The sequence below is a fragment of the Stenotrophomonas sp. PvP093 genome, from assembly GCF_017876915.1.
Classification (GTDB): Bacteria; Pseudomonadota; Gammaproteobacteria; order Xanthomonadales; family Xanthomonadaceae; genus Stenotrophomonas; species Stenotrophomonas muris.
This window is the reverse complement of the sequence record NZ_JAGIOX010000001.1, coordinates 120,688-231,875: the sequence shown is the minus strand read 5'-3', so window position 1 is coordinate 231,875 and position 111,188 is coordinate 120,688. Positions and strand designations below refer to the sequence as shown.

Annotated in this window: 105 protein-coding genes and 2 riboswitches (2 of these 107 only partly in view); of the genes, 64 read left to right on the top strand and 41 right to left on the bottom strand. The window is 67.2% G+C overall.

Annotation, left to right across the window (positions count from 1 at the left end; all coding sequences use genetic code 11):
• On the top strand, positions 1-213 hold the 3' end of the coding sequence (gene arsH / locus J3A72_RS01075) for an arsenical resistance protein ArsH (protein WP_049441739.1). 516 nt of this gene lie to the left of the window's left edge; the window shows 213 of its 729 coding nt (coding positions 517-729); the start codon falls outside the window, past its left edge; it ends in the stop codon at positions 211-213.
• Positions 214-241: 28 nt separating this feature from the next.
• Here arsH and J3A72_RS01070 read toward each other — a convergent pair whose 3' ends face one another.
• The 4 genes from J3A72_RS01070 to J3A72_RS01055 form a co-directional block, all read right to left on the bottom strand.
• Positions 242-574 carry a hypothetical protein gene (locus J3A72_RS01070; protein WP_227864434.1) on the bottom strand — a complete coding sequence of 111 codons (333 nt, stop codon included), beginning with the start codon at positions 572-574 and terminating at the stop codon, positions 242-244.
• A 197-nt stretch (positions 575-771) separates the two neighbouring features.
• Positions 772-1,458 (bottom strand): L,D-transpeptidase, encoded by a 687-nt coding sequence (locus tag J3A72_RS01065; protein ID WP_075076525.1) that lies wholly within the window; start codon positions 1,456-1,458, stop codon positions 772-774.
• Between the two features lie 167 nt (positions 1,459-1,625).
• Positions 1,626-1,898, bottom strand: a complete 273-nt coding sequence (locus J3A72_RS01060) for a hypothetical protein (RefSeq protein ID WP_010487149.1) — start codon at positions 1,896-1,898, stop codon at positions 1,626-1,628.
• Between the two features lie 211 nt (positions 1,899-2,109).
• Positions 2,110-3,114, bottom strand: coding sequence for a DUF2268 domain-containing putative Zn-dependent protease (locus J3A72_RS01055; RefSeq protein ID WP_075076526.1), 1,005 nt, complete (start codon positions 3,112-3,114; stop codon positions 2,110-2,112).
• Positions 3,115-3,275: 161 nt separating this feature from the next.
• On the opposite strand from J3A72_RS01055, the gene J3A72_RS01050 reads away from it, so the two are divergent.
• The 5 genes from J3A72_RS01050 to J3A72_RS01030 all read left to right on the top strand — a co-directional run bounded on the left by J3A72_RS01050 (position 3,276) and on the right by J3A72_RS01030 (position 6,782).
• Positions 3,276-3,851: an Ax21 family protein gene (locus tag J3A72_RS01050; protein WP_005411880.1), complete on the top strand. Its 576-nt coding sequence runs from the start codon at positions 3,276-3,278 to the stop codon at positions 3,849-3,851.
• A gap of 123 nt (positions 3,852-3,974) precedes the next feature.
• Positions 3,975-4,742 carry a helix-turn-helix transcriptional regulator gene (locus J3A72_RS01045; protein ID WP_075076527.1) on the top strand — a complete coding sequence of 256 codons (768 nt, stop codon included), beginning with the start codon at positions 3,975-3,977 and terminating at the stop codon, positions 4,740-4,742.
• Between the two features lie 67 nt (positions 4,743-4,809).
• Complete coding sequence (locus J3A72_RS01040) at positions 4,810-5,178, top strand: VOC family protein (protein ID WP_075076528.1); 369 nt, start codon at positions 4,810-4,812, stop codon at positions 5,176-5,178.
• Between the two features lie 123 nt (positions 5,179-5,301).
• Complete coding sequence (locus tag J3A72_RS01035; RefSeq protein WP_014645528.1) at positions 5,302-6,276, top strand: Dyp-type peroxidase; 975 nt, start codon at positions 5,302-5,304, stop codon at positions 6,274-6,276.
• An 86-nt stretch (positions 6,277-6,362) separates the two neighbouring features.
• The gene (locus J3A72_RS01030) at positions 6,363-6,782 is read left to right on the top strand and encodes a hypothetical protein (RefSeq protein ID WP_075076529.1); all 420 of its coding nucleotides are present in this window, start codon (positions 6,363-6,365) and stop codon (positions 6,780-6,782) included.
• A 106-nt stretch (positions 6,783-6,888) separates the two neighbouring features.
• Here the strand turns inward: J3A72_RS01030 and pnuC are convergent, their stop codons facing one another.
• The 7 genes from pnuC to J3A72_RS00995 form a co-directional block, all read right to left on the bottom strand.
• The gene (pnuC, locus tag J3A72_RS01025) at positions 6,889-7,458 is read right to left on the bottom strand and encodes a nicotinamide riboside transporter PnuC (RefSeq protein ID WP_075076533.1); all 570 of its coding nucleotides are present in this window, start codon (positions 7,456-7,458) and stop codon (positions 6,889-6,891) included.
• Between the two features lie 8 nt (positions 7,459-7,466).
• On the bottom strand, positions 7,467-9,656 hold the full coding sequence (locus tag J3A72_RS01020; protein ID WP_075076530.1) for a TonB-dependent siderophore receptor: 2,190 nt from the start codon (positions 9,654-9,656) through the stop codon (positions 7,467-7,469).
• 70 nt (positions 9,657-9,726) lie between these two features.
• Positions 9,727-9,822, bottom strand: a riboswitch (TPP riboswitch).
• 98 nt (positions 9,823-9,920) lie between these two features.
• Entirely contained in the window at positions 9,921-11,045 is a 1,125-nt protein-coding gene (locus J3A72_RS01015; protein WP_075076531.1) for a phosphotransferase, read from the bottom strand.
• A 121-nt stretch (positions 11,046-11,166) separates the two neighbouring features.
• The gene (locus J3A72_RS01010) at positions 11,167-11,574 is read right to left on the bottom strand and encodes a glycine zipper 2TM domain-containing protein (RefSeq protein ID WP_014645533.1); all 408 of its coding nucleotides are present in this window, start codon (positions 11,572-11,574) and stop codon (positions 11,167-11,169) included.
• Positions 11,575-11,821: 247 nt separating this feature from the next.
• Positions 11,822-13,810 carry a peptidoglycan-binding protein gene (locus J3A72_RS01005; RefSeq protein ID WP_075076534.1) on the bottom strand — a complete coding sequence of 663 codons (1,989 nt, stop codon included), beginning with the start codon at positions 13,808-13,810 and terminating at the stop codon, positions 11,822-11,824.
• 112 nt (positions 13,811-13,922) lie between these two features.
• Positions 13,923-14,693, bottom strand: coding sequence for a hypothetical protein (locus tag J3A72_RS01000; RefSeq protein ID WP_014645535.1), 771 nt, complete (start codon positions 14,691-14,693; stop codon positions 13,923-13,925).
• A 376-nt stretch (positions 14,694-15,069) separates the two neighbouring features.
• A complete protein-coding gene (locus tag J3A72_RS00995; protein ID WP_014035550.1) occupies positions 15,070-15,708 on the bottom strand; it encodes a response regulator transcription factor in 639 nt (212 codons plus the stop codon).
• A 75-nt stretch (positions 15,709-15,783) separates the two neighbouring features.
• Here J3A72_RS00995 and J3A72_RS00990 point away from each other — a divergent pair, with 75 nt between their 5' ends.
• On the top strand, positions 15,784-19,383 hold the full coding sequence (locus J3A72_RS00990) for a transporter substrate-binding domain-containing protein (protein WP_046427896.1): 3,600 nt from the start codon (positions 15,784-15,786) through the stop codon (positions 19,381-19,383).
• Here the strand turns inward: J3A72_RS00990 and J3A72_RS00985 are convergent.
• Positions 19,377-19,778, bottom strand: a complete 402-nt coding sequence (locus J3A72_RS00985; protein WP_014645538.1) for a c-type cytochrome — start codon at positions 19,776-19,778, stop codon at positions 19,377-19,379. The genes J3A72_RS00990 and J3A72_RS00985 overlap by 7 nt on opposite strands.
• 65 nt (positions 19,779-19,843) lie before the next feature.
• The gene (locus tag J3A72_RS00980) at positions 19,844-21,520 is read right to left on the bottom strand and encodes an electron transfer flavoprotein-ubiquinone oxidoreductase (RefSeq protein WP_041862952.1); all 1,677 of its coding nucleotides are present in this window, start codon (positions 21,518-21,520) and stop codon (positions 19,844-19,846) included.
• Positions 21,521-21,777: 257 nt separating this feature from the next.
• Between J3A72_RS00980 and J3A72_RS00975 the strand changes: the two genes are divergently transcribed.
• Positions 21,778-22,941, top strand: a complete 1,164-nt coding sequence (locus tag J3A72_RS00975; RefSeq protein WP_053494690.1) for an acyl-CoA dehydrogenase family protein — start codon at positions 21,778-21,780, stop codon at positions 22,939-22,941.
• 203 nt (positions 22,942-23,144) lie between these two features.
• On the opposite strand, the gene J3A72_RS00970 is transcribed toward J3A72_RS00975, so the two are convergent.
• Together J3A72_RS00970 and J3A72_RS00965 are read right to left on the bottom strand one after the other, a co-directional pair.
• The gene (locus J3A72_RS00970; RefSeq protein WP_049441773.1) at positions 23,145-23,624 is read right to left on the bottom strand and encodes a tRNA (cytidine(34)-2'-O)-methyltransferase; all 480 of its coding nucleotides are present in this window, start codon (positions 23,622-23,624) and stop codon (positions 23,145-23,147) included.
• A 69-nt stretch (positions 23,625-23,693) separates the two neighbouring features.
• On the bottom strand, positions 23,694-24,170 hold the full coding sequence (locus tag J3A72_RS00965) for a hypothetical protein (protein ID WP_014645542.1): 477 nt from the start codon (positions 24,168-24,170) through the stop codon (positions 23,694-23,696).
• A gap of 416 nt (positions 24,171-24,586) precedes the next feature.
• On the opposite strand from J3A72_RS00965, the gene J3A72_RS00960 reads away from it, so the two are divergent.
• From J3A72_RS00960 to J3A72_RS00945, 4 genes are all read left to right on the top strand, one after another.
• A complete protein-coding gene (locus J3A72_RS00960) occupies positions 24,587-27,436 on the top strand; it encodes a pitrilysin family protein (protein WP_075076532.1) in 2,850 nt (949 codons plus the stop codon).
• Between the two features lie 215 nt (positions 27,437-27,651).
• A complete protein-coding gene (locus J3A72_RS00955) occupies positions 27,652-27,969 on the top strand; it encodes a DUF4156 domain-containing protein (protein ID WP_005407628.1) in 318 nt (105 codons plus the stop codon).
• A 103-nt stretch (positions 27,970-28,072) separates the two neighbouring features.
• Positions 28,073-29,089, top strand: a complete 1,017-nt coding sequence (locus J3A72_RS00950) for a 3-oxoacyl-ACP synthase III (RefSeq protein ID WP_014035559.1) — start codon at positions 28,073-28,075, stop codon at positions 29,087-29,089.
• Positions 29,090-29,229: 140 nt separating this feature from the next.
• Complete coding sequence (locus J3A72_RS00945) at positions 29,230-30,120, top strand: alpha/beta fold hydrolase (RefSeq protein WP_014645544.1); 891 nt, start codon at positions 29,230-29,232, stop codon at positions 30,118-30,120.
• Positions 30,121-30,188: 68 nt separating this feature from the next.
• On the opposite strand, the gene J3A72_RS00940 is transcribed toward J3A72_RS00945, so the two are convergent.
• On the bottom strand, positions 30,189-30,620 hold the full coding sequence (locus J3A72_RS00940) for a YkgJ family cysteine cluster protein (RefSeq protein WP_029380125.1): 432 nt from the start codon (positions 30,618-30,620) through the stop codon (positions 30,189-30,191).
• Between the two features lie 104 nt (positions 30,621-30,724).
• Between J3A72_RS00940 and oleC the strand changes: the two genes are divergently transcribed.
• From oleC to J3A72_RS00925, 3 genes are all read left to right on the top strand, one after another.
• Positions 30,725-32,383 carry an olefin beta-lactone synthetase gene (gene oleC / locus J3A72_RS00935; RefSeq protein WP_075077206.1) on the top strand — a complete coding sequence of 553 codons (1,659 nt, stop codon included), beginning with the start codon at positions 30,725-30,727 and terminating at the stop codon, positions 32,381-32,383.
• The gene (oleD, locus tag J3A72_RS00930; RefSeq protein WP_014645546.1) at positions 32,380-33,372 is read left to right on the top strand and encodes a 2-alkyl-3-oxoalkanoate reductase; all 993 of its coding nucleotides are present in this window, start codon (positions 32,380-32,382) and stop codon (positions 33,370-33,372) included. The genes oleC and oleD overlap by 4 nt, the downstream gene beginning before the upstream one ends.
• A gap of 81 nt (positions 33,373-33,453) precedes the next feature.
• On the top strand, positions 33,454-33,609 hold the full coding sequence (locus J3A72_RS00925) for a DUF1328 domain-containing protein (RefSeq protein WP_005407633.1): 156 nt from the start codon (positions 33,454-33,456) through the stop codon (positions 33,607-33,609).
• Positions 33,610-33,685: 76 nt separating this feature from the next.
• On the opposite strand, the gene ddlA is transcribed toward J3A72_RS00925, so the two are convergent.
• Positions 33,686-34,780 (bottom strand): D-alanine--D-alanine ligase, encoded by a 1,095-nt coding sequence (ddlA, locus tag J3A72_RS00920; protein ID WP_053494686.1) that lies wholly within the window; start codon positions 34,778-34,780, stop codon positions 33,686-33,688.
• Between the two features lie 335 nt (positions 34,781-35,115).
• Between ddlA and J3A72_RS00915 the strand changes: the two genes are divergently transcribed.
• Both J3A72_RS00915 and ubiB read left to right on the top strand, forming a co-directional pair.
• Entirely contained in the window at positions 35,116-35,751 is a 636-nt protein-coding gene (locus J3A72_RS00915; protein ID WP_075077207.1) for an SCP2 sterol-binding domain-containing protein, read from the top strand.
• Entirely contained in the window at positions 35,748-37,403 is a 1,656-nt protein-coding gene (gene ubiB, locus J3A72_RS00910; protein WP_014645548.1) for a ubiquinone biosynthesis regulatory protein kinase UbiB, read from the top strand. Before J3A72_RS00915 ends, ubiB begins: the two co-directional genes overlap by 4 nt.
• Before the next feature lie 52 nt (positions 37,404-37,455).
• Here ubiB and J3A72_RS00905 read toward each other — a convergent pair whose 3' ends face one another.
• Genes J3A72_RS00905 through J3A72_RS00890 form a run of 4 tightly spaced genes read right to left on the bottom strand, consistent with a single transcriptional unit; the run spans position 37,456 to position 40,588 of the window.
• On the bottom strand, positions 37,456-38,241 hold the full coding sequence (locus J3A72_RS00905) for a YaiO family outer membrane beta-barrel protein (RefSeq protein ID WP_032962225.1): 786 nt from the start codon (positions 38,239-38,241) through the stop codon (positions 37,456-37,458).
• 4 nt (positions 38,242-38,245) lie between these two features.
• Positions 38,246-38,851 (bottom strand): acetyltransferase, encoded by a 606-nt coding sequence (locus J3A72_RS00900; protein ID WP_032962223.1) that lies wholly within the window; start codon positions 38,849-38,851, stop codon positions 38,246-38,248.
• On the bottom strand, positions 38,838-39,977 hold the full coding sequence (locus J3A72_RS00895) for a glycosyltransferase family 2 protein (protein ID WP_014645551.1): 1,140 nt from the start codon (positions 39,975-39,977) through the stop codon (positions 38,838-38,840). Before J3A72_RS00895 ends, J3A72_RS00900 begins: the two co-directional genes overlap by 14 nt.
• Positions 39,977-40,588 carry a PIG-L deacetylase family protein gene (locus J3A72_RS00890; RefSeq protein WP_014645552.1) on the bottom strand — a complete coding sequence of 204 codons (612 nt, stop codon included), beginning with the start codon at positions 40,586-40,588 and terminating at the stop codon, positions 39,977-39,979. The genes J3A72_RS00895 and J3A72_RS00890 overlap by 1 nt, the downstream gene beginning before the upstream one ends.
• A gap of 166 nt (positions 40,589-40,754) precedes the next feature.
• Between J3A72_RS00890 and J3A72_RS00885 the strand changes: the two genes are divergently transcribed.
• Both J3A72_RS00885 and J3A72_RS00880 read left to right on the top strand, forming a co-directional pair.
• The gene (locus J3A72_RS00885; protein WP_075077208.1) at positions 40,755-41,342 is read left to right on the top strand and encodes a class I SAM-dependent methyltransferase; all 588 of its coding nucleotides are present in this window, start codon (positions 40,755-40,757) and stop codon (positions 41,340-41,342) included.
• 85 nt (positions 41,343-41,427) lie between these two features.
• Positions 41,428-42,171 carry a pseudouridine synthase gene (locus tag J3A72_RS00880; RefSeq protein WP_069118156.1) on the top strand — a complete coding sequence of 248 codons (744 nt, stop codon included), beginning with the start codon at positions 41,428-41,430 and terminating at the stop codon, positions 42,169-42,171.
• Between the two features lie 70 nt (positions 42,172-42,241).
• Here the strand turns inward: J3A72_RS00880 and J3A72_RS00875 are convergent, their stop codons facing one another.
• Positions 42,242-42,769 carry a DUF2059 domain-containing protein gene (locus J3A72_RS00875; protein WP_014645555.1) on the bottom strand — a complete coding sequence of 176 codons (528 nt, stop codon included), beginning with the start codon at positions 42,767-42,769 and terminating at the stop codon, positions 42,242-42,244.
• A 134-nt stretch (positions 42,770-42,903) separates the two neighbouring features.
• On the opposite strand from J3A72_RS00875, the gene arfB reads away from it, so the two are divergent.
• The 3 genes from arfB to dcp all read left to right on the top strand — a co-directional run bounded on the left by arfB (position 42,904) and on the right by dcp (position 46,209).
• Positions 42,904-43,335, top strand: a complete 432-nt coding sequence (gene arfB / locus J3A72_RS00870) for an alternative ribosome rescue aminoacyl-tRNA hydrolase ArfB (protein ID WP_075077209.1) — start codon at positions 42,904-42,906, stop codon at positions 43,333-43,335.
• A 4-nt stretch (positions 43,336-43,339) separates the two neighbouring features.
• A complete protein-coding gene (locus tag J3A72_RS00865) occupies positions 43,340-43,942 on the top strand; it encodes a lysophospholipid acyltransferase family protein (RefSeq protein ID WP_014645556.1) in 603 nt (200 codons plus the stop codon).
• A gap of 110 nt (positions 43,943-44,052) precedes the next feature.
• Positions 44,053-46,209, top strand: coding sequence for a peptidyl-dipeptidase Dcp (dcp, locus tag J3A72_RS00860; protein WP_075077210.1), 2,157 nt, complete (start codon positions 44,053-44,055; stop codon positions 46,207-46,209).
• Positions 46,210-46,355: 146 nt separating this feature from the next.
• Here dcp and J3A72_RS00855 read toward each other — a convergent pair whose 3' ends face one another.
• Together J3A72_RS00855 and J3A72_RS00850 are read right to left on the bottom strand one after the other, a co-directional pair.
• On the bottom strand, positions 46,356-46,802 hold the full coding sequence (locus J3A72_RS00855; protein ID WP_004153636.1) for a 3-dehydroquinate dehydratase: 447 nt from the start codon (positions 46,800-46,802) through the stop codon (positions 46,356-46,358).
• A 3-nt stretch (positions 46,803-46,805) separates the two neighbouring features.
• Complete coding sequence (locus J3A72_RS00850) at positions 46,806-47,207, bottom strand: hypothetical protein (RefSeq protein WP_014645558.1); 402 nt, start codon at positions 47,205-47,207, stop codon at positions 46,806-46,808.
• A gap of 275 nt (positions 47,208-47,482) precedes the next feature.
• On the opposite strand from J3A72_RS00850, the gene lepB reads away from it, so the two are divergent.
• Both lepB and J3A72_RS00840 read left to right on the top strand, forming a co-directional pair.
• Entirely contained in the window at positions 47,483-48,109 is a 627-nt protein-coding gene (gene lepB, locus J3A72_RS00845; protein ID WP_014645559.1) for a signal peptidase I, read from the top strand.
• 123 nt (positions 48,110-48,232) lie between these two features.
• Entirely contained in the window at positions 48,233-49,489 is a 1,257-nt protein-coding gene (locus J3A72_RS00840; RefSeq protein WP_075076694.1) for an MFS transporter, read from the top strand.
• Between the two features lie 118 nt (positions 49,490-49,607).
• Here the strand turns inward: J3A72_RS00840 and J3A72_RS00835 are convergent, their stop codons facing one another.
• A complete protein-coding gene (locus J3A72_RS00835; protein WP_014645561.1) occupies positions 49,608-50,516 on the bottom strand; it encodes a LysR family transcriptional regulator in 909 nt (302 codons plus the stop codon).
• A 331-nt stretch (positions 50,517-50,847) separates the two neighbouring features.
• On the bottom strand, positions 50,848-51,816 hold the full coding sequence (locus tag J3A72_RS00830; RefSeq protein ID WP_046427979.1) for a LysR family transcriptional regulator: 969 nt from the start codon (positions 51,814-51,816) through the stop codon (positions 50,848-50,850).
• Positions 51,817-51,926: 110 nt separating this feature from the next.
• Here J3A72_RS00830 and aceB point away from each other — a divergent pair, with 110 nt between their 5' ends.
• From aceB to J3A72_RS00810, 4 genes are all read left to right on the top strand, one after another.
• On the top strand, positions 51,927-53,549 hold the full coding sequence (gene aceB, locus J3A72_RS00825; protein ID WP_075076692.1) for a malate synthase A: 1,623 nt from the start codon (positions 51,927-51,929) through the stop codon (positions 53,547-53,549).
• A gap of 64 nt (positions 53,550-53,613) precedes the next feature.
• Positions 53,614-54,915, top strand: coding sequence for an isocitrate lyase (gene aceA / locus J3A72_RS00820; RefSeq protein ID WP_019661879.1), 1,302 nt, complete (start codon positions 53,614-53,616; stop codon positions 54,913-54,915).
• A 432-nt stretch (positions 54,916-55,347) separates the two neighbouring features.
• On the top strand, positions 55,348-56,388 hold the full coding sequence (locus J3A72_RS00815; RefSeq protein WP_032956218.1) for a GGDEF domain-containing protein: 1,041 nt from the start codon (positions 55,348-55,350) through the stop codon (positions 56,386-56,388).
• 13 nt (positions 56,389-56,401) lie between these two features.
• The gene (locus tag J3A72_RS00810; RefSeq protein ID WP_032956217.1) at positions 56,402-58,894 is read left to right on the top strand and encodes a putative peptide modification system cyclase; all 2,493 of its coding nucleotides are present in this window, start codon (positions 56,402-56,404) and stop codon (positions 58,892-58,894) included.
• 7 nt (positions 58,895-58,901) lie between these two features.
• Here J3A72_RS00810 and J3A72_RS00805 read toward each other — a convergent pair whose 3' ends face one another.
• Positions 58,902-59,195, bottom strand: coding sequence for an NHLP-related RiPP peptide (locus J3A72_RS00805; protein ID WP_032956215.1), 294 nt, complete (start codon positions 59,193-59,195; stop codon positions 58,902-58,904).
• Between the two features lie 138 nt (positions 59,196-59,333).
• Here J3A72_RS00805 and J3A72_RS00800 point away from each other — a divergent pair, with 138 nt between their 5' ends.
• The gene (locus tag J3A72_RS00800; protein ID WP_075076691.1) at positions 59,334-60,500 is read left to right on the top strand and encodes a putative peptide maturation dehydrogenase; all 1,167 of its coding nucleotides are present in this window, start codon (positions 59,334-59,336) and stop codon (positions 60,498-60,500) included.
• A 19-nt stretch (positions 60,501-60,519) separates the two neighbouring features.
• Here J3A72_RS00800 and J3A72_RS00795 read toward each other — a convergent pair whose 3' ends face one another.
• Genes J3A72_RS00795 through J3A72_RS00785 form a run of 3 tightly spaced genes read right to left on the bottom strand, consistent with a single transcriptional unit; the run spans position 60,520 to position 65,328 of the window.
• Positions 60,520-62,502, bottom strand: coding sequence for an acetyl/propionyl/methylcrotonyl-CoA carboxylase subunit alpha (locus J3A72_RS00795; RefSeq protein ID WP_075076695.1), 1,983 nt, complete (start codon positions 62,500-62,502; stop codon positions 60,520-60,522).
• Positions 62,503-62,543: 41 nt separating this feature from the next.
• Positions 62,544-64,154 carry a carboxyl transferase domain-containing protein gene (locus J3A72_RS00790; protein ID WP_014645570.1) on the bottom strand — a complete coding sequence of 537 codons (1,611 nt, stop codon included), beginning with the start codon at positions 64,152-64,154 and terminating at the stop codon, positions 62,544-62,546.
• 10 nt (positions 64,155-64,164) lie between these two features.
• Positions 64,165-65,328 (bottom strand): isovaleryl-CoA dehydrogenase, encoded by a 1,164-nt coding sequence (locus tag J3A72_RS00785; RefSeq protein WP_032956208.1) that lies wholly within the window; start codon positions 65,326-65,328, stop codon positions 64,165-64,167.
• Positions 65,329-65,487: 159 nt separating this feature from the next.
• On the opposite strand from J3A72_RS00785, the gene J3A72_RS00780 reads away from it, so the two are divergent.
• From J3A72_RS00780 to J3A72_RS00770, 3 genes are all read left to right on the top strand, one after another.
• Entirely contained in the window at positions 65,488-66,105 is a 618-nt protein-coding gene (locus J3A72_RS00780) for a TetR/AcrR family transcriptional regulator (RefSeq protein WP_014645572.1), read from the top strand.
• A 208-nt stretch (positions 66,106-66,313) separates the two neighbouring features.
• On the top strand, positions 66,314-66,832 hold the full coding sequence (locus J3A72_RS00775; protein WP_014035592.1) for a c-type cytochrome: 519 nt from the start codon (positions 66,314-66,316) through the stop codon (positions 66,830-66,832).
• Positions 66,833-67,040: 208 nt separating this feature from the next.
• Positions 67,041-68,486 (top strand): ExeM/NucH family extracellular endonuclease, encoded by a 1,446-nt coding sequence (locus tag J3A72_RS00770; RefSeq protein WP_075076690.1) that lies wholly within the window; start codon positions 67,041-67,043, stop codon positions 68,484-68,486.
• Positions 68,487-68,608: 122 nt separating this feature from the next.
• On the opposite strand, the gene J3A72_RS00765 is transcribed toward J3A72_RS00770, so the two are convergent.
• Positions 68,609-69,466 (bottom strand): hypothetical protein, encoded by an 858-nt coding sequence (locus tag J3A72_RS00765; protein ID WP_075076408.1) that lies wholly within the window; start codon positions 69,464-69,466, stop codon positions 68,609-68,611.
• 43 nt (positions 69,467-69,509) lie between these two features.
• Between J3A72_RS00765 and J3A72_RS00760 the strand changes: the two genes are divergently transcribed.
• Both J3A72_RS00760 and zapE read left to right on the top strand, forming a co-directional pair.
• Positions 69,510-70,181, top strand: coding sequence for a CocE/NonD family hydrolase (locus J3A72_RS00760; protein ID WP_014645576.1), 672 nt, complete (start codon positions 69,510-69,512; stop codon positions 70,179-70,181).
• Positions 70,178-71,278 (top strand): cell division protein ZapE, encoded by a 1,101-nt coding sequence (zapE, locus tag J3A72_RS00755; RefSeq protein WP_049441797.1) that lies wholly within the window; start codon positions 70,178-70,180, stop codon positions 71,276-71,278. The genes J3A72_RS00760 and zapE overlap by 4 nt, the downstream gene beginning before the upstream one ends.
• 100 nt (positions 71,279-71,378) lie before the next feature.
• On the opposite strand, the gene J3A72_RS00750 is transcribed toward zapE, so the two are convergent.
• Positions 71,379-72,215, bottom strand: a complete 837-nt coding sequence (locus J3A72_RS00750) for a DUF2884 family protein (protein WP_032956617.1) — start codon at positions 72,213-72,215, stop codon at positions 71,379-71,381.
• A gap of 554 nt (positions 72,216-72,769) precedes the next feature.
• Here J3A72_RS00750 and J3A72_RS00745 point away from each other — a divergent pair.
• Complete coding sequence (locus tag J3A72_RS00745; protein WP_075076407.1) at positions 72,770-75,172, top strand: ribonucleoside-diphosphate reductase subunit alpha; 2,403 nt, start codon at positions 72,770-72,772, stop codon at positions 75,170-75,172.
• 144 nt (positions 75,173-75,316) lie between these two features.
• Positions 75,317-76,336, top strand: a complete 1,020-nt coding sequence (locus J3A72_RS00740; RefSeq protein WP_005420683.1) for a ribonucleotide-diphosphate reductase subunit beta — start codon at positions 75,317-75,319, stop codon at positions 76,334-76,336.
• A 123-nt stretch (positions 76,337-76,459) separates the two neighbouring features.
• On the opposite strand, the gene J3A72_RS00735 is transcribed toward J3A72_RS00740, so the two are convergent.
• Complete coding sequence (locus tag J3A72_RS00735; protein WP_075076406.1) at positions 76,460-77,095, bottom strand: LysE family translocator; 636 nt, start codon at positions 77,093-77,095, stop codon at positions 76,460-76,462.
• A gap of 152 nt (positions 77,096-77,247) precedes the next feature.
• Between J3A72_RS00735 and J3A72_RS00730 the strand changes: the two genes are divergently transcribed.
• From J3A72_RS00730 to J3A72_RS00720, 3 genes are all read left to right on the top strand, one after another.
• Entirely contained in the window at positions 77,248-77,649 is a 402-nt protein-coding gene (locus tag J3A72_RS00730) for an acyl-CoA thioesterase (protein ID WP_004153688.1), read from the top strand.
• Between the two features lie 56 nt (positions 77,650-77,705).
• Positions 77,706-78,512 (top strand): NAD-dependent protein deacetylase, encoded by an 807-nt coding sequence (locus J3A72_RS00725; protein ID WP_075076405.1) that lies wholly within the window; start codon positions 77,706-77,708, stop codon positions 78,510-78,512.
• A 140-nt stretch (positions 78,513-78,652) separates the two neighbouring features.
• On the top strand, positions 78,653-79,753 hold the full coding sequence (locus tag J3A72_RS00720) for an NADH:flavin oxidoreductase/NADH oxidase (protein WP_032962118.1): 1,101 nt from the start codon (positions 78,653-78,655) through the stop codon (positions 79,751-79,753).
• Positions 79,754-79,756: 3 nt separating this feature from the next.
• Here J3A72_RS00720 and J3A72_RS00715 read toward each other — a convergent pair whose 3' ends face one another.
• Complete coding sequence (locus J3A72_RS00715) at positions 79,757-80,668, bottom strand: LysR family transcriptional regulator (protein ID WP_075076413.1); 912 nt, start codon at positions 80,666-80,668, stop codon at positions 79,757-79,759.
• A gap of 114 nt (positions 80,669-80,782) precedes the next feature.
• Here J3A72_RS00715 and purU point away from each other — a divergent pair, with 114 nt between their 5' ends.
• Positions 80,783-81,634 carry a formyltetrahydrofolate deformylase gene (gene purU / locus J3A72_RS00710; protein ID WP_005411937.1) on the top strand — a complete coding sequence of 284 codons (852 nt, stop codon included), beginning with the start codon at positions 80,783-80,785 and terminating at the stop codon, positions 81,632-81,634.
• A gap of 133 nt (positions 81,635-81,767) precedes the next feature.
• Here purU and pncA read toward each other — a convergent pair whose 3' ends face one another.
• From pncA to J3A72_RS00690, 4 genes are all read right to left on the bottom strand, one after another.
• Complete coding sequence (pncA, locus tag J3A72_RS00705) at positions 81,768-82,394, bottom strand: bifunctional nicotinamidase/pyrazinamidase (RefSeq protein ID WP_014645585.1); 627 nt, start codon at positions 82,392-82,394, stop codon at positions 81,768-81,770.
• Positions 82,395-82,449: 55 nt separating this feature from the next.
• The gene (locus J3A72_RS00700) at positions 82,450-83,121 is read right to left on the bottom strand and encodes an epoxyqueuosine reductase QueH (RefSeq protein ID WP_032962114.1); all 672 of its coding nucleotides are present in this window, start codon (positions 83,119-83,121) and stop codon (positions 82,450-82,452) included.
• 175 nt (positions 83,122-83,296) lie between these two features.
• A riboswitch (cobalamin riboswitch) is annotated at positions 83,297-83,526 on the bottom strand.
• 134 nt (positions 83,527-83,660) lie between these two features.
• Positions 83,661-85,070 (bottom strand): nicotinate phosphoribosyltransferase, encoded by a 1,410-nt coding sequence (locus J3A72_RS00695; RefSeq protein ID WP_075076404.1) that lies wholly within the window; start codon positions 85,068-85,070, stop codon positions 83,661-83,663.
• A gap of 64 nt (positions 85,071-85,134) precedes the next feature.
• On the bottom strand, positions 85,135-86,190 hold the full coding sequence (locus J3A72_RS00690; protein ID WP_087786468.1) for a bifunctional nicotinamide-nucleotide adenylyltransferase/Nudix hydroxylase: 1,056 nt from the start codon (positions 86,188-86,190) through the stop codon (positions 85,135-85,137).
• Between the two features lie 187 nt (positions 86,191-86,377).
• Between J3A72_RS00690 and J3A72_RS00685 the strand changes: the two genes are divergently transcribed.
• Positions 86,378-88,270, top strand: coding sequence for a patatin-like phospholipase family protein (locus tag J3A72_RS00685; RefSeq protein ID WP_075076403.1), 1,893 nt, complete (start codon positions 86,378-86,380; stop codon positions 88,268-88,270).
• A 134-nt stretch (positions 88,271-88,404) separates the two neighbouring features.
• On the opposite strand, the gene J3A72_RS00680 is transcribed toward J3A72_RS00685, so the two are convergent.
• Complete coding sequence (locus J3A72_RS00680; protein ID WP_014645590.1) at positions 88,405-89,772, bottom strand: short-chain fatty acyl-CoA regulator family protein; 1,368 nt, start codon at positions 89,770-89,772, stop codon at positions 88,405-88,407.
• 115 nt (positions 89,773-89,887) lie between these two features.
• Here J3A72_RS00680 and J3A72_RS00675 point away from each other — a divergent pair, with 115 nt between their 5' ends.
• The 5 genes from J3A72_RS00675 to mmsB are packed head-to-tail and all read left to right on the top strand — an operon-like array spanning position 89,888 to position 95,427.
• Complete coding sequence (locus J3A72_RS00675; RefSeq protein WP_209571758.1) at positions 89,888-91,393, top strand: CoA-acylating methylmalonate-semialdehyde dehydrogenase; 1,506 nt, start codon at positions 89,888-89,890, stop codon at positions 91,391-91,393.
• A 14-nt stretch (positions 91,394-91,407) separates the two neighbouring features.
• The gene (locus tag J3A72_RS00670; protein ID WP_075076402.1) at positions 91,408-92,574 is read left to right on the top strand and encodes an acyl-CoA dehydrogenase family protein; all 1,167 of its coding nucleotides are present in this window, start codon (positions 91,408-91,410) and stop codon (positions 92,572-92,574) included.
• Positions 92,571-93,368 carry an enoyl-CoA hydratase gene (locus tag J3A72_RS00665; RefSeq protein ID WP_005407685.1) on the top strand — a complete coding sequence of 266 codons (798 nt, stop codon included), beginning with the start codon at positions 92,571-92,573 and terminating at the stop codon, positions 93,366-93,368. The genes J3A72_RS00670 and J3A72_RS00665 overlap by 4 nt, the downstream gene beginning before the upstream one ends.
• Positions 93,365-94,540 carry an enoyl-CoA hydratase/isomerase family protein gene (locus J3A72_RS00660; protein WP_209571756.1) on the top strand — a complete coding sequence of 392 codons (1,176 nt, stop codon included), beginning with the start codon at positions 93,365-93,367 and terminating at the stop codon, positions 94,538-94,540. The genes J3A72_RS00665 and J3A72_RS00660 overlap by 4 nt, the downstream gene beginning before the upstream one ends.
• A complete protein-coding gene (gene mmsB / locus J3A72_RS00655; RefSeq protein WP_032962101.1) occupies positions 94,537-95,427 on the top strand; it encodes a 3-hydroxyisobutyrate dehydrogenase in 891 nt (296 codons plus the stop codon). Before J3A72_RS00660 ends, mmsB begins: the two co-directional genes overlap by 4 nt.
• 302 nt (positions 95,428-95,729) lie before the next feature.
• On the opposite strand, the gene J3A72_RS00650 is transcribed toward mmsB, so the two are convergent.
• Positions 95,730-96,155, bottom strand: coding sequence for an organic hydroperoxide resistance protein (locus J3A72_RS00650; protein ID WP_049438558.1), 426 nt, complete (start codon positions 96,153-96,155; stop codon positions 95,730-95,732).
• A 111-nt stretch (positions 96,156-96,266) separates the two neighbouring features.
• A complete protein-coding gene (locus J3A72_RS00645) occupies positions 96,267-97,223 on the bottom strand; it encodes a cation transporter (RefSeq protein ID WP_014645594.1) in 957 nt (318 codons plus the stop codon).
• Between the two features lie 378 nt (positions 97,224-97,601).
• Between J3A72_RS00645 and J3A72_RS00640 the strand changes: the two genes are divergently transcribed.
• From J3A72_RS00640 to J3A72_RS00555, 18 genes are all read left to right on the top strand, one after another.
• Positions 97,602-98,114, top strand: a complete 513-nt coding sequence (locus J3A72_RS00640; RefSeq protein WP_075076400.1) for a head-tail connector protein — start codon at positions 97,602-97,604, stop codon at positions 98,112-98,114.
• Complete coding sequence (locus J3A72_RS00635; RefSeq protein ID WP_014645596.1) at positions 98,111-98,461, top strand: head-tail adaptor protein; 351 nt, start codon at positions 98,111-98,113, stop codon at positions 98,459-98,461. Before J3A72_RS00640 ends, J3A72_RS00635 begins: the two co-directional genes overlap by 4 nt.
• A gap of 23 nt (positions 98,462-98,484) precedes the next feature.
• Complete coding sequence (locus tag J3A72_RS00630) at positions 98,485-98,841, top strand: DUF3168 domain-containing protein (protein WP_014645597.1); 357 nt, start codon at positions 98,485-98,487, stop codon at positions 98,839-98,841.
• A 71-nt stretch (positions 98,842-98,912) separates the two neighbouring features.
• Positions 98,913-99,572: a phage tail protein gene (locus J3A72_RS00625; protein WP_014645598.1), complete on the top strand. Its 660-nt coding sequence runs from the start codon at positions 98,913-98,915 to the stop codon at positions 99,570-99,572.
• The gene (locus tag J3A72_RS00620) at positions 99,572-99,880 is read left to right on the top strand and encodes a phage tail assembly chaperone (RefSeq protein ID WP_014645599.1); all 309 of its coding nucleotides are present in this window, start codon (positions 99,572-99,574) and stop codon (positions 99,878-99,880) included. Before J3A72_RS00625 ends, J3A72_RS00620 begins: the two co-directional genes overlap by 1 nt.
• Positions 99,881-99,888: 8 nt before the next feature.
• Positions 99,889-100,188: a DUF1799 domain-containing protein gene (locus J3A72_RS00615; protein ID WP_227863846.1), complete on the top strand. Its 300-nt coding sequence runs from the start codon at positions 99,889-99,891 to the stop codon at positions 100,186-100,188.
• A 75-nt stretch (positions 100,189-100,263) separates the two neighbouring features.
• Positions 100,264-101,628 carry a phage tail tape measure C-terminal domain-containing protein gene (locus J3A72_RS00610; protein WP_075076399.1) on the top strand — a complete coding sequence of 455 codons (1,365 nt, stop codon included), beginning with the start codon at positions 100,264-100,266 and terminating at the stop codon, positions 101,626-101,628.
• Entirely contained in the window at positions 101,625-101,954 is a 330-nt protein-coding gene (locus J3A72_RS00605; protein ID WP_049441818.1) for a phage tail protein, read from the top strand. Before J3A72_RS00610 ends, J3A72_RS00605 begins: the two co-directional genes overlap by 4 nt.
• Positions 101,955-101,956: 2 nt before the next feature.
• Positions 101,957-103,123, top strand: a complete 1,167-nt coding sequence (locus J3A72_RS00600; protein ID WP_046428057.1) for a hypothetical protein — start codon at positions 101,957-101,959, stop codon at positions 103,121-103,123.
• Between the two features lie 61 nt (positions 103,124-103,184).
• Entirely contained in the window at positions 103,185-104,336 is a 1,152-nt protein-coding gene (locus J3A72_RS00595) for a hypothetical protein (RefSeq protein WP_075076398.1), read from the top strand.
• Between the two features lie 31 nt (positions 104,337-104,367).
• A complete protein-coding gene (locus tag J3A72_RS00590; RefSeq protein ID WP_140222781.1) occupies positions 104,368-105,489 on the top strand; it encodes a hypothetical protein in 1,122 nt (373 codons plus the stop codon).
• 1 nt (position 105,490) lies between these two features.
• Positions 105,491-105,943, top strand: coding sequence for a hypothetical protein (locus J3A72_RS00585; protein WP_075076396.1), 453 nt, complete (start codon positions 105,491-105,493; stop codon positions 105,941-105,943).
• A gap of 12 nt (positions 105,944-105,955) precedes the next feature.
• A complete protein-coding gene (locus J3A72_RS00580; protein ID WP_053494634.1) occupies positions 105,956-107,095 on the top strand; it encodes a hypothetical protein in 1,140 nt (379 codons plus the stop codon).
• 40 nt (positions 107,096-107,135) lie between these two features.
• Complete coding sequence (locus tag J3A72_RS00575; RefSeq protein ID WP_075076395.1) at positions 107,136-108,272, top strand: hypothetical protein; 1,137 nt, start codon at positions 107,136-107,138, stop codon at positions 108,270-108,272.
• 152 nt (positions 108,273-108,424) lie between these two features.
• Positions 108,425-109,120, top strand: a complete 696-nt coding sequence (locus J3A72_RS00570; protein ID WP_014645608.1) for a phage minor tail protein L — start codon at positions 108,425-108,427, stop codon at positions 109,118-109,120.
• A 62-nt stretch (positions 109,121-109,182) separates the two neighbouring features.
• Entirely contained in the window at positions 109,183-109,923 is a 741-nt protein-coding gene (locus J3A72_RS00565; protein ID WP_014645609.1) for a C40 family peptidase, read from the top strand.
• A complete protein-coding gene (locus tag J3A72_RS00560) occupies positions 109,916-110,518 on the top strand; it encodes a tail assembly protein (protein ID WP_049441827.1) in 603 nt (200 codons plus the stop codon). Before J3A72_RS00565 ends, J3A72_RS00560 begins: the two co-directional genes overlap by 8 nt.
• Positions 110,515-111,188: the 5' portion of a host specificity protein J gene (locus J3A72_RS00555; RefSeq protein WP_075076394.1), read on the top strand. 2,815 nt of this gene lie beyond the right edge of the window; only the first 674 of its 3,489 coding nucleotides appear in the window; it begins with the start codon at positions 110,515-110,517; the stop codon falls past the right edge of the window. Before J3A72_RS00560 ends, J3A72_RS00555 begins: the two co-directional genes overlap by 4 nt.

Sequence of the window (111,188 nt, the reverse complement as noted above, 5' to 3'; positions counted from 1 at the left end):
TCGGTGGCCAAGGCCTGGCAGGAATTCGATGACGACGGCCGGATGAAGCCCTCGCCGTACTACGATCGGGTGGTGGATGTGATGGAAGAGCTGGTGAAGTTCACCCTGCTGACGCGGGGCCGGTCGGACTACCTGGTAGACCGTTACAGCGAGCGGAAGGGCGACGCGCACGCCGCGGCATTGGCGCGGGCTGCAGAGGCTACGGCTTCCTGATCCTCATTGGTGCCGATGTGAGGCACGCTCACCCAAGCAGCCTCTTCACCCTTGAAGCTGCAAGGCGGATGATCACCACATAGGCCAGCAACATGCCGGTGCCGATGCCCATTACTTCGATTTCCCAGTTGCGGCGGTAGGGGGAAGGGCCCATGAAGGCCCACGCCAGAAGCACCGCCGCAATCAGCAAGGCGCTGCGATTGGCCTTCGAAATGAGCGCATCTTCGGTCGCGTGCCCCATGTTCGGATCCCAGGAACCGAGCAGCCACCCCAAGCCACGCAGGTAGTCGCGCGCCACGAAGAACAGGAAGACGAATACGCCTCCCATCGTGCTCAGCAGAAACTGGAAGAGTGGGTCCACCGGCGGCCTCATGGACGAGGCAGACATTGCCTCGCAGGATCGTCTACGGGCGCAGTATGCCAGTGTGCCGGGCCTCGGGGGCACCACGCCTCACAAGCAGGCGACTCTCCATGAGCAGACTGTGCATCGCAGCCGCCCGGCGGGCGGGCATGGCCCGGGCACGTGCCCACAACGCCCAGGGCGGACGCACAAACGCACTACTCGCCAGCGTGCTGTGCGGTCTTCTTTTGGTTGCCATCTGCGACGGCACGGCTCTGCGCGAACTCCGGGAACGTCTTCGCGATCGAATCCTTGTCCGGCAGGATGTAGAACACACCGCCCTTCTCGAACGTGGACTGCACGATCTGCTCGTAGAACGCGGGCGAGACATTGATGCAGCCGTGGGTGACGCGGTTGTCGTCCGGCGAGGGCGATGCCAACCGCTCGGCGCGCTTTTCCTTCGGGCTGCCCGGCGGCAGCGGGTGCATCGACACGGCGGAATCGTAGTCCACCCACAGCACGCGTCCGGCATCGTCGGACGGGCCGTAACCGCCAATGAAGCGGCCGGCAGGCGTGGTGCGGTCGTGGCCGGGAATCGCGCTCAGTGCGAGCTTGGCGACGCCCGGTGCGGAATGGTCGCCGATCGCCGACCCAAACAGCGCCGGTGCGGCGCCGCGCAGCTTGCCGTCACCGCCGAAGACCAGAACCTGCGCCGCCGCCTTGTCCATGACCGCAAACGGATAGCCCTGGTTGTCCTTGCTGGCGACCACCCAGCCGGCCAGCTCGATCACTGTCTCGGACACGCTCTGGTCGGGCGGAAGTTCATCAACGGCGGCGACCGATGGTGCAGGTGCGTCCTTGTCCCTGGCGTTGGCTACGCCGCTGCACGCAACGGCCAGTGCCATGGCCAGGGAGGCATGGAGGGCGCGGCGTGCAGGGGAGGAGGAAGTACGAATGGGACGGCTCCTTGCAATGCAATCGTGGGTGGAAGGATGCCAGTGGCCGGCGAAGGCCACTGGGTCCCCGATACACCCGATACAGAGGTGGATCAATTCAAACGGCGAGGGAGCGATTACCCGCGCGGCTTGCGGCCGGCAGGTGCCCTTTCAAGCTGCTGCACGCGACCTTCGATCTGGTCCAGGCGCTGATTGGCCTGCTGTGCGGACTGGTTGGCGGACTCCGCGCTCTGCGCAGCACCCTGCACCTTGACGTCGAGCTGATCGAGACGCGAGTTGATGGTTGCAAACTCGTTCTTGTATGAGGCGCAGGCGCCAAGGCTTACGGTGGCGATGAGCGCTACAGCAAGTGCGCGGGCCGTCTTCATGTGTTGCGGGTTCAGGTTCATTGCACTCCCTCCTTCGTCTGGGGAAGCTGGAATATAGCGGCGTTTGTTCCCGCCGCTACCAAGCGCTTTCAGCTGGAATTTGAATACGTGGAAGCACTGTGAAGCCGGCTTCTGACCCAGGATTAACAAGCGGGATGAGGCGAGCTGATCTACGTCGGCGGCGTGCCTTGTGCCTGTTCAAGGTCGCCAATTCATCAGTATGAAGCGGCTCTCACAGCACTTGCGTTTCCATGCCTTTGGCAGCAGTGCAGGCAGGCGTCCATCCACTCGCCTCGAACACGGTCGCGGCGGTGTCGGGCCGCACATCCAGCAGCGTGGCGATGGCCCTGGTCCTGTCTGGCGCGCGGGAAACATAGCTGCGCGCGATGCGGTAGCCGACCCAGTATCCGAGATCTCCACGTCGTGCTTCATCGCCGGGGCCGTTGTACAGCCACTTCGAAAGATCGGTGCCCCCACTGTCCTGTACGAACGCGCGCTCCAGCGCACATTCGCGGCCCTGGGCCCAGCGACGCAGATGCGCGTTGGCCGGTTGCCCCGAGATCAGTTCACCCACGTACTCGGCGCCGCCTTCAAGCAACGTCTGATAGAGCAGGGTGGGCTGCGCGACATCGACGCTCGCACCTGGCTGTTGCACGTGCACGTACTCATGGGCGATCAGGTGCACGAAACGATCGCCGACGTCAGGCTGCATCCAGTCGGCGTTGCACAGTGCTTCCAGTCCGATCACCACACCATCTTCGGTGGTGACGCCGCCGCTGTTACCCCGCCCGACCAGCACGGTGACCGGAGGAAAACGTGCAGTGGGGAGCAGCGTGCCCAACCGATCGAGTGCGTCGGCAACCCGCGCGCGGATCGCCGGCAATGCCGCTGCACAGGTCCGCGCCCTGGCGAACAACGCCGGCTTGTCCTGGATGGCCCTGGCCAAACGCTCCATTGATCCGATGCGGCTGTCGGTGAAGCTGCGCAATGCCTCCGTGCCGGTGTCCAGATAGCCGCGCTGCAGGTCTTCGGCACTTGGTTTTCCTCCAGTGGCATCCAGCACGCTGAAGAAACGCGTGACATCGTCTGTCTGTACCACGATGCGTGCAGAAGGTTGGGCGCGCTCGGCCGCGTTGGCTGGCAGCTGCATCATCGGAAGGGCGACGAGCAGCAGCACCCGCACCGCGCGGCGCGCATGGGGCGGAAACAGCAGTGATGCGACGGACGCGTGCTGCATGTGGAGTTCCCTGAACGCCAGCCTTATTTATACACCAGTCAGTTCAATATTCAGGGTCGATTAGACCCCCTAACGGATAATTCACACCTGTCGACCGCCTCCTTTCTCTCCCCCTCCCGGGAGGCGGCCGACGAAACCAAAATAATTAAAGGTGTGTCCCGATGAACAAGAATTCGCTGCTCGCCCTGGGTCTCCTGGCTGCCCTGCCGTTCGCTGCATCGGCAACCGACGGCCTGTCGTACAACTACGTTGAAGGCGGCTACGTGAACACCGATGCCAAGGGCGGCGACGCCGATGGCTGGAAGGTGAAGGGTTCCGTGGCGGTGCACCCGAACTTCCACATCTTCGGCGACTACAGCGCGCAGGAGACCGACAAGTTCAAGAATGACGTCGACCAGTGGCGCATCGGTGCCGGCTACAACTACGGCATCGCACCGAACACCGACCTGGTGGCCCGCGTTGCGTACCAGAAGTTCGATATGAAGCATGGCCTGGACTTCAACGGCTATTCGACCGAAGTCGGCGTGCGCACCGCGTTCAACCCGTACGTGGAAGGCTACGTGATGGCCGGCTACGAGGACTACACCAAGAAGCACGGCATCAACCCGGACGGCGAGTTCTACGGCCGCGTCGGCGCCACCGCCAAGTTCAACCAGAACTGGGGCCTGAGTGGCGAAGTGAAGCTGGCCAAGGCCGGCGACCGCGAGTGGTTCGTGGGCCCGCGCTTCACCTGGTAACAAACGCCTGTCGTTAGTGCGTGTTGTGCTGGCGTGTGACTCTCTCTCTCTCCCACACGCCAACCGAAGCCCGGCCTCGCGCCGGGCTTCACTTTTATGGGCCCCGTGGCGCCACAATGCGGCATGGGCGACCCTTCCTCTCTTGCAGGCACCGGCACGACCTACCAGGAACATCTGACGCCTGCGCCGCTGCGCGGCCACTTTGGCCAGCTGTGGCAGAGCCAGCTTCCTGCCGATGCCGATGGGCACATCACCGTATTGCCCGATGGCTGCGTGGATATCCTCTGGCGCGACGGTGCGCTGTTCGTCGTCGGCCCGGACCGTGTGGCCGCGCACCCGGCGCTGGCACCCGGTGCGCAGGTGCTGGGCGCACGCTTCCGCCCCGGCCAGGCATTGGCCGCGCTGGGCCTGCCTTTGGCCGGGATCATCGGCCAGGCCGTGCCACTGGCTGATCTGAAGGGCGCGTGGGCGAACAAGGCGGCGGCCTCCATCGGCGACACCGCGCCTGCACAGCGCCTGCAGCGAATGGCGCACTGCCTGCAACAGCACATGGGTGCGGCCGCGCTCGATACGCCGGCGCAGCGCGCCCATGTCCTGTTCCAAGCGCTCGCCGCGGGTAATGCCACGCTGGATACGCTGGCGGCGCAGTTGGGCCTGAGCCCGCGCAGCCTGCGGCGTTTCAGCCAGTCGCAGTTCGGCTACGGCGCCAAGACGCTGGAGCGGATCCTGCGGCTGCAACGTTTCCTGCGCCAGAGTCGCGCGCTGCCACAGCATTCGTTGGCGATGCTGGCCGCTGATGCCGGCTATGCCGACCAGGCCCATCTCAGCCGCGAGGCGCGCGAGCTGGCTGGCATGACCGCCAGCGAGCTGCGCCTGGAGTGGGGACAATGATGGCCGTTTTGTTCAAGACCGCTGTACTGTATTGATCGATGCTGGGCTCCCACCACGGAGCCACGCCATGAATCCTGCCGCACCCCACGATGCCGAACGCCGCATCGACAACATCGAATTCAACGTCGCCGATATCGCCCGCAGCAAACGCTTCTACGGCGAGGTGTTCGGCTGGCACTTCACCGACTATGGTCCGTCCTACACCGAGTTCGACGACGGCCGCCTGAAAGGTGGCTTCGTGGCCGACGCAGCGGTGCATGCGCACGGCGGTCCGCTGGTGATCTTGTACTGCGCGGACCTGGCCGAAGCACAGCAGCGCGTGGTCGCCGCCGGTGGCGAAGTGGTGCAGGCGGTGTTCGCCTTCCCCGGGGGCCGCCGCTTCCACTTCCGCGATCTGGATGGCTACGAACTGGCGGTCTGGAGTGATGTGGACTGAGGTCTTCGTACCTTCGCTGGTGGACGGAACGAGAACCGCTCCGTCCCCGGTCAGGCGGTTCCGCTATGATCGCCCGCACATCGCCACACGCGATGCGTCCGCCTCAAGCCAGCAGGAACCGCCGTGAACTCCCAGCCCGCACCGATCACCGCCGTCAACCACACGCTCGACAACGAGCCGCAGCAGATCACTGCGCCGCTCACCCATTCGGCGGCGTTCCTGGTGCTGAAGGTGAAGGATGACGAGGCGTCGATCGCCAAGGCGCGCGAGGTGCTGGCCAGTACCGACGATCTGATCAAGAACACCGCCATCCGCGAGATCGAGCGCACCTTCACCTGCAACGTTGCCATTGGCCATCGCGTGTGGCAGCCGCTGGTAGGCTCCACGCCGCCACGCGAGCTGAAGCCGTTCCGCGAGATCAAGGGCGCGACCCACACCGCCGTGTCCACGCCCGGTGACCTGCTGTACCACATCCGCGCACGCACCATGGACCTGATCGTGGCGTTCGAGCGCAACCTGCTGATGGCCTTCGGTGACGCGGTGGAAACGGTCGATGATGTCGCCGGTTTCCGCTACTTCGATGGCCGCGACCTGCTCGACTTCGTCGATGGCACGGCCAATCCAGAAGGGCTGTCGTTGCCGGAAGCCACGATCGTGGGTGACGAGGACCCGGAGCATGCCGGCGGCAGTTACGTGGTGGTGCAGAAGTACCTGCACAACCTCGATGCGTGGCGCGCGCAGAAGACCGAGGCGCAGGAGGCGATCATCGGCCGCACCAAGCACGACAACATCGAGCTGGACGACGCGCCGGCCGATGCGCAGAAATCGCACAAGACCCTGTGCACCATCGAGGATGCCGACGGCGAGCACGAGATCCTGCGCGACAACATGCCGTTCGCCAACCCGGGGCGTGGCGAGTACGGTACCTACTTCATCGGCTACACCCGCCGCCTGTGGGTGATCGAGAAGATGCTCGAGCGCATGTTCATCGGCAATCCTGCGCCGCTGCATGACCGCATCCTCGACTTCTCCACCGCCACCACCGGCGTGACCTTCTTCGCGCCCTCGCGCAAGGTGCTGGCCGACCTGGGCGAGTGATCGCGCCGGGCCATCACCGGCCGCCATCTGCCTGTCATCTAGGGCGCCGACCATGGCGCGCTGGATGGGAGTGCAGGAGGCAGGCGATGGTCATGTCAGCAAACAGGACCGGCATGCGCCGCTGGTGGCGGCGTCTGGCCGCGGTGTTCGGCGCGTTGGCACTGGGGAGTGCCAGCGTTTCCGCGCAGGAAGCCCCTGCGCACTGGATGGCCTACGCCGCCGCCGTGGGTGGCCAGCTGCAGCAGCGCTTGCAGCAGGAGCAGGACCCGCAGGCGCAGCGTGTACTGGAATGGCTGCAGGCGCACCCGGACACGCCGACGCCGCTGCCGGTGAGCGTGTGGATCGCGGCGGACGGCCGTATTTCGAAACTGGAATTCGACAGCCTGGGCGATGCCCAGGTCGACGCCGACCTGCGCGCGACGCTGCAGGCCGCGCCGTTGCAGGCGGCACCGCCGGCCGACATGCGCCAGCCGCTGCGCCTGGGCCTGCTGCTGGAGCCGAAGTAGGTCCACGCCATGCGTGGATGTGGTGGGTAGATGCCGACCTTGGTCGGCAGGCGCGCGCCAACCCAGGTTGGCGACTACCGGTAGCCCGGCCGCGCATGGCGTGGCGCTACCGCGTTGCCACCTGCCGTTCACGCGCGGCGGCGCTCCATGCGCGCAGGCCGAACACGGCCAGGCCGAGGAAGAACACGTACAGTGCCGCGGTCACGTGCAGCGACTTGAACAGGTATGCACCCACATAGACCACGTCCACCGCGATCCACACCCACCAGCAGGCTACGTGGCGGCGTGCCTGCCACCACTGGCCGACCAGGCTCAGCGCGGTCAGCATCGCGTCCAGCCAGGGCAGCGCGGCATCGGTGAAGGTGTGCATGGCCGCACCCAGCGCCACGCCACCGCACAGGCCGATGGCCAGGTCACGCAGCAGCGTGCCGCGTGCCAGTGGCACGATGCGGATGCTGCCCTCATCGGCGGCGTGCTGCCGCCAGTTGAGCCAGCCGTAGACCAGGAAGCCACCGAAGGCGACCTGCAGCAGGGTATCCGAGTACAGCTTGGCTTCGGCGAACACCAGGCCATACAGCGCCACCGACAGCAGGCCCACCGGCCATGCCGACAGCCGGCGCCTGGCCATCAGCCAGACGCCGAGGATGCTGCACAGCGCGGCGGTCCACTCCAGCATCACGCCGCTCACAGCGCGAACGTCACCGACAGGCGGGCCTGTCGCGGTGCACCGGGGAACAGGTAGTAGTCACCGCCGCTGCTGCCGGTATCGCGCCAGTAGAAGCGGTCGAATACGTTGTCCACCGACAGGTTCCAGGTCACCGCGCGTTCGTGCAGGCGATGCTGGAAGCGCAGGCCGGCATCGAACACCGAGTAGTCCGGCGCGCGCACGCCACCGTCGGCGCGTGCCACGTTGGCACCGGCATAGCGCCAGCCACCGGTCACGTCCAGGCCCTGCACGAACGGCAGCGCGTAGGCCACGTGCACGCTGGCGCGTACCTTCGGCACGTTCACCAGCTGATGGCCTTCATAGGCCGGCGTGCCGGTGTCGCGCGCGCGCGCCTGCAGCACGCTGGCGCTGGCCACGATCTGCAGTGCGTCGGTCAGCTGGCCGTTGGCGGTCAGCTCCAGGCCGGTGTGGGTCTGCGTGCCTTCCTCGACGAAGGTGTAGCCGACGTCGCTGCTGTCGGGCCTGGCGTACTGGTAGGGCTGCGAGATGCGGAACACCGCCGCGCCCAAGGTCAGTGCTTCGACCGGCACGTACTTCACGCCCACTTCCAGCTGCCGCGACTGCACCGACGGCAGGAAAGTGTCGGCATTGCTGGTCCAGAACGGCGCTTCCTGGCCCAGCGAAATGCCGCGCACGTAGCTGGCATAGGCGTTGAGCTGATCGGTGGCCTTCCACACCACCGCGGTCTGCGGCAGGAACCGCGACAGGCGGCTGTGCCGCTGCGGAACACCACGCTTGTCGTAGGCACGCTCGTCCAGGCGCACGAAGCGGCCACCGGCCAACCACTGCCAGTCATCGCCAAAGCTCATCCGGTCCAGCGCGAAGAACGCGGTCTGGCGGCTGTCCAGGCGTCGTGCGGAGGGGCCGGGCATCTTCGGCGACGGCTCGAACACGGGCACCTGCGGGTCGTGGATGTTGCTGGTGCCGACGTACTCGTTGACGCTCGGGCGCTTGTCCACGGTGCGGCGGAAGTAGTCGGCACCGAGGGTCAGCTGATGGCCGACGCTGCCGGTCTCGAAGCGGCCACGCAGCTCGGCACGGGCCTGCTGGTTGCGGCGGGTGTCGTCCGGGCTGCGGTAGTCGTAGACATCGTAGTCGCCGTTGGGCGCGAAGTAGTTGCCTGGCACGCTGCCATCGGCGCACTGCACGGCGTAGTAGCAGCCGTAGGCGAAGGCGACGTTGTCATCGATCACCGAGCGGCTGTGGCCGACCGAGACGCGCGACTGCCAGGCATCGTTGAAGTCGTAGGTATGCAGCGCGGTGATGTTGGTGCTGGCGATATCCACCGGGCGCTGCCACGGCTGGTAGCCGAGCAGGTGCTCGCGGTCGACACCGCGCGGCAGGTCACGCGCGCCCAGCAGCTGGTAGCCGGACACCGAGCGCTGCGAGCTGGTCTGGTAGTTGGCATCCACTTCCAGCTTGCCGCGCTCGCCGATCAGCCAGTCGGCGGCCAGCGAGTAGAAGTTGCGGCGGCCATCGGCGTGCGCGACGTAGGAATTGCTGGAGTCCCATGCGGCATTCAGGCGCAGGCCGAAACGCGGGGTGATCCAGTGGCCGACATCGACGGCGACGTAGCGTGAGCCTTCCGAATCGGTGCCGAGCGTGGCGGTGCGTACTTCAGCCGGGCGCTTGCCGATGTAGTTGATGATCCCGCCCGGCGCCATCACCCCTGCCGCCAGGCCGGCTTCACCCTTGAGGATCTCGACCGACTGCACGTTCTCCAGCGCCAGGCGTTGCTCGCCGGCGATGGACAGCCCGTTGAAGCGGTAGCCGGTGGCGGCGTCCAGCGCGAAGCCGCGGATGGCGATGTTCTGGTAGTAGCCCACAGGTGCATACGCATCACCCAGCGAGGCATCGTTGCTGGCCAGCTCGGACAGCGAACGTACCTGGCGACGTTCGAGATAGTCGCGCTCGAGCACGTTCACCGAAGCCGGCGTGTCCTTCCACGAACCGCCGCCGAAGGCATTCACGCGCGAGGTATCGGCCTTCGGCTTGCCGGCCTCCACGCGCACCGCCGCCAGTTCGGTCGGCGAGCGTTCGGCACCAGTGGCAGCCGCATCGGTGGTGGCCTCGGCCTCGCTGGCATGCAGCGGCAGCGCGGCGCAGAGGGCGAGTGAGAGCAGGGTGGGGCGCAGGCAGCGGTTCATTCGGTTCGTCTTCGGACAACAAGGGAGACGAAGCGACGGCGCGCAGGTGCACCGGCCCATGATGGGGGTGTGGCTGCGGCTCAAAGCTCCCTACGCCGGTGCAAACCGGATCAGGTTCCAAGGGACTCTCTCAGCCTGGCAGATCCAGGCACCCCCGCTTCAGGTGACCATTTCACTACAAATGGTACGGATTTGCGAGCGCCAGCCGGGGTCAGATCCCTTTCCTGCGGAAAGGGATCTGACCCCAACGCTGCGTCAACCGGATCACGCGACGGCGTGCAGGGCCTGCAGCAGTGCCCGTCCCGGCGCGCTGTGGAACCACGCCGGATGGCCCAGCATGAAGGGCTGCCAGGCCACGTCGGCATTCGCGGTTGAGCGGGTGACACCTTCGAAGTACTCCACTTCGGACAGTGCGAAGTCGAAATGGACCATTGGCAGCAGGTCGGCCAGCAGGTGCACGCGTGCCGCCGACAACGGCAGCACCTCGCGGTAGCCGTCGAGCAGGGCCAGCGCGATATCGATGCGCACTGCCTCCATGCCGCGCTCCAGTTCCAGCCACGCCACTGCGTTGCGCTCGATCGCGGTGGCGAGGTCGAACAGCGCGCTGGTGGGCGACGCCAGGCCGAAATCCAGCACGGTGCTGACCTCGCCGTTGCGCCACAGCAGGTTGGAGACATGCCAGTCGTTGTGCGCCCACAGCCGGGGCTCGGCGCGCAGGCGCTCGGCCAGGCCGGCGTGCCACGGCAGCACGTCGCGCTGCAGCTGTGCTTCCCATGGAATGCGCGCGAGATAGCGTGCCAGCCCGGGACGTTCATCCAGTCCTGCCTTGATGGCGGCGATCGGATCGTCGGCACGGATCAGGTCGTCGCGCGCCACCAGCAGATGGGTGCTGCGCTGGGGCGCGTGGTAGCTGGCGGCGGCACGGTGCAGCTGTGCGAGCGTGCGCCCTGCCTCGCGGGCCTGCGCGACATCGGTCAACAGCGACCACGACACCGCGTCGCGATACAGGTCGTCGCCCACGCCGACATCGTGCAGTTCAAACGTCCATTCGCCGTGTTCGACCGCAGTGTGGCCATCGGTGGCCGGCAGCACCTGCACCACTGGCACGCCGGCGGCGGCGAGATGGGCGATGAAGTGGTGTTCTTCTTCCAGACAGGCCGCGCTGCGCACGCTGTGGTGGTGGCGCTTGATGAACACCGCGCCGCGCGTGCCGTCGACGATGGCGGCGGCAGACAGCGGCCGCGGGCTATGCCAGCGCGGTTGGCTGTGCCCGCCCAGCTGCGGGTAACGCGTACTCAGCCACGCGATGTCCGCCGCGCTGATCGCTGGCCAGTCGGCAGCGACCTCGTCGTTGTTGAGGCCCTGCACGCGGTGGGAGGAAGACGTCATGCCACAGTCCGATCGGGAAAGTCACATCCAAGGCTGCGCATTCAACGCCATGCGCGTGGCCAACGCAAACGGGCGGGTCATCGACCCGCCCGTCTCCGCGTCATCGGTATGTCGGCGCTGCTTACCAGCCGCGATGGCGGCCGCGGTCGTGGTAGTAGCGGTTGTCGTAGTAGCGCTCACGCTGCCAGCGGCGGTCATCGCCACGGTCGTAGTAGCCACTGCGGTAGTAGCCACGGTCGTAACGGCGATCGTAGCGGTCGTCGTAACGGCGATTGTCGTAGTAACGGCGGTCGCGGCGGTCGGAGGTGGTCAGGTTGCCGATCGCGCCGCCGGCCACGGCACCGCCGACGGTGGCCGCAGGGTCGCCGTTGGACAGCAGGTTGCCGGCCACGCCACCGACCACGGCGCCGACCAGGGTGCGCTTGTCCTTCCTCGACATCGCGCTGGCATCGCTGACCACGGCGACACCGGCAACCAGTGCCAGGGCCATCGCCAGACCACGGAAGCTGAGTGTGGAAGTACTGAGCATGTTCGGTTCTCCTGTGAGGTGCATGCCACGCTGGGCAGGGAGGGCGCGGGGCGCCCCGGCTGCCGTGGAGACCACGCTGGCGTTCCGACATTGCCGGAACATTGCCTGGCCTACCGGGCGGCTTGCGCATTCATCTAGCGGCAGGCGGCATGAAGCAAGGCTGAAAGTGGCTTTTACCGCTCAGCTGGCAGAAAGGGAAAGGGCCGCGCATGGCGCGGCCCCTCCCGGTCTGCAAGGCGCTGCGGGCTCAGACGCCCATGGCCTTCTGCGCCTGGCGGGTCTGTTCCTGCTGCGCGTCCTGCGGCTGGTGCAGCACGTTCGGCGCGCCCTGCACCGCGCCGCTGCTGAGCGCCATGCTCTGCTCGCTGGCGGTGCGGGTTTCCACCGCAACGCGGCTGGCCGCCGGGTCACGGACCGTGCCCTGCACGGCGAACAGGCGCTCACCGTTCGGGCTGGGCACCACCGCGTCGATGCGCTGCAGGCCGGCGGCATGCGCCTCCCTGGTCAGGGCCGCTGCGGCGCTTTCCAGCGCGTGGCGGTCCTTGAAGGTGCCCGCCGGCATCCGCTCCAGGCCTTCGGTGGCCTGCAGGTACATCGGATTGCGCGGGTGCCGCTCGTCGTTCAGCAGCGGGCGCTCGCGGGCCTCCTTGATCGCATCCAGCGTCTTTGCACCGACGATGCCGTCGGCAACCAGCCCGTTGTCCTTCTGCAGCTGGCGTACCGCCGCTTCGGTATTGCGGCCGAAGCGGCCGTCCTCGGCCAGCGGCTTGCCGTCGGCCCCGGCATAGCCGAGGTGGCCCAGCTGCTCCTGCACCTTGCGCACGCCCTCGCTGTGCGCGCCCGGCTTGTACAGCTCGGCGTGCGGGGCGGCAGCGGCCTTGTGTTCGGCCGCAGGCTTGCCCTGGGTCTGCTCATGAGATTGGGTGCGGCTTTCCAGCAGGTCGCGCGCCTTGGACAACGGGTCCGACGCGAACAGCTTCCAGTGCGGGTGGTCCTTCACCTGCTTGAGGTAATCCTCCACGGGCATGGTGTGCACGCCCTTGCTGCCGGTGGACTGGCTGATCAGCAGCTTGTCGGTATTCGGGTCGCGCACCACCATCACGATGTGGTCGATGCCATTCCAGTGCTCGTGGCGGGTCCTGGCCGTATCCAGGCCGATGACCATGCCTTCCTTCAGCGCACCGGGCTTGAGGATGGCGTCGCGCTCGAGCAGCACGCCGGACTGTTCGACGGCCTTGTGCACGATGCCGCCGGAACCGAGGTTGCCCAGGTCGATGCGGTCGGCCTTGCTGAAGACAGCGTGCCCGGCCTTCTGGTTGATCTCGTCCATGGTCCGGTTCTGCAGGGTGCCGACCCAGCCGGAGCAATCGATGTAGCCCTGGTCCACGTTCTTGCCGGTCTTGCCCGGCACGTACAGCGCGTGGCCCGGGATGTTGATGGCGTACTTCACATCGTCGTACTTCACGCCAGCGTCGTACGCGGCGTGCAGTTCGATGCCCGGCTTCGGCGCAGCAGGAGCCGTTGCGGTCGCCGCCAGCGTGGCCGCAGCGGCGCCCACTGCGGCGGTCTGCGCAGGTGTGCCTGGAGCCTGGGCCTGGCCCGGTGCCACGGTCTGCGGCGTGATGTGCTTTTCCGGGATGCTGATCGCTGCGTACTTGTGGATGTAGTAGCTGGAGAAGGTCCGCGCCAGGTCGCCGTCGTTCATGCCACGCATTTCGGCCAGGGTGTGGCCGGTCAGCGCCTTGGCATCGGACCCGATCTGGTTGAGCACGTTGCGGCGCATGTTGATCTCTTCGCCATGGCCGTTGCGGACCACGCCGAAGGTGCCGGTGGCGATCGCGGTCTGCACCGAGCCATAGCCGGCGCTGCCCTGCTGGTGGGCCAGGTACAGGTCCAGGCCGGTCGGCGTGTCGCCGCCGGACAGGTACGGGTGGCCGGTGCGCTCATTGCGGCGCGCCATCGAGCCCAGGTTGTCCTGGTACATCTGCGCGGCGGCTTCGGTGTTGCGGGTCGGGTCGAATTCGTGGCCGGTCAGGTGGTATTGGCGGGCCGAGCCGGGCACGAACTGGAACAGGCCTTTGGCGCCGGTCGAGGTGTTGTGGGCGCGCTCGTTGAAGGTGCCGCCGGTCTCGATGTGCGCGAAGCGCATGAAGTCATCGACCGGGATGCCCTTCTGCCGGGCGACCTGCTCGACGATGTCCAGGACTTCCTTTTTGCTGTAGTCATGCTGTGCCATGACGTTTTCCTCGGGGTTGATGGAGCGGCCGATGCCGCGAATCGCCAACCGGACTCATCCGTGAGTCAAGAACATGTCGGTCAACAGGTAACCCGCCTGCGGCGGATGGAAATCAGGGCGCGATGTACTGCTGGGCCTTGCTGTCGAAGCGGTAGTGCACGGTGTCGCCGGCACCCAGCGCGCGGGTCTTGCCCGGGGCTTCGATGGTGGTGCCCTTGAAGGTCACGGTCAGCTGCGGCAGGCCGTTGCCATCGGCCACGAAGGCCAGTTCGCCATCGCTGTCGGTGCACGGCATCACGTTGCCGTCGTCGCAGGCCGCGCTGTTGTCTTCGCCGGTGCGCACCGAGCCGACGTAGCGCCAGACCTTGCTGTCCAGGTCGTCCTCGCTGCGCTTGGGGTTGAACAGCAGCAGGGCGTAGCCGCTGCTGCTGATGCCGCGGTCGAAGCTGCTGGTCGGCACCGCCAGCAGCAGGCGGCCGTCGGCGGTGCGGTGTTCGATCGGCTTGCGCCGGGTATCGACGTCGTCGGCCTTGTCGTAGGCGCCGAGCGCACCGATGGTCCATTCCTGGCCGCGGAACTTCCACGGCTTCTTCGCGTCGCCGCCGGCCAGTACGAAGGTGGCCTCGGCCAGATTGGCGCGGTCGTCGGGGCCGGCCGGCTGCTGTTCGCCCGGCTTGCCGTAATGCTCGCGGGTATCCCAGGAAAAGCCGGTGTAGTAGGTGGTGCCGTCCAGGGTGAAGCGGTGGCCGAACCAGAAGGTCGCCACGCTGCCGTTCTGGACCTCATAGGACGTCGCACCGTCGCCATCCACCTGGTAGATGAAATACATCACGGTCGGCGCGTCGGGCGGGGTGACGGCGGCATCGGGAGAGGGGTTCTGCATCGGGGCAACATCCTGTCGGGGCGCTTTGGCAGCCTGCGCAGGCGCAGGCTGGGAGGACGAGGGGGCCGGATCGGCGGCGCTGCAGGCGGCAGCGGAAAGAGAGACGAGCAGGCATGCCGCGAATGCGCGCAGGGGCCGCAACGGCAGGGTCCAACGTAGCTCGGGGGGGGACTGCATGCGCCTCTCCATGGTCAGCGTTGCCGGGCCAGACGGCCGGCAGGAAGCCGCACCCCATCCACCACGGACGGGAGCGAGGACATGAGCCGGTCGATTCCTTCGACCTCGCATTGAGAACTCATGCCTGTCCATCTTGGCACAGATCCGCAGGCCGTCAAAGAGGGGGGGCGGCAGCCGGGTCTGTGATGTGAAGTGCGTCTCAGATCTTGCCGTCACGCAGGTAGTCGAACAATTCGGCGTCGCCCTTCAGCCCCAGCTTGAGCATGGCGTCGCCCTTCTGCCGGCTGATGGTGCTGACGCTCTTGTGCAGCTGCAGCGAAATCTCCTTCACCGTCATGCCGGTGCCGAGCAGTCGCAGCACCTCCACTTCGCGTGGTGACAACGGCTTGCCGTCGCCCTCGCGCATGCGCCAGCTGCCGGCCGCGTCCACCCGCTCGCGCAGGCTGCGGCTGATGTAGGGCTGGCCGCGGTACACCGACTGGATGGCCTGCGGCAGCTCGTCCATCGACGAACTCTTGTCGACCAGACCGAGCACGCCACTGTCGAGCACCATGCGCAGGATCGCCAGGTTGCTGGAGACGCTGAGCATCAGCACCGGCAGGTCCGGATGCCGGCGGCGGATCATGCCGATCATGGCGAAGCCATCGGCCTGCGGGCTACCCGGCATGGAGTAGTCGGTGACCAGCAGGTCACAGGGCTGGTTGGCGAGCAGGGTCATCAGCGCCTGCGCGCTGTCGGCCTCGCCGACCACGCGGCCCACGCCGCTCGACTCGATGACGGCGCGGGTACCGATGCGGACCACCGGGTGATCGTCTGCGATGATGATGCGCAAGCTCATGCTCTAGTATGGCCATCGGGCACGCCGGGCCGCGACCATCGCGGTCCCTGGCAGGATTCTAGGAGATCGACGCAGATGCGTAGGTGGGCTGTTCGCGGGCTGCTCCTGCTGCTGGCGGTGCTTGCCCTGCCCGTGGCCCAGGCACAGCCGGCCCCTGGGCTGCTGCCGCTCAGCCCGTTGCAGCGCGAATACCTGGTGGCGCATCCGACCATCGTTGTCGGGCAGTATGACAGCGGTTGGCCGCCCTTCGAGTCCCTCCGTGACGGCCAGCAGGTCGGTCTGGGACCGGACTACCTGTCGCATCTTGCACGCCAGCTCGGCATGAAGGTCGAGGCGCGCCGCTATCCGGACTGGACATCCGTGCTGGATGCGGCATGTCGTGGCGAGATCGACGTGGTGATGAATGTCGGCCTCAGTGCCGACCGCACCCGCTGCATGGTCTATACCGCGGCCTACAGCGAAGCGCCGCTGGCCCTGGTGGGCCGGCCGGACGACCTGCGTGCCTCCGACATGCCCGACCTGGAGGGTCTGCGGGTGGTGATCGAGCAGGATTTCCTGACCGGTCCGCAGGTGCGCGCCCGATTCCCGCGTGCCCGCCAGCTTGTCGTAAACGACACGTTGAGCGCATTGCAGATGGTCAGAGACGACAAGGCCGACGTCTACATCGGCAATGCCTTTGTCGCCACCGAGCTGATTGCCAGCCGGCGCCTGCAGGGCGTGGCGCTGTTGCGGCCCAGCGACCTGCCCCCTGAACGGCTGCACTTCGGCATTCCCAACAGCAAGCAACCCCTGGCTGAAGCCCTGGACCTGGCGCTGGCGGCCACCAGCCAGGCCCAGCGTGATGCCCTCGCACAACGATGGCTGCCACCGCCGCACTGGTCGGCATCGGCGCAGCTGGCGCTGAGCCAGGCCGAGAAGCGCGTGCTGGAGCAGCCGTTGAAGATCGGTTTCGCCCCGAATGCCGCGCCACTGTCGTTCACCGGCGAGGATGGCCGGCCCAGCGGGCTGGCCAGCGAATACCTGCAGCGCCTGATGCAGGCCGGTGCCAACCTGCAGGTCGAGGACAGCCACGACTGGTACGAGGTGCGCGAGAAGGCCCGCCGCGGTGAGCTGCAGGCGGTGATGGGCATTCCTGTCGATTCACGGTACCTGGGCCCGGACTGGGTGTTCAGCCAGCCCTTCATCAGCGTGCCGAACGTGATTGTGGTCAGGAGCGATGGCGAGTCGCTGCTGGGCCTGGCTGACCTGCAGGGCAAGCGCGTGCTGCTGTCCGACCCGGAGCGTGTGCGCGGCTACGTGCTGCAGCAGGCACCGCAGGCGCGGATCATCGCTGCACGCAGCGCCGAACAGTCGCTGCAGCGCCTGCTCGCTGGCGACGCCGATGCGTACATTGGCAACCTTGCCGTGGTCGATCACCTGCTGCGCAGCCGTTTCCCGGGGCGGCTGCAGGTGGCGGCACCGGCCGGCTTCAACGACCAGCTGGTGCTGGCTGTGGACCGCCGCCACGCGGCACTGGCTACCACCTTCGATCGCCTGCTGCTGCAGATGACCCCACGCAAGCGCGAGGCCCTGCGCAATGCCTGGCTGGGGGTGGAGTACCGCAACGGTGTCGACTGGAACAAGGTGCTGCGGTGGGGCGTGCCGGTGCTGCTGGTGCTGCTGACCGCGCTGCTGGTACATGGCGTCGGCCATTGGCGGCTGCGCCGCGAGGTGGCAGGACGTCGCCAGCTGGAGCAGCGTCTGGCCGAGGTGACCGACAACCTGCCTGCAGTGGTCTATCAGGCGCGTCGCGACGCCGATGGCGCGCTCAGCTTCCCGTTCATCGCCGGTGACCTGCCTGCGTTGTTCGGCATTACACGGCAGCAGGCCGAACAGGATGCGAGGGTGTTGCTGGAACGCATCGAGGAAGAGGACCGCGCGCACATCCTGCACTCCATCGAGCAGGCCGCGCGCCAGTTCGCCCCATTGATCCTGGAGTTCCGCCTGCGCAGCGATGGGGAGGGCGTGCGCTGGGTGCGCAGCCAGGCCCACCCCTATGCCGCCGAAGAGGGCGCGGTGATCTGGAGCGGTTACTGGGTGGACGTGAGCGAAGCGCGGATGCAGGCCGATGCCCTGGCGGCGGCGAAGGCGGACGCCGAGCAGGCCGCCGAGGCCAAATCGCGCTTCCTGGCCACGATGAGCCATGAGATCCGCACGCCGATGAGTGGCGTGCTGGGGATGCTGGAGGTGCTGGCGCACTCACCGCTGGACAGCGAACAGCAGCGCATCCTCGGCGTTATCGAGGATTCGGCCCAGATGCTGCGGCAGATCCTCGATGACATCCTCGATTACTCGCGGCTGGAAGCAGGGGCGTTGCGCCTGGAACCGGTGCCGCAACCGCTGCGGCCCCTGCTGGAGAGCGTGTGCCGCCTGCTGTCGGCCCAGGCCAGCGCGCGTGGCCTGGCGCTGCACGTGCAGATCGATCCCGAGCTGGCGCCGGCCCACGAAGTGGACGGCGTGCGGCTGCGCCAGATCGTGTTCAACCTGCTCAGCAATGCCATCAAGTTCACCGCACAGGGCGAGGTGCGCCTGCAGCTGGAGGTGCTGGGGCCGACCAGCGAAGACGGCGTGCAACCGCTGTGCCTGAGCGTTACCGACACCGGCATCGGCATCGCACCGGAACAACTGCAGCACCTGTTCGCGCCCTTTACGCAGGCCGGTGCCTACATCCAGCGTGACCACGGCGGCACTGGCCTGGGCTTGAGCATCTGCCAGCGACTGGTGCAGATGATGCAGGGCGAATTGACCCTGCACAGCACGCTGGGCGAAGGAACCCGCGCCGAAGTGCGGGTATCGCTGGTGGAGGCCGGCAGCGAGGACGCGGCGGCACTGCTGGCCGAGCAGGACCAGTCCGCGCTGCTGCCCGCCGCGCTGCGCCAGGCGCGGGTGCTGGTGATCGAGGACCACCCGACCAACCAGGCGATGATGGCGTGGCGGCTGCAGCAGCTGGGCGTGCCCCATGTGCTGCTGGGCGATGGCCAGCAGGCGCTGGATCGCCTGTCGTCGGAGAGCTTCGACCTGGTGATCACCGACTGCCGCATGCCGGTACTCGATGGATTTGGCTTCACCCGCCTGCTGCGCGAACGCGAGGGCCGTACCGGCCAGCCGCGGCTGACGGTGCTGGCGCTGACCGCCAGCGTGCTGGACGACGATGCGCGCCGCTGCCGCGAGGCCGGCATGGACGAGGTACTGGCCAAGCCGCTGTCGCTGGCCACGCTGCGTGCGGCGCTACTGCGCTGGCTGCCGCAGGCCCAGGGCCAGTCGTTCGAGGTGCCGGTGCCGGAGGTTGCCGCCGACGACGGTGAAGCATTGCCTGATCTGGCCACCCTGCAGCAGCGCTTCGGCTCGCGCGTGGTGGCCGAGCAGCTGCGCGACAGCCTGTTGCAGGCCAGCGAGGGTGACCTGGCCGCCGTGCAGCGCGCCGTGCAGGCTGGCGACCGCCAGGCTGCGGCGCTGCACCTGCATCGCCAGGCCGGCGGGCTCGGGGCGATCGGGGCCACGGCACTGGCCCAGCAGGCCAATGCCCTGGTCGAGCGCCTGCAGGATGCGGCAGAGGCCGATACGGCGCCGTTGTTCGCCACCGTAACGACGTTCGTGGCGCGGCTGCAGCAACAGCTGCAGCGCCTGGCTCACTGAGCCGACTGCTGCTGCAGGTAGGCGATCACCAGGGCGCGGCGTTCTGCGCTGGGGAAGGCGTTGTACATGCGGGTGCCCGGCACCAGGTGCGTGGGTGACTGCAGGAAGGTATCCAGCGTCTGTGCGGTCCAGGTGATGTCGGCGCGGCGCATGCCGTCGGAATACCCATAGTCGGGCAGGCTGCCGGCGCGGCGGCCGATCACGCCGTGCAGGTTGGGTCCGAAGCGGTGGATGCCACCGGGCTGCACGGTGTGGCAGCCGGCACACAGTTCGAACGCGCGCTGCATGGCCTGCTGCCGGGCCTGTTCGGGCGTGGCCGGCACCGCGGGCGGGCGCTGGCAGGCCGTGGCAAGCAGGGCCACGGCAACGGCGGTGAGCAGGCGGCAGGCACGCATGGGTGGGCAGGATAGCGGTGCGGTGGAGCGGTCGGGCTGCGACACACGGTCGCAGCCCGGGGCGATCACATGCCCGAGTAGTTCGGGCCGCCGCCGCCCTGCGGGGTCACCCAGACGATGTTCTGGGTCGGATCCTTGATGTCGCAGGTCTTGCAGTGCACGCAGTTCTGCGCGTTGATCTGCAGGCGCGCGTTGTCGGCTTCGCCAACGAACTCGTACACACCGGCCGGGCAATAGCGGGCTTCCGGGCCTGCGTACTCGGCCAGGTTCACCTTCACCGGAATGCTGGGGTCCTTCAGCGTCAGGTGGCTGGGCTGGTTCTCGTCGTGGTTGGTGCTGCTCAGGAACACCGAGCTGAGGCGGTCGAAGGTCAGCACCCCATCCGGCTTCGGGTAGGCGATGCGGGTGTGCTTGGCGGCCGGTTCCAGGCAGGCATGATCCGGCTGCGTGCGGTGCAGGGTCCACGGCGGGTTGCGCACGCCCAGCTTCGGCAGCAGCCACTGCTCGACGCCGGTCATCAGCGTGGCCACGGTCTGGCCCTTCTTGAACCACTGCTTGAAGTTCTTGGCCTGCTGCAGTTCGGTGAACAGCCAGCTGGCTTCGAACGCCTTCGGGTAGGCGCTCAGTTCATCGTGCTGGCGGTCGGCGGCCAGCGCGTCGAACGCGGCGTCGGCGCACAGCATGCCGGTCTTGATCGCGGCATGGCTGCCCTTGATGCGGCTGGCGTTGAGGTAGCCGGCCTCGCAGCCGACCAGTGCACCGCCCGGGAACACCGTCTTCGGCAGCGACAGCAGGCCACCGGCGGTGATCGCACGCGCGCCGTAACCGATGCGGGTACCGCCTTCCAGATGCTTGCGGATGGACGGATGGGTCTTGAAGCGCTGGAACTCTTCGAATGGGCTCAGCCACGGGTTCCTGTAGTCCAGGCCTACCACGTAGCCGATGGCGACCTTGCCGCCGTCGGCGTGGTACAGGAACGCGCCGCCGTAGGTGTCGCTGTCCAGCGGCCAGCCGGCGGCGTGAACCACCAGACCCGGCTCATGCCGGGACGGGTCGATCTGCCACAGCTCCTTGATGCCGATGCCGTAGGCCTGCGGGTCCTTGCCTTCGTCCAGCGTGTAACGCGCGATCAACTGGCGGCCGAGATGGCCGCGCGCGCCTTCGGCGAAGATCGTGTATTTCGCCTGCAGCGCCATGCCGCGCTCGAACGCCGGGCCGATGCTGCCATCCTTCTCGATACCCATGTCGCCGGTGGCCACGCCGATCACTTCACCGTTGTCGCCGTACAGCACCTCGGCTGCGGCGAAGCCGGGGAAGATCGCCACTTCCAGCGCCTCGGCCTGCTGCGCCAGCCAGCGGGTCACTTCGCCCAGGCTGATGATGTAGTTGCCTTCGTTGTGGAAGCACTCCGGCAGCAGCGCGTTGGGCGTGCTGCGCGCGCCGGTTTCGCTGAGGAACAGGAATTCGTCACGGGTGACCTTCTGCTTCAGCGGTGCGCCGCGCTCGGCCCAGTCCGGGAACAGCTCGGTCAGCGCGCGCGGATCCATCACCGCACCAGACAGCACGTGCGCGCCTGGTTCGGACCCCTTCTCCAGCACGCACACCGACAACTCGCGGCCGGCTTCGATCGCGCGCTGGCGCAGGCGGATCGCGGTGGCCAGGCCGGCGGGGCCGGCGCCGACGATCACCACGTCGAATTCCATTACTTCACGCGGGGGCAGGGCGTTGGCTTCAGCGCTCATCGATTGCATGACTCGTGGGTAGGGCCGGCATCGGGGCCACCGGCGGTGCCTGGGAATCGCGCGTGCAGCCACGAGCGAAACGGTTGTTTGAATGTGTCAGGGTACCGGGCCGCGCGTGATCGAGCTAGATCGCCGATGTTCACGTCACGATTGCTGCGGTGCAGCGTAAGGCTGCGGCCCGGGTGGGTGCCGACCCTGGTCGGCACGCTCTGCCCGGATGACCGACAATGGCCGGGTCCTGACTGCGCGTGAGTGCCATGGCTTTGCATCCGTACGATCTGTTCGATGTCCGTTCCCTGCTCAATGAGGAAGAGCGCGCGGTGCAGGAGAGCGTCGCCCGCTTCACCAACGAGCGCGTGCTGCCGATCATCGGCGATGCCTTCGACCAGGCCCGTTTCCCCTCTGAACTGGTGCCGGAGATCGCCTCGCTGGGCCTGCTGGGCGCCACCCTGCCGGCCGAATACGGCGGCGGTGATCTGGGTGCGGTCAGCTATGGCTTGATCTGCCAGGAGCTGGAGCGCGGCGATTCGGGCCTGCGCAGCTTCGTCTCGGTGCAGAGCTCGCTGTGCATGTACCCGATCTATGCCTACGGCAGCGAGGAACAGCGCCAGCAGTGGCTGCCGGCGATGGCGCGCGGCGAACTGATCGGCTGCTTCGGCCTGACCGAGGCGCACGGTGGGTCTGACCCGGCCAGCATGAAGACCCGCGCGATGCGCGACGGCAGCGACTGGCGCATCAGCGGCAGCAAGATGTGGATCACCAGCGGCCCGGTGGCCGACCTGGCCATCGTCTGGGCGCAGACCGAGGACGGCATCCAGGGCTTCGTGCTGGAGAAGGGCATGGCCGGCTTCACCACGCAGGAGATCAAGCACAAGATGAGCCTGCGCGCGTCGCTGACCGGCGCGCTGTTCTTCGATGACGTGCGCGTGCCCGACAGCCATCGCCTGCCGAACGTGAAGGGCCTGAAGGGGCCGCTGGGCTGCCTGACCCAGGCCCGTTACGGCATCAGCTGGGGCCCGATCGGTGCCGCCGTTGCCTGCCTGGATGAAGCGCTGGGCTATGCCAAGGAGCGCGTGCTGTTCGGCCGCCCGCTGGCCGCCACCCAGAGCGCGCAGATCAAGCTGGCCGAAATGGCCCGCCGCATCACCACCGCGCAGCTGCTGGCCCTGCAGCTGGGCCGCCTGAAGGAAGCCGGGCAGCTGCAGCCGCAGCAGGTCAGCCTGGCCAAATGGAACAACTGCCGCATGGCGATCGACATCGCCCGCGAATGTCGCGATCTGCTGGGTGGGGCCGGCATCACCACCGAACACGTGGCGATCCGGCATGCACTGAACCTGGAATCGGTGATCACCTATGAAGGCACCGAGACCGTGCACCAGCTGGTGATCGGCCGCGAACTGACCGGCATCAACGCGTTCTGAAACCTGGTTCCGGTGGGTGCCAACCTTGGTTGGCACATCTTTCCAGAAGTTTCTGCAGCCGCCTTGACCTGTCTTTGGTAGGTGCCAACCTTGGTTGGCACACTCCTTCGGCACGCGACCGGGGAACAGTGCGGACCAAGGTCCGCACCCACCAGAAGCAGGTCACACCCACCAGCAGCGATCCACAGCCACCCCGGAGCGGTTTACGCGCCGCCGGCAAACCCATGCTGCCGCCACGCCTCGTACATCACCACGGCAACGGTGTTGGAAAGATTGAGGCTGCGGTTGCCCGGCCGCATCGGCAGGCGCAGGCGGCGGCCATCCGGCAGCGCATCGAGCACGTCCTGCGGCAGGCCACGGCTTTCCGGGCCGAACAGGAAGGCATCGCCATCTTCGAACGCCACGCTGTCGTAGCGGACGCTGGCACGCGTACTCAGGGCGAACAACCGCTTCGGTGCGATCCGCGCCAGCGCGGTGTCCAGGTCGGGGTGCACCTGCAGGCGCGAGTACTCGTGGTAGTCCAGGCCGGCGCGCTTGAGCTGCTTGTCTTCCAGTGCGAAGCCGAGCGGCTCGACCAGGTGCAGCTGCGCGCCGGTGTTGGCGCAGAGCCGGATCACATTGCCCGTGTTGGGCGGGATTTCCGGTTGGAACAGGATTACGTGGAACGGGGGCGCGGCATTCATCGGCGCAGTGTACCTGCGACGGCGGCCGCCTCTACGGCGCACGCCCTGCGCTGGGCAGGGCGGCACCGCTTACGGGCGCAGCAGGACCTGGGCGGTTTCGGTGGCCAGGGCCTGCAGGTCTGCAGCGCTTGGACGCACCTGCAGGGCCGGCAGGTTGACGATCACCTGGTTGGCGACGCTGGTGGCAGCGGCAGCCAGGGTGGCGGCGTAGCGCTGGGCTTCCAGTTCGGCGGCCAGGGCGACGCGCTGTTCCAGGCTCGGGCGCACTTCCACCGAGGCCAGGGTGGTGATCGGCATCGCGGCGGCGACCGGGGCGGCGACGTAGCCGTTGCGCTCGGCCAGCTGGTCGGCGCTCGGGCGCACTTCCACGGTGGCCAGGGTCGGGATGCCGCTGGCCTGTTCCCAGGCCTGCTGGGCCAGCTGGTCGGCGGCCGGGCGAACCTGCACGGTGGCCAGGGTCTTGATGGATTCGGAGGCCTGCACCGACGAAACAACCGCGGTGCCGGCGATCAGGGCGATGGCGATGGCAATGGTCTTGGCGTTCATGACGGGGCCTGTTTAGTGTTGGTGATCAGTGGTGTGGTAGTAAGGTAGTACACCAATTCTGGGGATGCAAGAAGAATTTTCGATTTCCTGCATTTGTTCAGTCTTCAGTCAGCTTGCGTCTGAAGTCCTTCCTGGCGCAGGAAGTGCCAAGCAATCCCCGTGCCAACTTTTATTCATTGATTTACAAGGGTTTTTTATCAATCGAAAAGTGTCCGGTGGGCGGACACCTGTCCATTCGATGTGCCGCGGACACTGTCCGGACGCCTTCAGCCGGCACATGTGACGGTTCACGCCCCCCGGCTGGGGCCGGGCCGGATGGCCTTCAGGGCAAACACCCCCAGTGACTGGCGACCGATTCCTGCCGTTGCCTGCGCAGGCTAGGATCGGGGTTCACCTATGTGACCAAGGATCCGGATATGTCTCTCGCCCTTCGCCCGCGCGCCGCATTGCTGGCCGTCGCCCTCAGCACCGCCCTGGGCACGCTTGCGCCCACCTCCGCGCTTGCCGCCAGGCCGACGGCACCGGCCAAGGTCGATATCCCGTACGAGCAGTTCACCCTGCCCAACGGCCTGCGCGTGATCGTGCATACCGATCGCAAGGCGCCGATCGTCGCGGTCAACGTCTGGTACCACGTGGGCAGCAAGGATGAGCCGGCCGGCCGCACCGGCTTCGCGCACCTGTTCGAGCACCTGATGTTCCAGGGCAGCGAAAACCACGACGGCGAATTCTTCGAACCGTTCAAGCAGGTCGGTGCCACCAACCAGAACGGCACCACCAACACCGATCGCACCAACTACTTCGAGAACGTGCCGACCACCGCGCTGGACATGGCGCTGTGGATGGAGTCGGACCGCATGGGCCATCTGGTCGGTGCGATCGACCAGGCTGCGCTGGACGAGCAGCGCGGCGTGGTGCAGAACGAGAAGCGCCAGGGCGAGAACCAGCCCTACGGCCAGGCCTGGGACCAGATCAACAAGGCGCTGTATCCGGTTGGCCACCCGTACCACCACGGCGTGATCGGCTCGATGAACGATCTCAACGCGGCCTCGCTGGATGACGTGAAGACCTGGTTCCGCACCTGGTATGGCCCCAACAACGCGGTGCTGGTGCTGGCCGGCGACATCGATCTGGCCACCGCCAAGGAGAAGGTCGCCAGGTACTTCGGCAGCATCCCCGCTGGCCCGACCATGGCGCAGCCGGCGGTGAACGTGGCCAAGCGCAGTGCCGATACCCGCGAGACGATGACCGACAAGGTGCCGCAGGCGCGCATCTACCGCGCCTGGAACGTGCCGCAGGTCGGCACCGCCGACATCGACCAGTTGCAGCTGTTCTCCGAAGTGCTGGGCGGCGCCAAGTCCTCACGCCTGAGCCAGCGCCTGCAGCACCAGGACAAGCTGGTGGACAGCATCGGCTCGGGCCTGTCGACCTCGCAGCTGGGCTCCAACTTCGTGATCGTGGCGACCGTCAAGCACGGCCAGGACCCGGCCAAGGTCGAGAAGATCATCGACGAGGAACTGGACCGCCTGATCAAGCAGGGCCCGACCGCGGCCGAGCTGGAGCGCGCCAAGACCGGCGCCCGTGCCGGCTTCATCCGTGGCATCGAGCGCATCGGTGGCTTCGGCGGCAAGGCCGATGCGCTGGCCGAGTGCGCGGTGTTCACCGGCGACCCGGGTTGCTTCCGCACCTCGCTGGCCAACATCGAGAAGGCCAGTGCCGCCGATCTGAGCCGTCTGGGCGCACAGTGGCTGGACAAGGGCAGCCACACCCTGGTGATCGCACCGGGTGAGCGCGTGGCGCTGAAGGAAGAACCGAGCCAGACGCCGAAGCCGTTCACCGTGCCGGCGGTGGACCCGAAGTACAGCACCCTGCCGGAACAGGTGGACCGCAAGGCCGGCGTGCCGCAGACCCGCGAGTTCCCGCAGCTGAAGTTCCCGGCACTGCAGCGCGCCACGCTGAAGAACGGCACCCAGGTGATCCTGGCCGAACGCCACGAGATTCCGGTGGTGCAGTTCAGCTACCAGTTCCCGGGCGGCTTCAGCGCCGACCAGGGCCGCAAGCCCGGCACCGCCAACTTCACCATGAGCCTGATGACCGAAGGCGCCGGCAAGCTCGGTTCGCTGGCCTTCGCCGACGCCGCCGACGCACTGGGCGCCAGCCTGGATGCCTCGGCCGGCCTGGACTCGATGAGCGTGGACCTGTCGGCGCTGAAGGAAAACCTGGCACCGTCGCTGGCGCTGTACCGCGACCTGCTGCGCGAACCGCGTTTCGAGCAGGGCGAGATCGACCGGGTCAAGGCGACCTGGATCGCCGGCATCCAGCAGGAGAAGGTGAACCCGGGTGCAGTGGCCATGCGCGTGCTGCCGCCGCTGCTGTACGGCAAGGGCCACCCGTACGCCATCCCGTTCACCGGCAGCGGCGACGAGGCGGCGATCAACGGCCTGACCCGCGAAGATCTGGTTGATTTCCACCACGACTGGCTGCGCCCGCAGAATGGCACCCTGATCGTGGTCGGTGACACCACCCTGGCCGAGATCGTGCCGCTGCTGGACAAGCAGCTGGGTGACTGGAAGGCGACCGGCGAGGCGCCGCAGGTGAAGGCGGCCACCGATGTCGCGCTGCCGAAGGGCCCGCGCGTGTTCCTGATCGACCAGCCGGGTGCGGTGCAGGCCAACCTGTTCGCCGGCCAGGTGGTGGCGCCGTCCAGCGCCGCCAGTTCGACCCGCTTCGACATTGCCAACGGCGTGATCGGCGGCGACTTCACCTCGCGCCTGAACATGAACCTGCGCGAGGACAAGCACTGGTCGTACGGCGCGCGCAGCAGCGCGACCAGTTCGGTGGGCCAGCGCCCGTGGATGGCCAGTGCGCCGGTGCAGATCGACAAGACCGGCCCGGCACTGGCGGAAATGCGCAAGGAGATCGCCGCATTCGCCGACGGCAGCAAGCCGGCCACCGCTGCCGAAGTCAACCGCATCCGCAACATCCAGACCCTCAGCCTGCCCGGTGCCTACGAGACCGCCAGTGCCGTGGCCGCGACCATCGGTTCGATCGTGCAGTTCAAGCGCCCGGACGACTATGTGCTGCGTCGCAAGGCCGAGATCGAAGCGATGACCCCGGCGCAGGTGCAGCAGGCCGCTGCCGAGATCAAGCCGCAGGCCCTGACCTGGGTGGTGGTGGGCGATCTCAAGCAGACCGAAGCGGCCGTGCGCGCGCTGAACCTGGGCGAGGTGACGGTGATCGACGCCGAGGGCAACCCGGTCAAGAAATAAGGCACGACCCGGCCCGCCTGTGGCGGGCCGGCTCCCCCGGTAGTGCCGGCCGCTGGCCGGCAACCCCTTAAGGGGTCGGAGCCCCCTGCGGGGGATCCGACCCCTCCGCCGACCTGGGGTCGGATCCCCCGCAGGAGGCTCTGACCCCCGGCCCCGGCTACCCCCGATTCAGGCTGTTCAGGCAGAATCGCCCCATACCCTTCCAGGATCTGCCCATGCGCGTTCTGCTGCTTTCCTCTCTGCTGCTCACCGTCACTGCCTGTACCTGGGTGCCGATCGAACCGGCCGGCAAGGCGACCCGCGTGTTGCCGGCAGGTCCGGTTCCGGCCGGCTGCATCGCCAAGGGCGAGGTGGTGGTCACCGTGAAGAGCAAGGTCGGCTTCTACAACCGCAACCCGCTGCGCGTGCAGGAAGAGCTGGAAACCCTGGCCCGCAACGAAGCCCCGAGTGCCGGCGCCAACGCCGTACAGGCCGCCGCCGCGCCCGCCGATGGCAGCCAGCGGTTCGCCGCGTTCCAGTGCCCGCCGCGCTGAACGCTTCACCATACGGCCAAGCCTGAATTCGTAAAGATGCGGTGAAGGCCCAGGGGGTTATAGAATAGCGCCCCCTTTTGCCTGAGCCTTGGCGCTAACCTCGATGCTCTTCAAGAATGTCTCGATCGCCGGCCTGGCACACGTTGATGCGCCGCATACGCTGACGACCAAGGAAATCAACGAGCGGCTGCAGCCGACGTTGGATCGCCTCGGTATCCGCACCGACGTGCTCGGCGATATCGCCGGCATCCATGCCCGCCGCCTGTGGGACAACGGCGTGCTTGCGTCCGATGCCGCCACCATGGCCGGCCGCAAGGCGCTGGAAGACGCAGGCATCGATGCGACGCAGGTCGGCCTGCTGGTCAACACCTCGGTCAGCCGCGACTACCTGGAGCCGTCCACCGCCTCGATCGTGTCGGGCAACCTCGGCGTCAGCGACGAGTGCATGACCTTCGACGTCGCCAATGCCTGCCTGGCCTTCATCAACGGCATGGATATCGCGGCGCGCATGATCGAGCGTGGCGACATCGACTACGCGCTGGTGGTGGATGGCGAGACCGCCAACCTGGTGTACGAGAAGACCCTGGAGCGCATGACCGCCCCGGACGTCACCGCCGACGACTTCCGCAACGAGCTGGCCGCCCTGACCACCGGTTCGGGCGCCGCCGCGATGGTGATGGCGCGCTCGGAACTGGTGCCGGATGCACCCCGCTACAAGGGTGGCGTGACCCGTTCGGCCACCGAGTGGAACCAGCTGTGCCTGGGCAATCTGGACCGCATGGTCACCGATACCCGCCTGCTGCTGATCGAAGGCATCAAGCTGGCCCAGAAGACCTTCACCGCCGCCAAGATCGCCTTGGGCTGGGCCGTGGAAGAGCTGGACCAGTTCGTGATCCACCAGGTCAGCCAGCCGCACACCGCTGCGTTCATCAAGAACTTCGGCATCGACCCGAAGAAGGTCATGACCATCTTCGGCGAGCACGGCAACATCGGCCCGGCCTCGGTGCCGATCGTGCTGAGCAAGCTCAAGCAGCTGGGCAAGCTGAAGAAGGGCGATCGCATCGCGCTTCTGGGCATCGGCTCGGGCCTGAACTGCTCGATGGCCGAAGTGGTCTGGTAAGCAGCCCGCTGCCCGACCTCCTGTAGAGCCGAGCCATGCTCGGCTCACGCGCGCAGCGCGGCTCTTCCGCAGCGGACCGGAGAGCAGCCGAGCATCGGCTCGGCTCCACATTGCGCCGCGACTCTCCCTAGGTGCTCCGCATGCGCGATCTTCCCGGTTACCCCGCCCACCCGCAGCGCTTCGAGGTTCGCCCCGGCCTGTCGATGAACTATCTCGACGAAGGCCCGCGCGATGGCGAAGTGGTGGTGATGGTGCATGGCAACCCGTCGTGGAGCTATTACTGGCGCACGCTGGTGGCCGGCCTGTCGGACACATACCGCTGCATCGTGCCGGACCACATCGGCATGGGCCTGTCGGACAAGCCCGATGACAGCCGCTACGAGTACACGCTGCAGTCGCGCGTTGATGACCTCGATGCGCTGCTCAAGCATTTGGGCATCACCGGCCCGGTGACCCTGGCGGTGCACGACTGGGGCGGCATGATCGGTTTCGGCTGGGCGCTGTCGCACCACGACCAGGTCAAGCGCCTGGTGGTGCTCAACACCGCTGCGTTCCCGATGCCGGCGGCGAAGACGATGCCGTGGCAGATCGCGCTGGGCCGCCACTGGAAGATCGGCGAGTGGATCATCCGCAGCTTCAACGCGTTCTCGTCCGGTGCCTCGTGGCTGGGCGTGGAGCGGAAGATGCCGGCCGACGTGCGCCGCGCCTACGTGTCGCCGTACAACAGCTGGGCCAACCGGATCAGCACCATCCGTTTCATGCAGGACATCCCGCTGTCGCCGGCCGACAAGGCCTGGTCGCTGCTGGAGCGGGCCGGCAAGGCGCTGCCGTCGTTCGCCGACCGACCGGCCTTCCTCGGCTGGGGCCTGCGCGACTTCGTGTTCGACCACCACTTCCTGAAGGGCTTCCAGGCCGCGTTGCCGCAGGCCCAGGTGCATGCCTTCGAGGACGCCGGGCACTACGTGCTGGAAGACAAGCACGAAGTGCTGGTGCCGGAGATCCGCGCTTTTCTGGACAAGAACCCGATCTGATCGGTGTGCCGACCGTTGGTCGGCACACTCGAAGGGTTCATGAGGTTGCCGGCCAGCGGCCGGCACTACTACGCCGCGACCGGTGCCTGCGGCGGTGAGGACGGGCTGTTGCCGTTGTCGTCCGGGTGATCGTCGTCATTGTCGGCGTCATCGCGCCAGCGCCAGTCGGCCAGCGTCAGCGGGTCCAGGCCGTAGGCGATGCGTGCCTTGTCGCACTGCGGGCTGGCCTTGCCGTACTCCCACGATGCATCCACCTCACGGCACACGCTGGGCCGGTTGGGGTGGATGGTGCAGCGTGAGTACACGCCGATCTGCGCGTCCAGCGCCACGCAGCGCACCGGCTTGGAGTGGGTGCCGCGCATGCACAGGCGGTGCGGGTCCAGCACCTCGGTCAGCTGGTGCGGCACGCCGCCGGGGGTGACCTCGTCCGATTCCATCCAGTGGAAGGCCACGCGGTATTGGGTGCAGCAGGCGCCGCAGGTCATGCAGGGATGTTGCATGGGCAAGCCGCCTCGGGCGGCAGTCGGAATCAGGAACGAGGGTGCGGATTTTCCACGAAGTGGGCCGCCGCGCAAGAAATTCCGTAAGCGGCGACAATGAACGGATGAACCGACCCTGCAACATTGCCGCGCGCCTGCCTGAACTGGCGCGTGAACGCCCTGACCAGATCGCCATCCGCTGCCCGGGCCACCGGGGCGCCGGCAACGGCATGGCCGCCTACGATGTCACCCTGGATTACCGCCAGTTGGACGCCCGCAGTGATGCCATGGCCGCCGGCCTGGCCGGCTATGGGATCGGCCGTGGAGTGCGCACGGTGGTGATGGTGCGGCCGTCGCCGGAGTTCTTCCTGCTGATGTTCGCGTTGTTCAAGCTGGGCGCGGTGCCGGTGCTGGTCGATCCGGGCATCGACAAGCGCGCGCTGAAACAGTGCCTGGACGAGGCGCAGCCGCAGGCCTTCATCGGCATTCCGTTGGCGCACGTGGCGCGGCTGGCGCTGCGCTGGGCGCCGTCGGCGACCCGCCTGGTCACCGTTGGCCGCCGCCTCGGCTGGGGCGGTACCAGCCTGGCTGCGCTGGAGCGCGCCGGCGCCAAGGGCGGGGCGATGCTGGCCGATACCGATGGCGAGGACATGGCGGCGATCCTGTTCACCAGCGGCTCCACCGGTGTGCCCAAGGGCGTGGTCTACCGCCACCGCCACTTCGTGGGCCAGATCCAGCTGCTGGGCAGCGCGTTCGGCATGGAAGCGGGCGGCGTGGACCTGCCGACCTTCCCGCCCTTTGCCTTGTTCGACCCGGCGCTGGGCCTGACCTCGGTGATCCCGGACATGGACCCGACCCGGCCGGCGCAGGCCGATCCGGCACGCCTGCACGATGCCATCCAGCGCTTCGGCGTGACCCAGCTGTTCGGCTCGCCGGCATTGATGCGGGTGCTGGCCCGGCATGGCCGGCCGTTGCCGACGGTGACCCGGGTGACCTCGGCCGGTGCGCCGGTGCCGCCGGACGTGGTCGCCACCATCCGCAGCCTGCTGCCCGCCGATGCGCAGTTCTGGACCCCGTACGGCGCCACCGAGTGCCTGCCGGTGGCGGTGGTCGAGGGGCGTGAGCTGGAGCGTACCCGCGCGGCCACCGAGGCCGGCGCCGGCACCTGCGTGGGCAGCGTGGTGGCCCCGAACGAAGTGCGCATCATCGCCATCGATGACGCCCCGCTGGCCGACTGGTCGCAGGCGCGCGTGCTGGCGGTTGGCGAAGTGGGAGAAATCACGGTGGCTGGCCCGACCGCCACCGACAGCTACTTCAACCGCCCGCAGGCCACGGCCGCAGCGAAGATCCGCGAGACGCTGGCCGATGGCAGCACCCGCATCGTCCATCGCATGGGTGACGTGGGCTACTTCGATGCGCAGGGCCGGCTGTGGTTCTGCGGGCGCAAGACCCATCGCGTGGAAACCGCACAAGGGCCGCTGTACACCGAACAGGTCGAGCCGGTGTTCAATACCGTGCCCGGCGTGGCACGCACGGCACTGGTCGGCGTTGGCCCGGCGGGTGCGCAGGTACCGGTGCTGTGCGTGGAACTGCAGCGTGGCCAGAGCGACAGCCCGGCGCTGCAGGAAGCGCTGCGTGCGCATGCCGCAGCGCGCACCCCTGAGGCCGGCCTGCAGCACTTCCTGATGCATCCCGCGTTCCCCGTCGATATCCGTCACAACGCCAAGATCGGCCGCGAGAAGCTCGCCGTCTGGGCCAGCGCCGAACTGGAGAAGCGCGCATGAAGATCCTGGTCACCGGTGGTGGTGGTTTCCTTGGCCAGGCGCTGTGCCGCGGGCTGGTCGAACGTGGCCACCAGGTGCTGGCGTTCAACCGCAGCCACTACCCGGAACTGCAGGCCATGGGCGTGGGCCAGATCCGCGGCGATCTGGCCGATGCGCAGGCAGTGCTGCACGCGGTGGCCGGCGTCGATGCGGTGTTCCACAACGGCGCCAAGGCCGGCGCCTGGGGCAGCTATGACAGCTACCACCAGGCCAACGTGGTCGGCACCGACAATGTCATTGCGGCATGCCGCGCGCACGGCATCAACCGGCTGGTCTACACCTCAACGCCCAGCGTGACCCACCGCGCCACGCATCCGGTGGAAGGCCTGGGGGCTGACGAGGTGCCGTACGGCGAGGACTTCCAGGCACCGTATGCGGCGACCAAGGCGATCGCCGAACAGCGCGTGCTGGCCGCCAACGATGTATCGCTGGCGACGGTGGCACTGCGCCCGCGCCTGATCTGGGGCCCGGGTGACCAGCAGCTGGTGCCACGCCTGGCCGAGCGTGCACGTCAGGGTCGCCTGCGCTTGGTCGGCGACGGCAACAACAAGGTCGATACCACCTACATCGACAACGCCGCGCTCGCGCATTTCCTCGCTTTCGAGGCATTGGCGCCGGGTGCCGCGTGTGCGGGCAAGGCCTACTTCATTTCCAACGGCGAACCGCTGCCCATGCGCGAGCTGGTCAACCGGCTGCTGGCCGCTGTTGGCGCGCCGACGGTGGACAAGGCGATCAGTTTCAAGACCGCCTATCGCATCGGCGCGGTCTGCGAACGGCTGTGGCCGCTGCTGCGCCTGCGTGGCGAGCCGCCGCTCACCCGCTTCCTGGCCGAGCAGCTGTGCACGCCGCACTGGTACAGCATGGAGCCGGCCCGCCGCGATTTCGGCTATGTGCCGCAGGTCAGCATCGAAGAAGGGCTGCGCAGGCTGAAGGCTTCATCTGCTGCATAGATCGCCGTCACTGGTTGCACACCGCAGGATCGGGAGGATGGACCCACGCCATCCAAGGCTCGACCACCCGCGAGGAGCGCCATGCTGCATTACGCCATCATTTTCTTTGTCATCGCCATCATCGCCGCCGTTCTGGGCTTTTCCGGCATTGCCGGCGCCGCAACGAACATCGCCTGGATCCTGTTCGTGGTGTTCCTGATCCTTGCGGTGATCTCGATGTTCCGCAAGCGCGGCTAGCCGGTAGTGCCGGCCGCTGGCCGGCATCGCTTTCCGCAGAGTCGAGCCATGCTCGGCTCTGCGGGCGATCACAACGCTACGCGGCGCTGTGCAATCCGCGATCGGCTTCGTGACGCTCCAGTGCCAGTTCGATCAGGCGCGTAATCAACGTCGTGTAATCGACTCCGCTGGCACCCCACAATTTCGGGTACATGCTGATGCGGGTGAAGCCCGGCAGCGTGTTGACCTCGTTGATGACGATCCCGCCGCCCGCAGTAAGGAATACGTCCACGCGCGCCATGCCGGCACACTCCAGCGCCTGGTAGGCCTGCAGTGCGATCTGCTGGATGCGCGCCTGGGTTGCGGCATCGATATCCGCAGGTACCACCACCTCGGCGCCAGTTTCGTTGATGTACTTGGTGTCGTAGGCGTAGAACTCGTCGTGCACCACCACCTCGCCGCACAGGCTGGCCTGCGGATGCGCGTTGCCCAGTACCGCGCACTCGATCTCGCGGCCGACCACCGCCGATTCCACCAGCACCTTGTGGTCGTAGCGCAGCGCCAATGCCAGTGCGTCGGCGAAGCCCGCTGCGTCCTTGACCTTGCTCACGCCCACCGACGAACCCTGGTTGGCCGGCTTCACGAACAGCGGCAGGCCGAGCTGCGCGATCACCGCATCGACATCGACCGTTGCCGCCTGGTGGCGACGGATGCACAACCACGGTGCCACCTGCAGGCCAGCGTCGCGCAGCAGGCGCTTGGTCACGTCCTTGTCCATCGCCACTGCCGAACCCAGTACCGGCGAGCCGACGAAGGGCAGGTTGGCCATGCGCAGCAGGCCCTGCAGCGCACCGTCTTCGCCCAGCGGCCCATGCACGATCGGCAGCACCACATCGATCTGGCCCAGCGCGCTGGCCGGATCGGACGGCTGCAGCTGTGCCTGTTCCGCACCCGGGCGCACCGCCAGCGACTGGCCCGAGCGATGCAGCGCGATGCGCGACGGATCATCGGCGTTGATCAGGAAGGTGTCCGGCTGGTTCAGATGCCACTGGCCCTGCTTGTCGATGCCGACCAGCACCGGCTCGAAGCGCTCGCGATCAAGCGCATCGAGAATGTTCTTCGCCGACTGCAGTGAAACCTCGTGCTCGGAGGATTTGCCCCCGAAGATGATGCCGACCCGGGTCCGTGCCATGGGAATGCGATGTCCTGTGCGTTGCGTGGCCGTACAGCATGAACCTTCCATAGCCACCCAGGTGAGGCACAGATGAATCACCGGGCTGCCGGCTCGGGTAGCGGCCAACCATGGTTGGCCCCCTGACATCCAGCGCCGACCAAGGTCGGCATCTACCAACGCCAGATCCCATCAGCATTGGGGTCAGAGCCCGTTGCGCAGCAACGGGACCCACCCCGCCATCCCACGGATCGCCAGCTTTTGATGTTGATCTTGCCGGCCAGCGGCCGGCACTACCGCGGGTGCCGGGCGGCAGCCCGGCGCAAGCCCCCCACCCACGCAGGTAGAATGCGCACATGGCTCTTTCCCTGCTCAAGTCCCTCAAGCCGGTCGCTGGCCGCGCCCTGCAGATCGCCCTGAACCGCGCGCTGGCGCTGGATCCGGATACCCGCCATGCACTGGCCAGCCTCGATGGCCGGCACATCGACCTGGCCCTGGAAGCGCCGTCGCTGGCGATGCGCATCAGCGTCGACGGCGACCAGCTGCGGGTCGGCCCGGTGGATGCGCAGGAAGCCGACCTGGCCGTGCGCAGCAGCCTGGCCGGCGTGCTGGCGCAGCTGCCGCTGCTGGCCAACGCACGGCGCGGCGAGTCCAACAACAAGGGCCGTGTACGCGTGGCCGGTGACGCCGAACTGGCGCGACGCCTGCAGCAGCTGGCCAAGGGCTTCGATCCAGACTGGCAGCAGCCGTTCGTCAGCGTGTTCGGCGAGGTACTGGGTGTGCAGGTGGCCAACACCCTGCGCAGCGCCCTGCAGCACGCGCGCCAGGGTGCGATCGATCTGGCCCACAGCGCTGCCGAGTTCATCACCGAGGAATCGCGCGACGTGGTACCGCGCGCCGAACTGGATGCCTTCCACGATGATGTGGACGTACTGCGTGATGACGTCGAGCGCCTTGGCGCGCGCGTCCAGCGCCTGCGGGGCGCCGCATGAAGGCCGTGCTGCGGGCAAGCCGCATCGGCCGGGTGATCCTGCGCTACCGCCTGGACGACCTGCTGCACGGCACGCCGGCTGAGCGCTGGCTGCGCCTGGCCAAACCGTTCGTGCCGCGTGCTTCGGCCGACATCGCTGTACAGTCGCGCGGTGCGCGTCTGCGCCTGGCGCTGCAGGATCTCGGTCCGATCTTCGTCAAGTTCGGCCAGATCCTGTCCACCCGCCGCGACCTGGTGCCGCCGGACGTGGCCAACGAACTGACCCTGCTGCAGGACCGGGTCAAGCCGTTCGACGGCGATACCGCGCGCCGCATCGTCGAGGAAGCACTCGGCCTGCCGGTCAGCGAGGCATTCGCCAGCTTCGATACCGAACCGCTGGCCTCGGCCTCGATCGCACAGGTGCATGCGGCCACGCTGGCCGATGGCCGCCAGGTGGTGGTCAAGGTGCTGCGCCCGGGCATCGAGAAGCAGATCGACGCCGACATCGCCCTGCTCAACTCGCTGGCCGCCCTGGTCGAGCGTACCCATCCGCGTGCCGACAAGATCCGTCCGCGCGAAGTGGTGGCCGAAGTCGAGAACACCCTGGCCGCTGAGCTGGACCTGCAGCGCGAAGGCGCCAATGCCAGCGTGCTGCGCCGCTTCTGGGAAAACAGCGACGACCTGTACGTGCCGGAAGTGATCTGGAGCCACACCGCCGAGCGCGCGCTGACCCTGGAGCGCGTGTGGGGCATTCCGTCCGATGACATCGCTGCACTGGACAAGGCCGGCATCGACCGCAAGGCGCTGGCCGCCAAGGGCGTGCGGGTGTTCTACACCCAGGTGTTCCGCGACAACTTCTTCCATGCCGATGCGCACGCCGGCAACATCTGGGTCGATACCGATCCGTCGCGTCGCGCCAACCCGCGCTTCATCGCGCTGGACTTCGGCATCATGGGCCAGCTGTCGCAGGAAGATCAGTACTACCTGGCCGAGAACTTCATGGCCATCTTCAACCGCGATTATCGCCGCATCGCCGAACTGCACGTGCAGGCGCGCTGGATGCCGGACAACGTGCGCATCGATGATCTGGAAGCGGCCGTGCGTTCGGTGTGCGAGCCGTACTTCACCCGCCCGCTGTCGCAGATCTCGCTGGCCGAAGTGCTGATGAAGCTGTTCCGCGTGGCGCAGCGCTACCAGCTGACCCTGCAGCCGCAGCTGATCCTGCTGCAGAAGACCCTGCTGAACATCGAAGGTGTCGGGCGCCAGCTGGATCCGCAGATCGACATCTGGGCGGTGGCCAAGCCGGTGCTGGCGAAGATCCTGCGCGAGCGCTACAGCCCGCGTCGGGTCGTGCGCGAGATCGGCAAGCGCTTGCCGGAAATCATGACCCACGCGCCGGACATGCCGCGCCTGGTGCACGCCTGGCTGACCCAGCAGGTGGAGGGCCGCCATGAGCTGGCGATGCGCTCGCGCGATCTGGTCGCGCTCGATGCCAGCGTGCAGCGCCTGCAGAAGCGCGCGGTCGGTGCGATCACCGGCGTCGGCCTGCTGGCCATCGCCGCACTGGTGTACGTGCTGCAACCGCCAGGCTGGTACTGGGGCGACCTGCCGATGTGGAGCTGGGTGTCCGGTGCCGTCGGCGCGCTGGCGCTGGCGCGCGCGTGGTGGCGCTGAAGCCTGTTGATCGAGGGTCGGCGGCGTCACGCGCCGCCGACCGGCCACGGCTCTACCAGTGGTAGCCCAGGCCCAGGTGCGACTGCACGCTCTGGAAGCGGTCCAGGCGCGTCCTGTGCCAGGTCTTGCCAATGCCCATGTCCAGCACCAGATGCTCCCCCAGCGGCTGGCTGCGGCGCAGGAAGGCACGACGTGCATCGTGTTCGCGCAGCAGCAGCGGATCGGAATCGGCGGTGTAGCCGGACGTACCGCTGCCCAGCCACAGCTGGGTCGAACCACCGCCCTGCGCATCCTTCAGGCGCAGTGACAGCGTGGTGCCATGGCCGTCGGGCCCATTGGACTGGCGATGCCGCTCGTGGCGCAGTGAGGTGGTCACGCGCGGGAAGTAGTGCGAGGCACCTACCGACCAGCCACTCACGTATGCGCCGGCATGGTACTGGGCGTACTTGCCGCCCACGCTCAGCACGGTCTGCGGTGCCACCTTCCACTGGAAGTCCTGGTTGAGCTGGCGGTTGACGAATACCGGGTCATCGTTGGAGGCGGTGAAGGCGGTGCGGGTCGAAAAGCGTTGACTCCAGCGCTGGTGCAGGGAGCCCTGCACCCGATTGCCGCTGAAGCGCTTGCTGCCGTAGTCGCGTTCACCATGGGCCAGGCCCAGATGCCAGCGGCTGTCACCGCTGCGACCGGCCACATCCACGGTCTGTACGTCGCGCTTGCCAAAGCCATCGGTGTAGTCGGCATGATCCAGCTGCACCGACACCCGGTCGATGCCGGCATGGGCGCTGGACACAGCCAGCAGCAGGGCGCACGGCAGTGCGCCACGGATGATCAATCGCATGGGGTTACTCCAGGGGTTGGGAATGCAGCGACTGCAGCAGCCGGTAGCGACCGGGCGGCAGGTTTCGTTCCACGGTGATGCGCGGGCCGAACTGGCTGCCCGGGGCGACGATGCGACCGGGCAGAATGATCACGCCGACGCCCAGCGCGGCACCTTCGCCGATCCAGGCGCCGAGCTTGTCGCGCTGGCTGTCGATGACGGTGTCGCCGATGTGGACGGTGACCGTTGCGCCATCCAGGCGATGGTTGCTGGTACGCACCAGCGCGCCCAGGTAGGCACGGGCGTCGACGCGGCTGTCGGCGATGAAGCACTGCGGGCCGATGCAGGCGCCGTCGCCGATCAGTGCGTTCTTCAGTTCACTGGCAAAGCCGATGCGCACACCGTCACCGATGTGCAGCGGACCGCGCAGCAGTGCGTTGTTGCCGATCAGGCAGTCGCGGCCGATCGATACCGGCCCGTGCAGCTGGGCGCCGTCGCAGATGCGGCTGCCAGCGCCGATCCGTACCTCGCCCCGCACGATCGCACGCGGCGAAACCTGGGCGCTGGAATCGACGTGGGGTGGCAGCGTCGATAGCGCGTCGGCCATGGCGGCGAGGTCATTCCACCACATGCGGATACCTGGTCGGCTTGTCGCGTGCCGGCTCGCGGCCGGTAAACAGCCCGGCCACGCCATGCATCAGCCAGATCGCATAGGCGAGCAGCACGTACAGCATCGAGAACGCGGCGGCAGGGACCAGCGACGCGCGGCGGTGGTGGATCGCACTGATCACCGCCAGCAACATGACGATGCCGATCCAGAACAACGGCATCACCGACAGGGCGAGGCCACCCGGCCCATGCAGCTGGGCCGCACCGAACCAGACCTGCAGCGTCAGCACGATGCCGGCAAGGGCAAGCAGCATCATCGGCAGGATGCTGAACACGCCGAAGCGGGTCAGCAGCAGGCCGCGATGCAGGCGCATGCATACCGCATAGCCGACGATCCAGCGTCGCCAGCGCCGCCATTCCTCCACCAGCGTGTTGCATTCCTGCGGGTAGACCACGCAGCGCACGCTCTGGCGGACACGGTAGCCCTGCGCGACCAGCGACCAGGACATGTCCAGGTCTTCGACGCGGGTACGGTCGGAGAAACCGACCTTGCGCAGCACCGAGGTGCGGAACAGGCCACACGAGCCGGAGACGATGAACGGTGCGCCGCCCAGCCATTGCTGGAAGCTGCGCTTGATGACGATCATCGGCAGCTTCAGGCTGGCGCGCACATGCGGCAGGAAGCCGGCACCCTGCAGGCTGGACGAGGGTACGCCACCGACCGCATCGGCACCGCGCTCGATCTCGTCCAGCAGGTGGCCCAGGCCATGGCCGCGCGGATCGATGTGGGTGTCGGCGTCGGTCAGGAACACCTGCTCGGCGGTGGCGTGCCGCAGGCCATGCATCAGCGCGCCGCCCTTGCCGGTGTTGGCCTGGTGCACGGCCACGAGGCGCCCGGGCCAGCGCGCCTGCAGCGCATCAAGTACCTGGGCGGTGTTGTCGGTCGAACCGTCGTTCACGCAGATCACCCGTGCCACGTAGGGGTTCTGCAGCAGGCCGGTCAACGAGCGCTCCAGGCACGGCGCTTCGTTGTAGGCCGGCACGATCGCATCGATGCTGTACAGGCGCGTGCTGGGGCGACGCGAGGCCTGCACGCACACACGCACCAGGATGAAGGCACACATGGCCAGGAACAGCAGCGTTTTCATCACAGCACCAGCCGGTAGGGCACGAAGCCCTCACTGGGGCCGATGCCGATCTGCTGGCCGCGGAACTGCGCGTGACAGCGCAGGTGGTCCTCCTGCATGTAGTGGCGATCGCCCTGGCTGGCATGCTCGCGCAACGCATGGATCTTCAGGTCCAGTTGTGCGCTGATGTCCTCGAACACCTGCGGTGCGAACTGCGGCAGGGTGCTGGGGCTCTCGTAGCAGAGGATCTGCGGGATGCTGCGGCAGGCGATGATTGACGCTTCATGGACGGTGCGATGGTCCTGGTGGTGGTCTTCGCCGCACATCGTGTAGACGCGATGCGGTGCGATCTGCGCGCAGGCCTGCTCGATCACCGCGACGATGTCGTTGCGGCAGGCAGGAAAGCGCGTATCCGGGAAATCCTGCTGGATCACCTCGGTCACACCCAGGCGGCGCAACGCGCGGTGGGATTCGTCGCTGCGGTCGATGCCGGCATGGCAGCCACGGCCACCACGGCTGAGCACCAGCGCATGGATGCGTGCACCGTCGCGGGCCAGCTTGGCCAGGCTGCCGCCGCAACCGAGTTCGATGTCGTCGGGGTGGGCGCCGATTGCCAGAATGTCGAGAACCATGGCCGTGTCCTTGCGGAAACCAATGAGGGCCGCGGGCCGGTGGACCATCCCGCGTGAAGAAGGCGGGAACTATCGCAACCCCATCGGAGTACAGGCTTAAGACAAGTACGAAATGTGGCCGGACAGGCCACAATGCTCACCCTTGCTGTGGCAAATGAAAGAAGCAATGACGATGCAGCTTTCGGAATTGAAGAACGAACTGGCACGCTTCGGTGCTGAAAACGACGCGCATGAAACCGAGCGCGCCCGGCGCATGCTCAACATCACGCCGGACACCGGTGAATTCCTGTCGGTGCTGGTGCGTTTCGGCAATGCGCGCCGGGTGCTGGAGATCGGCACCTCCAACGGTTATTCCACGCTGTGGATTGCCGAAGCCGCAGCCGCCATCGACGGCCACGTGACCACACTGGAATACGCCGCGGACAAGGTGGCGATGGCGCGTGACACCTTCGCGCGCAGTGGCCTTGCCGATCGCATCACGCTGGTCCACGGCGATGCCGGGCAGTGGCTGGCACAGGCCGCCGATGCCAGCATTGACCTGCTGTTCCTCGATTCGGACCGCGAACAGTACGCCGGCTGGTGGCCGCGGCTGCGCCGCGTGCTGCGGCGGGGGGGGCTGCTGGTGGTGGACAACGCCACCTCGCACGCCGCGCAGATGGAACCGTTGCGGGTGCTGCTGGACGCTGATCCGGACTTCAGCACCAGCCTGGTGCCGGTGGGCAACGGCGAGCTTCTGGCCGTGCGCAACGCTTGACCGCCGCGCCACCAACCCGGGGTCAGATCCCTTTTCCGCAGGAAAAGGGATCTGACCCCGATCAGGGCGCCCGTATAATCCTGCGGTGAGCACCGAACCTGACACCCTCGCCGCGGTCGAGACCGAATCCGCGCCCCTGCAGCTGCTGCACCTGGACGAGCGCCTGGCCGTGGTCAACAAGCCCGCCGGGCTGATGGTCCACGACAGCAAGCTGGCCCGTGGCGAAGATGATTTCCTGGCCGACCGCCTGCGCGAGCAGCTGGGCCGCCCGATCTTCCTCGTGCACCGCCTGGACCGGGCCACCAGTGGCTGCCTGCTGCTGGCCTTCGACCGCGAGACCGCCAGTGCGCTGGGCAAGGCGTTGATGGGGGGTGAAGTGGCCAAGGACTACCTGACGGTCTGCCGGGGCTGGCCGGCCGAGCTGTCCTGGCGGGTGGACCATGACCTGGACGGCGGGCCGGGCAAGCCGGTGAAGAAGCCGGCGGTCACCGACTTCCAGCGCCTGGCCACCGGCGAGCTGTCGGTGCCGGTGGGTGAGTTCAGCAGTTCGCGCTACGCGCTGCTGCGCTGCCAGCCGCAGACCGGGCGCTTCCGGCAGATCCGCCGGCACCTCAAGCACCTGTCGCACCACATGATCGGCGACACCAGCCACGGCGATGGCCGCCACAACCGCATCTTCCGCATGCAGGGCGTGCACCGCATGCTGCTGCACGCCGAGCGCCTGCGCTTCCCGCACCCGGACGGTGGCAGCGTGGATGTCAGTGCGCCGCTGGATCGCGAGTTCCAGAAGGCGCTGGACCTGTTCGGCTGGCAGGTGGACGACGCCTGATGCTGCTGCGGTAAGCCGAGCGTGGGCTCGGCTCTACAGCCAGCGGCCGGGCGTGGCCCGGCGCACCCCGTTATTTCTTTTCCGGCTCGTTGACGATCGCTTCCAGGTCCTTCTGCAGATCCGCGAACAGCGGCTGCATGCGCGCCTGGATCGCCACCATCACGTTCTGCATCAGCGCCGGGGTCTTGTCCAGCAGGCTCTGGCCGGCCGCGCTCTCGTAGAACTCGGCCATTGCCAGCACGTCTTCCTTGCTGAAGGTCTTCTTGTACAGGTCCACGTACATGGGCCGCAGCTGTTGCCACGACATCGCCTGGCGCAGGGTCTGGCTGGTCCGGGCCTGGATCCGCTTCAGCTGTTCCTGCTGCTGGGCGGTGAGCTGGCGCTGCGCGGCCACCTGCTGGAACTGCTGCTGCTGCATGGCTTCGATCTGAGGCACCATGGTGTCGATCATGCTCTGCGCGCGCGAGGCCGACAGCAGGCGGTTGATGTCGCCGTCGGTCGGCGGGGCGGCCAGGGCCGGAACGCTGGCCACGGCCAGCGCCAGCAGCAGGGCGGCGCGGCGCAGCAGGGACGGCAGGGCGGGTGTGGAGCGGGTCATGCGGGGCTTCCTGCGGTACATGGGACCGCCAGCATACCCGCAGCCCAGGCGAAGGCGGCGTGTTCGGTGCCTGATCGGCGGCATACGGGGCGCGATGGCGTACTTCACCACGTGCCTGCCGCTACAATGCGCGGATGGGCAGTGGACCGGTCACCATCAGCGCGCAGCTTGAAATCCCCGACGGCGAGATCGTCGAGCGGTTCGTGCGCGCCAGTGGCGCCGGCGGCCAGAACGTCAACAAGGTGTCCACCGCGGTGGAACTGCGTTTCGACGTGGCCAACTCGCCCTCGTTGCCCGAACCGTTGCGCGCGCGCCTGCTGGCGCGGCGTGACCGGCGCATGACCGGCGAAGGCGTGCTGGTCATCGACGCGCAACGATTCCGCACCCAGGATCGCAATCGCGAGGATGCGCGCGAGCGGCTGGCGGCCTTCATCCAGGCCGGGCTGAGCGTGCCCAAACCGCGCAAGGCCACCAAGCCGACCCTCGGGTCGAAACTGCGTCGTCTGGACGCCAAACGCGGGCGCGCGCAGATCAAGCGCCGGCGCTCATCACGTGACTGGGAGTGATTGCTTGAACAACCCGACTTCGTTGCTGCCGGCCGTGCCGCCGCAGATGCCGCAGGTCAAACCCAACGCCTTCCTGCGCTGGCTGGCGCGCTGCACCCTGCGCATGGGCGGCTGGAAGGTGACCGGCACCCTGCCGGACATCCCCAGGCTGGTCTTCATCATCGCCCCGCATTCGTCCAACTGGGACGGCCTGTGGGGCATGGCGGCGAAGATCGCGCTGGGCATGAAGGTGAAGGTGCTGGGCAAGGCCTCGCTGTTCTGGTGGCCGCTGGGCCCGCTGCTGCACAAGCTGGGCGTGATCCCGCTCGATCGCAGCTCGCCGCAGGGCACCGTCGGCCAGGCCGTGGACCTGCTGCGCAACAACGAGAAGATGTGGTTCGCCATCACGCCCGAAGGCACCCGCAAGGCCGTGAAGGACTGGAAGGCCGGCTTCCTGAAGATTGCCCGGATGGCTGACGTACCGATCCTGACCGCGTATTTCCACTATCCGGAAAAGACCATCGGCATCGGTCCGCTGTTCACCCCGAGCGGCGACGATGTGGCCGACATGGCTGCCATCCGCGAGTTCTACCGGCCCTGGATCGGCAAGACCCGCGGCACGGTCTGAGCCGCTTGCAGGCCGCCGCATAGACGCCACGTCCGGCACATGCCGGGCGAGCGCGACAGGAGTAGGGTGGAGGGCTGGTATCCATACCGTCTGCCCAAGGAGCGTTTTACATGTCGCGTACCGTAGTCCTGGCCGCCGCCATCAGCCTGGCGCTGGCGGCCTGTTCCGGCAAGGAGTCCACCCCCGTGTCCGATGCCCAGAAGACCCCGGCCCAGCAGCCGGCCGAAGCCTCCACCAATCCGCTGCTGAGCGCGAGCACGCTGCCGTTCCAGGCACCGCCGTTCGACAAGATCAAGGACAGCGACTACCTGCCGGCGTTCGAAGAAGGCATGCGCCAGCACCTGGCCGACGTGCGCAGGATCGCCGACAGCAGCGAGCCGGCCACCTTCGACAACACCATCGTGGCGATGGAGCGCAGCGGCGAGACCCTGACCCGCGTGTCGCGCATCTTCTTCGGCCTGGTCCAGGCCGACACCAACGACGCACGCCAGAAGATCCAGGAAGAAGTGGCGCCGAAGCTGGCCGCGCACCAGGACGAGATCAACCTCGATCCGAAGCTGTTCGCGCGCGTGAAGTCGCTGTACGACCAGCGTGACACGCTGGAGCTGGACCCGGTGCAGAAGCGCCTGGTGGAGCACTACTACGATGGCCTGGTGCGCGCCGGTGCGCAGCTGTCCGACGCCGACAAGGCGAGCCTGCGCAAGCTCAACGTGGAAGAGACCACGCTCTCCACCCAGTTCCACACCCGCCTGGTGGCCGCCACCGCTGCTGCGGCCGTTGTCGTTGACGACAAGGCCAAGCTGGCCGGCCTGGACGAGGGCGCTATCAACAACGCTGCCGCCGCCGCCAAGGACCGCAAGCTGGATGGCAAGTTCCTGCTGCCGCTGCAGAACACCACCCAGCAGCCGGTGCTCGGCTCGCTGAGCGACCGCGACCAGCGCGCCGCCGTGCTGAAGGCCTCGGAAACCCGCGCCGAGCGCGGCGATGCCAACGACACCCGGCAGACCGTGCAGCGCCTGGCCCAGCTGCGTGCGCAGAAGGCCAAGCTGCTCGGCTTTGACACCTTCGCCGACTACCAGCTGGGCGACCAGATGGCCAAGACCCCGGCTGCCGCGCTCAAGCTGCTGACCGACACCGTGCCGGCCGCCACCGCCAAGGCACGCGCCGAAGCCGGTGAGATCCAGAAGGTCATCGACGCGCAGAAGGGTGGATTCCAGGTCGCCGCTTCGGACTGGGACTTCTACGCCGAGCAGGTGCGCAAGGCCAAGTACGATCTGGACGAGTCGCAGATCAAGCCGTACTTCGAACTGGACAACGTGCTGCAGAACGGCGTCTTCTACGCCGCCACCCAGCTGTACGGCATCACCTTCAAGCCGCGCACCGACATTCCGACCTACAACCCGGACATGAAGGTGTACGAAGTGTTCGACAAGGACGGCACCTCGCTGGCGCTGTTCTACACCGACTACTTCAAGCGTGACAGCAAGTCCGGTGGCGCCTGGATGGACGTGTTCGTCGAACAGGACGGCCTGACCGGTGCCAAGCCGGTGGTCTACAACGTCTGCAACTTCACCAAGCCGGCCGCCGGCCAGCCTGCGCTGATCAGCTTCGACGACGTCACCACCATGTTCCATGAGTTCGGCCATGCGCTGCACGGCATTTTCTCGAACGTGAAGTACCCGTCGATCGCCGGCACCGCGACCTCGCGCGACTTCGTCGAGTTCCCGTCGCAGTTCAACGAGCACTGGGCGCTGGACCCGAAGGTGTTCGCCAACTACGCCAAGCACTACAAGACCGGCGAGGCGATGCCGCAGGAGCTGGTCGACAAGATCCTCAAGGCACGCAGCTTCAACCAGGGCTACGCGACGACCGAGTACCTGTCGGCCGCGCTGCTGGACCTGGCCTGGCACACGCAGAAGGCCGACGCGCCGCTGCAGGATGTCGGCGCCTTTGAAGCCAGCGCGCTGAAGAAGTTCAAGGTCGACCTGCCGCAGGTGCCGCCGCGCTACCGCACCACCTACTTCGACCATATCTGGGGTGGCGGTTACTCGGCCGGCTACTACGCCTACTTCTGGGCCGAAGTGCTCGACCATGACGCCTACCAGTGGTTCACCGAGCACGGTGGCCTGACCGCGGCCAATGGCCAGGAGTTCCGCGACAAGATCCTCTCGCGCGGCAACAGCGTGGAACTGTCGACCCTGTACCGCGATTTCCGTGGCAAGGACCCGTCGGTGGAACCGCTGCTGAAGTTCCGCGGGTTGAAGTAAGAAAGCGAAAACGGCGGGGGCAACCCCGCCGTTTTTCTTTCTGTAGCGTCGAGCCATGCTCGACGTTCTTCTGTAGAGCCGAGCCCACGCTCGGCTGATGGTTCCTGGAAAGGCAGCCGAGCATGGGCTCGGCTCTACAAACAGCGTTACGTTCCCACGTGTACCCGGTTGGCCTGCTCGGCCAGGCCCAGGTGATCCAGTGCGATATCCAGCGCCAGCACGTAACTCTGCGCGCCGTAGCCGGCGGCGATGCCCAGGCGCTGGCCGACACCAGCCGGCAGGCACGGCTCGGCTACCGCGCCGTCGTCATGCACTTCCACATAGGCGTTGTGCAGGTACGGCAGCAGGCGCTGCAGGCGCAGGCTGTTGGCACACGCGCCCGGGTCGAGCAGGGTCACCTCGCCGCGGCTGTGGTCGGCCACGCGCAGGGCGTCCAGCAGTTCCTGTTCAGAACCACAGGCACGGATCGCCACGCTGGTGCCGGCGTCGATCGCACGATGCACCAGTGACTTCAGGACCGGTGCCGGCAGCGGCATCGCGGTGCGGATCAGGGCGCCGGCCGCTTCCGGGCCACGGATGATGAAGATCGACATGGCTCAGCCCTCCTGTGCCAGGCGGCGGCCGACAATGGCCAGCGACAACGGGTAGCCGGCCTGCTGGCTGCGCTGGTCGACCACCACGGCGGCGGGACCGTGCTGCAGGCGCAGGCGTGCCTCCAGACCGGGTTCGCTGGGGGCCTGCAGTTCGATGTACTGCGCCGGCAGCCGTTCCAGCGCCGCCTGCAGCGCGCCACCTTCGGCCTGCCATTGCGCCTCGTCAGCGGTACCGACATCCAGCAGTACCCAGTCGGCCGAGCGCGCCTGCGGCTGGCACAGGCACTGGCGTACCTCGGACAGGCTGGCGCAGTCGCTGCACAGCACGCGATGGCCGGCCAGCTGCGTCGGCAGTTGGGGACGCGGTGCCGACGAAGAGGCGTGGCGGATCACCAGGAGGGTCATACAACACCTTGCGGAATGCGCCCTGCGGCGCGGTGGGCACACGATGCGCGTGCCGCCCGTAAAGGTGCGATGCCCGCGGCCGGTCCCGCGCGTAAAACCTGCGTAACCCTTCCTGTAGAGCCGAGCCTGCGCTCGGCCGCTCTGCGCCCCAGTCGGGCAACCTCGACGCTGCAAGGAACAGGCCGAGCGTGGGCTCGGCTCTACCGGATCGCGTCGCGGGAACCTCTCCCGCCTGGATGTGGTCTGATGCAGCTACCACCTACCCGGAGCCTGTCATGGATGCTGCTGCCCGTCCTCCCTTGTCCGAACGCGCGCTGGTCTGGCTGAAGAAGGAAGCATTGCCGCTGCTGGTGATGCTCGGCCTGCTCGCCGCCGCCCGCGATACCCTCGCCAACCACTACGTGGTGCCGAGTGGCTCGATGCAGCCGACCCTGCAGCCGGGCGACCGGGTGGTGGTGGACATGCGCGCCTACGGCCTGCGCCTGCCGTTCACCGGCAAGGAACTGATGGCCACCGGCGTCCCGCAGCGCGGTGAAGTGGCGGTGTTCGATTCACCGGCCGACGGCACCCGCCTGATCAAGCGCGTGGCGGCGGTGGCCGGTGACCACGTGCAGATGCGCGAGGGCCATCTGAGCATCAACGGCCAGCCGCTGCAGATCGCCGATCTGCAGGACGTGGAAGCCTTCGGCGAGCGCCGTGCCCGCCTCGACCTGGACATGGGCGGCGGTCCGGACATCGCCGATCTGGTGGTGCCGGCCGGCAAGGTGCTGGTGCTGGGTGACCACCGCGGCAACAGCTTCGACGGCCGCTTCTTCGGCTTCGTCGACGCCGACAAGGTCTACGGCCGTGCGGTGGCGGTGTACTACCGCCGCGGCGACGGTTTCGAGTGGCAGCGCCTGTAAGCTGAATTGATACCTCTTGAGTATCAATCCTGACTTATCAGGTTATGGATCGACTGGATCGACAGGCCTAGTCTGAGGCCCGTTCCCTCCCATGCCCGGCCGCCCCACCGGCCCTTCGATCCCATGACTGGCGAAACCGCGGCGGCCGTCGAGCGCCGCCCCCCCACTGTCGATCCCATCGCCGAGACCCGCATCCAGCAGGGCACGCCGGCCTTCCGCCGCACCGCGCTGGCACTGTTCCTGGCCGGCTTCTCCACCTTCGGCCTGCTGTACACCGTGCAGCCGCTGCTGCCCGAGTTCAGCCGCCACTTCGGCGTGTCCGCCGCAGGCAGCGCGATGTCGTTGTCGCTGACCACCGGCACGCTGGCGGTGGCGATGCTGTTGGCCGGCCTGCTGTCCGATGCGGTCGGCCGCCGCCCGTTGATGATTGCCGCGCTGCTGGCCTCGGCCATGCTGTCGCTGAGCACGGCGCTGGTGGACGACTGGACCACGCTGCTGGTGCTGCGCACCCTGCTTGGCCTGGCGCTGAGCGGCGTGCCGGCAGTGGCGATGACCTACCTGGTCGAGGAGATGGACAGCCGCGCGCTGGGCCTGGCGATGGGCCTGTACATCGGCGGCAACGCCATCGGTGGCATGAGCGGGCGCCTGCTGGCCGGCATCATCGCCGATCACTGGGGCTGGCGTTGGGGCATCGGCGTGGTGTCGATCATCGCCGTGGCCAGCACCGTGCTGCTGTGGCTGCAGCTGCCGCCGTCGCGTCATTTCCATCCCCGCCGTGATGGCCTGCGCCAGTTGCCGTCGCGCTGGCGCACGCTGTTCGCCGACCCGGGCCTGCCGTGGCTGTTCGCCACCTCGTTCGTGCTGATGGGCGTGTTCGTCACCCTCTACAACTACCTGGGCTATCACCTGCTGGCGCCGCCGTACCACCTCAGCCAGACCGTGGTCGGGCTGATCTTCAGCGTGTACCTGGTGGGCACCTTCAGTTCGGCGTGGATGGGCCAGCAGGCCACGCGGTACGGGCGCGGCCGCATCCTGTCGATCTCGTTCGCGCTGATCGGCGCCGGCATCGCGCTGCTGGCGATGCCGTGGCTGAGCACGATGGCACTGGGCATCGCGCTGGTGACCTTCGGCTTCTTCGGTGGCCACTCGGTGGCCAGCAGCTGGGTCGGCAGCCGTGCCGGTACGATGCGCGCGGAAGCGTCGGCGCTGTACCTGTTCGCCTACTACCTGGGCTCCAGCGTGCTGGGCGGGGTGGGTGGCCTGGCCTACGCGGCCTGGGACTGGCTGGGCGTGTGCGCGTTCGCTGCCGTGCTGACCCTGATCGGGGGCGGCATCGTCTGGGCGCTGCAGCAGCGCGCGCCGCAGCCGGTCACGGCCTGACGCCAGCCTCGCGTTCCGCACGGGCGCGGCGTTGCTCTGGTAGATGCCGACCTTGGTCGGCGCTCTGGCACGGCAGCCAACCAAGGTTGGCGTCTACCAAACCTAAGTGGGTGGCACTTCACCCTTCGGCGAACGCCCCGCGCAGCAGCCCGGCGAAGTTGCGGATCAGCGGCGTGACGCCCTCGCGGTGCCATGCCAGCTGCACCTCCGAATGCGCACCGGCATCGGCCAGCGCCACGAAGCGCGCGCCTTCCACGCGTATGTGATCGCAGGACGAGGGCAGGATCGCCGCACCCAGGCCTGCAGCCGCAAGACTGATCAATGTCGATGCCTCACCGGCTTCCTGCACGATGCGCGGCGTGAACCCGGCGGCCGCGCACAGCGCGATCATGTGGTCATGGATGCCCGCGCCCGCGCTGCGGCGAAATGCCACGAACGGCTCCTGCGCGAAGTCGCGTAGCGACAACGTGCCCTGCTTCGACAGCCTGCGCAGGGCAGGGTGGTCGGCATGCACGATCAACGCCAGTGGATCGACGAACAGGCTGTGCGCCACCAGCTCCGGCGGCAATGCGCGCTTGCGGATGATGCCCACGTCCAGTGAACCGTCGAGCAGCGCATCGATCTGCTGCAGCGTGTTCATCTCGCTCAGCTGCAGCCGCACCTGTGGGTACTGCTGGCGGTAGCGCAGGATCGAACGCGGAATCTGCGGCGACAGCGGCGTGGCCCGGGTCAGGCCGATACGCAGTTCGCCCTGCTCGCCGCGCTGCGCGCGCTGTACCTCGTCCACCGCGGTTTCCACCTGCTGCACGATGGCCCGTGCGCGCTCCTGCAGCAGCTCACCCGCAGGCGTCAGCTGCACACGACGATGGCTGCGCACGAACAGGCGCGCCCCGATCAGGTCTTCCAGCTGGCGGATCTGCTGGCTGAGCGGCGGTTGCGACATGCCCAGCCGCTCCGCCGCCTGGCCGAAGTGCAGCGTGTCGGCAACGGCGAGGAAGTAACGCAGGTGGCGGAGTTCGATGGACATGCGCCCAGTCTATGCATCGCCAGCCGGAAATGGGGTCAGATCCGTTTTCCTGCGGAAAACGGATCTGACCCCGGTCACCCGTCATCCACGCATGGCGTGGATCTACCGTGTCGACCAAGGTCGACACCCACCAACAGTAGCGACCAACTGTCAGAGGCGGGGCGGTGTGGGTGGGCAGGACCGTTGGCGCCATGGATGGCGCCATCGAGCCCCCAAGGAGGGGTTCACGGCATGTCCTGCCCACCCACACCGCCCCGCCATCTACGGATAGCAGGCTTTTGCTGTTGCTTTGGCTTCAGCAGGTGCAGGGCGCAGCCCTGCCGAACACCCCTCACCGCTCCGAATGCCCGCTCTGGTCGTAATCGCGCGGACTGAACAACTCCGGCTGGATCAGCTCGATGAACGCGCGCGCCTGCGCCGACAGCGCCTTGCCCCGGCGCACGATCACCCCGTAACTGCGCTCGGGGAACCAGCGCTTCATCGACCGCGCCGCCAACCGCTCGCGGTCGGCCTCGTTCAGGCACAGCGCCGGCACGATGGAAATGCCCATGCCCATCGCCACGTACTGCTTGATCACCTCCCAGCCGCCCACTTCCAGTGCCACGGTGTAGGCGATGCGGTGGCGCTGGAATACCTGGTCAACCAGCCGGTAGGTGATCTGCCGCTTCGGCGGCAGCACCAGCGGATAGCGCGCGATGTCGGCCAGCTCCAGCTCGCCGCCACTGGCCAGCGGATGGTCGTGCGGCGCGATCAGTACCTGCTCGAAGCGGTAGGCCGGGGCGTAGGTCAGGTCGGCCGGTACATCGGTCATCGAACCGATCGCCAGGTCGGCGGCGTCCTCGCGCAGCAGGTCGGTGCCATCGGCGCTGATCGCGTTGTGCAGGGTCAGGCGCACGTCCGGGTGGTGCAGGCGGAAGCGCTCGACGATCTTCGGCAGCAGGTACAGGATCGTCGAGCTGTTGGCGGCGATGTTCAGCTCGCCCGCATCCAGGCCGCGCACCTTGTCGCGGAAGCGCGCCTCCAGCCCGTCCAGGTTCTCCACCAGCGGCTGCGCCATCTCGTACAGCAGCTGGCCCTCGCGGCTGGGTACCAGGCGGCGCCCACTGCGCTCGAACAACGGCACCCCCAGTTCCCGTTCCAGGGCCTGCAACTGCAGGCTGATGGCCGGCTGGCTGACGAAAAGTGCCTCAGCCGCCCGTGAGACCGAGCCCAGGCGCACCGTCTGGCAGAACGCACGCAATGGCTTCAGCCGGTCGGATTTGTAGGAAAAACGCGGACTTGGCGGGGTGCGTGTGCTCATCTCGTCACGAGTATTAGCACAACTTATGTAGAACATTGCAAAAACTGTTTTGCCAAATACTCCGGCCCAGCGGCACCGTGGAGACGTTCCCCCACCGCTGGAGTCGCCCCATGTCCGCCGTCGCTTCCGCTGTTCCCACCCCTGCCAGCAAGGCTACCCCCGGCATCGCCCTGGCGACCCGCGTGGCCGGCCAGGACACCGTGCTGCCGGCGCCGCTGCTGGCCCTGCTGGTGTCGCTGCACCGTGCGGTGGAACCGGGCCGGCAGGCACGGCTGCAGGCGCGCCGCGAGCGCCAGGCGTTCTTCGACGAGGGCGGCCTGCCGGACTTCCGCGAGGACACCGCTGCGATCCGTAGCGGCGACTGGCGCGTTGCGCCGCTGCCGGCCGCGCTGCAGGACCGCCGCGTCGAGATCACCGGCCCGACCGATCCGAAGATGGTCATCAACGCGCTGAACTCCGGCGCCAAGGTGTTCATGGCCGACTTCGAGGATTCGACCTCGCCGACCTGGCGCAACCTGCTGGCCGGGCAGCAGTCGCTGGCCGCCGCGGTGCGTGGCGATCTCGACTACACCGCCCCCAATGGCAAGCACTACACGCTGCGCCCGCATGACGAGCAGGCGGTGCTGATCGTGCGGCCACGTGGCTGGCACCTGGACGAAAAGCACGTGCGCATCGATGGCCAGTTCATCGCCGGCGGCCTGTTCGACGCGGCGGTGTTCGCCTTCCACAACGCCCGCACCCTGCAGGCGAAGGACCGCGGCCCGTACTTCTACCTGCCCAAGCTGCAGAGCATGGAAGAGGCGGCGCTGTGGGAAACCGCGCTGTCGCACATCGAAGGCATGCTCGGCCTGCCGCACGGCCAGATCAAGGTGACCGTGCTGATCGAAACGCTGCCGGCGGTGTTCGAGATGGATGAGATCCTGCACGCGCTGCGTGACCGCATCGTCGGCCTGAACTGTGGGCGCTGGGACTACATCTTCTCGTACCTGAAGACCTTCCGGCGCCACGCCGACCGCGTGCTGCCCGAGCGCGGCCAGGTGACCATGACCCAGCCGTTCCTGAAGGCCTATTCGGAACTGCTGATCCAGACCTGCCATCGCCGTGGTGCACATGCGATGGGTGGCATGGCCGCGCAGATTCCGATCAACAACGATGCCGCCGCCAACGAACAGGCGATGGCCCGCGTGCGCGCTGACAAGCTGCGCGAAGTGACCGCCGGCCACGACGGCACCTGGGTCGCGCATCCGGCGCTGATTCCGGTGGCGATGGCGATCTTCGACGAACACATGCCCGGTGCGAACCAGCACAGCGTGCTGCGCCAGGATGTGTGCGTCGGCCGCGACGAACTGATCGCACGGCCGCCCGGCACCATCACCCGCGCCGGCTTCGAAGGCAACGTGGAAGTCTGCGTGCGCTACCTGGCGGCATGGCTGGATGGCAACGGCTGCGTGCCGATCCACCACCTGATGGAGGACGCGGCCACCGCCGAGATCAGCCGCAGCCAGTTGTGGCAGTGGCTGCATACGCCGGGCCAGCAGCTGGACGATGGCACCGCCATCGACCTGGCACTGCTGGATGCCACGCTGGCTCAGCTGCCGGCACGGCTGGGTGACACCGCCACGCTGCCCGGTGGCGCACGCATCGGCGAGGCCATCGCCCTGCTCGGCGAACTGAGCCGCAGCGACGAACTGACCGATTTCCTGACCCTGCCGGCCTACGCGCGCATCGACTGATCGCCGCCCGCGTTTCCCGCCGTTTCCCTCCCCGCTGCACGCACGAACCGAACTGGAGAAAGACATGAGCAAGCTGCCCACTGCCGAACAGATCCAGCACGACTGGGATACCAACCCGCGCTGGGAAGGCATCCAGCGCAACTACAGTGCCGCCGACGTGGTGCGCCTGCGCGGCACCGTCCACATCGAGCATTCGCTGGCCCGCCTGGGTGCGGAGAAGCTGTGGGCGTCGCTGCATGAGCGCGAGTTCGTCAACGCGCTGGGTGCATTGACCGGCAACCAGGCCATGCAGCAGGTCAAGGCGGGCCTGAAGGCGATCTACCTGTCCGGTTGGCAGGTGGCGGCCGACGCCAACCTGGCCGGGCAGATGTATCCGGACCAGTCGCTGTACCCGGCCGATTCGGTGCCGGCAGTGGTCAAGCGCATCAACAACACGCTGCTGCGCGCCGACCAGCTGCACCACGCCGAAGGCAAGGACGACATCGACTTCCTGCAGCCGATCGTCGCCGATGCCGAGGCTGGCTTCGGCGGCGTGCTCAATGCGTTCGAGCTGATGAAGGCGATGATCGAGGCCGGTGCCGCCGGCGTGCATTTCGAAGACCAGTTGGCGTCGGTGAAGAAGTGCGGGCACATGGGCGGCAAGGTGCTGGTGCCGACCCGCGAGGCGATCGAGAAGCTCAATGCCGCGCGCCTGGCCGCCGATGTGCTGGGTGTGCCGACCCTGCTGGTGGCGCGTACCGATGCCGAAGCGGCGGATCTGCTGACCAGCGACATCGACGGCAACGACAAGCCGTTCACCACCGGCGAGCGCACCGTCGAAGGCTTCTACAAGACCCGCAACGGACTGGACCAGGCGATCAGCCGTGGCCTGGCCTACGCGCCCTACGCCGACCTAGTGTGGTGCGAGACCGGCAAGCCGGACCTGGAATTCGCACGCAAGTTCGCCGAGGCGATCCATGCGAAGTTTCCGGGCAAGCTGCTGGCCTACAACTGCTCGCCCAGCTTCAACTGGAAGAAGAACCTGGACGACGCCACCATTGCGAAGTTCCAGCGCGAACTGGGCAGCTACGGCTACAAGTTCCAGTTCATCACCCTGGCCGGGTTCCATGCGTTGAACTACGGCATGTTCAATCTGGCCCACGGCTACGCACGCCGCCAGATGAGCGCGTTCGTCGAGTTGCAGGAAGCCGAGTTCGAAGCGGCCGAGCGCGGCTTCACTGCGGTCAAGCACCAGCGCGAGGTCGGTACCGGCTACTTCGATGCGGTGACCCAGGCGATCCAGCAGGGCCAGTCGTCGACCACCGCGCTGACCGGCTCGACCGAGGAAGAACAGTTCCATGGCGGGCGCAGCGAACGCGCGGCGTGATGCGGCGCGCCGCGTGATCCGGTGGTGCCGGCCGCTGGCCGGCAACCCATCGATGTTTCCGAAGCCCATGCAGTTGCCGGCCAGCGGCCGGCACTACCGGGCTCCGGGTGATCAGGGTGGCCAGGGAAGGGCCAGACAACGCCGGCCGGTCGGGGGACCTGCCGGCGTTGTTGTATCGATGCAAGGGCGCAGCACGCGCGGAGCGTCAATCAGGCGCACCCCGGTGCCGGCAACTTGGCCGAAACCCTGTGAAACCCGGCATCGGATTGATCCAGCAGGAGTTTTGCCCGGACACCCGTGACCAGAACGGGCCATCACCGATCTTCACATCAATCAAGATCGGCAGAAGGGTCAAAATGAGATAGGGCGCACACTTTAAAGCGGTGCTATGCTCCGCGGCTCACCAGGGGACGCTGGCGGCGGGTGCAGGGAATGACCGGCAGGGGTGCGGCCGAGAACAGTGATGTGACGACAGGTATCGCCCGGGTGGCGATGGCCGAGATCGTGCACGCTCTGTTGTCCGATGCCGAGGTGGCATTGTTCGCCAGATTCGCCCGCGCATGCAAGCTCCGTGCCGGACAGTGGCTGTTCCAGCGTGGCCACCGCGGCGAGCGCATGTATGTGATCCTCGAAGGCCAGATCGAACTGGACTTCGGCGAGGACCTGGTGATCAAGACGCTCGGGCAGCACGAGTTCTTCGGAGAACTGGGCCTGCTGGTCGGCGACCACCTGCGCAGCGCCAGTGCGCGCGCGCTGGTCGACTGCGATGTGCTGGAGCTGGGCCCGGCCGATTTCCATCGGCTGGTCGAATCCGATCCCGGCCTGGTGGCCTATTTCCTGCGCCGCACGATCATGCGCGTGCTGGCCAACGAACAGGCACTGATCGCACAGCTGCGCCGGCGCAACCACGATCTGGAAACCGCGCTGGACAATCTGTACATCACTACCCATCAGTTGACCCACACCCGTGAGCTGGTGCGTACCGATGAACTGACCGGGCTGCACAACCGGCGAGGCCTCACCCTGTACCTGCAGGAGTGCCGCGAGCGGGCCGAGGGGCCGCCGCAGGCGCTGCTGCTGATCGATTGCGACCGCTTCAAGCAGATCAACGACCGCCACGGCCACCAGGCCGGCGACCGCGTGCTGCAGAGCATGGGCAACATCCTGCGCTCGATGGCCGGCGAGCAGGACCTGGCCTGCCGGCTTGGTGGCGATGAGTTCTGCCTGATCCTGCGCCGTGGCAATCACGAGATCGTGCAGCACGCGGCCGAGTTCATCATCAGTGCGGTGCATGGCCTGCTCGAGCGCAGCCATGGCACGCCGCATGTGAGCCTGGTCAGCATCGGCGCCTGCCTGCTGGCGCCGGAGGCAGGCTGGAGCGAGTGGTATGCCTGCGCGGATCGTGCGCTGTACCAGGCCAAGCGCGATGGCGGCAACTGCCTGCGCTGGGCGGATGATCCGGACGGCCAATAGGGAGAGGCAGGCGATGAATGGCGACAACGGAACGTCAGCCCCGCATAGCCCACAGCTGCGCGCCCTGCTGTTCACCGATCTGTGTGATTCGCTGCAGCTGGTCGAGCGGATCGGCGATGTGGCGGCGGCAAGCCTGTTCCAGGAACACGATCGCCTGGTACTGGTGCTGCAGCAGCGCTGGAACGGCCAGCTGATCGATCGCTCCGATGGCTTGTTCATGCTGTTCGAGCGCGTCGTCGACGCACTGGGCTTCGCCCTGGACTACCAGCGCGAACTGCACGCGCTGGGCCAGCAGCGCGCGATTGAACTGCGCGCGCGCGCCGGCCTGCACGTGGGCGACGTGCTGACCTGGGAGAACAGTGCCGAGGCGGTCCGTGCCGGTGCCAAGTCGATGGAGGTGGAAGGCTTGGCCAAGCCGATGGCGGCGCGCCTGATGATGCTGGCCCGCCCCGGCCAGATCCTGCTGTCGGCGGTGGCCGAATCGCTGACCCGCCGTGCCACCGATGCACTGGGCGAGCGTGGCACGCGCCTGCTGTGGAAATCGCACGGGCGCTGGCGCTTCAAGGGCGTGCCGGTGGTGCAGGAAGTGATCGAAGTGGGCGAGATCGGTTCGGCGCCGCTGCGCATGCCGCGCGCCAACGCCAAGGCGCGCCGCGACCTGCCGCTATGGCGGCAACCGCTGGTGCTGGCCGCCGAAGGCCTGATCCTTGCCGCGGCCGTGCTGGGCGGCTGGCTGCTGCTGCGGTCGGAGCCGGCCATTGCCTTCGCCGAACGTGACTGGGTGGTGCTTGGCGATGTCGACAACCTCACCGGCGATCCGATCTTCGATGACTCGATGCGGCACGCGATCCGGATCGCGCTGGAACAGTCGCGCTACGTGAACGTGCTGTCGGAAGGCAAGATCCGCGAAAGCCTGGAAATGGCGCGGCTTTCGGGCGATACCCGGCTCAACCGCGATACCGCGGTCGATGTGGCGGTGCGTGAGGGCGCACGCGCGGTGCTGCTGCCGACCGTGCGGCAGAAGATCGGTGGCTACGAGCTGGCCATCGATGTTGCCGCACCGGGCAGTGGCCAGGTGATCCAGACCTTCACCGCCACCGCCGATCGATCCGACCAGATGGTGTTCGCCGTGGACGACGTGGTCGGTCGCCTGCGTCGCGGACTGGGCGAGTCGGTGGCCAGCCTGGAGCAATCCCTGCCGCTGCCGCGCGCCTCGACCCAGGACCTGCGCGCACTGCGTGCGTTCGCGCTGGCCGAGAGCGCACTGGGTCAGCGTCGCTTCGAAGAAGCACGCAACCTCTACCAGGCCGCGATCGACATCGATCCCGGTTTTGCCTTGGCCTACATGGGCGTGGCCAAGCTGCATGCGCGCGTCGAGGAAGGGCGGCGCGCGCGCGAAGCCATGCAGCACGCGCTGGACCTGCAGGATCGCCTGCCGCCACGCGAGCGGCTGTACCTGAAGGCCTGGATGGCCGAGCTGGAGCCCGGTGGCTGGCCGCTGGAGCACTGGCGCACGCTGGCCAAGGTCTATCCGGATTCGTTCGCGGGGCTGTCCAACACGTCCTGGTACCTGTTGCAGGCCAACCAGTTCAGCGAGGCCGAACCCTATGCGCGTGCGGCTGCGGTGCCGCAGGATCCGCTGCGCCTGTATCCGCTGGTCCACCTGGTGCGGATACAGATCGCCGCCAACCAGCCGCAGCTTGCGGCCGGGACGCTGGCCCAGGCACAGGTCCTGCGCGGTCGTGATGATGTCGATGAGACCGGCGTGGACGTGCTGGTGGCGCAGGGACAGTATGCGAAGGCCGCGCAGCTGCTGCCGCAGATCCGTGCCACCGATGCCCTGCAGCAGCGCATGAAGCTGCGCGCGCAGCTGCTGCTGGCGGCCGCGCAGCGCGATTGCGCGGCCATGCAGCAGGCGGTACGCGAAGACGCACCGGCGCCGACGCTGGCCGACTTCCAGGTGCAGCAGCGACTGCAGCACGCCAGCGTATCGGCGCTGTGCGGCACGGCGGACCGGACCGGACTGCAGGCCATCGCCGCACTGCTGCAGCCGATGCTGCAGGAGCGCGATGATCCCATGCTGCATGCGCGTGTCCTGCAATGGCTGGCGCTGGTGCACCTGGCCCAGCGCCAGGGCCAGTTCGATCTGGCCAGGCGCTGGCTGGACGAGCAGCGGCCGCTGCTGAGCAGCCTGCGTAGTCCAGTCGCGGAACGCTGGCTGCGCATCGTCAGCGCGGAGGATCAACTGCAGATGCAGCGACCGGATGCCGCCCGCACCCTGATCGAGCCGATGCTCGACGGCAACGAGCCGGTGCAGGCCCACGTGGTGCTGCTGCTCGCGTTGCGTGCGCAGGGCGACGCCGCCGCCGTCCGCCGCCAGCAGGCCTGGCTGGCCCAGCACCGGGGCCGGGCGATTGCCGAGGTCACCGCGCTGCAGGTGTGGCAACCGCTGAACGTGCATGACGTCTCCACGTGGGCGACGCCGGCCACGGCCGGCGCACCGTGATGGTCGGTCAGCCGTCGATGCGTTCGCCGACCTTGCCGGCTTCGAAGCAGAACACCACGGTCATGGCCGCTACCGACCCGGACAGGTGGGCCTGCAGCCCATCACGCACCCGGCTCAGCTCCTCGACCGAGGCCAGGGTGCCGATCTTCATGCAGTCGTTCTCGCCAACGGCACCGTCCAGCCCGATCGAGGCCAGGGCCTTGGCCGGCGAAGCGGTGAAGTGGCTGCGGAACGCTTCGCTGCCGATCAGGTGGTCCAGCAGGGTGCTGGCGTCGGCGGCGGAAAGACGGGGATGGCTCATGGGGATTGTCCGTAGGTGGAGCTACTCGTATCGGCCGCGACAGCCTGCCATTGAGGGCCGCGCTGTGCACGTCGCTAAAGTTGGCCGCGCTGCGGTCGTTGCTGCTATGCCGGCTGTGCGGCACAAGGAAGGAAACCGATGCGCCTGCGCCGCTGCGCCAGCCTGATGTTCGAGCCTCGCGAGGCGGTCACCCTGGACCTGCGTGCGATGCTGGCCGGCCACGCCGAGATGGACAGCCAGATCAGCTGGGTGGCGCTGGCCGCCCACCTGGACCAGCCACTGCCGGTGGACGCCGAGGAGCGCCAGCTGCTGGGCGGGCTCAGCGCGCACCGCTGGAGCGAACCGCCCGCCGATGCCTGCCCGGCCATGCTGGCCCGCCTGGTCGAACAGGGCCTGCTGTTGACCGACCCACCGAGCGAGGTGGGGCACCAGATGCGCGACGAGGCGCTGCGGCGCAGCCAGTGGTGGCCATTGGCTGCGCTGGCCCATCGCCATGCGCGCTGGCAGGCCGTGGACAGCGTGGAGGACATGCGCCGGCAGGGGTTGGACACCGCGGCCGGCCTGCGCCAGCGCCTGGGGCCGCCACCGCCGGTGGTGCAGCCGATGCAGGGCGACTACCAGCCGCTGCCGCGCAGCGAAGAGGCCGCGTTCGATGCACTGCTGGCGCGTCGCACCACCTGCCGCAATTTCGACCCGCAGCGCGCGTTGCCGCTGCCGCTGCTGGCCCAGGTGCTGCAGCGGACGTTGATGGCGCACGCGGTGCAGAAGGTCGGGCGCGATACCGAGTTCCTGAAGAAGAACGTGCCTTCCGGTGGCGGCCTGCATCCCACCGAGGGCTTCCTGCTGGTGCAGAACGTGGAAGGATTGGCACCGGGCTTGTACCACTATCATCCGGTGCAGCACGCCGTGCTGCCGCTGCCCTCGCCACCGCCGCAGGCGTTGCCTGCGATGGCGCGGCGGATGCTGTCCGGGCAGGCGTGGTTCGCCGATGCGCCAGCGCTGCTGGTACTGGCACCGCGTTATGACCGCTGCTTCTGGAAGTATCGCAACCATGCCAAGGCGCACCGTGCGGTGACGCTGGACGTGGGCCACATTTCGCAGTTGCTGTACCTGTGCGCCACCGAGCGCGGGCTGGCAGCATTCGTGACAGCGGCGATCAACGATGCCGATGTCGATCGTGCTTTTGGGTTCGATGGCATCGGCCAGAGCGCGATGGCCATCTGTGGCCTGGGCTGGCGCAGTGCCACGCTGGACACGGCCGAATTCGATCCGGCCGGGCGGGTGGCGACGGGCGACGACCGCTGAGCGGCCGCCGCCCCGGCGATCAGGTCGCCTCGAAGTCCACCAGCACCGCGCCGTCGCCGACCTGGTCGCCGGCCTTGGCACGGTAACCCTTCACCGTGCCATCGGCCGGTGCCTGCAGGGTGTGCTCCATCTTCATCGCTTCCAGCACCACCAGCGGCGTGCCGCGCTTGACCTCGGTACCGGCCGCGACCAGCGTGGCCACGATCCTGCCCGGCATGGGTGCCAGCAGGCTGCCGGCGTCGGCCACGGCGTGGTCCGATTCACCCACTGGATCATGCAGGGTGAAGCGGTGCTGGCCGTCGGCGCCGAACAGGTACAGCTGGTTACCGTCGCGCAGCAGCTGCAGCGACCCGCGGCGCTCGCCCAGCTGCACCGTCAGTCCGTGCACATCGGCCGTGCCGATCACCCGCACCGGTGCAGCGTCATCGCACTGCACGCGCCAGCCATCGGCCTGCGCCCACACCTTCAGCGTGCGCTTGCGTTCGCCCTGCTGCAGCGGCACTACGCGCGGCGCGGACGCGCCGAGGCGCCAGCCATCCTGTGACCGCCACGGCGAATGCGGATCGCGCACGTCGGTGCTGGCGGGCGCCGTGCTTGCCACCGCGGCCACGGCGGCCAGCAGCCACAGGTCCGCACCCGCGTCGCCCACGGCACTCAATGCCGCCTGTTCGCGTTCGATCAGCGCCGTATCCAGCCTGGCGTGCGCGAACGAATCGGTATTCACCAGGCGGCGCAGGAAGCCGGCGTTGGTGGTCACGCCCACCACCTGGCAGTCGGCCAGGGCCTGGCTCATGCGGCGCAGCGCGGCGTCGCGGTCCACGTCCCAGACGATCAGCTTGGCGATCATCGGATCGTAGTACGGGGTGATGCTGTCACCTTCCTCCACGCCGGTATCGACGCGCACGTTGGCCGACGCTGCCGGCAGGCGCAGGCGGCGCAGGGTGCCGGTGGAGGGCAGGAAGCCACGGTCGGCATCCTCGGCGTACAGCCGCGCTTCGATCGCGTGGCCATGGATGGCCAGCTGGTCCTGGCGCAGCGGCAGCGGTTGGCCCGAAGCCACGCGCAGCTGCCACTCCACCAGGTCGGTGCCGGTGATGTATTCGGTGACCGGGTGCTCGACCTGCAGGCGGGTGTTCATTTCCATGAAGTAGAAATCGCCGTCCGGGCCGGCGATGAATTCCACCGTGCCCGCACCCTCATAGCCCACTGCGCGTGCGGCATCGACCGCGGCCTTGCCCATTGCAGCACGACGTTCCGCGCTCATGCCCGGCGCGGGTGCTTCTTCCAGCACCTTCTGGTGGCGGCGCTGCACCGAGCAGTCGCGCTCGAACAGGTAGACCGCCTCACCGTGGCTGTCGCCGAACACCTGGATCTCGATATGGCGCGGGCGCTCGACGTACTTCTCGACCAGCACGTGGTCGTTGCCGAACGCCGAGGCCGCCTCGCGCTGGCAACTGGCCAGCGCATCGACGAAGTCCTCGCTGCGTTCGACCTTGCGCATGCCCTTGCCACCGCCACCGGCGCTGGCCTTGATCAGCACCGGGTAGCCGATGCCATCGGCCTGCGCGCGCAGGAAGTCCGGCGCCTGCTGGTCACCGTGGTAACCCGGCGTCAGCGGCACACCGGCCTTGGCCATCAGCGCCTTGGCCGCGCTCTTGTCACCCATCGCTCGGATCGCGCTGGGCGGTGGCCCGATGAAGGTGATGCCGGCGGCGGCGCAGGCATCGGCGAAGTCGGCATTCTCGGACAGGAAGCCGTAACCGGGGTGGATGGCCTGTGCACCGGTAGCGCGCGCGGCATCAAGCAGGGCATCGCTGCGCAGGTAGCTCTCGCGTGCGGCGGCCGGGCCGATGTGGACGGCTTCATCGGCCAGGCGCACGTGGCGTGCGTTGCGGTCGGCATCGGAATACACCGCCACGGTGGCGATGCCGAGGCGGCGGCAGGTGGCGATGACGCGGCAGGCGATTTCGCCGCGGTTGGCGATCAGGACTTTGCTGAACATGGCAACGTGCTTCATAGGAGCGTGCTCGGTCATGGCACGGGTCACATGCGGAACACGCCGAAGCGCGTCTGCTGCGGGGCGGCGTTGAGGCTGGCCGACAGCGCCAGCGCCAGCACCTGGCGGGTGTCGGCCGGATCGATCACGCCGTCGTCCCACAGGCGCGCGCTGGCGTAGTACGGGTGGCCCTGCTGTTCGAACTGGTCGCGGATCGGTGCCTTGAAGGCATCCTCTTCCGCCGCCGGCCACTGGCCGCCCTTGGCTTCAATGCCATCGCGCTTGACCGTGGCCAGCACACTGGCGGCCTGCTCGCCGCCCATCACGCCGATGCGCGCGTTCGGCCACATCCACAGGAAGTTCGGCGAGTACGCACGGCCGCACATGCCGTAGTTGCCGGCACCGAACGAGCCGCCGATCACCACGGTGAACTTGGGCACCCTGGCACAGGCCACCGCCATCACCAGCTTGGCGCCGTCCTTGGCGATGCCGCCCTGTTCGTACTTGCGGCCGACCATGAAGCCGGTGATGTTCTGCAGGAACACCAGCGGGATGTTGCGCTGGGTGCACAGCTCGATGAAGTGCGCGCCCTTCAGGGCCGACTCGGAGAACAGGATCCCGTTGTTGGCGATGATGCCGATCGGGTAGCCGTTCAGATGGGCGAAACCGGTCACCAGCGTTGCGCCGTAGCGCGGCTTGAACTCGTCGAAGCGCGAGCCATCCACCAGCCGCGCGATCACTTCGCGAACGTCGTAGGGTTTGCGCGTATCGGCCGGGATCACGCCATACAGCTCATGGGCCGGCAGCAATGGCGCTTCAGGGGGCCGCACCGCCATCGCCGGTTCCGGCTTGCGCCAGTTGAGCTGGGCGATGATCGCGCGCACCCGTGCCAGTGCCTGCAGATCGTTGTCGGCCATGTGGTCGGCCACGCCGGAGATGCGGGTGTGCACGTCGGCGCCACCCAGTTCCTCGGCCGTGACCACTTCACCGGTGGCCGCCTTCACCAGCGGCGGGCCACCGAGGAAGATCGTGCCCTGCTCGCGCACGATCACGGTCTCGTCGCTCATCGCCGGCACATAGGCGCCACCGGCAGTGCAGCTGCCCATCACGCAGGCGATCTGCGGAATGCCCTGCGCCGACAGGTTGGCCTGGTTGTAGAAGATGCGGCCGAAATGGTCGCGGTCGGGGAAGACTTCGTCCTGCAGCGGCAGGAACGCGCCACCGGAATCGACCAGGTAGATGCACGGCAGGTGGTTCTGCTCGGCGATCTCCTGCGCGCGCAGGTGCTTCTTCACCGTCATCGGGTAGTAGGTGCCGCCCTTGACCGTGGCGTCGTTGGCCACGATCACGCATTCCACGCCGCTCACCCGGCCGATGCCGGCCACCACGCCCGCGGCGGGCACGGCGTCTTCATACATGCCGTGCGCGGCCAACGGCGCGATTTCCAGGAAGGCGCTGCCGGGGTCGAGCAGGGCGTCGATGCGGTCGCGCACCAGCAGCTTGCCGCGCGCGGTGTGCTTGGCGCGTGCCGCCTCACTGCCACCCAGCGCGGTGCGCGCGAGGGTGGCATGCAGGTCGTCGACTACGGCCTGCATGGCCGCGCGGTTGCTTTCAAACGTTTCGCTGCCCGGTTGCAGCTGGCTGTTCAGGACGGTCATCGCGGTGGCCTTACAGGGTGCGCTGGAATAGTTCGCGGCCGATCAGCATGCGGCGGATCTCCGAGGTGCCGGCGCCGATTTCATACAGCTTGGCGTCGCGCCACAAGCGGCCGGTCGGATATTCGTTGATGTAGCCGTTGCCGCCGAGGATCTGGATCGCCTGGCCGGTCAGCCAGGTGGCCTTCTCGGCGGCGTACAGGATCGCACCGGCGGCGTCCTGGCGGGTGGTGCGGCCCTGGTCGCAGGCGCGCGCCACGGCATAGACATACGCGCGGCAGGCACCCAGGCCCACGTACATGTCGGCGATCTTGGCCTGGATCAGCTGGAAGCTGCCGATCGGTTCGCCGAACTGGTGGCGCTCGTGCACATAGGGCATGACCACGTCCATGGCCGCGGCCATCAGGCCCAGCGGGCCACCGGACAGCACCACGCGCTCGTAGTCCAGGCCGGACATCAGTACGCGCACGCCACCGCCGACCTGGCCCAGCACGTTCTCTTCGGGAATCTCGCAGTCCTGGAACACCAGCTCGCAGGTGGGCGAGGAGCGCATGCCGAGCTTGTCCAGCTTCTGCGCGGTGGAGAAGCCCTTCATGCCCTTCTCGACCAGGAACGCGGTGATGCCCTTGGCACCGGCCTCCATGTCGGTCTTGGCGTAGACCACCAGCACGTCGGCATCCGGGCCGTTGGTGATCCACATCTTGTTGCCGTTGAGCACGTAGCGGTCGCCGCGCTTGTCGGCGCGCAGCTTCATCGACACCACGTCCGAACCGGCACCCGGTTCGCTCATCGCCAGTGCGCCGACCAGGCTGCCATTGCACAGGCCGGGCAGGAAGCGCCGCTTCTGTTCTTCGTTGCCGTTCTTGCGCAGCTGGTTCACGCACAGGTTGGAGTGCGCGCCATAGGACAGGCCGATGCCGCCGGAGGCGCGCGAGATTTCTTCCATCGCCACCACGTGGGCCAGGTAGCCCATGCCGGTACCACCGTATTCTTCTTCCACGGTGAGACCGAGCAGGCCCTGTTCGCCCAGCTTCGGCCACAGGGCCAGGGGGAACTGGTTGCTGGCATCAGCCTCGGCGGCCAGCGGTGCGACCTCGGCGGCGGCAAAATGGGCCACGCTCTGGCGCAGCAGGTCGATGTCTTCGCCAAGATCGAAGTTCAGGGATGGCACGTGCATTGTGGTGGCTCCACGGCGGGATGGCAGGGAATGGACGCACCCGGCGGGGGAGCGGGCGGCGGTCGGCAGGACCGCCACCCGCACGGGCGATGGCCCCAGCGTAGCGGGGTTCGGATAAGAAGTGAATACGAATTCAAAAATTGAAACTAGAATCAGAACATGGCCTATAAACGCTCTGCATTGATGGAAGAACGCCTGGCGGGCGCCCGTGAACGGATCCTGCTGGCCACCCGCGAGCTGGTCGCCACCGGCGGCTGGCGCAACGCCCCGGTGACCGCCGTGGCGACCCAGGCGGGGGTGTCCACCGGCCTGATCTATCGCCACTTCCCGTCCAAGGCCGAGCTGTTCGTGGAGGTGCTCAACGCCGCGGTGGCCCACGAGGTCGCGATCATGGAGCGCATCGCCAGCGGTCCGGAGGTGGCCAGCGAGCGCCTGCGGCTGGCAATCACCGCCTTCGTCCGCCGCGCCCTGGCCGGGCCGGGGCTGGCGCACGCCTTCATCGTCGAACCGGTCGATCCGGACGTGGAGGCCGAGCGCATGCGCGGACGTCGCGCGTTCGGCGACGTGTTCCTGCGGCTGGTGGAGGAAGGCGTGGCCGCCGGTGAGCTGCCGGCGCAGGACGCGCATGTGGCCGCCGCGTGCCTGGTCGGCGCCTTCACCGAAGCGATGGTCGGTCCGACCGCGCCCAGCCGCGAAGCGCACCGCGACGAAGACGCGCTGGTGGATGCGATCTGCAGCTTCTGCCTGCGCGCGATCGGTGCCCCGGTAATCCGGTAGCGCCGGCCGCTGGCCGGCTTCTGTTGCTGGGGTCAGATCCCTTTTGCGGCGCAAAAGGGATCTGACCCCATCCCCGACCCCAGCCCCCGGCATGTTGCGCCGCACCAGCAGTGACGCCTGTTGTCGCACGCAAGGCGCGTTCTATACTCGGTCCATCACGCAGTCGCTCAGCCGTGGTCCAACGACTATCAGCCAGGGGTAACGAAGAGTGCGGAATTACGATCTGGAGTTCCTGAAACGCTTCTCCATGGTGATCGCGCTGCTGGCGACCATCACCCTCGGCCTCATCCTCCTTGCCGCCTACATCCACACCCGGATTCCGCCCGAGGTGTCGCCGACCGCGGCCAAGCGCACCGAACAGCGCATTTCGCCCACCGGCGCGGTCTATGCCGGCAGCACCGGCGCCGCCGCGCAGGCCGCGGCCAAGGCCGCCGCGCTGGCCAAGGCGGCGTCGCAGGTGGCCTACGGCGGCACCAAGGATGGCAAGGTGATCTTCGACAACCTGTGCACCGCCTGCCACACCAACGGTGTGGGCATGGCACCGACGCTGGACCATTCGCATTGGGACAAGCGCATCGCGCAGGGCAAGGACACCCTCTACAAGCACGCCATCGAGGGCTATACCGGCCCCGACGGCGGCATCATGCCGCCCAAGGGCGGCAACCCGGCGCTGACCGAAGAACAGATCCACGCCACCGTGGACTGGATGCTGGGCAACCTGAAGTAACCGCCGCAACGCGCCGCTTCCTGTAGAGCCGAGCCCGCGCTCGGCTGCTCTCCGCGCGGTGTGGCCAGGTGCAGCCGAGCATGGGCTCGGCTCTACGATCCCCCGGCTTTGCCCACCGAGGCCTGATCGCTCATATGCCCCCGCTGCGCAGGCGGGGTTTCGCATTTCAGGGTTAGTCTGTGCGCCTCTTCCATGGAGTCGCCCGTTGATGCGCCGCCGTTCCCTCGCCCTTGCCCTGTCCCTGCTGCTGCCGGCCGGCGCCTTTGCCCAGGCCCAGCCGCAGGCCACGCCGGTCGCGCCGCCCTCCGTCGCGCGCGGCAGCGCCACTGTGGTGCTGACCGCTGCGCCGGCCGACTGGCGCGCGCTGGATGGGCAGCGCGTGCGCATCGCCGCGCCGCTTACCCTGGCCGGTACCGATGGCCTGCAGCACTTCGGCCAGCTCACGGTGGCGTTCGATGGCGGCCTCTGGCAGCCGACCGAAGTGGCCGCGCCGGGCACTGCCGGCTATGAGCAGGTGATGGCCGACAACCAGCGCCGCCGCCTGGTGCTGGAGGATGGCAGCGATGCCCGCGACCCCGCCAGCGTGCCCTACCTGCCGGGCAACCCGGTGCTGCGCACCGGCATGCAGCTGCGCAACGTGGAGGGCATCGTGCGCGTGGACGCGCAGGGCCATCCGCGCCTGCAGGTCGAAGGCGCGCTGAAGCTGCCGGAACTGAAGCGCCCGGCAGTACCCACGGTGCCGGGCAGCCTGCACGTGGCCGCCTTCAACCTGGAGAATTTCTTCAATGGTGACGGCCAGGGCGGTGGCTTCCCGACGCTGCGCGGCGCGCGCACGTTGGACGAGCACAAGGCGCAGCTCGCCAAGCTGGTCACCACGGTCAACGCGTTGGGCGCCGATGTCGCTGCGCTGATGGAACTGGAGAACGACGGCTACGGCCCGCACTCGGCCATCGCCGAACTGGTCGATGCGCTCAACCGCGACCGCGGCGCGCAGGGCGACTGGCGCTTCGTCGACGCCGGCAACGGCCCCGGCGACAACCCGATCCGGGTCGGGATCATCTACCGAAGCACGCGCCTGCAGCCGGTCGGCAAGCCGGCCACGCTGACCGGCGGCCCGTTCGTCGAGCACAGCCGCGTACCGTTGGCGCAGGCCTTCCAGGGCAAGCAGGGGGCGCCGTTCGTGGTGGTTGCCAACCATTTCAAATCGAAGGGTTGCCGTGACGCGGCCGGTGCCGACGCCGATCGCAACGACAATCAGGGCTGCTGGAACGCCACCCGTGTGACGTCGGCGCAGCAGCTGCACGCCTGGCTGCAGACCGATCCGACCGGTACCGGCGCCAGGGACGCGGTGCTGCTGGGTGACTTCAATGCCTACGCGATGGAAGACCCGATCCGCGCCCTGCATGATCTGGGCTGGCAGGACGCGTTCAAGGTTGCCAAGGTCGAGCATCCCTACAGCTACGTCTACAACGGCTACACCGGCCGCCTCGACCACGCCCTGCTGAACCCGGGCATGGCCAGGCGCCTGCGCGGTGCCGCCGAATGGCACAGCAACGCCGACGAGCAGGACGCCAGCGGCTACCAGGGCCGCAACGTGCAGGGCCCGTGGCGCAGCTCCGACCACGACCCGCTGCTGCTGGGCTTCGACAAGTAACGCGACAGGCCGGGGTCGGATCCCATTCCCACGGAATGGGCTCTGACCCAAGGCATCGCGGGGTCTGAGGCGTAGGGGTCAGAGCCCATTCCGTGGGAATGGGATCCGACCCCGGGTATCGCTCACCCCCAGGCGATCATCCCGATCGCCAGCACCGCCAGTGCCAGGCCGGCGCGGTTCCACTTCGTGGTGGCCTCGCCGAAGACGAACATGCCTACCAGCGCGCCCAGCACCACCACGCCGATGTTCATGCCGGCGAACACGGTGGCCGGGCTCTCTGGCATCGCCTGGTGCGCATGCACATAGAACAGGATGTTGCCGCCATTGAGCAGGCCCAGCAGTGCACCCGCGCCGAGGTTGCGCCAGGTCAGTCGGCTGCGGCCACTGACATGCCGCCACAGCTGCATTGCCAGCATCAGCACGAAGGCGACGCTGAAACTGGCCAGCACCGCCGCCATCGACGGCGTGCCGGACAGCGCCACCTGCTTGAGCAGCACGTCCACCACTGCGAATCCGGCCCATACGCCCAGCAGCCAACCCCAGCCGCCGGGTGAGGACGCCACCGCCGGGCCGCGCGGGCGCAGGCTGATGGCCACCATCGCCAGCAGGCCCAGGCCCAGGCCGGCCAGTTTCCAGGGCGTTGCGGTCTGGCCGAAGCACAGGAAGGCGGCGGCCAGGGAAAGCAGCAACGACAGCCGCTGCGCCACGTCGCTGCGGACGATGCCGGCCACCGCCACCGCGCGGCCCAGTACCAGGAAGATCGAGGGCAGCACCACCGCCAGCGCCAGCAGTGACAGCCACGGCGCATGCGGCGCGCGCAGCGCATCCAGCGGTGGCTGCAGCACCACGGCGGTGAGCGTTGCCGCCACCAGATAGTTCCAGGTGACCATCTGCGCAACATCCAGCTGGCGGCGTGCGGCCACCTTCAACAACACCGAAACCAGCACACTGCAGATCACGGCCAGTGACAGATAGAGCATGGGGCGGGCACAGGGCAGGGGCGGGGGACGGTATCATGGTGCCATGCACAAGCCCTTGTTCCCCGTCGCCCCCGGCGAAACCGCCTGCCTCGAACTGGACGGCCCGGCCGGCCCGCTGGAAGTGGTCGTCGACCTGCCCAAGGCCGATGTGCCGGTGCAGCCGATCGTGGCCATCGTCTGCCATCCGCTGTCCACCGAAGGTGGCACCCTGCACAACAAGGTGGTCACCATGACCGCCTCCACCCTGCGCGAGCTGGGCATCGCCACGGTGCGCTTCAACTTCCGCAGCGTGGGTGGTTCGGCTGGCACCTTCGATGGCGGCGTGGGCGAGCAGGATGACCTGAAGGCCGTCGCGGCCTGGGTGCGCAGCCAGCGCCCGGATGACCGCCTGTGGCTGGCCGGTTTCAGCTTCGGCGCGTTCGTGTCGCTGAAGGCCGCCGCCACGCTGCAGCCGGAAGCGCTGATCTCGATCGCGCCGCCAGCCGGTCGCTGGGATTTCGACGGCATCGCGCCGCCGGCGCGCTGGCTGGTGATCCAGGGCGAGCAGGACGAGATCGTCGACCCGCAGGCCGTCTACCAGTGGCTGGACACGCTGGACGCCCCGCATGAGCTGGTACGCATGCCCGAGACCAGCCACTTCTTCCACCGCAAGCTGATCGACCTGCGCGGCGCGCTGACCCACGGCGTCAAGCACTGGCTGGGCGCGGCGGCATGAGTGCACCCGAGCTGACCCCGTCGCAGCGGTATGCGGAAGGGGTTGCCCGTGGCGACTGGCAGAACGATCCGGCCCAGCATGCGGCGCTGGCCGAGCTGGACCGCATCCACCTGGGCCTGCTGGACAGTGCCGAGGATGGCTGGCTGGACCGCCTGTCTTCGTTCTGGAAGAAGCCCGAGCCGATCAAGGGCCTGTACTTCTGGGGCGGCGTCGGCCGTGGCAAGACCTTCCTGGTCGACCTGTTCTACGACGGGCTGCCGATCAAGCAGAAGTACCGCACCCATTTCCACCGCTTCATGCGCAGCGTCCATGAGCGCCTGCGCGAGCACCAGGGCCAGAGCGACCCGCTGGCGAAGATCGCCCAGGAATGGCGCAGCAACCTGCGCGTGCTGGTGCTGGACGAGTTCTTCGTCACCGACATCGGCGATGCGATGCTGCTGGCGCGGCTGCTCGAGCGCCTGTTCGCCGAGGGCGTGACCCTGGTCACCACCTCCAACACCGCAGTGGAGAACCTGTACCTCAACGGCCTGCAGCGCGAGAGCTTCCTGCCGGCCATCGGCCTGCTGCAGCGCTTCTGCGTGGAGCTGTACGCCGAAGGTACCGAGGATTACCGGATGCGCGCGCTGACCCGCTCGCCGGTATACCGCGCACCGCTGGCGGCCGACAGCGACGACTGGCTGGCCACGCGCTGGAACGAGCTGAGCGGCGGCCAGCCGGCCAAGCCCGGCAACATCGAGATCGAGGGCCGCAAGATTCCGGTACGCGGCCGTGGCAAGAGCATTGCCTGGTTCGATTTCGCCGCGCTGTGCGAAGGCCCGCGCGGGCCCTCGGATTACATCGAGATCGCGCACGAGTTCAACACGGTGCTGCTGGGCGGCATTCCCGCCTTCGACCGCTTGAATGAGGATGCCGCGCGCCGCTTCGTCAACCTGATCGACGAGCTGTACGACCGCCACGTCAACCTGGTCTGCACCGCCAGCACCTCGCCGATCGAGCTGTACACCGGCCAGCGCCTGCAGGGCGCGTTCGAACGCACCGCCTCGCGCCTGATCGAGATGCAGAGCGCCGAGTACCTGGGTACCCCGCACCGGGCGTGAGGGCGGTTTACTGTAGAGCCGAGCCCACGCTCGGCTGCTTCTGGATGATGTGCCGAAAGGGAGCCGAGCATGGGCTCGGCTCTACAGCAGCGCCGCGCAGCTATCGGGAAGGCGCCACCGCATTCCCACGCGGCCGCTCATCCGGCCCGGCCGACACCTGCAGGCCCGAGCCATCGCCGTGCTCCACCCGAACGCTCTCGCTGCGCTCCAGCAGCCGCAGCGGTTGGCCTTGGTAGCGCACTTCCAGCGCGTCATGGGTGTCGGCCAGCGACTGCACCAGCGGGCACAGCGACTGTGCTTGGGCCTCGATGCGTTCGGCGCGGCCTTCCAGCTGCTGTTCCATCTGCGCGTCCAGACGGTCGGCGCGTGCCTCCATCGCATCGCTGCGTCCGGTGAAGATCTGCCACAGCATGCTGCGGGCGATGGAGGCGGACAGCGACTCGGCCATGTCCTGCACCTTGGCCTCGAAGCCTGGCCCGAACACAGCCTGTTCCCAGTAGCCCTTGCCCAGCGTGCCGCCGATCCAGTCATCGGCCTGCCGGCGCAGGCGCCGGACCTTGCGGCTGTTGGCGGTACCGGTGAGGCTTTCATAGACCCCGTCGAGCACGTCGAAGCTCAGTCCGCTCACTTCATGGGCCAGCGCCGTGGCGGCCGGCATCAGCTGCCGTGCCCCGGCCTCCATCTGCCGAAGGCGGGCCGCGTCGGCCTCGCTGACCGGCACGACCGTGTCGTCCAGGCTCAGCACGCCATCGTGGAACACCACCTCGTGCGGTGCCTGCGGGCCATGCCGCAGCCAGATGCCACCGCTGTCCACCAGCACGTCATAGTCGGTGTGTATACCGCACTGGTCCGCGCGCAGCTTCGGGGTGTCAGCGGCAATTGCAGGTACGGTGACCACAGCAGCCAGCAGGGCCAAGGCGGGTGCTGACAGGCGCATGGTGGAATCCTTTCCGGTCATTGCAGGACCCCAGCATCCCGCGTTCGGCAGGCGCCGTCACCCGCCGAAAGTCACTGCGCGATGGCGATCCGTCCGGCCATACCGGCTTTCCCACCGGCTGCCCACCACCTATCCACAGGGTTGTCCCTAGCCAGTTTCATCACTGTCATGTGAAGCTGTCATTGTTCCGTTTTCGCGGTGCGTTGTGCCACCGCAATGACGCCTTTCGGACTTGACTGCGCAGCCCGTTCCGGCAGGTCTGAAGCGTCTGATCAGGGCGCCGATGGCACGATCCTTGCGGCGCAAGGGATTGCCGAATTTCACTACATTTGGCGTTGACGGACCCCATTACCCCCACTATCTTGTGGCCGTCGGTCGCAGCAACCCCCATTCCAGGGGTTGCCCCGGGGTACCCATCCGCGATCGTCAACGGCAGTGGCAGGCGCAGGGTCTCATCCCCTGCGACGCCGTCCTGCCATCCTGGGCTGTCATGTCCCGGGCCGCGTCACCCGATGCATCGAGCACCCCCAAATCACGCCAAGAGGACACACGCCGTGAGCACCGAATCCAGCGCCACCATCGAGAAGGAAAGCGAATTCCTGTTGACGTCGCCGCCGACGGCCAACGCGATGAGTGTGACCAAGCGCAATGGGACCACCGAACTGGTGGACCTGAACAAGATCGTGCGTGCGGTGCAGCGTTCCTCCGAAGGCCTGCACGCCGTCGACCCGATGCGCGTGGCCACCCGCACCATTTCCGGCCTGTACAACGGTGCCACCACCCGCGAGCTGGACGAACTGTCCATCCGCACCGCCGCCCTGCTGATCGGTGAAGAGCCCGAGTACGGCCGTCTCGCCGCGCGCCTGCTGGCCAACTACATCGCCAAGGAAGTCTCGGGCCAGGAAATCTACGCCTTCTCGCAGTCGGTCAGCCGTGGCCATGAAGTCGGCCTGATCAACGACCGCCTGCTGAACTTCGTGCAGACCAACGCACGCAAGCTCAACGATGCCATCGACATCTCGCTGGACCTGAACTTCGATTACTTCGGCCTGCGTACCCTGTACGACCGTTACCTGCTGCGCCACCCGCACACCCGCAAGGTGATCGAGACCCCGCAGCAGTTCTTCCTGCGCATCGCCAGCGCGCTGAGCGAGGACGTGTCCGAGACCCTGGCGCTGTACAAGCGCATGGGCAACCTGGACTACCTGCCGTCCAGCCCGACCCTGTTCAATTCCGGCACCACCCACGAGCAGCTGTCCTCGTGCTTCCTGCTGGACTCGCCGCAGGACTCGCTGGAATCGATCTATTCCAAGTACGGCGACATCGCCCAGCTGTCGAAGTTCTCCGGCGGCATCGGCGTCAGCTACACCCGCGTGCGTTCGCGTGGTTCGCTGATCAAGTCGACCAACGGCCATTCCAACGGCATCGTGCCGTGGCTGAAGACCATGGATTCGTCGGTGGCCGCAGTGAATCAGGGCGGCAAGCGTAAGGGCGCGGCCTGCGTGTACCTGGAAACCTGGCACGCCGACATCGAGGACTTCCTCGAGCTGCGCGACAACACCGGTGACGAAGCCCGTCGTGCGCACAACCTGAACCTGGCCAACTGGGTGCCGGACCTGTTCATGAAGCGCGTCGAAGCCGACCAGGAATGGTCGCTGTTCGATCCGCGCGTCGTGCCGGAGTTCACCGACCTGTTCGGCGAAGCCTTCGAGCAGGCCTACCTGCAGGCCGAAGCCCAGGGCAAGGCCAACCGCACCATCTCCGCGCGCAAGCTGTATGCCCGCATGATGCGTACCCTGGCCGAGACCGGCAACGGCTGGATGACCTTCAAGGACAAGTGCAACCGCGCCAGCAACCAGACCCTGCGCCCGGGCAACGTGATCCACCTGTCCAACCTGTGCACCGAAATCCTGGAAGTCACTTCCAACGATGAAACCGCCGTGTGCAACCTGGGTTCGATCAACCTGGGCAACCACTTCGACGAGCACAACGAGTTCGACTTCGACAAGCTGGCCGAGACCGTTCGCCTGGCCGTGCGCCAGCTCGACCGCGTCATCGACCTGAACTTCTACCCGATCGAAACCGCCCGCCGCGCCAACCTGCGCTGGCGTCCGGTCGGCCTGGGCTGCATGGGCCTGCAGGACGTGTTCTTCCGCAAGCGCCTGCCGTTCGACAGCGCCGAAGCCCGCGCCCTGTCGAAGAAGATTGCCGAAGCGATCTACTTCCACGCGCTGGAAACCTCCTGCGAGCTGGCCCAGGAACGTGGCAAGCACCCGTCGTTCAACGACACCCGTGCCGCCGGTGGCGAACTGCAGTTCGACGCCTGGAACGTGGTGCCGGAAGACACCGCGCGCTGGGATGCCCTGCGCGCCCGCATCAAGGAACACGGCCTGCGCAACTCGCTGATGATCGCGATCGCCCCGACCGCGACCATCGCCTCGATCGCCGGCTGCTACGAGTGCGTCGAGCCGCAGGTGTCCAACCTGTTCAAGCGCGAGACCCTGTCCGGTGACTTCCTGCAGGTCAACCGCTACCTGGTCAACGAGCTGAAGAAGCTGGGCCTGTGGACCGCCGACATGCGCGATGCCATCAAGCTGGCCGAAGGCTCCATCGCCGGCGTGGCGCAGATTCCGGAAACGCTGCGCGAGGTCTACCGCACCGCGTGGGAACTGCCGATGCGTTCGCTGATCGACATGGCCGCCGAGCGTGGCGCCTTCATCGACCAGTCGGCCTCGCTCAACCTGTTCATGGAAAGCCCGAACATCGGCGCGATGTCCTCCATGTACATGTACGCCTGGAAGCAGGGCATCAAGACCACCTACTACCTGCGTTCGCGCCCGGCCACCAAGATCGCCAAGACCACGGTCAGCGCTGCGGCCCCGGCCAAGGTGTTCAGCCCGGACGAAGCCATCGCCTGCTCGCTGGAAAACCCGGAAGCCTGCGAGGCCTGCCAGTAAGACACCGCGCGGTGGGTGCCGACCGTTGGTCGGCACTCGAACACCTCGCACCTGTAGAGCCGAGCCATGCTCGGCTGCGGAAAAACACACACGGTAGCGCCGGGCCACGCCCGGCGGCTCACCCAGGAATTCAAGGAAACACCCATGGCCGACAAGCCCAAGCAGATGCTGCTCGATCCCGGTTTTGAACTGACCCTGCGCCCGATGCGCTACCCACAGTTCTATGACATGTACCGGAATGCGATCAAGAACACCTGGACGGTGGAAGAGATCAACTTCCAGATCGACATCACCGACCTGCACAGCAAGATGTCGCCGGGTGAGCGCCACCTGATCCACCGCCTGGTCGCGTTCTTCGCCACCGGCGATTCGATCGTGTCCAACAACCTGGTGCTGAACCTGTACCAGCACTTGAATGCGCCCGAAGCGCGCATGTACCTGTCGCGCCAGCTGTATGAGGAAGCACTGCACGTGCAGTTCTACCTGACCCTGCTGGACAACTACCTGCCGGATCCGGAAGAGCGCGCCAAGGCGTTCTCGGCGGTGGAGAACATCGACTCGATCAAGAAGAAGGCCGATTTCTGCTTCAAGTGGATCGACTCGATCCAGGACCTGACCCGCATCGAGACCCGCGAACAGCGCCGCCAGTTCCTGCTCAACCAGATCTGCTTTGCCGCGTGCATCGAAGGCCTGTTCTTCTTCGCTGCGTTCGCCTACGTGTACTACTTCCGTTCGCGCGGCCTGCTGCCGGGCCTGGCCTCGGGCACCAACTGGGTGTTCCGCGACGAGAGCGCGCACATGGAGTTTGCGTTCGAGTCGGTGCGCGTGGTGCGTGAGGAAGAGCCGGACCTGTTCGACGACGAGATGAAGCAGCAGGTCTACGACATGCTGGCCGAAGCCATCGAATGCGAAGTGCAGTTCGCCGAGGACGTGCTGTCCGGCGGCGTGGCCGGCATCTCGACCCGCGACATGCGCCAGTACCTGCAGCACTGCGCCGACCAGCATTTCGCCAAGCTGGGCATGGAAAAGAAGTACAACGTGCGCAACCCGCTGCCGTTCATGGAACTGCAGGACGTGCAGGAGCTGACCAACTTCTTCGAACGCCGCGTCTCGGCCTACCAGGTCGGCGTTCAGGGCGAAGTCGCCTTCGACATGAACTTCTGATCGAACCGGCCAGGCCTGTCGCAACGAAGAACCCCGGCCAATGCCGGGGTTTTTTGTTTCCGTAGCGTCGAGCCATGCTCGACTGCTGCTCGCAAGAAAGTCGAGCATGGCTCGACTCTACAATCAGCGCCGCCCTTCCACCGCCATGCGCATCGCCAGCCCGGCCAGCACCGTGCCCATCAGCCAGCGCTGCACCATCTGCCAGGTGGGGCGCGCGGCCAGGAAGCCGGCGATGCTGCCGGCGGTCAGCGCGATCATGCCGTTCACGCTGACGCTGACCAGGATCTGGGTGGAGCCCAGCACGATCGACTGCATCAGCACGCTGCCTTCGCCGTCCGGGTGCAGGAACTGCGGCAGCAGCGACAGGTACATCACCGCCACCTTCGGGTTCAGCAGATTGGTCAGGAAGCCCATCGTGAACAGCTTGCGCGGGCTGTCCTGCGGCAGGTCACGCACCGCGAACGGCGAACGGCCGCCGGGCCTGAGCGCCTGCCAAGCCAGGTACAGCAGGTACAGCGCGCCGCCGATGCGCAGCGCGTCGTAGGCGAACGGCACGGTCATCAGCAGGGCGGTGATGCCCAGTGCCGCACACAGCATGTAGAACACGAAGCCCAGCGCCACCCCGCCCAGCGAGATCAGGCCAGCCATCGGCCCCTGGCAGATCGAGCGCGAGATGACGTAGATCATGTTCGGCCCGGGCGTGAGCACCATGGCCAGCGAAACCAGCGCGAAGGCCAGCAGGTCGGAAGTGGCGGGCATGGGCAGTCCTGGCAGTGGGCGTGGCGCAGTGTAACGCCTGCCGCAGGCGCGGCCTGCGCAGGCACCGCTGCCGGGTGACCGTTGCACGTGCATGCCGATGGCCATCACGCTGGTCGCTTAGAATCCGCAGCACCCCACACCGAAGCACCCCCATGACCCCGATCCCCGAGACCGTGCCGCCCACCGAAGTGCGCATGGCTGAAATCGTCTTCCCCAACCACACCAACCACCTGGGCACCCTGTTCGGTGGCCAGGCATTGGCATGGATGGACAAGGCCGCGTTCCTGGCCGCCGCCCGCTATTCGCGCCGCACCGTGGTGACCGCGCGCAGCGACCAGGTCGACTTCAAGCTGCCGATCCGCATCGGCCAGATGGTGGAAACCATCGGCCGCATCGTCGAAGTCGGCCGCAGCTCGATGAAGGTCGAGGTGGAACTGGTCGCCGAGGACCTGCACAGCGGCGAGCGCAAGCTGTGCACCCGCGGCCACTTCGTGATGATCGCGCTGGACGAGGAAGGCCACCCGATCGCGGTGCCGCCGCTGCCGGCCGCCTGAGACCACCGGCTGAACCGGTGCTTGCGGGGGCGCTGCGGCGCCCCCATCTGGCAGCCATGACCCTGCCACTGACCGACTTCATCGACCGCGCCGAGCGCCTGTTCGTGCTGACCGGCGCGGGTTGCAGCACCGCCTCGGGCATACCCGATTACCGGGACGCCGATGGCCAGTGGAAACGCACGCCGCCGGTGACCTACCAGGCCTTCATGGGCGAGGCGACCACCCGCCAGCGTTACTGGGCGCGCAGCCTGCTGGGCTGGCCGCGCTTCGGCCTGGCCCGGCCCAACGGCAGCCACCAGGCCCTGGCCGCCCTGGAAAGCCGCGGCAAGCTGCAGGTGCTGCTGACCCAGAACGTGGACGGCCTGCACCAGCGCGCCGGCAGCCGCAACGTGATCGACCTGCATGGCCGCCTGGATCTGGTGCGCTGCATGGGCTGCGAGCGCCGCAGTGACCGCGAGGATTTCCAGCAGCGGCTGCTGGACGCCAATCCCGGCTGGGACGCGCTGGAGGCCGGCATCGCCCCGGATGGCGACGCCGACCTGGAGACCGATTTCTCCACGTTCGTGGTGCCCGATTGCCCGCACTGCGGCGGCGTGCTGAAGCCGGACGTGGTGTTCTTCGGCGAGAACGTGCCGCGCGAGCGGGTGGCGGCGGTGCACGATCATCTGCAGCAGGCCGATGCGGTGCTGGTGGTGGGCTCGTCACTGATGGTCTATTCCGGCTTCCGCTTCGTGCAGGCGGCGGCGAAGGCAGGATTGCCGGTGGCGGCGCTGAACCGCGGCCGCACCCGTGCCGACGACCTGCTGTTGTTCAAGGATGAGCGGGACTGCGCTGAAGCCTTGTCCGGTTGGGTGGCGGGCTGAGCCGAGCGTCGGCTCGGCTCTACAAGGGGCTGTCGGCGCTCGGCGGCATGATCGGCTGCGAAACAGCGATCCATCCAGACGGTTGATCCAGAAGCCGCGCAGCGGTGCAATACGCACCCCCTACGTCGTTCATCACCCCCTTGAGCCAGCTGTTTTCGCCGATCTCGTTCGGCCCCCTGACCCTGTCGAACCGCATCGTCATCGCGCCGATGTGCCAGTACTCCGCCGAAGACGGCCGCGCCAGCGACTGGCACGCCATGCACCTGGGCAACCTGGCGCAGTCCGGTGCCGGCCTGTTGATCCTGGAAGCCACCGCGGTCGAGCCGCGCGGCCGCATCAGCTGGGCCGACCTGGGCCTGTGGGATGACGGCACCGAGGCCGCGCTGGCACAGGTGCTGGCCAGCGTCCGCCGCTGGTCGCCGATGCCGCTGGGCATCCAGCTGGGCCATGCCGGCCGCAAGGCATCCACCGCCCGTCCGTGGGACGGGGGTGGCCAGTTGCCGGCCGGCGATGCGCGTGGCTGGGCCACCGTGGCGCCGTCGCCGCTGCCGTTCCATGCCGCCGATCCGGCACCGCAGGAACTGGACGAGGCCGGCATCGCCGAGGTCATCGCCGCCTTCGCTGCCAGTGCGGTGCGCGCCGAGCGCCTGGGCTTCGAGCTGATCGAGCTGCATGCCGCGCACGGTTACCTGCTGCACCAGTTCCTGTCGCCGCTGAGCAACCGCCGCACCGATGGCTACGGTGGGTCGCTGCCGAACCGCCTGCGCCTGCTGGTGGAAGTGTTCGACGCGGTACGCGCGGCGGTGTCCGACAAGGTCGCCGTGGGTGTGCGCATTTCCGCCAGCGACTGGGTCGATGGCGGCTGGGATCTGGTGCAGAGCGAAGCGCTGGCCCAGGTGCTGGACGCGCGCGGCTGCAATTTCCTGCATGTCTCCAGTGGCGGCCTGGACGAGCGCCAGAAGATCACCGTCGGCCCCGGTTACCAGGTGCCGTTCGCGGCGGCGATCAAGGCCAAGGTGCGCATGCCGGTGATCGCCGTGGGCATGATCACCGAACCGGAGCAGGCCGAATCGATCCTGCGCCATCGCCACGCCGATGCCGTGGCCCTGGCGCGCGGCATCCTCTACGACCCGCGCTGGCCGTGGCATGCCGCCGCCGCATTGCGCGACAGCGTTGAACCGGCGCCGCAGTACCTGCGCTGCGAGCCGCGCGATGCGCGCGGCGTGTTCAAGGCGCGCTGAGGCTCACACCCGCCAGGCCGGCGCCATGCCGGCCTGCAGGTGCTCGAACAGCGCGCGGATCTTGGCGGTGAAGTCGCGGCGATCGCTGACGCAGAAATAGACCTCCATCGGCTCCGGACGCCACGTGCTGTCGGCGCCGAACACGGCCTGCAGGCGTCCATCGCGCAGGTAGGGCTCGGCCACGAACGCAGCCAACCGCGTGATGCCGGCACCGGCCGCCGCCAGCGACGCCAGCGCATCGATGTCATCGCAGACCATGCTCGGCGGTAGCGCGGCGTCCACACGCTGGCCGTCCTTCAGCAGGCCCCAGCGCAACGGCCGGCCATCGGTGGGGAAGCGGTGCAGCAGCCCGCGATGGCTGCCCAGATCCGATGGTTCCTGCGGGGTGCCATGGGCCTTCAGGTAGGCCGGCGAGGCGCAGAACACGAACGGCACGCGTGCCAGCTGCCGTGCGACCACGCCGTCTTCCAGCTGCGCGCCGATGCGGATGCTGGCATCCACCGCCTCTGGACCATGCTGCACGGCGCGGTCGGTCAGCCGCAGTTCCAGCTGCAGCTGCGGGTAGCGTTGCTGCAGTGACGGCAGCAACGGGGCCAGCACGTGGCGGCCGAACGCGCTGCTGCTGGCGATGCGCAGCGGCCCGGCCGGTTCGATATCACCGGAGGTGACCATCGCCTGCGCGCGCGCCAGGTCGGCCTCGATGTGGCGGACCTGCGCCAGGTACAGCGCGCCGGCCTCGCTGAGCGCCAGCTGGCGCGTACTCCGGTTCAGCAGCCGTACGCCCAGATGCGCTTCCAGCCGGTTGATGTTCTGGCCGACTGCGGTGGCGCTGATGCCAAGGATGCGGGCCGCGGCGGCAATGCTGCCGGTCTCTGCGGTGCGGGAGAAGCTGCGGATCAGTTGCAACAGGTTCATGACCGACCAGCTTGCCACGGTGATGGCCAAGTATCGCTTGGGACTGAACCAAGCGTTTCGGTTGCATCGGTGATCATCCGGCTGCTGGGCAGGAAGCTGCCCTACACTGTGGCGATGCGCCCCGATTCCATCCTCACCCTGTCCTGCCCCGACCGTACCGGCATCGTCTATCGCGTGTCCGGCCTGCTGTTCGACCACGGCTGCAACATCCTCGACGCCCAGCAGTTCGGCGATGAGGAAAGCGGCCGCTTCTTCCTGCGCGTGCATTTCGACCGTGACGCCGGCCTGCCGCTGGAGACCGTGCACGCCGCGATGGCCACGCTTGCCGAAGGCTTCGGCATGGACTGGCAGCTGCATGATGGCCGCCGCCGGGCACGCCTGCTGGTGCTGGTCAGCAAGCAGGGGCACTGCCTCAACGACCTGCTGTTCCGCGCCCACAGCGGCCAGCTGAAGGTCGACATTGCCGCGGTGGCCTCCAACCACGCCGACTTCGCGCCATTGGCCGCGTCCTACCAGGTACCGTTCCACCACCTGCCGGTGACCGCCGATACGCGTGCGGTGCAGGAGCAGCAGATCATCGACCTGGTCGAGCGCGAGCGCATCGACCTGGTGGTGCTGGCGCGCTACATGCAGATCCTGTCACCCACGCTGTGCCGCGCGCTGGCCGGGCGTGCGATCAACATCCACCACAGCTTCCTGCCCAGCTTCAAGGGCGCGCAGCCGTACCACCAGGCGCACGCGCGCGGGGTCAAGATCATCGGCGCCACCGCGCACTACGTCACCGAGGATCTGGACGAAGGACCGATCATCGAACAGGACGTGGCCCGCGTGGATCACGCCATGGCGCCGCGCGAGCTGGTGCGGCTGGGCAGCGATACCGAATCGCTGGTGCTGGCACGCGCCGTGCGCCGCCATGTGGAGCACCGCATCCTGCTCAACGGGCATCGCACGGTGGTGTTCCGGTAACGTGCTGCCCCTTCCAGGTCCGCCGGGCATGGCCCGGCGCTACCCACGGGTGTGATCCGGTAGTGCCGGCCGCTGGCCGGCAACTGCAGGGATCCAGGCGTTGCCGGCCAGCGGCCGGCACTACCGTTGTGGGTCAGGCGGTCGCGATTCCCGCCTTGCCCAGCGCATCGCGCACCATCGCGTCGTTGGCTTCGGTCACCGGCCGGGTCAGGTCCCACAGGAACTTCACCCGGAAGCCGGACTTCACCGCATCCTGCGCGCTCCACAGCACGCAGTAGTCGCGGGCCAGGCCGCACACGTGCACTTCGCGGATGCGGCGCTCGTGCAGCCAGCCGGCCAGGCCGGTGGCCGGGCGCTCGCCATCGGGGCCATGGTTCTCGCGGAAGGCGCTGTACGAATCCACCTGTTGGCGCGTGCCCTTGCGCAGGATCAGGTCGGCCACGGTCCAGTCCACGCCCGGGTGCAGCGCGGCACCGGCGCTGCCCTGCACGCAGTGGTCCGGCCACAGCGTCTGCGGCTGCGCGTGCAGCAGGATGGTCTCGAAGGGGCGTTGGCCGGGGTGCTGGCTGGCGAACGAGGCATGGTCGGCCGGGTGCCAGTCCTGGGTCGCCACCACGGTGCGGTAGCGGCGCTGCGCCAACAGATCGGCGATCGGTGCCACCAGCGCATCGCCCTGGTCGCAGGCCAAGGCGCCACCGGGCATGAAGTCCGGCTGCAGGTCGATCACCAGCAGGGCGACATCGGCGGGCAGGGCGGTCATGGCAGGTCCGCTACAACAGAAGGGGCGACCAGCGTGGCCGCCCCATGCCTGCACGTCAATCGCCCTGTGGCGTCCCAGCGTCCTGCCCGTAGTACAGCAGGCCGATCCTGATCCGCTCGCGGCCATTCTCGCGGCGATGGCGGTTGGCATCGCGAAGCGAGTACACGCAGCCGCAGTATTCCTGCTGGTAGAACTGCTCGCGCTTGCTGATCTCGATCATGCGGCTGGCGCCGCCGCCCTTGCGCCAGTTGTAGTCCCAGTACTGCAGGCCTTCATAGCGCGACGCCGCACGGATCCCGCAGTCGTTGATCTGCGCCATGTTCTTCCAGCGCGAGATGCCCAGCGACGAACTGATGGTGTCGTAACCGTGCTCGTGCGCGTACAGCGCAGTGCGCTCGAAGCGCATGTCGAAGCACATCGTGCAGCGGATGCCGCGTTCAGGCTCGTTTTCCATGCCGCGTGCACGGCTGAACCAGTTGTCGGTGTCGTAGTCGCAGTCGATGAAGGGAATGCCGTGCTGCTCGGCGAAGCGGATGTTCTCCTGCTTGCGCAGCTCGTACTCCTTCACCGGGTGGATGTTGGGGTTGTAGAAGAAGATCGCGTAGTCGATCCCGGAGGCGGTGATCGCCTCCATCACTTCGCCGGAACAGGGCGCGCAGCACGAATGCAGCAGCAGGCGCTTGCCGTCGGCGGGCAGGGTCAGGGTGGGGCGTTGGAGCTCGGTCATCGTCAGGTACCGCATGGACCGCCGGCAACGGCGGTGGCCCATGCATCAGCGCGTGGGTGAACGGGTCTGGCCGGATACCGTGAACAGGACGCGCGCGGCCACATCGCCTGCACGCGCAGGACGACGACGGCCCCGGCAACCTCCCCGCGGAGATTCCAGGTCGAGTCAGGGGACGGTCGTGTCCCCCGGCCGGGGCCGGTATTCGGGCTGATGGACACGGGCCGCAGCCCACCTACTACCCGCCGCTTCCCAGGCGCGAGCCCAGTGCTGTTGGCAGGATTCGTTTCCATTCACCGCTGCGGGGCAGCTCCGGAATGGACGCGCGAGGCGCCTTCACCGGATTCCCGTTTAAATCCCTCCCCGCGCCGCAGCGATGGGAGGGATACCTTCGGCGTGTGCAAGGTGGACCTGTTGGTGGCGCCGGTCAAGAGCGCAGGGGTCAGAACCCGCTACGCTGCAACGGGATCCGACCCCAGCGGAAGGAAGGGGTCGGATCCCGCTGCCACGCAGCGGGCTCTGACCCCGGTCGGGATGCACCTTCAATGCCCCACGGCCGCCCGCGTGCGGATGTCGTCCAGCCGCTGGTCGTGCAGCAGGCGGCCGTTCTCCCACACGGTCACCATTGCGTCCTCGAAGCCGTCCGGCAGGGTGTCGTCGCCGTTGGCCGGCAGCGGCACCGTGTGCAGGCTGCCATCGTCCAGGCGGCGCAGCAGGCGCATGCGGCCACGCTTGCTGGCCTTGCCGGCGTCGGTGACCGGATCCTTGTAGACGTCGATCCACTCACCCTCGACCCTCGCCGCCGAGCACTTCAGTGCGAACTTCTGCGTATCGCGGTCCAGCCGCTGCAGCAGCGCACCGCCCATGCCGAAGGCCACGTTGTCGGCGGCGTAGCCGTCGTCGGTGATGCGTTGCAGGATGGTGCGGATGGTATCCGGGTTGATGCCATCGCCCTGGATCACCCGCACGTGGTTGAGCACGCGGTAGCCCTTGCTGTTGAGGGTGTGGCCGAAGGCTTCATCCAGCCGGCGCAGGCTTTCGGCCACCACCTCCACCGGGTCCCCCGAGTCCGGGCGGATGACCAGGGTGGCGCCCGAGGCGATCACGTCATCGCGCAGGGTGGTACCCCAGTGCTCGCTGATGGCGCGGTAGATGTCATAGCTGTCCGACACCACCGCCACGATCGCACCGGGCTTGCCGAACTGGCGCAGCATGTTGCGGTAGGCGTCCACCTCGCGCTCGCGGCCCCAGCTGGTGATGGTGCTGTGCTCGGCGGCGGGAATCGAATAGCCGGCCATCGGCGCGTGGTAGTGCGCGCGCGCCAGGCACAGGGCCGAGACCGTATCGGTGCCGAGGAAGTTGACCAGGTGCGCGGCACCGCCCAGCGCGGCCGATTCCAGGCTCGAGACACCGCGCGCGCCGAAGTCATGCAGCTTGAACGGCAGCTGCCCCTGCGGGTCGTCGCTGGTCTGCTGCAGGAACGCGGCAATGGTCTGCCGTGCGTGCCAGCTGATGGTGGCCACGGTGACCGGGTACCACACGCGCAGCAGCAGCGTTTCCAGGTACGACGGCACCCAGAACGCGGCCGGATCGGTCGATTCGATGGTCATCAGCGCCTGGTGGGTGGGCACCACGCTGCCCTCGGGAACGGCGCGGATGCGCACCGGCAGGTGGCCGCCAAGCCGGTCGACGATATCGCGCCAGCCGGCCTCGTTGAACGGTTCGCCATGCGCGGCGAATACCGCAGCAGCGTCGTCGATGTCGGCGTGGGTGACCGGCCGTGCCAGCGCGTCCTTGAGGATCGCCTGCAGGCCGAAGAACACCGTGCGATCGTGCAGGCCGCCACGTGATTCGACGTAGAAGAACGTGGCATCGGTACCCGGCGGGTACTGCAGCCAATGGCTGGCCTTGTAGCTGTCGGTGTTGAGGAGAAGATTATCGAGGTAGTGCATGACGGAAGCTCCTTCGCGTCGGGTGGCACCGGCGGTCTATCCGCCAGTGGGAAAGCCGGGCCGGTCAGCCGCGGCCGAGGAAGTACTCCAGGATGTGCAGGTGGTCTTCGAACAGCTGCGGGCCCATGTCCAGGGCCTCACTCACCGGTATCCAGCGTGCCTTGTCGGCATCGTCGCCGCCGCGCACCGGCGGCAGCTCGCCGGCCGGAAACTCGAAGTGGAAACCGTGGGTGATGGTGCGGCCACGCTGGCTGCGGTCCGGGTGGTCGAACACCTGCTGGCCCTTCAGCGACCCCTTCAACACCGGCAACGGAATCTTCAGGCGGGTTTCCTCGCGCAGTTCGCGCAGGCAGCTGTCGAGCAGGCTCTGTTCCTGGCCGACGAAGCCGCCGGGCAATGCCCACAGCCCCTTGCCGGGTTCCGAGCGGCGACGCACCAGCAGCACGTGGCCCGAATGCACCACCACCGCATCGGTGGTGACGAAGGTGGGCGCGTAGGGCGCATCCTTCCAGGCGGCCTTGTACTGTTCGATGAAGCGGTACTCGGCCACCAGCTGGCCATACGCAGGCGCGCTTTTGCGGAACGCTTCGAGCATGTCGTACACCGGCGCCGGCACATTGCCACGCAGCATCAGCAGCGCGCCGTGGAAGTCGACGTCGCCGGCCTCGAACAGGTAGCGCCGCAGCTCGGTGGCCGACAGGGTGGCGGTGTGCTGCACGTCCACCAGCGGCCACTGCGGGAACTCGCGCAGGTAGTAGCTGGACGCATCCTTGTCCATGCCGATCAGGCCCACCCTGGCATCGGCGGCGGCACCGTCGTTGCGCAGGGCGTCAGCCACCTGGCGCTGCACGTTGGCGATCCACTGTGCTTCGTTGTACAGGTGGTCACGCAGCGGGCGGATCAGCAGACGGTCGGTGTGGCCGTCGAGGGCCGCCTGGATCATCACGGCGCGTTCGGCCACGGTCCAGGGATTGCGGAGGCTGCGGGGGGTATCGGCAGAGCCGACCAGGAAGATCAGCTTGCGGGCCCGGCTCAGGGCCAGGCGGGCAACGGCGGCGTGGCCGTTGTGGAAGGGCTCGAATCGCCCGATGAAGACGAGATAGTCGAATTCCATGAGAATCCCTCATGTCGTTGTGGCAGCCGCGGGTCTGTCCCTTGGCTTGCTGCAGATGCTACGCCGATGGCGGGGCGGGTCAAGCCTGCAGCCGTGCTTTCTGCTGAACGGCGCATTGCGTGCGCGGACTGCGCCGTTGTTCTCAGGCCCTGAGAAGCCCCTGCGCCATACTGCAACCCACGCGGCGGACGGCATGCTCGGGGGCAAGACAGTGGCGGACAAGTACTGCGATCTGGTCATGAAAGGCGGCATCACCAGCGGCATCGTGTACCCCAATGCGGTACTGGCGCTGGCCCGCGAGTATCGCTTCAAGAGCATCGGCGGCACTTCAGCCGGCGCCATTGCGGCAGCGGTGGCGGCTGCAGCGGCCTGCGGCGATCGCCGCCAGCAGGCCGGCGAGCAGCTGCCCGGCGATGCAGGCTATGGCGGGCTGTCGGCGGTGTCGGCACAGCTGTCGCGGCGCGGCTTCATCTACAGCCTGTTCCAGCCGGCGCGCGGCGCGCGCGCGGCCTATCGGCTGCTGGTGGTGCTGACCGGCAATGCCCGCCTGCCGCACAAACTGCTGTGCCTGGCCGTTGCGGTATTCGAGATCGCGCCGCTGGAAGTGCTGGTGTCGCTGGCGCTGCTGCTCGGCCTGGGCTGGTGGGGCGGTGGCTGGAGCGGCGTGGCCGCCACGCTGCTGCCATCACTGTTGTGCGCCTACGGTGCGGGTGTGGCCGGTGCCGCGCTGCGGGTCGCGCGGGTGGCGCGTCGCAACCTGCTGGGCCTGTGCAGCGGCCTCAGCCGCGATCCACGCACGCCGGCGCTGACCGAGTGGTTGCATGAATGCCTGCAGCAGCTGTCCGGCAAGCCGCTGGATGCACCGTTGACCTTCGCCGACCTGCACGATGCGCCGCGCTACGCCGGTGAGCCTGACAGCCCGCATGCGATCAGCCTGCAGATGATCACCACCTGCATCTCGCACAACGAGCCGCGCACGCTGCCACTGGGCGGCGCGCAGTTCTGGTTCCTGCGCGAGGAGTTCGAACAGCTGTTTCCTGCCAGCGTGGTGCAGTGGCTGGTGAGCCAGGCCGGCCCGCCGCTGGAGGTGGACGGGCGGCAGTATTACCACCTGCCGCAGGGCCCGAAGCTGCCGGTGCTGGTGGCCACGCGCATGAGCCTGAGCTTCCCGCTGCTGATCAGCGCGGTGCCGCTGCATGAACCCTCACGCCGCGAACGACGCTGCGAACCGGCCGCCGCTGCGGCCGACCAGGAGCACAACGTTGCCGACAGCATGGAAGGGCTGACCAGTGCCGGGCAGACCTGCGGCCCGGTGATCACCGCCTTCCGCATCTGCTGGTTCTCCGATGGCGGCATCAGCAGCAACTTCCCGATCCATCTGTTCGACGCCGCCCTGCCGCGCTGGCCGACCTTCGCCATCAACCTGGTCTATCCACAGCACGCCGAAGCGGTGAGCCAGGGCAGCGGCGGCCGCCAGGCGCTGGAACATGCGGTGTTCCTGCCCACCGAAAACCGCCACGGCTGGCAACGGCATTACCAGTCCATCGCCACGCCACTGGCCGCAGCCGAGCTGGGTCGTTTCCTGTTCGCGGTGGTGGCGACCATGCAGAACTGGCGCGACCTGCTGCAGGCGCGCGCACCGGGCTACCGCGACCGCATCGTGCACGTCAGCCTGCAGGGCGACGAGGGTGGCATGAACCTGGACATGCCGCAGGACGTGCTGACCCGCATCGCCGACAAGGGCAGCCTGGCCGGTGCGCGCTTCTGTTCGTTCTCGTTCGAGAACCACTACTGGATCCGCTGGCGCAACCTGGCCTCGGCCTACCAGCGCTACACGCTGGAAGTGGCGCGCACCGATGATCCGGCGCAGCAGGTGCTGGCCTACCGCGCGGCGTACGCGATGGTCGCCAGCGGTCAGCCGACGCCACCGTCGTACAAGCTGGGCTCGGAAGACAAACGGCTGGCCTCGCAGCAGTTGTGGGGCTTGATGGTCGAGCAGGGCCGCACCTGGGAGGACCTCGGCCCCGACCTCACCGACGGTGCACCGCGTCCGCTTCCGCAGATGAAGGTCACGCCGATCTACTGACCCGATCCTGCGTTCGAATCGGGGTCAGATCCGTTTCCGCAGGAAAACGGATCTGACCCCGCAGTGGTTGCTGCTGTTGCCGGCCAGCGGCCGGCGCTACCACGGGTGCAGGGCGCGGCCCTGCCAAACCCACCCTATCGCCCCGGCAACTGCGCGAACGCGCGCTGCATGCAGTCCTCGCGCGGGCACACCCGGCACCCCGGGCCGATCGATACCGAATTGCCCGGGCTCTGCACATCCAGCCCCAGTGAATACACCAGGCGTTCGGCATGCTGCAGGTCGCAGCCCAGCGCCACCGCGAAGGTCTTGCGCGGTTGGCCATGGCCGACCGGGCCACTGCTGACCTGCCGCGCCAGCCAGAAATGACGGCGGCCATCGGGCATGCGCGCGGTCTGGGTGAGGATGCGCCCGGGTTGGTTGAACGCCTCGTAGACGATCCACAGCGGGCACGATCCACCCACCTGCGAGAAGTGGAAATCGGTGGCCGAATGGCGCTTTGAGACGTTGCCCGCCCGATCCACGCGGATGAAGAAGAACGGCAGGCCGGGCGCGCTGCGCCGTGCCAGCGTGCTCAGCCGGTGGCAGACCGCTTCGAAGCCGACGCCGAACTGGTGCGCCAGCAGTTCGATGTCGTAGCTGCTGGTTTCGGCTGCACGCAGGAAGCGCATGTACGGCATCACCAGCGCACCGGCGAAATAGTTGGAGAGACCGATCCGCGCCTGCGCGATGCGTGCCTCATCGGTGAACCCGGCGCGCGCCACCACCGCATCGATCTGCGGCAGGTAGCCGTGCAGGGCCAGCTCGGCCGCCATCTGGAACGCCTGCTGTCCGGGCTCCAGGTAATCGGGCAGCCACAGCCGCCGCGCACCGGCATCGTAGTGCCGCTTTTCGCGCCCGGCCTGCAGTGCGGCCACTTCCACCAGCACGCCATGGCGGTCGGCCAGCAGCTGGCGCAGCCGCGGTGCCACATGCCCGGGCGACAGCCCCCATTCGGCGAACAGCTGCTCGGCCAGCTCGTCCAGCTCGGGAATGTGGTTGTGCATGCGGTTGAAGAACTCGCGCACTTGGTCACCGGCGGGCAGGGTGCTGCCGGCGCCGGGCTCGCCCAGCTGGAACTCCAGTGCGGCCGCGTGCTCGCGCAGCGCCAGGTGACGACGGTGCAGGTCCAACAGCGCGCGGCTGACCTGCGGCAGGTTGCCGGCCAGGGCGCGCAGTTCGGTCGCGCTGACCTCGGCCAGGCCCAGGTCGCGCAGGGTTTCGCCCAGCGCCTCCTGCAGGGCGGCGGGCTCATCGTCATCGAACAGCGAGGAAACGTCGCCCAGCACCTCTCCCAGCTTCTTCTGCACCGCCGGTGTCAGTGGGCGCTTGTTGCGCTCGATCTGGTTCAGGTAGCTGGCCGACAGCCCCAGCGCACGCGCCAGATCGGCCTGGCTGTAGCCGCGCTGCTCGCGCAGCCGCAGCAGGCGCAGGCCGAGTTGCCGCTGGGGAGCTGAATAATTCACAGAATTAACAGGAATCGTGGGGCGCGTTGGCCAGATTAAGCGGATTCAGCCCGGAAATCGAGCCGGGTGCTGTGAATAATGCCAAGCATCTTTCGCACCCTGTGGGATTGTCGTCATGACTGTTGCAGCGCCCCGTATCCGCATGCTGATCGATGGCCAGTTCGTTGAATCGGCCACTTCCCACTGGCAGGACGTGATCAATCCGGCCACCCAGGACGTGCTGGCCCAGGTGCCGTTCGCCACCACCGGCGAAGTGGACGCCGCCGTCGCCGCCGCCAAGGAAGCCTTCAAGACCTGGCGCAAGACCCCGATCGGCACCCGCGCGCGCATCTTCCTGAAGTACCAGCAGCTGATCCGCGAAAACATGAGTGAGCTGGCCCACATCCTCACCGCCGAACAGGGCAAGACCCTGCCGGACGCCGAAGGTGATGTGTTCCGCGGCCTGGAAGTGGTCGAGCACGCCGCCGCCATCGGCAACCTGCAGCTGGGCGAGCTGGCCAACAACGTGGCCAATGGCGTGGACACCTACACGATCATGCAGCCGCTGGGCGTGTGCGCTGGCATCACCCCGTTCAACTTCCCGGCGATGATTCCGCTGTGGATGTTCCCGATGGCGATTGCAACGGGCAACACCTTCATCCTCAAGCCGTCCGAGCAGGACCCGATGGTCACCATGCGCCTGGTCGAGCTGGCGCTGGAAGCCGGCATTCCCAAGGGCGTGCTGAACGTCGTCCACGGCGGCGAGGAAGTGGTCAACGCGATCTGCGACCACCCGGACATCAAGGCCGTGTCGTTCGTCGGGTCCACCCGCGTCGGCACCCACGTCTACAACCGCGCCTCGCTGGCCAGCAAGCGCGTGCAGTGCATGATGGGTGCCAAGAACCACGCCGTGGTGCTGCCGGACGCCAACAAGGAACAGACCCTCAACGCAATGGTCGGTGCCGCCTTCGGTGCCGCTGGCCAGCGCTGCATGGCGGCTTCCACGCTGGTGCTGGTCGGTGAGGCGCGCAACTGGGTGCAGGACCTGGTGGCCAAGGCCCAGACCCTGAAGGTCAGCGCCGGCACCGTGTCCGGTACCGACGTCGGCCCGGTCATCTCCTGCAGCGCCCGCGAGCGCGTGGAAGGCCTGATCGCCTCGGGCGTGGAGCAGGGCGCCAAGCTGGTGCTCGATGGCCGCAAGCCGCAGGTCGATGGCTTCGAGAAGGGCAACTTCGTCGGCCCGACCATCTTTGCCGGTGTCACCACCGACATGCGCATCTACCAGGAAGAGATCTTCGGGCCGGTGCTGGTCATCCTCGAAGCGGAAACGCTGGAAGAGGCCATCGCGATGGTCAACAGCAACCCGAACGGCAACGGCACCGCACTGTTCACCCAGTCCGGCGCTGCCGCGCGCAAGTTCCAGGAGGACATCGACGTCGGCCAGGTCGGCATCAACGTGCCGATCCCGGTGCCGGTGCCGCTGTTCTCGTTCACCGGTTCGCGCGCCTCCAAGCTGGGCGACCTGGGCCCGTACGGCAAGCAGGTGGTGCTGTTCTACACCCAGACCAAGACGGTCACCGCGCGCTGGTTCGATGACGAGACGCTGAGCCACGGCGTCAACACCACGATCAGCCTGAAGTAACGGCAGGAGCAGCCATGAGCCACTCGATGACGACGGAACTGGACGAAGCACAGCAGGCGTACCGCGAGGCGGCGCGCGACTTCGCACTGGCCGAACTGGCGCCGCACGCCGCGCGATGGGATGCGGAGGGCATCTTTCCGCGCGAGGCGATCGCCAAGGCCGGTGAGTTGGGCTTCTGCGGTCTGTACATGGACCCGGAAGTGGGCGGCAGCGGCCTGAGCCGACTGGACGCCGCCGTCGTCATCGAGGAGCTCGCCAGCGTCGACCCGTCGACGGCGGCGTACATCAGCATCCACAACATGGCCTCGTGGATGGTGTCCAGGTGGGGCCAGCCGGCCCTGCGCGATGCGTGGGGCACCGATCTGTCCTCGGGCAGCAAGCTGGCCTCGTACTGCCTGACCGAACCGGGTGCGGGTTCCGATGCGGCCTCGCTGAAGACCACCGCCGTGCGCGATGGCGACTTCTACGTGCTGAACGGCTCGAAGGCCTTCATTTCCGGCGCCGGTGCCACCGAGCTGCTGGTGGTGATGGCGCGTACCGGCGGTGCCGGTGCCGGCGGTGTCAGCGCCATTGCGGTGCCGGCGGACCTGCCGGGCATCAGCTTCGGCCGCAAGGAAGAGAAGATGGGCTGGAACAGCCAGCCCACCCGTGGCATCACCTTCGAGAACGTCCGCGTGCCGGTCAGCCACCTTCTGGGAGAGGAAGGCGGCGGCTTCAAGCTGGCGATGAAGGGGCTGGACGGCGGCCGCATCAACATCGCCGCCTGCTCGCTGGGTGCCGCACAGGGTGCACTGGATGCTGCGCGCCGCTACATGGGCGAGCGCCGCCAGTTCGGCAAGGCGCTGGCCGAGTTCCAGGCGCTGCAGTTCAAGCTGGCCGACATGGTCACCCAGCTGGTGGCTGCACGGCAGATGGTGCACACCGCCGCACGCAAGCTCGATGCCGGTGCCGGCGATGCCAACGTGTGGTGCGCGATGGCCAAGCGCTTCGCCACCGATGCCGGTTTCAACGTCTGCAATGAAGCGCTGCAGATCCACGGGGGCTACGGCTACATCCGCGAATACCCGATCGAGCGCCTGCTGCGTGACTGCCGCGTGCACCAGATCCTGGAAGGCACCAACGAGATCATGCGGGTGATCGTTGCCCGTCACCTGCTCAACACCGAAGAGGAACTGCGATGAAGGATTGGCGTACCCAGGAGCACGTGGGCCTGAAGGTGGAGGTGGATGGCCACACCGCCGTGGTCACCCTGAACAACCCGCCGGCGCATACCTGGACCGTGCACAGCCTGTCGGCGCTGCGCGACCTGGTCGGCGCGCTCAACGCAGACCGCGACATCTACGCGCTGGTGATCACCGGTGATGGCGAGAAATTCTTCTCCGCCGGTGCCGACCTCAACCAGTTCGCCTCCGGCGACAAGGCCGCTGCACGTGAGGCCGCGCGCCGCTTCGGTGAGGCCTTCGAAGCGCTGTCCGGTTTCCGCGGCGTGTCGATCGCCGCGATCAACGGCTACGCCATGGGCGGTGGCCTGGAGTGCGCGCTTGCCTGCGACCTGCGCATCATTGAAGACCATGCCCAGGTCGCGCTGCCGGAGGCCACCGTCGGCCTGCTGCCGTGTGCCGGCGGTACCCAGAACCTGCCGCGCCTGGTTGGCGAGGGCTGGGCCAAGCGCATGATCCTGCTGGGTGAGCGCATCAATGCCGAGACCGCGCTGCGCATTGGCCTGGCCGAAGAAAAGGTCGGCAAGGGCGAAGCCAAGGCGCTGGCGCTGGAATGGGCGAAGAAGGCCGGCAAGCAGAGCCCGACCAGCATCGCCGCCTGCAAGACCCTGGTGCAGTCCACCCGCACCGGCACCCACGCCTCGGCGCTGGTGGCCGAGCGCGAAGCCTTCGTCGACCTGTTCGACACCGCCGACCAGGTCGAGGGCGTGACTGCCTTCCTGGAAAAGCGCGCCGCGCAGTGGAAGAACGCATGAGCACGGATACCGCTGCCGACGACGCACCGGTGCTGTTCGAAGAGCGCGTGGCTGGCAACGGCACGCGCATCGGCATCGCCACGCTCAATGCGCCGCGTACGCTCAACGGTTTCTCGCTGCCGATGGCGCACCTGCTGCTGAAGCAGCTCAACGCCTGGGCCGACGACGATGGCATCGCCATGGTGGTGCTGCAGGGCGCCGGCGAAAAGGCGTTCTGTGCTGGTGGCGACCTGCACAGCCTGTACAAGGCCATGGTCGCCTTCCGTGAGGCCGGCCACAGCGACATCCGCCAGAACGCCTATGCCGCCGAGTTCTTCGACGTCGAATACCGCGTCGATTACCTCATCCATACCTACACCAAGCCGATCCTGTGCTGGGGCCACGGCATCGTGATGGGCGGCGGCATCGGCCTGATGTCCGGCGCCAGCCACCGTGTGGTCAGCGAACGCTCCAAGCTGGCCTTCCCGGAAATCACCGTCGGCCTGTTCCCTGATGTCGGTGGCAGTTGGCTGCTGCCGCGCGTGCCGGGCGAGGGTGGCCTGTTCCTGGCCCTGACCGGCGCACTGCTCAACCCGGGCGATGCCATCTACGCCGGCCTGGCCGACGTGCACGTGGCCGAAGAACGCCGCAGCGCAGTGTTCGATGCGCTGCTGCAGGTGGCCTGGTCCAATGACACCGCACACAACCACGAACGCCTGACCCATCTGCTGCAGTCGCATGCCAGCGATGCCGCCACCGGTCCACTGCTGGCCCACGCGGCGCAGGTCGATGCGTTGTGCGAAGGCGATGACCTTGAAGCCATCGTGGCGCGCATTGCCGGCCTGCAGACCGACGACGCCTGGTTGCAGGCGGCTCAGAAGACCCTTGCTGCCGGTGCACCGGGTTCGGCACGGTTGGCGTACGAACTGCAGCGCCGCAGTGCCGGCCAGGACCTGGCCGCGATCTATCGCCTGGAGTACATCGTCGCCCTGCATTGCGCCACCCATGGTGATTTCGCCGAAGGCATCCGCGCGCTGCTGGTCGACAAGGACCGCAATCCGCAGTGGAACCCGGCCACCCTGGCCGAGGCCACCGGCGCGTGGGCAGACACCTTCTTCGCTTCCCCCTGGGCCGACGCCGCGCATCCGCTGGCCGACCTGGGCACTCCCCTTGTTGAAAGGAGCCTTGCATGAGCCGCATTGCATTCATCGGGTTGGGCAACATGGGTGGCCCGATGGCCGCCAATCTGGTCAAGAACGGCCACAGCGTGCGCGTGTTCGATCTGGTTCCGGCCGCGGTGCAGGCCGCTGTCGACGCCGGCGCCAGCGCTGCATCGTCGGCGCGCGACACCCTGGCCGATGCCGAAGTGGTGATCTCGATGCTGCCGGCCAGCCGTCATGTCGAAGGCGTGTACCTGGGCGACGACGGCATTCTTGCCGCGATCCCGGCCGGTGCACTGGTCATCGACTGCAGCACGATCGCCCCGGCCAGTGCCCGCAAGGTCTCGGAAGCGGCCGCCGCGCGTGGCCTGCAGATGATCGACGCGCCGGTGTCCGGCGGTACCGCCGGCGCCCAGGCCGGCACCCTGACCTTCATCGTCGGCGGCGAGGAAGACGCGCTGGAACGCGCACGCCCGGTGCTGCAGGCGATGGGCAAGAACATCTTCCACGTTGGCGCCAGCGGCGCTGGCCAGGTCGCCAAGCTGTGCAACAACATGGCGCTGGGCGTGATCATGGCGGTGACCGGTGAAGCCATCGCACTGGGCGTGGCGCACGGGCTGGACCCCAAGGTGCTGTCGCAGATGATGGCGGTCAGCACCGGCCGCAGCTGGGCCACCGAAGTGTGCAACCCGTGGCCGGGCGTGCTGGAGAATGCGCCGGCCTCGCGTGGGTACAGCGGCGGTTTCGGCAGTGATCTGATGTTGAAGGACATGGGCCTGGCGGTGGAAGCGGCGATGAGTGTCGGCGCTTCGATTCCGCTGGGCGAAGTGGCCCGCAATCTCTACTCGATGAACCACCAGGCCGGCCGCGGCAAGCTGGATTTCTCCAGCGTCGTGCAGCTCATCACCAGCGACCAGTAACTGGTCGCTGGTCCGCGCATTCCACCTTATCCCCGCGCCGTTGGCGCGCCCCCTTGAACAACAAGGGGGCTCTTCTCCAGAAGGATGGATGCGCGCCGCAGCGAATGCGTCCCCGGCCACGTGCTGGGGCCCACCCGAGGTGGGATGGGCGGATGCCCGGTTTCGACCGGCATCCGCCCATTTTTTTGGGGGTCGGATCCCTTTCGCAACGCGAAAGGGCTCTGACCCTATATAGCCGTGCGGGCCTGGGATGGGGTCAGAGCCCTTTGCCGGTGGCAAAGGGATCCGACCCCGGCACCGCATCAGGCAACGATCAGCGTTACATCAATGTTGCCGCGGGTGGCGTTGGAGTACGGGCACACGATGTGCGCCTTCTGCACCAGTTCTTCCACCTGCTCGCGCGGCACGCCCGGCACGTTGATGGTCAGCTCTGCCTCGATGCCGAAGCCGGTCGGGATCTGGCCGATGCCGACCTTGCCGGTGACGGTGGTTTCGGCCGGCAGCGCGACCTTGGCCTGGCCGGCCACGAACTTCAGCGCGCCCAGGAAGCAGGCCGAGTAGCCAGCGGCGAACAGCTGTTCCGGGTTGGTGCCCGGGCCGCCGGCACCACCCAGCTCGCGCGGGGTCGACAGCTGGATGTCCAGCACGTTGTCGGACGAGACGGAACGGCCTTCACGGCCGCCGGTGGAGGTGGCCTGGGCGGTATACAGAACCTTTTCGATGGACATCGGGATGCTCCTGGTCAGTGGGTGGGTACTGCTATGGAGCCTACTTTGCCCGGTTTCTGCGTACGTTGGGTTGCAGTCCGTACGAAAAACTTGATTGATCGTCCTGTTGGCCTAGATCGTCCACTCGCGGTCGGTGGTGAACATGATGGTCAGCCAGCGGTCCGGCGAGGCCTCGCCCAGCGCATCGCCGATCTCGTCGCGCAGCTGGTCCCATTCCAGCAGGGGCCGCGGCGGGTCGTCCTCGCGTACCACGAAGAACAACTCGATCTGCTCGCCACGCCCCACCTGGGCGACGTAGCTGCGATGCTCGACGAAGCCATGCTTGGCCACGATCGCGCGTGCCACCGCGTCCACGTGCGCCTGCAGTTCCGGCGGGGTGACCAGCAGGATGCCGGCCAGCGCCCGGCGCACCGTCCCGAGCGGGGCGATCATCACCAGCACGCAGACGAAGGCGAGGATGGCCGGGTCGATGTACGGCCCGACCCAGGCCAGCGAGGTGCCGCGCACCAGTACGCCGCCAAGGAAGGCCAGCAGGTAGCAGGCCGACATGCTGGCGGCGATCACCCAGTTCTTCGCGTCCAGCGCGATGAACTCCGAACCGATGCGGCGGTTGGCGCGCAGCACGAACCAGGCCAGCGCACCTTCGCCGATGATCGACAACCCGGCGAAGGCGATGGCTGGGCCGAGTGCGATGTGGCGGCCGCCGGACATCAGCGCATCCACCGCATTGACCAGCGCATACAGTGCCGCGCCGATCATCAGCGTGCCGCTCACCCCCAGCACGATGGGCTCCAGGTGCCAGAAGCCCATGGTGAAGCGCTGGTTGAGCCGCGACTGCAGCGCGTCGGTGCTGGTGGACAGTGCGATCAGACGCGCGACCAGCAGTGACAGCCAGGTCATCACCACATCGATCAGGCCGTAGATGCCATCGAAGATGATCAGCGAGGAATTGGCCAGAAGACCAAATACCACCGCAGCGGCAGCCAGCAGCAATGAGCCTGCGATGGACAGGCGCAGCACGCCTTGTTCGGTACGCGCATCGAAGAAGCGTTCGGTGTTGGCAGGCATGCGGGAATCCAGCGGGAAATAGGCTGCGGAAGCAGCGCGTTGCCATTCTATCCAGCCTGCGGCACGTCGCCATGACCACGCCCGCACAGCGCCTGGAAAAGTCACCAGACTGGTAACCGTTTGCGGATTGACGGGTGCACACCCGAAGCGTATCGTTTGTACCACGATGACATAGAAGCCTCCGGTGACCCCGGGGGCTTCTTTCGTTTGCGCCGTCGCGCGCTGCGAGGTCACCGCCACCGGCCCTGACGTCCCCGTCGCAGCCGTTCTGTTTTCCGCCCCGATCCTGCCTTTCCCGCGCCGTCCTGGTGATCGCGTGGGGCGCCGCCGTGCGCGCAGGATCGGGGCACTCCACATCCATCAACGAAGGAGGATTCGATGCCCCTGCTGACCCTTGAGCAGTGCCGCGCGCACTGCCGTATCGACGGCGATTTTGACGACGCCATCCTGGGTGACCTGCTGGCCGCAGCCAGCGACGCAGCCGCGGCCTACCTGGGCCGCGAGCTGTACGCCGACCAGGCCGCGCTGGACCAGGCGCTGGACCAGCTGCCGCAGGACATGGCGGCGGCGGTGACCGGGCATGAAGCCGCGGTTGCCGCCGCCAATGCCGAGACCAACGCGGCCAAGGCCAAGGCCATGCGTGATGTGGCCGATCGCCGCCTGGCCGTGGAGACCGCGCGCAGTGCGCGCCTGCTGCAGGGCATGCCGGTCAACGACAGCATCCGTGCAGCGGTGCGCCTGTTGCTGGGCCACCTGTACGCCCATCGCGAAGCCGTGGTCGTCTCCGCGCAGACGTTCGATGCACCGGCAGGCGCCGCTGCCATCGCAATGGAGCTGCCGTTCGGCGTGGCCGCGCTGCTTGATCCGTACCGATCGGCAGCAACGCCATGAACGCCGGCCACTTCAATCGCCGCATCCGCATCGAGCGCCAGGACGGCCAGCTCGATGCGTGGGGGCAGCCGCTGGACGCCTGGCAGCCGGTGGCAGAACTGTGGGCCGCCATCATCGCCGACCGCGCAGACAGCGTGCAGCGGCTGACGCTGGAAAGCCGCCTGCCGGCAACGATCCGGCGCCAGCGCTTCCATGTCCGATTGGCAGCCGCACGACAGGCAGGCATCCAGGCCGGCATGCGCATCGTGCATGACGGTCGTGTTTTCAACATCACCGGCGTTGCGCCCGACTTCAGCCGGCGCCAGACCACGGTGCTGTTCACCGAACAGTCTTCAGGCATCGCCTGAGCGACGCCAACCAGGACACCGCGATGAGTTACGAAGCACAGCTGCACGCGCTGCTGGCCCCGCTGCTGCAGGGCCGGCTGTATCCCGACCTTCCGCCGGAACCGGTCATCTATCCGTGTGCCGTCTACCAGCAGATGGGTGGACAGTCCGTGTGGTTCAACGAAGGTTCCATTCCCGAACAGAAGCACGCTCGCGTGCAGCTGACCGTCTGGGCAGACAGCCGCGCCCAGGCCAACACCCTGATCCGCAACATCGAGGATCAGGTATGCGCAGGATTGCCGACCGCCGAATCGTTCGGCGCTGCAATCGCCGTGCATGAGCCGATGCTGCACAAGTACGGCGCGCGGCTCGATTTCGGCCTGTGGTACGTCGACCCGTAAACCGCATCACCCGTGCAACACCCCAGCCCGGCATTCGCCGGGCTTTTTTTTATCCAACGAGGAAATACACCATGGCACTCAAGCTTCCCAAGGGCACCCAGTTCGGCTTCGCACCGGTCGTCTCCACCGCGATCGCCACCAGCGCGATCTCCAAGGCTGCGCCGGCGCTGGCCAGCGTTGCCGCCAACAGCGTCGACACCGGCGATGTGGTGGTCATTGAACTGCCGGGCTGGCCGGCCCTGAACAACCGCGCCACCCGCGCCGGTGCTGAAGCCACCGGCAGCGTTGAACTGCTGGGCATCGACACCACCGATACCGTGCTGTTCCCCGGCACCAGCGGTGCCGGTGTGCTGCGCAAGGCGGGCGCCTTCGTCGACCTGGACCAGCAGGGCGACCCGACCACCGCCGGTGGCGAGCAGCAGTACTGGAGCGGCACGCTGCTCGAAGACCCGACCGGTCGCCAGGTGCAGATGCCGACCTTCAAGAACGCCAAGACCATCACCCTGCCGCTGTTCTACGATCCGAAGAAGCCGTGGTATTCGGCACTGAAGAACGCTGACGCCAAGGGCGAGCCGGTGATCCTGCGGGCCAAGCTGGTCGGTGGCGACGTGCTGTACTGGTACGGCTACCTGAGCTACAACGGCGACCCGACCATGGCCGCCAACACCCCGATGGGCACCACCGCGACCTTCACCGCGCTGGCAGACTCCATCCTGGTCGAGGGCGCCTGATGTTCCAGGTCAAGGCGCCGGAGAGCTTCAAGAGCACCCTGACCATCGTCGGTCACGGCCGCGAGCAGAAGCTCAACCTGACCTACCGGCACCTGTCGGTAGCCGACTACGCCAGCCTGCTGGAGCGTCTGGGCGATGACACGTTGAGCGTGGCCCAGGCCATCCTGGACATCGTGGTGGACTGGGATGCCGATGTGGCGCTGGACACCGCCGGCGTCGAGCTGGCGCTGCAGCAGCAGGCCGGCCTGGATGGCGCCATCATCGGTGGCTACACCCAGGCCCTGCAGGTCGCACGCAAGGGAAACTGATCGAGGCGGTGGGGGCCCTGTACTGGCGGGCCCCCACCGAGTCCGAGCTGATGAAGCTTGGATTGAAGGCAAAGCACTTTCCACCACCGCAGGTCGAGCTGTGGCCGGAGTGCGTGCTTCCCATCGAACTTTTTTCGCGGGTTGCCACCCAGTGGCGCGTCGGCGCAGGTGGCCCGATCGGGCTGGATTACAACGTGGTCTACCGGGAGCTGGAGCGCGAAGCGCTCGACGGCGACCAGCATGACGAGGTGATGGCGGCCATCCGCATCATCGAACGCGCTGCCTTGGAGCAGATGCAACAGGAATGAGCCGGCCATCGCGGCAATGCCGATGGCCGATCCCGGCTCCGCCGAAGCGGAGCCGACTCTCCCGAGGAACACTCAATGAGCACTACATCGCCTGGCAGCACACGGACCACCGTGGAGGCCAGCAACGCATTGGAAACGGCCATGCAGGCAGCAAGGCGCGGCATGACCGAGATGACCGGCACCACACAGGAGTTCCAGCGGCAGCTGGAGAAGATCAACACGGTGCAGCAGGCCTTCAATGCCGTGCTGACCACCAGCGCATCATTGGTCACCGCACTGTCCACGCAGCTGACCGCCCTGAACACGCAGCTGCAGGCGGCGGCGAAGGCAGGAACAACCGCAGCGGGCGCGGACGCCGGCAAGGCTGCAAAGAAGGAAGAGAAGGCCCAACAGGACGACAAGGGCCTGGCAGGCATCCGCAAGGGCCTGGGCGGCGCGCTCGGCGACTATATCGGCAAGACCGAAAACACCGCCACGGCTGCCAAGAAAGCCTTCGACAAAGCATTCACCGGCGCCGACGAAGCGTTGAGGAGCTTCGTGACCACCGGCAAGTCCAAGTACAAGGAACTGGCCCAGTCCATCCTGTCCGACCTCAAGATGATCGCCGCACAGCAGGCACTGGTCTGGGGGGCGAGGAAGATCGCCGGCTTGATGGGGGTCGACCTGACGCCCAAGGATGCAGCGACGGACGCGGCGGCGGTGGCTGCAGGCGTGGCGACTGCCAAGGACGCCAAGGTCGGCGATGCCAAGGCGGGCGAAACCAAGGACGCCAAGGACACCAAAGGCACCACAGGACTTTCGGGGTTCCGCAAGGGCTTCGGCAGCGCGCTCGGCGAGTACATGGAAAAGACCGAGAACTCCGCCAAGTCCACCCAGGATGCCTTTTCCAAGGCGTTCACCGGCGCAGAGGCGGCACTGCAGAGCTTCGTGAAGACGGGCAAGTCCAACTACAAGGATCTGGCCAAGTCGATCATCGCCGATCTCAAGATGATCGCCATCCAACAGGCAATCGTCTGGGGCGTCAAGAAGATCGCGGGCCTGTTCGGATATGGCACGGGGGTGGAGGCCAACGCCAACGGGGGCGTCTACCAGTCGCCGAGCCTGTCGGCCTATTCCGGCGGTGTCTACAACACCCCGCAGCTGTTCGCCTTCGCCAGGGGCGCAGGCGTATTCGGCGAAGCGGGACCGGAAGCGATCATGCCGCTGCGGCGCGGGCCGGACGGCCGTCTGGGTGTGGCCGCGCACGGTGGCGGCGGTGGTGGCGGAGTGGGAGTCAGCATCCGCATCGACAACAACGGTGGCAAGGAAGTCACCACCAACGAAAGCATGCTGCAGCAGTTCGGCAACGAGATTGGCCAGTTCGTGGAACGCAAGTACCGCGAGCTGCAGAGTCGTGACCTGAAGGCAGGTGGTGTGCTCAGCAGGAGTGCCATGCAATGACCGACACCTTCACCTGGCCGGCAACCAGCCAGAGTACTGGAACCACCACCGCCGCCGTGAAGCGCGCGAAGTTCGGAGATGGCTATGCGCAGGCCGCTGCCGATGGCCTGAACGCCACTTCACGCAGTTACCAGCTGCAGTTCGTCGGCAACCGCAAAACGATCAACGAGATCGTGACCTTCCTGGATGGTCATGCCGGCCGCAGCTTCCTGTGGAAAGGGCCACTGGGGCAGGGGCTGTACATGTGTGATTCCTACACCGACAGCCATCTCGGCGGCCAGGTATCGACCATCACCGCCACCTTCGAGCAGACCTTCCACGCGTAGGCATGAGCATGGATCTTCAACGGATCGACCTGGATACCATCCAGCCCAACGGAAAGCGTGGGGAGACCCAGCGGCCGGCCTTCACCAAGATCAACCAGAACTTCCAGCAGGTTGGCCAGGCAGTCGACGGCCTGCCCGGGCAGCTCGCCGATACCATGATGCGCGCGCCGGCACGGCGCAATCGCCTGCTCAATGGCAATTTCGACATCTGGCAGCGCGGCAGCAGCTTCGGCATCTCCGGGAACTACACAGCCGACCGATGGTTCCTGCAGATGGGCAACGTCGAAGACGCCGTGTTCAAGCGCAATCCCGCAGCGGCAGGCGACAACAACTTCCCGTTCAGCACCTTCACGTTGTCGGTCAGTTCGAGTGGCAATACGGATGGCACAAACCACTTCTTTGTCTTCGAGCAGCGCGTGGAAGACGTCCGCAACTTCGCGGGCGTGGAGAGCACCGTTTCGTTCCTGGTGTTCAACGCCGGCGCCGCCGGGCGGAAGATCGCCCTTGAATTCGCCCAGACCTTTGGCGCGGGGGGAAGCACGCCTGTGCTGGGAATCGCGCCGGAGGTGGTCGAGCTGGCCTCCGGCCTGAACCGGATCCGCAGGACGGTGACACTGCCTTCCATCTCAGGGAAGGCACTGTCCGGTGACGGTGCGGCCGTGGTCTGCATATGGGTAACGGCGGGCACGCAGTTCGCCAGCCGCACCGCAGGACTGGGCGCGCAACAGGGCCAGCTGTACTTCGGAGAGTTCCAGTGGGAGGCGGGCCCGCTCGCGACGCCGTTCGAGTGGAGGCCGAAGGGGGAAGAGCTGCGGCTGTGCCAACGCTACTACCAGGTGGATGCCACTGGCGTGCCGTTCGACGGTGGATCGCGCTTCAACGCGGGCGTGGGCCTGATTCGGGGCGACAACGCGGTGTACCTCACCTACCGATTCAATCAGCGAATGCGGTCGGTACCCGCGGTCGCCTTCTCGAACCCATCGCAATGGCGGCTGCTCACGGGAGACGGTGCAACCAGCCTGACAGCGCTCAGTGCGGCGGAAGTTACGTCGACCCGCATGACCATCATCGGTGCGCTGAACACTGCCGCAGCGGGTCAGGCCGGCATCCTGCAGAGCGGAGATTCGGCAGCGGAGGGCACTGGATTGACCATGGATGCCGAAATCTGAGGTCCGCGGGAGGGCTGGAGAGCGTTCCTTCGCAACCGAAACCATCAAGGAAACAGCACAAATGCCACGAAAGATCATCGACCTCGATTCCGTTCAACCGAACGGAAAGCGGGGTGAAACACAGCGCCCGGCGTTCACCAAGATCAACGACAACTTCGCCGAAGTCTACGACGCGTTGACTGAGGTGGCGAAAATCCCGCAGATCGTGGGGAATGCCATCACCGAGCGCGTTCCAGGCAGGAATCTGCTCATCAATGGTGCCCTGCAGTTCTGGCAGCGCCGTACATCTGGTCGTGTCGGCACTGGGTCGGGGACGCTGGGCGCGGAAGTGTTCTTCGCCGACCGTTTCACGAACTCGGCGCTGGTCTGCAACCACGACGTACAGCGGGTGGCGTACGACGGGCAGGCCGGATTTCCGGAAGATACACGGTCGATTCTGGTCTGCACCGTATCCGAGGCCATCGCCAGAAGTGGCGCCTGGATGGGGCAGAAGATCGAGGGTGTCCGCAGTGCAAGCGGAGACATCACGATCTCGGTATGGGCGAACTCTGATGCGCCCGGTCGCAGTGTGGGCGTGCGTGTCATCCAGGATTTCGGAACCGGCGGCTCACCCTCGCCGCAGGTGGTGCTGGAAGCCGGTGTGCTCACACTGGGCACCACCGCCAAACGTCACAGCATCACGGTGACGTTGCCGAGTACACGGGGAAAGGTGCTCGGCAGCAACGGCAACGACCACCTCTACGTAGTGTTCGACCTGTGCGGTGCTGGTCAGAAGGGCGAGCTGGTGGCACAGAACGGCTCGTTCGGCTTTACCCAGTTCCAGGTCGAATCGGGCCGCGCAGCGACATGCTTCGACTGGCGGCCGCCAGGTGTGGAACTGGCGTTGTGCCAGCGCTACTACGAGAAGAGCTACAACCTCGACATCGTACCCAACACGGCGCACAACGAAGGGCGCGAGGCATTCTCGATCAACTCACCGGGAATGGCGCATTACCAGAGCGTGCGATTCCAGACGGCAAAGCGCGCTCATCCCTACGTGATGATCATCTCGGCCGACAACATCCAGCAGGATGGACACATCGCGGAAGACAACATCTCCCGCGTGCCCTGCCTGGTCAACTACGCCTCGCCTTCCGGGTACGAAGTCAGCTGGACCAACAATCCAGGCCGCTGGGGCGGCTGGTGGCATTGGTGGGCCGACGCCGAGCTTTGATGGGGCGCCCGCAGGGAACAGGACGACAGCAATGACGAGAAAAATCATCGACCTCGATTCCGTTCAGCCGAACGGAATGCGGGGCGAAACCCAGCGCCCGGCGTTTACCAAGATCAACGACAACTTCGCCGAAGTGTATGGCGCGCTGGATTCGCTGGAAAGCGCATTGCAGAGCGCGGCTCCAGGCAGGAACCGCCTGATCAACGGCAACTTCGATTTCTGGCAGCGGGCCACCACTGGCACCACCCAAGGCGGCGAGATCTATGTGGCCGATCGTTGGACCGTGGCAGCGCTGAGCTGCACGCATACCGCAAATCGCGGGGCCAATCTTCCTGCCGGCGGAGCCGCGCCGGAATCGCGCCGTTTCCTCAACAGCGTTGTCTCCAAGGTCAGTGCAGGCAGCAGCGCCTATGTCGCACAGAAGGTCGAAGGGGTCGCCACGCTGTCCGACGGCGAAGTGGTGGTTTCCGGCTTCGCCTATGGCCCGCCAGGAAAACGCATCGGTGTTCGTCTCATCCAGCACTTTGGCACCGGTGGTTCGCCGTCCGCCGCGGTCAGCGTAGAGCTGGGAACCGTGGCGGTCACCGCCGCGTCCTGGACCTATTTCCAGCTCAGTGCGCGACTGCCATCGGTGAAGGGGAAGACGCTGGGCAGCAATGCCGACAGCGATTTCCTGTGGCTGGTGGTGGATCTGTGCGCCGATGCCTATGGCGGTGTCATCTCCGGTCAGAGCGGAGAGTTCGGCCTTGCGATGATGCAGCTGGAGCGCGGCGACAGGGCAACGGCATTCGACCTGCGCCCGCTGGCTCACGAGCTGCAGCTGTGCCAGCGCTACTACGAGAAGAGCTACAACCTGGATGTGCCGCCTGGCACGGCCGATGGCATCGGACGCGACAACCAGTTCTACGACCGCAGTGTCGGCGTTGGCAGCACCTCGCAAATCCGGTGTCGCGTGCCCAAGCGGGCCATCCCAGCCTACACGGTCTACAGCGATGTGAACGGGCAGGCAGGGCGCATATCCGGCGCAAGCGGCGGCATCGGCACGGTGACGTCCATCGTATATGCCGGCCAGTCCGGCGCACAGGTCAATTACCAATCCGCCGCAGGCAACTGGGGCTCCTCCTTCCATTGGACCGCCGACGCGGAGCTATGACATGTATCAACTGACCGAAGAGATCGACACCATCAAGTGCCTGCAGACCGGCGCCTTCATTCCACGTGGCCACCGTCTGTGGAATGACTATGAAGCCTGGTGTACGGCAGGCAATGAGCCGGAGCCGGTACCGCCGCTGTTCGTACCCGGCTCGGCGCAGTTCCATCGCTTCATCCGCGGAAAGGCGTGGGAGTGGATGGCCCAGTGTGCCCGCGATCGCGGCTATGACAGCATCGAGAGTTGCTGCAGCTACGCGGGCAGTGCGGTGCCGCGCTATGCGCAGGACGCCATCGCCATGATTGCCTGGCGCGACGGGGTCAACCTCGCATTGGAGACTATTGAGTCCACCGCCGAGGAGAACGCGCCGGACTGGCGGCAGGTCCAGGCGCAACTGCCGCAGCCGGATGCATTCGGCTGGCCTGCCGAGCAGGCGCCGGAAATCATCGGCGGCTGAGGAGGACGACGCATGGCACGACGCACAATCGACCTTGATACCGTGCAGCCGAACGGAAAGCGGGGTGAGACGCAACGGCCGGCCTTCACCAAGGTCAATGAGAACTTCGCCGATCTCTACACGGATCTGGATGAACTCGAAACCACGGTGCAGGATCTCCGGCGCAGGCAGAACGGCCGGAACCGGCTGATCAACGGTGACTTCAGGTTCTGGCAACGGGGCAGCAGCCGCACTGTGGTGTCGCCTCTGGCGGTGTATGTTCCCGATCGCTTCCAGGTGGTATGCACCGGGGCGGGGCAGGTCGCGGTGTCACGCCGCAGCTTCGATGCCCCGGCATTCGGGGTCACGGGATTCATGAACTGCGATCTCACCGGATCGACGGCCGCGACCGAGGCGTTCGTCACCCAGCCGGTGGAAGGCGTGCAGACGCTGGCGGGAAGTACCGTGACGCTGAGCATGCAGGCATGGGCCGCGACGCCGGGCTGCCGCATCGGCGTTCGCTTCATCCAGACGTTTGGTACCAATGGGTCTCCGGACGTGACGGTCCGGGCAGGCGTCCAGGAGATCGGCACCGCGGCCGCGCTCAGGTACTTCACCGTCGAGTTGCCATCCATTGCTGGCAAGACCGTGGGAGCCAACAGCAAGCTGCACGTCATCGTCGACTTTGCGACGCCCGGTGGTTATGGCGGACAGCTTGTCGGCCAGTCTGGGTCCTTCTCGCTGACCTGCATGCAGTTGGAGAAGGGGGCGACACCTACCGACTACGACATGCGTGATGACGCAACCGAGTTGATGCTGTGCCAGCGGTACTACGAGAAGAGCTTCCCGCTGGAACAGGCACCGCAGCTTGGCATGCCGTCACCGCAGGGCGTCGCCGCCGCGTTCCAGGCAGGCCTGGCGCGCAGTGAGCAGATCTCCTTCAAGGTCGCCAAACGCACTGTGCCCGCACTCACGCTCTACTCCAACAGTGAAGTGGCGCCGGCCCTCGGCTACTGGTCGTTGTTCAACGGCAACGGGTGGTCACGTGGAATGGCTGTCCCGCTGTTCCTTCGTCCCGATGGATTCACGCTTCAGCTTGATTTCGGTTCTGGCCTGACGCCGTTCTATGCCTATCTGGTGGGCGGCAACTGGGCGGCTGACGCCGAGATCTGACCCTGGCCGTCAACACCGGCGCACGCAGCGAGGACTGCACATGACACGAAGAATCATCGACCTGGACACCGTCCAGCCCAACGGCAAGCGGGGTGAGACCCAGCGACCGGCATTCACCAAGATCAACGACAACTTCGCCGAGATCTACGCTGGTCTGGACGACGCGCAATCGGCGCTCATGCATCTGGAAGGCCGCATGGCCGGAAGGAACCCGCTCATCAACGGCGACTTCCGGTTCTGGCAGCGCGGTGCAGTGTTCCCTGCATCCACGGGCTCTCGCTACATCGCTGACCGCTGGGCGATCAATGCCATCGGCACCAGGGTGGCTGCCTCACGCGAGGATGTGCCTCCAGGCGGCGGCCAGGGAGGGCGCCTGCTGGCTGGGTCGCGCCACCTGCTTCGGCTGGAGGTGCAGAGCGTTGCCGGTGCCGGCAACATGGCGCTGGTCCAACAGCGCATCGAGGATGTCCGGACACTGGCCGGGCGCACCGTCACGATCAGTTTCAAGGCGCGCGCCTCGGTGGACGACTTCCGCATCGGCGTGGAGCTGCAGCAGTCCTACGGAACGGGTGGGTCTACCGCGCGCGACAGCATCGGCGCCTCGGTCGTGCTCGATACGCTGTGGCGATGGCACCAGGTCACCGTGGAAGTTCCCGGTCTTGCCGGCAAGACGCTGGGCCCGGACAGCTACCTGCAACTGGGCTTCTGGCTGGACGCAGGTGCCGATTTCGGCGGCCGCGCGTTCGCCGCCGGGCAGAAGAGCGGCAGCGTGCAACTGGCCGAAGTGCAGATCGAAGAAGGCGATACCGCCACCGACTTCGACCGCCGGTCCGAAGCACTGGAGCTGCTGTTGTGCCAGCGCTACTACGAGACGGTGGATGTAAACCGGATCATCGGCATCACCTACACCGCCAACGGCGACACGCGAGCGTTCATCCCGTTCAAGGTGCGCAAACGCTCAGCACCCAGAATCTCCTCGCCGTCCACCGCGCTGAACCTGGTGGGCTTCGGCAATGCCGGCAACCTGGTCAACTTCGACGGCGGAGCGCCCAGCTGGCAGTCCACGGTTGACGCGGCAGTCATCGCCTCGATGCCGAACAACATGCAGCTCTGGGGCGCGGTGGTGGTGTGGTCGACCACCTCGCAGGTGCTGGTCCAGGCCGATGCGGAGCTCTGAGCCATGACAACCCCCGCTCCGCAGGCGCCAAAGCACGCCTGCTTCACCACCACTGCCTCGCTGCGCCCAGGCCACCACGTCATCGTGCCGTGCGGCCAGGAACGGTACCCCGTACCACCTCCTCTTCCCAATGCCGCACAGGAGAACACCCCATGATCACCGCCGATGCCCAGCAGCTTGAGCCGGGTGGCCGCATCACCGTCTATGAACTCGACGCCAGCAGTTTCGGCGCCGACAAGCTCTTCTTCCACGCGCACCTGCAGAGTGGCCTCATCTGGTGGCAGGGCCAGGAATATGGCCCCTGGCCGATCGAGGCCAGCGGCTTCGAGCGCACCAGCGACCAGCCGCCGAACCCGCGCCTGCGCGTGAGCAACATCGATGGCCGCATCACCGCCATGTGCCTGTTGTTCGATGACCTGGTCGGTGCCCGCATCATCCGCCGGCAGACACTGGCCAAGTACCTGGATGCCGCCAACTTCGAGGAAGGCAATCCCAGCGCGGATCCTGGCGAGCACTTCCCTGATGAAGTCTGGTTCATCGAGCGCAAGATCGGTGAGGACAAGCAGATGGTCGAGTTCGAGCTGACCACCGCGATCGATCTCAATGGGCAGCAGCTGCCGGGCAGGCAGATCATCGCCGGCATGTGTGGCTGGCTGGTGCGTGGCGGCTATCGCGGCGCGTACTGTGGCTACAACGGTCCAGCGGTGGCCGACAGCGACGACGTCGCCACCGATGATCCGGCGCGTGACCAGTGCGGCGGTCGGGTACGCAGCTGCAAGCTGCGCTTCGGCCAGGACAAGCCGCTGCCCTATGGCGGCTTCCCCGCCGCGGGCCTGTTGCGCTCCTGATCGATCCCCTCCCGATTCCACTTTCCAGGCCCGCCCGCGCGGGCCTTTTTCATGGGTGAAACATGCAACCGACAACCCTGCAGGCCATCCAGGCGCACGCCGTGGCCGAGTACCCGCGCGAATGCTGCGGGCTGATCGTGGCCATTGAAGGCCACGAACGCTATCTTCCCTGCCGCAACGTGGCCGCCACGCCCAGCGAGCATTTCCGCCTGCCCGCTGAGGACTATGCCGTGGCCGAGGACAAGGGCGAGGTGCTGGCCCTGGTGCACAGCCATCCCGATGCCGCCGCAACGCCGTCCGACGCCGATCGGGTCATGTGCGAGCGCAGCGGGCTGACCTGGCACATCGTCAGCGTCGGCCAGGTAACAGGCGAGGCACCGCTGTGCGGTGATCTGCAGACCCTGCATCCCACGGGCTACATGGCACCGTTGGTCGGTCGCCAGTTCGCCCACGGTGTGCTGGACTGCTACAGCCTGGTCCGCGATTTCCACGCACGCGAACTGGGCATCCCGCTGTCCGAGTACGAACGCCAGGACGACTGGTGGAGCCACGGCCAGGACCTGTACAGCCTTGAACGGCTGCACGCCGAGGGCTTCGACCTGATCGAGGGCGAGCCGCAGCGGGGCGACATGATCCTGATGCAGATCCGTTCGCCGGTCACCAACCACGCGGGCATCTACCTCGGCGACGGGCAGATGCTGCATCACCTGCATGGCCGCCTGTCCGAGACCGTACCGTACGGCGGCATGTGGGCCGAGCGCACCCGTTGCATCGTCCGCCATCGCGAGGTGCGCCATGACTGACCGTCTTCGTACGATCCGCCTGTACGGCAAGCTGGGTGCGCGCTTTGGGCGCAGGTTCCGGCTGGCGGTGAACAGCCCGGCCGAGGCGGTGCATGCGCTGTGCACGATGCTGCCAGGATTCCAGCAGTACCTGATGGGCGCAAAGGCCAAGGGCATGGAGTTTGCCGTGTTCAACGGGCGGCAGAACCTGTCGCGGGATCAGCTGCACGACCCGCCGGGACAGGATGACATCCGTATTGCGCCGGTGCTGGTGGGCAGCAAGCGGGGAGGCATTCTGCAGACGATCATGGGCGTTGTTTTGATTGTTGTTGGCGTCTACATGAACATTGCGGCCGGTGGATCCGGTACCGGATTCATCCAGATGGGTGTGGGCATGGTGGTCGGTGGCGTCGCCCAGATGCTCTCCCCCCAGCCAAAAGGGCTGGGTGCCAAAGACACACCCGAAAACGCGCCCAGCTACAGCATGAACGGCACCGTCAACACGCAGGCGCAAGGCAACCCCGTGCCGGTCGCCTATGGCGGCCATGACACCAAGGGCATGTTCATCGGCTCGGCCGTGATCAGCGGCGGCATCCTGGCGGAGGACCAGTTTTGAATCAGACCACTCATCCCACGCCGCGCACGCGTGGCGCAGCCACGCCAGTGCTGGCGGGTGCCAAGAAGGGCGCGAGCAACGCCCGAACCCCGGTCGAAACCGCCGACAGCCTGCACTCGATGGCGGTGGCCCGCATCATCGACCTCGCCAGCGAGGGCGAGATCCGTGGCCTGGTCGCCGGCAAGCAGTCGATCTACCTGGACCAGGTGCCGATCGAGAATCCGGACGGCACGCTGAACTTCTCCGGCGTGGACGTGCAGACGCGTTCCGGCACCCAGGACCAGGACCACATCAGCGGCTTCCCCTCCATCGAGAACGAAGTCGGGGTCAACGTCGAGCTGCGCAGCGATGCGCCGGTGGTGCGCACCGTATCGGGTGCCGATCTGTCAGCCGTCCGTATCCGCTTTGCGGTGCCGGCGTTGCAGAAGACGAACACCGAGAACGGTGATACCGAAGGCTACCGGATCATGTACGCGGTGGATCTGTCCACCGACGGCGGCCCGTTCAGCACCGTGCTGACCGATGCCTTCAGTGGCAAGACCACCAGCCAGTACGAGCGCAGCCGCCGCATCGATCTGCCTGCCGGCAGCCAGTGGCAGGTGCGCATCCGCCGGCTGACCGCCAACGCCAACAGCAGCACTATCGCCGATACCATCAACGTGCTGTCGAT

Excerpts from the sequence above, each read along its gene's own strand:
- J3A72_RS01040 (WP_075076528.1), top strand. The coding sequence starts at position 4,810 with ATGAATCCTGCCGCACCCCACGATGCCGAACGCCGCATCGACAACATC.
- J3A72_RS00670 (WP_075076402.1), top strand. The coding sequence starts at position 91,408 with ATGAGCCACTCGATGACGACGGAACTGGACGAAGCACAGCAGGCGTAC.
- J3A72_RS00960 (WP_075076532.1), top strand. The coding sequence starts at position 24,587 with ATGTCTCTCGCCCTTCGCCCGCGCGCCGCATTGCTGGCCGTCGCCCTC.
- J3A72_RS00610 (WP_075076399.1), top strand. The coding sequence starts at position 100,264 with ATGAGCACTACATCGCCTGGCAGCACACGGACCACCGTGGAGGCCAGC.
- J3A72_RS00815 (WP_032956218.1), top strand. The coding sequence starts at position 55,348 with ATGACCGGCAGGGGTGCGGCCGAGAACAGTGATGTGACGACAGGTATC.
- J3A72_RS01010 (WP_014645533.1), bottom strand. The coding sequence starts at position 11,574 with ATGCTCAGTACTTCCACACTCAGCTTCCGTGGTCTGGCGATGGCCCTG.
- J3A72_RS00885 (WP_075077208.1), top strand. The coding sequence starts at position 40,755 with ATGACGATGCAGCTTTCGGAATTGAAGAACGAACTGGCACGCTTCGGT.
- J3A72_RS00695 (WP_075076404.1), bottom strand. The coding sequence starts at position 85,070 with ATGCACTACCTCGATAATCTTCTCCTCAACACCGACAGCTACAAGGCC.
- J3A72_RS00635 (WP_014645596.1), top strand. The coding sequence starts at position 98,111 with ATGAACGCCGGCCACTTCAATCGCCGCATCCGCATCGAGCGCCAGGAC.
- J3A72_RS00990 (WP_046427896.1), top strand. The coding sequence starts at position 15,784 with ATGCGTAGGTGGGCTGTTCGCGGGCTGCTCCTGCTGCTGGCGGTGCTT.
- J3A72_RS00915 (WP_075077207.1), top strand. The coding sequence starts at position 35,116 with ATGGCTCTTTCCCTGCTCAAGTCCCTCAAGCCGGTCGCTGGCCGCGCC.
- J3A72_RS00800 (WP_075076691.1), top strand. The coding sequence starts at position 59,334 with ATGCGCCTGCGCCGCTGCGCCAGCCTGATGTTCGAGCCTCGCGAGGCG.
- J3A72_RS00560 (WP_049441827.1), top strand. The coding sequence starts at position 109,916 with ATGACTGACCGTCTTCGTACGATCCGCCTGTACGGCAAGCTGGGTGCG.
- J3A72_RS00840 (WP_075076694.1), top strand. The coding sequence starts at position 48,233 with ATGACTGGCGAAACCGCGGCGGCCGTCGAGCGCCGCCCCCCCACTGTC.
- J3A72_RS00875 (WP_014645555.1), bottom strand. The coding sequence starts at position 42,769 with ATGACCCGCTCCACACCCGCCCTGCCGTCCCTGCTGCGCCGCGCCGCC.
- J3A72_RS00790 (WP_014645570.1), bottom strand. The coding sequence starts at position 64,154 with ATGACCGTCCTGAACAGCCAGCTGCAACCGGGCAGCGAAACGTTTGAA.
- J3A72_RS01060 (WP_010487149.1), bottom strand. The coding sequence starts at position 1,898 with ATGAACCTGAACCCGCAACACATGAAGACGGCCCGCGCACTTGCTGTA.
- J3A72_RS00905 (WP_032962225.1), bottom strand. The coding sequence starts at position 38,241 with ATGCGATTGATCATCCGTGGCGCACTGCCGTGCGCCCTGCTGCTGGCT.
- J3A72_RS00785 (WP_032956208.1), bottom strand. The coding sequence starts at position 65,328 with ATGCACGTGCCATCCCTGAACTTCGATCTTGGCGAAGACATCGACCTG.
- pncA (WP_014645585.1), bottom strand. The coding sequence starts at position 82,394 with ATGACCGCCCTGCCCGCCGATGTCGCCCTGCTGGTGATCGACCTGCAG.
- J3A72_RS00940 (WP_029380125.1), bottom strand. The coding sequence starts at position 30,620 with ATGCAACATCCCTGCATGACCTGCGGCGCCTGCTGCACCCAATACCGC.
- J3A72_RS00630 (WP_014645597.1), top strand. The coding sequence starts at position 98,485 with ATGAGTTACGAAGCACAGCTGCACGCGCTGCTGGCCCCGCTGCTGCAG.
- J3A72_RS00770 (WP_075076690.1), top strand. The coding sequence starts at position 67,041 with ATGCGCCGCCGTTCCCTCGCCCTTGCCCTGTCCCTGCTGCTGCCGGCC.
- J3A72_RS00975 (WP_053494690.1), top strand. The coding sequence starts at position 21,778 with ATGGCTTTGCATCCGTACGATCTGTTCGATGTCCGTTCCCTGCTCAAT.
- dcp (WP_075077210.1), top strand. The coding sequence starts at position 44,053 with ATGTCGCGTACCGTAGTCCTGGCCGCCGCCATCAGCCTGGCGCTGGCG.
- zapE (WP_049441797.1), top strand. The coding sequence starts at position 70,178 with ATGAGTGCACCCGAGCTGACCCCGTCGCAGCGGTATGCGGAAGGGGTT.
- lepB (WP_014645559.1), top strand. The coding sequence starts at position 47,483 with ATGGATGCTGCTGCCCGTCCTCCCTTGTCCGAACGCGCGCTGGTCTGG.
- J3A72_RS01065 (WP_075076525.1), bottom strand. The coding sequence starts at position 1,458 with ATGGCACTGGCCGTTGCGTGCAGCGGCGTAGCCAACGCCAGGGACAAG.
- aceB (WP_075076692.1), top strand. The coding sequence starts at position 51,927 with ATGTCCGCCGTCGCTTCCGCTGTTCCCACCCCTGCCAGCAAGGCTACC.
- J3A72_RS00650 (WP_049438558.1), bottom strand. The coding sequence starts at position 96,155 with ATGTCCATCGAAAAGGTTCTGTATACCGCCCAGGCCACCTCCACCGGC.
- J3A72_RS00735 (WP_075076406.1), bottom strand. The coding sequence starts at position 77,095 with ATGCCCGCCACTTCCGACCTGCTGGCCTTCGCGCTGGTTTCGCTGGCC.
- J3A72_RS00640 (WP_075076400.1), top strand. The coding sequence starts at position 97,602 with ATGCCCCTGCTGACCCTTGAGCAGTGCCGCGCGCACTGCCGTATCGAC.
- J3A72_RS00740 (WP_005420683.1), top strand. The coding sequence starts at position 75,317 with ATGGCCGACAAGCCCAAGCAGATGCTGCTCGATCCCGGTTTTGAACTG.
- J3A72_RS00715 (WP_075076413.1), bottom strand. The coding sequence starts at position 80,668 with ATGAACCTGTTGCAACTGATCCGCAGCTTCTCCCGCACCGCAGAGACC.
- J3A72_RS00700 (WP_032962114.1), bottom strand. The coding sequence starts at position 83,121 with ATGACCGAGCTCCAACGCCCCACCCTGACCCTGCCCGCCGACGGCAAG.
- J3A72_RS01055 (WP_075076526.1), bottom strand. The coding sequence starts at position 3,114 with ATGCAGCACGCGTCCGTCGCATCACTGCTGTTTCCGCCCCATGCGCGC.
- arfB (WP_075077209.1), top strand. The coding sequence starts at position 42,904 with ATGGGCAGTGGACCGGTCACCATCAGCGCGCAGCTTGAAATCCCCGAC.
- J3A72_RS00980 (WP_041862952.1), bottom strand. The coding sequence starts at position 21,520 with ATGAGCGCTGAAGCCAACGCCCTGCCCCCGCGTGAAGTAATGGAATTC.
- ddlA (WP_053494686.1), bottom strand. The coding sequence starts at position 34,780 with ATGGCACGGACCCGGGTCGGCATCATCTTCGGGGGCAAATCCTCCGAG.
- J3A72_RS01015 (WP_075076531.1), bottom strand. The coding sequence starts at position 11,045 with ATGACGTCTTCCTCCCACCGCGTGCAGGGCCTCAACAACGACGAGGTC.
- J3A72_RS00950 (WP_014035559.1), top strand. The coding sequence starts at position 28,073 with ATGCTCTTCAAGAATGTCTCGATCGCCGGCCTGGCACACGTTGATGCG.
- J3A72_RS00965 (WP_014645542.1), bottom strand. The coding sequence starts at position 24,170 with ATGAACGCCAAGACCATTGCCATCGCCATCGCCCTGATCGCCGGCACC.
- J3A72_RS00985 (WP_014645538.1), bottom strand. The coding sequence starts at position 19,778 with ATGCGTGCCTGCCGCCTGCTCACCGCCGTTGCCGTGGCCCTGCTTGCC.
- mmsB (WP_032962101.1), top strand. The coding sequence starts at position 94,537 with ATGAGCCGCATTGCATTCATCGGGTTGGGCAACATGGGTGGCCCGATG.
- J3A72_RS00970 (WP_049441773.1), bottom strand. The coding sequence starts at position 23,624 with ATGAATGCCGCGCCCCCGTTCCACGTAATCCTGTTCCAACCGGAAATC.
- J3A72_RS00945 (WP_014645544.1), top strand. The coding sequence starts at position 29,230 with ATGCGCGATCTTCCCGGTTACCCCGCCCACCCGCAGCGCTTCGAGGTT.
- J3A72_RS00850 (WP_014645558.1), bottom strand. The coding sequence starts at position 47,207 with ATGACCCTCCTGGTGATCCGCCACGCCTCTTCGTCGGCACCGCGTCCC.
- purU (WP_005411937.1), top strand. The coding sequence starts at position 80,783 with ATGCGCCCCGATTCCATCCTCACCCTGTCCTGCCCCGACCGTACCGGC.
- J3A72_RS00780 (WP_014645572.1), top strand. The coding sequence starts at position 65,488 with ATGGCCTATAAACGCTCTGCATTGATGGAAGAACGCCTGGCGGGCGCC.
- J3A72_RS00575 (WP_075076395.1), top strand. The coding sequence starts at position 107,136 with ATGACACGAAGAATCATCGACCTGGACACCGTCCAGCCCAACGGCAAG.
- J3A72_RS00750 (WP_032956617.1), bottom strand. The coding sequence starts at position 72,215 with ATGCGCCTGTCAGCACCCGCCTTGGCCCTGCTGGCTGCTGTGGTCACC.
- J3A72_RS00995 (WP_014035550.1), bottom strand. The coding sequence starts at position 15,708 with ATGAGCTTGCGCATCATCATCGCAGACGATCACCCGGTGGTCCGCATC.
- J3A72_RS01030 (WP_075076529.1), top strand. The coding sequence starts at position 6,363 with ATGGTCATGTCAGCAAACAGGACCGGCATGCGCCGCTGGTGGCGGCGT.
- J3A72_RS00830 (WP_046427979.1), bottom strand. The coding sequence starts at position 51,816 with ATGAGCACACGCACCCCGCCAAGTCCGCGTTTTTCCTACAAATCCGAC.
- J3A72_RS01000 (WP_014645535.1), bottom strand. The coding sequence starts at position 14,693 with ATGCAGAACCCCTCTCCCGATGCCGCCGTCACCCCGCCCGACGCGCCG.
- J3A72_RS00590 (WP_140222781.1), top strand. The coding sequence starts at position 104,368 with ATGACGAGAAAAATCATCGACCTCGATTCCGTTCAGCCGAACGGAATG.
- J3A72_RS00620 (WP_014645599.1), top strand. The coding sequence starts at position 99,572 with ATGTTCCAGGTCAAGGCGCCGGAGAGCTTCAAGAGCACCCTGACCATC.
- ubiB (WP_014645548.1), top strand. The coding sequence starts at position 35,748 with ATGAAGGCCGTGCTGCGGGCAAGCCGCATCGGCCGGGTGATCCTGCGC.
- J3A72_RS00660 (WP_209571756.1), top strand. The coding sequence starts at position 93,365 with ATGAGCACGGATACCGCTGCCGACGACGCACCGGTGCTGTTCGAAGAG.
- J3A72_RS00760 (WP_014645576.1), top strand. The coding sequence starts at position 69,510 with ATGCACAAGCCCTTGTTCCCCGTCGCCCCCGGCGAAACCGCCTGCCTC.
- oleC (WP_075077206.1), top strand. The coding sequence starts at position 30,725 with ATGAACCGACCCTGCAACATTGCCGCGCGCCTGCCTGAACTGGCGCGT.
- J3A72_RS01020 (WP_075076530.1), bottom strand. The coding sequence starts at position 9,656 with ATGAACCGCTGCCTGCGCCCCACCCTGCTCTCACTCGCCCTCTGCGCC.
- J3A72_RS00795 (WP_075076695.1), bottom strand. The coding sequence starts at position 62,502 with ATGTTCAGCAAAGTCCTGATCGCCAACCGCGGCGAAATCGCCTGCCGC.
- J3A72_RS00675 (WP_209571758.1), top strand. The coding sequence starts at position 89,888 with ATGACTGTTGCAGCGCCCCGTATCCGCATGCTGATCGATGGCCAGTTC.
- J3A72_RS00890 (WP_014645552.1), bottom strand. The coding sequence starts at position 40,588 with ATGGTTCTCGACATTCTGGCAATCGGCGCCCACCCCGACGACATCGAA.
- J3A72_RS01050 (WP_005411880.1), top strand. The coding sequence starts at position 3,276 with ATGAACAAGAATTCGCTGCTCGCCCTGGGTCTCCTGGCTGCCCTGCCG.
- aceA (WP_019661879.1), top strand. The coding sequence starts at position 53,614 with ATGAGCAAGCTGCCCACTGCCGAACAGATCCAGCACGACTGGGATACC.
- oleD (WP_014645546.1), top strand. The coding sequence starts at position 32,380 with ATGAAGATCCTGGTCACCGGTGGTGGTGGTTTCCTTGGCCAGGCGCTG.
- J3A72_RS00645 (WP_014645594.1), bottom strand. The coding sequence starts at position 97,223 with ATGCCTGCCAACACCGAACGCTTCTTCGATGCGCGTACCGAACAAGGC.
- J3A72_RS00955 (WP_005407628.1), top strand. The coding sequence starts at position 27,652 with ATGCGCGTTCTGCTGCTTTCCTCTCTGCTGCTCACCGTCACTGCCTGT.
- J3A72_RS00730 (WP_004153688.1), top strand. The coding sequence starts at position 77,248 with ATGACCCCGATCCCCGAGACCGTGCCGCCCACCGAAGTGCGCATGGCT.
- J3A72_RS00685 (WP_075076403.1), top strand. The coding sequence starts at position 86,378 with ATGCTCGGGGGCAAGACAGTGGCGGACAAGTACTGCGATCTGGTCATG.
- J3A72_RS00565 (WP_014645609.1), top strand. The coding sequence starts at position 109,183 with ATGCAACCGACAACCCTGCAGGCCATCCAGGCGCACGCCGTGGCCGAG.
- J3A72_RS01045 (WP_075076527.1), top strand. The coding sequence starts at position 3,975 with ATGGGCGACCCTTCCTCTCTTGCAGGCACCGGCACGACCTACCAGGAA.
- J3A72_RS00585 (WP_075076396.1), top strand. The coding sequence starts at position 105,491 with ATGTATCAACTGACCGAAGAGATCGACACCATCAAGTGCCTGCAGACC.
- J3A72_RS00725 (WP_075076405.1), top strand. The coding sequence starts at position 77,706 with ATGACCCTGCCACTGACCGACTTCATCGACCGCGCCGAGCGCCTGTTC.
- J3A72_RS00835 (WP_014645561.1), bottom strand. The coding sequence starts at position 50,516 with ATGTCCATCGAACTCCGCCACCTGCGTTACTTCCTCGCCGTTGCCGAC.
- J3A72_RS00605 (WP_049441818.1), top strand. The coding sequence starts at position 101,625 with ATGACCGACACCTTCACCTGGCCGGCAACCAGCCAGAGTACTGGAACC.
- J3A72_RS00570 (WP_014645608.1), top strand. The coding sequence starts at position 108,425 with ATGATCACCGCCGATGCCCAGCAGCTTGAGCCGGGTGGCCGCATCACC.
- pnuC (WP_075076533.1), bottom strand. The coding sequence starts at position 7,458 with ATGCTGGAGTGGACCGCCGCGCTGTGCAGCATCCTCGGCGTCTGGCTG.
- J3A72_RS00580 (WP_053494634.1), top strand. The coding sequence starts at position 105,956 with ATGGCACGACGCACAATCGACCTTGATACCGTGCAGCCGAACGGAAAG.
- J3A72_RS01005 (WP_075076534.1), bottom strand. The coding sequence starts at position 13,810 with ATGGCACAGCATGACTACAGCAAAAAGGAAGTCCTGGACATCGTCGAG.
- J3A72_RS00805 (WP_032956215.1), bottom strand. The coding sequence starts at position 59,195 with ATGAGCCATCCCCGTCTTTCCGCCGCCGACGCCAGCACCCTGCTGGAC.
- J3A72_RS00855 (WP_004153636.1), bottom strand. The coding sequence starts at position 46,802 with ATGTCGATCTTCATCATCCGTGGCCCGGAAGCGGCCGGCGCCCTGATC.
- J3A72_RS00765 (WP_075076408.1), bottom strand. The coding sequence starts at position 69,466 with ATGCTCTATCTGTCACTGGCCGTGATCTGCAGTGTGCTGGTTTCGGTG.
- J3A72_RS00665 (WP_005407685.1), top strand. The coding sequence starts at position 92,571 with ATGAAGGATTGGCGTACCCAGGAGCACGTGGGCCTGAAGGTGGAGGTG.
- J3A72_RS00625 (WP_014645598.1), top strand. The coding sequence starts at position 98,913 with ATGGCACTCAAGCTTCCCAAGGGCACCCAGTTCGGCTTCGCACCGGTC.
- J3A72_RS00595 (WP_075076398.1), top strand. The coding sequence starts at position 103,185 with ATGCCACGAAAGATCATCGACCTCGATTCCGTTCAACCGAACGGAAAG.
- J3A72_RS00895 (WP_014645551.1), bottom strand. The coding sequence starts at position 39,977 with ATGAAAACGCTGCTGTTCCTGGCCATGTGTGCCTTCATCCTGGTGCGT.
- J3A72_RS00900 (WP_032962223.1), bottom strand. The coding sequence starts at position 38,851 with ATGTGGTGGAATGACCTCGCCGCCATGGCCGACGCGCTATCGACGCTG.
- J3A72_RS00925 (WP_005407633.1), top strand. The coding sequence starts at position 33,454 with ATGCTGCATTACGCCATCATTTTCTTTGTCATCGCCATCATCGCCGCC.
- J3A72_RS00810 (WP_032956217.1), top strand. The coding sequence starts at position 56,402 with ATGAATGGCGACAACGGAACGTCAGCCCCGCATAGCCCACAGCTGCGC.
- J3A72_RS00600 (WP_046428057.1), top strand. The coding sequence starts at position 101,957 with ATGAGCATGGATCTTCAACGGATCGACCTGGATACCATCCAGCCCAAC.